Origin of the sequence: Bacillus sp. WP8, from assembly GCF_000800825.1 — a bacterium.
GTDB classification, from domain to species: domain Bacteria; phylum Bacillota; class Bacilli; order Bacillales; family Bacillaceae; genus Bacillus; species Bacillus safensis.
On the sequence record NZ_CP010075.1, the window covers coordinates 1 to 115343 of the forward strand.

The window sequence follows — 115343 nt, forward strand, 5'->3', positions numbered from 1 at the left end:
TGTAATTTGTCGAAAAGACGTTTTTCTACTATATTAATTGTTTTCAACAATGTATGTGCACGAATGGTGATGACCATTTGGTCTTTTTCGTGTTCTATAACAGTTTGATACTGGTCATTTTAATAAAGAAAAGGAGGGGGGAGAGGCCTTATGGAAAATATTTTGGATCTGTGGAATAAAGCACTTCAAAAAATAGAGACAAAATTGAGCAAACCCAGTTTTGAGACATGGATGAAATCGACAAAAGCCCATTCTCTTCAGGGAGATACGCTTACAATTACGGCACCAAATGAATTTGCTAGAGATTGGCTCGAGTCAAGATATCTTCACTTAATTGCTGATACCATCTATGAACTAACAGGTGAAGAGCTCAGCATTAAATTTATTATTCCTCAAAATCAGGACGAAGAGGAAGCCATGCCAAAGTCTCCAATCAAAAAAATGTCTAAAGAAGAGCCTGTTGACATTCCACAAAATATGCTGAATCCAAAATATACATTTGATACTTTTGTTATTGGTTCAGGCAACCGTTTTGCTCATGCCGCTTCACTTGCAGTCGCGGAAGCACCAGCAAAAGCATATAACCCGCTTTTTATTTATGGGGGCGTTGGTTTAGGAAAGACTCACTTGATGCATGCGATTGGTCATTATGTAATCGACCATAATCCATCAGCCAAAGTGGTCTATCTATCATCTGAAAAATTTACTAATGAATTTATCAACTCAATCCGAGATAACAAAGCTGTCGACTTCCGTAACCGTTATCGGAATGTAGACGTGCTTTTGATAGATGATATTCAATTTTTAGCAGGAAAAGAACAAACTCAAGAAGAGTTTTTCCATACATTCAACACACTTCACGAAGAAAGTAAGCAAATCGTCATTTCTAGTGATCGGCCTCCGAAAGAAATTCCGACACTTGAAGACAGATTGCGCTCTCGATTTGAATGGGGCTTAATTACAGACATTACCCCGCCAGATCTAGAAACACGTATCGCAATTCTGCGCAAAAAAGCAAAAGCAGAAGGCTTAGATATTCCAAATGAAGTCATGCTTTATATTGCCAATCAAATCGACAGCAATATTCGTGAGCTGGAGGGTGCTTTAATTCGTGTCGTTGCTTACTCATCTTTAATTAATAAAGACATTAACGCAGATCTAGCGGCTGAGGCACTAAAGGACATCATTCCTTCATCGAAGCCAAAGGTCATTACAATTAAAGATATTCAAAGAATCGTAGGGCAGCAATTTAATATTCGATTAGAGGATTTCAAAGCGAAGAAACGTACGAAGTCAGTTGCTTATCCAAGACAAATTGCCATGTACCTCTCTAGAGAAATGACCGATTCCTCTCTGCCTAAAATCGGAGAAGAATTTGGCGGTCGTGATCATACGACTGTCATTCATGCTCATGAGAAGATTTCGAAATTAATCGTTGAAGATGAACAGCTTCAGCAGCATGTCAAAGAGATCAAAGAACAATTAAAATAACCAAGCTGATATAATGAGTACGGGAAAATGTGAATAACTAGAGCATAGTCATACACAGTCTGTCCACATGTGGATAGGCTGTCTTTCCTTTCTTTTTCTCGACTTATCCACATATTCACAAGCCCTACTATTACTTCTACGATTTTTATTAATAAAATATATATACATGTCATTAAGAAAATTTAGGAGGACCACTATGAAATTCACGATTCAAAAAGATCGTCTTGTCCAAAGTGTCCAAGATGTATTAAAGGCCGTATCCTCTAGAACAACGATTCCTATTTTGACAGGGATTAAAATTGTTGCGTCTGATGAAGGGGTTTCTCTAACAGGAAGCGATTCTGATATCTCAATTGAATCTTTCATTCCTCAAAGAGATGGAGATTTAGAGGTTATCACCATTGATCGTCCGGGAAGTATTGTGCTTCAAGCCCGCTTCTTTAGTGAAATTGTAAAGAAACTGCCTATGGCTACTGTCGAAATTGAAGTAGAACAAAATCACCTGACCATCATCCGCTCTGGCTCAGCAGAATTTAACTTAAACGGCTTAGATGCTGAAGAATATCCGCATCTTCCACAAATTGAAGAGCATCATGCATTTCAAATTCCGACAGATCTGCTTAAAAACTTGATTCGTCAAACTGTTTTTGCAGTGTCCACCTCAGAAACACGACCTATCTTGACAGGTGTAAACTGGAAAGTTGAAAAAGGTGAATTAATATGCACGGCGACGGATAGCCACCGTCTTGCTTTAAGAAAAGCGAAGTTAGATATTAACGAGGAAAGTTCGTATAATGTCGTCATTCCAGGGAAGAGTTTAACAGAGCTAAGTAAAATTCTTGATGATGGACAAGATCTTGTGAGCATCGTCATTACAGAAACACAAGTTCTTTTTAAAGCACAAAACGTCTTGTTCTTCTCAAGATTGCTGGATGGTAATTATCCAGATACAGCTCGTCTGATCCCGCAAGAAAGTAAAACGGATGTCGTGGTCAACACGAAAGAGTTCCTTCAAGCTATTGATCGTGCATCACTTTTGGCAAGAGAAGGACGTAATAATGTCGTGAAACTGTCGGCTGATCCTGAACAAAGCCTTGAAATCTCTTCTAATTCACCTGAGATCGGTAAAGTGGTGGAGACGGTTCAAGCAGATGATATTAAAGGGGAAGATCTTAAAATCTCCTTCAGTCCAAAATATATGCTGGATGCGTTAAAAGTATTAGAGGGAACCGATATTCATGTAAGCTTCACTGGTGCAATGAGACCGTTCCTGCTGCGTACGCCGAATGATGATTCTATCCTGCAATTGATTCTTCCGGTAAGAACGTATTAATTCAATCTAAAATGGCTGCTGTGTGAGTGCACAGCAGCTTTTCTTCTCGTTTTCCATGCTTTCTTTCATCCCAGTTCGCTTTCCCCCTTTCCTTCTTGTCTTGTTTTTTAGTACAATTAGATATTAGTGATATTGAAAGAGGTCGATACAATGCCTAATCTTATAACCATTGAAACAGAAATGATTACATTAGGGCAGTTTTTGAAATTAGCCGAAGTCATCCAATCTGGCGGAATGGCGAAATGGTTTTTAAGTGAACATGAGGTGTTCATTAATCAAGAGCCAGATAATAGACGGGGACGCAAACTATACCCAGGAGATGTTGTCGAGATTGAAGGTTACGGCACATTTCAAGTTGTGAATTAGAAACGGGTGACAATACATGTACATTCAAAGTCTGGCGTTAACTTCATACCGAAATTATGAACACACCGAGCTTCAATTCGACAATAAGGTGAATGTCATGATCGGTGAGAATGCCCAAGGTAAAACGAACTTGATGGAAGCGATCTATGTATTGTCGATGGCAAAGTCTCATCGTACGTCAAATGATAAAGAACTTATCCGATGGGACCAAGACTATGCTAAAATAGAAGGTAGAGTCATTAAAAAAAATGGTCCACTCCCAATGCAGCTCGTGATCTCAAAAAAAGGGAAAAAGGGTAAGGTCAATCACATTGAACAACAGAAGCTCAGTCATTATGTTGGTGCGTTAAACACCATCATGTTTGCGCCAGAGGACTTAAGTCTTGTGAAGGGCAGCCCGCAAATCCGCAGAAGATTCCTCGACATGGAGATTGGACAAGTTTCTGCTGTCTACTTGCATGATTTATCGCTCTATCAAAAAATCCTCTCTCAGCGTAATCATTACTTGAAACAATTGCAGACAAGAAAGCAAACGGATCAAGCGATGCTGGAGATTTTAACAGAGCAGTTGATTGATGCGGCAGCGAAAGTTGTCAAAAGACGACTGACTTTTACGAAACAGCTCGAAAAATGGGCGCAGCCGCTGCATTTTGGGATTTCTAGAGAGCTAGAAACACTCACGCTCCAATACCAGACGGCAATAGAGGTATCAGAAGCGTCAGACTTGTCGAAAATAAAGAATAGCTATGAAGAATCGTTTCAGAAACTAAGAGAGAGAGAAATAGACCGAGGGGTGACACTGTGGGGACCTCACAGAGATGACCTGCTTTTCTTTGTAAATGGTCGGGATGTTCAGACATATGGCTCTCAAGGGCAGCAAAGAACAACAGCTCTTTCACTAAAGCTGGCAGAAATTGATCTGATACATGAAGAAATCGGAGAATATCCTATTCTTCTACTTGATGATGTGTTATCTGAACTTGATGATTACAGACAGTCTCATTTGCTCCATACCATTCAGGGACGTGTCCAGACCTTCGTCACCACAACAAGTGTTGAAGGTATCGATCACGCTACCCTGAAAGAAGCGGAAATTTTCAGAGTAGCCAGTGGAAAAGTAATTGACTGATAAATGAGGTGTGAGTCTTGTATATTCATTTAGGTGATGATTGTGTTGTTTCTACACGAGAGATTGTCGCAATTGTTGATTACAAAATGAGGTCGTCTTCTGTTGTAGAAGAGTTTCTACAAAAACAAGAGAAACAGATCATTTCGTTATCCCAAGGGACACCCAAATCCATTGTCGTCACAACTGAATCTGTTTATTACTCTCCTCTTTCCTCAAGCACGCTCAAAAAACGTGCTTCGTTTGTGATTGAAATTGAAGTCTAAAAGCTCAATTCATATAAATATATCGTTTAAGAAAAGTGTAGGTGAATGTACGTGGCAATGGAACAGCAACATAATAGTTATGATGAAAATCAGATACAGGTGCTTGAAGGACTAGAAGCTGTTAGAAAACGTCCAGGAATGTACATTGGGTCAACCAATGCAAAAGGACTTCACCATCTTGTATGGGAAATTGTCGACAACAGTATTGATGAGGCATTAGCTGGTTATTGTACAGACATTACAGTGCAAATTGAAAAAGATAACAGCATTACAGTAAAAGATAATGGCCGCGGGATTCCTGTTGGGATTCATGAGAAAATGGGGCGTCCTGCCGTAGAGGTCATTATGACTGTTCTTCACGCTGGTGGTAAATTCGACGGCAGCGGTTATAAAGTATCAGGCGGTCTGCATGGTGTAGGGGCATCTGTTGTAAATGCATTATCTACTACCTTAGACGTGACTGTATACCGTGACGGAAAAATTCATTATCAGCAGTTCAAACGCGGCGTTCCAGTGGGAGATTTAGAGGTTATTGGTGAAACAGATGTAACCGGGACAACCACTCACTTTGTGCCAGACCCAGAAATTTTCAATGAAACCATTGAATTTGATTATGATACACTTGCCAACCGTGTACGTGAGTTAGCTTTCTTAACAAAAGGTGTAAACATCATCATTGAAGACTTGCGTGAAGGCAAAGAGCGGAGAAATGAATACTGCTACGAAGGCGGTATTAAGAGTTATGTAGAACATTTAAACCGCTCAAAAGAAGTTGTTCACGAAGAACCTGTTTATATCGAAGGTGAGAAAGACGGAATCACGGTTGAAGTGGCATTACAATACAACGATTCCTATACAAGCAATATCTATTCCTTCGCCAACAATATCAATACGTATGAAGGCGGAACACACGAAGCTGGCTTTAAAACCGGTCTAACGCGTGTCATCAATGATTATGCTCGTAAAAATGGCGTATTCAAAGATGGGGATGCGAATTTGAGCGGTGAAGATGTGCGAGAAGGCTTAACAGCCATTATCTCCATCAAACATCCAGACCCTCAATTCGAAGGACAAACGAAGACAAAGCTTGGGAACTCAGAAGCGAGAACCATCACTGACTCCCTTTTCTCTGAAGCACTTGAGAAATTCTTGCTTGAAAATCCTGATTCTGCGAAGAAAATTGTGGAAAAGGGACTGATGGCGGCTCGTGCAAGAATGGCGGCCAAAAAGGCTCGTGAGCTGACAAGACGTAAAAGTGCGCTGGAAGTCTCCAGCTTACCTGGGAAACTGGCAGACTGTTCTTCTAAAGATCCTTCCATCTCTGAACTCTATATTGTAGAGGGAGATTCTGCGGGCGGGTCTGCTAAACAAGGCCGTGATCGTCACTTCCAAGCGATTTTACCGTTAAGAGGGAAAATCCTAAACGTAGAAAAAGCTCGTTTAGATAAAATTTTATCGAACAACGAGGTTCGTTCAATGATTACAGCGTTAGGAACTGGAATCGGAGAAGACTTTACTTTAGAGAAAGCACGCTATCACAAAATTGTGATCATGACAGATGCCGATGTGGATGGTGCACATATTCGAACGCTGCTCTTAACATTCTTCTATCGCTACATGCGTGAAATTATTGAAAACGGTTATGTGTATATTGCGCAGCCGCCTTTATATAAAGTGCAGCAAGGAAAACGTGTGGAGTACGTGTATAACGATAAACAGCTGGATGAGCTGTTAAAATCACTTCCTCAAACACCAAAGCCTGGACTTCAGCGTTATAAAGGTCTTGGAGAAATGAATGCTGCTCAGCTTTGGGAAACAACAATGGACCCTGATGCGAGAACACTTCTTCAAGTCACACTTGAGGATGCGATCGATGCTGATGAGACATTTGAAATGCTGATGGGAGATAAAGTAGAGCCGAGACGAAACTTTATCGAAGAAAATGCACAATACGTGAAAAACCTTGATATTTAGATAGATCCCTCCTGAGAACAACCTTATTTCTTGTTTGGAATAAGGTTGTTTTTCAAGAAATAGGGGCGTGTAACGAATGTCCTGGTTTTCCGTGTTTTCGTTGATTTTCTAGTAAATAAATGTGTATAAAGCCGAGATTATTGATATAATGGAGAATAGTCTTGTGAAGATAAATACATATTTTACTCCCACATAATTTATTTCATGTGATACGTAAAGGGAGGTTCTTATAGTGAGTGAACAACATACACCAAATGTACGCGAAGTAAATATTAGTCAAGAAATGCGTACGTCCTTTTTAGATTATGCAATGAGTGTTATTGTTTCGCGTGCATTACCAGATGTGCGAGATGGATTGAAGCCCGTGCATCGAAGAATTTTGTATGCGATGAATGACCTAGGTATGACAAGTGATAAACCATTTAAGAAATCTGCACGTATCGTTGGGGAAGTTATCGGTAAGTACCACCCTCACGGTGACAGCGCTGTATACGAAGCGATGGTTCGGATGGCGCAAGATTTCAACTATCGTAATATGCTGGTTGAAGGTCATGGAAACTTTGGTTCTGTCGATGGAGACGGTGCAGCGGCAATGCGTTATACTGAGGCGCGTCTATCTAAAATTTCAATGGAAATCCTGCGTGATATCACCAAGGATACGATTGATTATCAAGATAACTACGATGGCAGTGAAAGAGAACCAATCGTTATGCCTGCTCGATTCCCGAACTTATTAGTCAACGGGGCAACAGGTATCGCTGTAGGAATGGCCACCAACATTCCCCCTCACCAGCTAGGTGAAGTGATTGATGGGGTACTTGCGATTAGTCAAAACCCAGAAATGACAACACAGGAACTAATGGAGATCATTCCAGGGCCAGATTTCCCAACCGCGGGACAAATCATAGGCCGAAGCGGAATTCGCAAAGCATATGAAACAGGCCGGGGCTCTATTACATTACGTGCAAATTCTATTATCGAAGAAACATCCAGCGGTAAGCAGCGGATTGTCATCAATGAAATTCCATATCAGGTCAACAAAGCCCGTTTGATCGAAAAAATCGCTGATCTTGTGCGCGATAAAAAGATTGATGGCATTACAGATCTGCGTGACGAGTCTGATCGTAATGGAATGCGGATTGTAATTGAACTGCGAAGAGACGCGAACGCCCACGTTCTATTAAACAATCTTTATAAACAAACGACACTCCAAACGTCATTTGGGATCAACTTATTGGCACTAGTTGATGGACAGCCGAAAGTCTTGTCCCTCAAACAATGTCTTGAATATTATCTAGAGCATCAAAAAGTGATCATTCGCAGAAGAACAGCATATGAACTTCGTAAAGCTGAAGCAAGAGCTCATATTCTAGAAGGTTTAAGAATCGCTCTTGACCATTTAGATGAAGTCATTGCATTAATTAGAAGCTCTCAAACTGCTGAAATTGCGAGAAATGGCTTAATGGAGAACTATAGCTTGTCCGAAAAACAAGCACAGGCCATTCTTGATATGCGTCTTCAGCGCTTAACTGGTTTGGAAAGAGAAAAGATAGAAGAAGAATACAAAGGACTTGTTGATTTGATTGCTGAGTTGAAAGCCATTTTAGCAGACAATGAGAAAGTTCTTGAAATCATTAGAGAAGAATTAACAGAAATCAAAGAACGTTTCAATGATACGCGCCGTACTGAAATTGTGACGGCAGGTATTGAAACAATTGAAGACGAAGATTTGATCCCTGTTGAGAATATTGTGATTACGCTGACTCATAATGGTTATATCAAGCGTCTGCCTGCATCAACATACCGCAGCCAAAAAAGAGGCGGTAAAGGTGTTCAGGGCATGGGAACCAATGAGGATGATTTCGTAGAACAGCTGATTTCAACATCTACCCATGATACGATCCTCTTCTTCTCTAATAAAGGGAAGGTCTATCGTGCGAAGGGATATGAAATTCCTGAATTCGGACGAACGGCGAAAGGGATTCCGATTATTAACCTGCTTGAAGTAGAAAAGGGAGAGTGGATTAATGCCATTATTCCAGTAAGCGAATTTGATGAAGATTCGTATCTCTTCTTTACAACAAGACACGGCGTATCAAAACGAACATCATTATCTCAGTTTGCCAACATTCGAAACAATGGACTTATCGCATTAAGTCTTCGTGACGAAGATGAACTGATGGCTGTCCGTTTAACCAATGGAGAAAAACAAATCATCATTGGTACGAAAAAAGGTATGCTGATTCGTTTTGACGAGACAGACGTTCGTGAAATGGGACGTACGGCGGCTGGCGTGAAAGGAATTACGCTTTCAGAGGATGACATCGTCGTTGGGATGGAAATCCTTGAGCCAGATGCAAACGTATTGATCGTAACCGAAAAAGGATATGGTAAGTTAACACCTGAAAAAGAATACCGTGTTCAAAGCCGGGGCGGTAAAGGTCTTAAAACATGTAAAATCACTGATAACAATGGTCCGCTTGTCGCAGTGAAGGCAACAAATGCTGAAGCTGAAGAGGACTTGATGATTATTACAGGAAGCGGCGTGATCATTCGTATGGCCGTTTCAGACATTTCAACAACAGGTCGAGTCACTCAAGGTGTCCGCCTGATTCGTCTTGGTGATGATGAACATGTCGCTACAGTGGCATTAGTTGAACAATCACAAGAAGATGATGAAGAGAATAGTGAAGAAAACGTAGAAACTATAGAGTCAGATCAAGAGCAATCTGAGTAAAAATAAAGCCGGTTCTTCACCGGCTTTATTTTTTTCTAAAAAAACATGAGTTTTTTTGAAATTTATAATGCTTTTTTCATAGATATGTGTTAATCTTTCAAAGGAGCAAAAAGAGGCTCTATTTTTTATCTCTTCTACAGTGGAAACTTCTTAAAAAAATAAAATGTTTTTTAAGAAAAATGTTGACTGTTGATAGAGATATATGATATATTTAAGTGGTCGCTTTGAGAGAGTGACACACAAGTTCTTTGAAAACTAAACAAGACAAAACGTACCTGTTAATTCGAGTTTTTATAAAAAAATCCTATGATACTTCATAGGTAGTCAGTCAAACGCTGACGAAAAACAAAACTTCGGTTTTGTACTTTTTCGGAGAGTTTGATCCTGGCTCAGGACGAACGCTGGCGGCGTGCCTAATACATGCAAGTCGAGCGGACAGAAGGGAGCTTGCTCCCGGATGTTAGCGGCGGACGGGTGAGTAACACGTGGGTAACCTGCCTGTAAGACTGGGATAACTCCGGGAAACCGGAGCTAATACCGGATAGTTCCTTGAACCGCATGGTTCAAGGATGAAAGACGGTTTCGGCTGTCACTTACAGATGGACCCGCGGCGCATTAGCTAGTTGGTGGGGTAATGGCTCACCAAGGCGACGATGCGTAGCCGACCTGAGAGGGTGATCGGCCACACTGGGACTGAGACACGGCCCAGACTCCTACGGGAGGCAGCAGTAGGGAATCTTCCGCAATGGACGAAAGTCTGACGGAGCAACGCCGCGTGAGTGATGAAGGTTTTCGGATCGTAAAGCTCTGTTGTTAGGGAAGAACAAGTGCGAGAGTAACTGCTCGCACCTTGACGGTACCTAACCAGAAAGCCACGGCTAACTACGTGCCAGCAGCCGCGGTAATACGTAGGTGGCAAGCGTTGTCCGGAATTATTGGGCGTAAAGGGCTCGCAGGCGGTTTCTTAAGTCTGATGTGAAAGCCCCCGGCTCAACCGGGGAGGGTCATTGGAAACTGGGAAACTTGAGTGCAGAAGAGGAGAGTGGAATTCCACGTGTAGCGGTGAAATGCGTAGAGATGTGGAGGAACACCAGTGGCGAAGGCGACTCTCTGGTCTGTAACTGACGCTGAGGAGCGAAAGCGTGGGGAGCGAACAGGATTAGATACCCTGGTAGTCCACGCCGTAAACGATGAGTGCTAAGTGTTAGGGGGTTTCCGCCCCTTAGTGCTGCAGCTAACGCATTAAGCACTCCGCCTGGGGAGTACGGTCGCAAGACTGAAACTCAAAGGAATTGACGGGGGCCCGCACAAGCGGTGGAGCATGTGGTTTAATTCGAAGCAACGCGAAGAACCTTACCAGGTCTTGACATCCTCTGACAACCCTAGAGATAGGGCTTTCCCTTCGGGGACAGAGTGACAGGTGGTGCATGGTTGTCGTCAGCTCGTGTCGTGAGATGTTGGGTTAAGTCCCGCAACGAGCGCAACCCTTGATCTTAGTTGCCAGCATTTAGTTGGGCACTCTAAGGTGACTGCCGGTGACAAACCGGAGGAAGGTGGGGATGACGTCAAATCATCATGCCCCTTATGACCTGGGCTACACACGTGCTACAATGGACAGAACAAAGGGCTGCAAGACCGCAAGGTTTAGCCAATCCCATAAATCTGTTCTCAGTTCGGATCGCAGTCTGCAACTCGACTGCGTGAAGCTGGAATCGCTAGTAATCGCGGATCAGCATGCCGCGGTGAATACGTTCCCGGGCCTTGTACACACCGCCCGTCACACCACGAGAGTTTGCAACACCCGAAGTCGGTGAGGTAACCTTTATGGAGCCAGCCGCCGAAGGTGGGGCAGATGATTGGGGTGAAGTCGTAACAAGGTAGCCGTATCGGAAGGTGCGGCTGGATCACCTCCTTTCTAAGGATATATGGAGCAGCGTGCGTTTTCGTCTTGTTTAGTTTTGAAGGAACTTGCAAAAGATCCTACAACATCATATCTTCGATATGAAAGATGGGCCTGTAGCTCAGCTGGTTAGAGCGCACGCCTGATAAGCGTGAGGTCGGTGGTTCGAGTCCACTCAGGCCCACCATCTTCTATTAAATCGGGGCCTTAGCTCAGCTGGGAGAGCGCCTGCCTTGCACGCAGGAGGTCAGCGGTTCGATCCCGCTAGGCTCCACCAACGTGTTCTTTGAAAACTAGATAACAATAAGTAATACATTCACATTGAATGCAATGCAAAGTTCATCACACATAGTGATTCTTTCTAAAGTAAGAAATGGTTAAGTTAGAAAGGGCGCACGGTGGATGCCTTGGCACTAGGAGCCGATGAAGGACGGGACGAACACCGATATGCTTCGGGGAGCTGTAAGCAAGCTTTGATCCGGAGATTTCCGAATGGGGAAACCCACTGCTCGTAATGGAGTAGTATCCATACTTGAATACATAGAGTATGAGAAGGCATACCCGGGGAACTGAAACATCTAAGTACCCGGAGGAAGAGAAAGCAAATGCGATTCCCTGAGTAGCGGCGAGCGAAACGGGAACAGCCCAAACCAAGAGGCTTGCCTCTTGGGGTTGTAGGACACTCTATACGGAGTTACAAAGGAACGATATAAGCGAAGAGGTCTGGAAAGGCCCGCCAAAGAAGGTAACAGCCCTGTAACTGAAATGTTGTTCTCTCCAGAGTGGATCCTGAGTACGGCGGAACACGTGAAATTCCGTCGGAATCCGGGAGGACCATCTCCCAAGGCTAAATACTCCCTAGTGACCGATAGTGAACCAGTACCGTGAGGGAAAGGTGAAAAGCACCCCGGAAGGGGAGTGAAATAGATCCTGAAACCGTGTGCCTACAAGTAGTCAGAGCCCGTTAACGGGTGATGGCGTGCCTTTTGTAGAATGAACCGGCGAGTTACGATCCCGTGCAAGGTTAAGCAGAAGATGCGGAGCCGCAGCGAAAGCGAGTCTGAATAGGGCGCATGAGTACGTGGTCGTAGACCCGAAACCAGGTGATCTACCCATGTCCAGGGTGAAGTTCAGGTAACACTGAATGGAGGCCCGAACCCACGCACGTTGAAAAGTGCGGGGATGAGGTGTGGGTAGGGGTGAAATGCCAATCGAACCTGGAGATAGCTGGTTCTCTCCGAAATAGCTTTAGGGCTAGCCTCAAGGTAAGAGTCTCGGAGGTAGAGCACTGATTGGACTAGGGGCCCCTACCGGGTTACCGAATTCAGTCAAACTCCGAATGCCGATGACTTATCCTTGGGAGTCAGACTGCGAGTGATAAGATCCGTAGTCGAAAGGGAAACAGCCCAGACCGCCAGCTAAGGTCCCAAAGTATACGTTAAGTGGAAAAGGATGTGGAGTTGCTTAGACAACCAGGATGTTGGCTTAGAAGCAGCCACCATTTAAAGAGTGCGTAATAGCTCACTGGTCGAGTGACTCTGCGCCGAAAATGTACCGGGGCTAAACGTATCACCGAAGCTGCGGACTGTTCTTACGAACAGTGGTAGGAGAGCGTTCTAAGGGCTGTGAAGCCAGACCGGAAGGACTGGTGGAGCGCTTAGAAGTGAGAATGCCGGTATGAGTAGCGAAAGACGGGTGAGAATCCCGTCCACCGAATGCCTAAGGTTTCCTGAGGAAGGCTCGTCCGCTCAGGGTTAGTCGGGACCTAAGCCGAGGCCGAAAGGCGTAGGCGATGGACAACAGGTTGATATTCCTGTACCACCTCCTCACCATTTGAGCAATGGGGGGACGCAGGAGGATAGGGTAAGCGCGGTATTGGATATCCGCGTCCAAGCAGTTAGGCTGGGAAATAGGCAAATCCGTTTCCCATAAAGGCTGAGCTGTGATGGCGAGCGAAATTTAGTAGCGAAGTTCCTGATTCCACACTGCCAAGAAAAGCCTCTAGCGAGGTGAGAGGTGCCCGTACCGCAAACCGACACAGGTAGGCGAGGAGAGAATCCTAAGGTGATCGAGAGAACTCTCGTTAAGGAACTCGGCAAAATGACCCCGTAACTTCGGGAGAAGGGGTGCTTCTTAGGGTGTTAAAGCCCCGAGAAGCCGCAGTGAATAGGCCCAGGCGACTGTTTAGCAAAAACACAGGTCTCTGCGAAGCCGTAAGGCGAAGTATAGGGGCTGACGCCTGCCCGGTGCTGGAAGGTTAAGAGGAGCGCTTAGCGTAAGCGAAGGTGCGAATTGAAGCCCCAGTAAACGGCGGCCGTAACTATAACGGTCCTAAGGTAGCGAAATTCCTTGTCGGGTAAGTTCCGACCCGCACGAAAGGCGCAACGATCTGGGCACTGTCTCAACGAGAGACTCGGTGAAATTATAGTACCTGTGAAGATGCAGGTTACCCGCGACAGGACGGAAAGACCCCGTGGAGCTTTACTGCAGCCTGATATTGAATGTTGGTACAGCTTGTACAGGATAGGTAGGAGCCTTGGAAACCGGAGCGCTAGCTTCGGTGGAGGCATCGGTGGGATACTACCCTGGCTGTATTGACCTTCTAACCCGCTGCCCTTATCGGGCAGGGAGACAGTGTCAGGTGGGCAGTTTGACTGGGGCGGTCGCCTCCTAAAATGTAACGGAGGCGCCCAAAGGTTCCCTCAGAATGGTTGGAAATCATTCGCAGAGTGTAAAGGCACAAGGGAGCTTGACTGCGAGACCTACAAGTCGAGCAGGGACGAAAGTCGGGCTTAGTGATCCGGTGGTTCCGCATGGAAGGGCCATCGCTCAACGGATAAAAGCTACCCCGGGGATAACAGGCTTATCTCCCCCAAGAGTCCACATCGACGGGGAGGTTTGGCACCTCGATGTCGGCTCATCGCATCCTGGGGCTGTAGTCGGTCCCAAGGGTTGGGCTGTTCGCCCATTAAAGCGGTACGCGAGCTGGGTTCAGAACGTCGTGAGACAGTTCGGTCCCTATCCGTCGCGGGCGCAGGAAATTTGAGAGGAGCTGTCCTTAGTACGAGAGGACCGGGATGGACGCACCGCTGGTGTACCAGTTGTTCTGCCAAGGGCATCGCTGGGTAGCTATGTGCGGACGGGATAAGTGCTGAAAGCATCTAAGCATGAAGCCCCCCTCAAGATGAGATTTCCCATTCCGCAAGGAAGTAAGATCCCTGAAAGATGATCAGGTTGATAGGTCTGAGGTGGAAGCGTGGTGACACGTGGAGCTGACAGATACTAATAGATCGAGGACTTAACCTATATTCTAATGTGAAACATGAACATTGTTATCTAGTTTTGAGAGAACATTCTCTCCATCAGGTTTGGTGGCGATAGCGAAGAGGTCACACCCGTTCCCATACCGAACACGGAAGTTAAGCTCTTCAGCGCCGATGGTAGTTGGGGGTTTCCCCCTGTGAGAGTAGGACGCCGCCAAGCTTCTATCAGGATCAGTTCCATTTGGAACTGGTCTTTTTTGTTTTTTCTTCTAACAGCATCATGATGTAAGCTGGGAACTTCTCTTCTGCAATCTCCATGTAGCGTTCAATCATGACGTAATCGTCGCTAATGTATTGAGACAGCAGCTCGTACCACCATTCTGTTTCGTAGCGGGCAATCATACTAAGGTTATACATCAATAAGTAATGGCTGATGATCTCAGGAATCCCTAGAAAAGCATCTCGTGTTGACGGTATAAACCATTGATCCATTTCTAAATCATAATGAAGATGAGTAGCGAGTGCTGGGTTTTCTTCAAGAAATACATCAAACGTCAATTTCTTAGCCTCTCTCTGTTTGAGTTTCCAGCTTGTATGGAACTCAAAGTATTCAATAAAGCGTTCAGCAGACATGTTATAAAGTAATGGAATATGATCTTGAATCATCATTCCATTCGCCTTTTCCACTTTAACTAATGTCGCGGGCTGCTTTTGAAACTCAAGAATATGACTCATTTCAGGTATTTTGGACAGGAGATGGATCATTGTAAATCGCTCATCTTCAAGACCCTTTAAATGAAATAGATGCTTTAACACATGCATACATAGCCCGTTTCTTTGGATTTTCACTTCATCTTCGCTAAAGCGGTAATGCTGTTTCTTTCTCTTTCTCGATGTTACGCCATGGGCTAAAACAGAGGTTTGAGAAGGATAATGGGGATCAACTGTCAGCAAACATGCTTTTAATAGCTGTGCCATTCCATAAAACAATAAAATGGGTTTAAGTTCTAAAGGTGCATTCGCAGCCTGTTCATAAAACGTATGGCCATGTTTTAGAAAGTAAATAAATCGTTCACAGTTTTTATAGGCTTGCTGATTTGCATCTGGAATGTTCCGTTTCTCATATTGTTGAAATAGAAACTTTTGGGAAGTTTCTAGCGAGTAAAAACGTTTTAAATCCTTCCATCCTGAACTTTTCATCTTCTTCCTCAACTCTCTTTATATTTTCTAAAAATTGCAACTGTTTGTTGCTTCCTTGACATGCTGTTTGCTAGTTGATAATCTACATATAATATTTTGCCGAAAAGAGGGGGATTTACTAATGTGGGAAAGTAAATTTTCAAAAGAAGGTTTGACGTTTGACGATGTTTTGCTTGTTCCAGCAAAGTCTGAAGTACTTCCGCGTGATGTCGATTTATCAGTGGAGCTAACAAGTACATTAAAGCTAAACATTCCAATTATCAGTGCTGGAATGGATACAGTGACGGAATCACAAATGGCGATTGCAATGGCACGTCAAGGTGGTCTTGGTATTATTCATAAGAACATGTCCATTGAACAGCAAGCAGAACAGGTGGATAAAGTAAAACGTTCAGAGCGCGGCGTTATTACAAATCCATTCTTCTTAACACCAGAGCATCAAGTATTTGATGCAGAGCATTTAATGGGTAAATACCGTATTTCAGGTGTGCCGATTGTCAACAACGAACAAGACCAAAAGCTTGTTGGTATTATTACGAACCGTGACCTTCGTTTTATTTCGGATTATTCAATGAAGATTAGCGACGTGATGACAAAAGAGGAACTTGTGACAGCTTCTGTTGGTACAACGTTAGAAGAAGCTGAAAAAATCCTACAGCAATACAAGATTGAAAAATTACCTCTTTTAGATGACGAAGGAACGTTAAAAGGTCTTATCACAATCAAAGATATTGAAAAAGTGATTGAATTCCCTAACTCCTCTAAAGATGCACATGGCCGTTTAATTGTTGGTGCCGCTGTTGGTGTCACTGGCGATACAATGACACGTGTGAAAAAATTAGTCGAAGCCAATGTGGATGTTATTGTCATTGATACAGCACACGGTCATTCTCAAGGTGTTCTAAACACTGTATCGAAAATCCGTGAAACGTATCCTTCTCTTAACATCATTGCTGGTAATGTTGCAACGGCTGAAGCAACAAAAGCATTGTTTGAAGCAGGAGCAGATATTGTGAAAGTCGGTATCGGACCAGGATCTATTTGTACAACACGTGTTGTTGCAGGTGTTGGTGTACCACAAATCACAGCGATCTATGACTGTGCAACAGAAGCAAGAAAACATGGTAAAGCTATTATTGCAGATGGTGGAATTAAATATTCAGGTGATATCGTGAAAGCACTAGCATCTGGCGGACATGCTGTTATGCTGGGAAGCCTTCTAGCTGGTACATCTGAAAGCCCAGGAGAAACAGAAATTTTCCAAGGTAGACGCTTCAAAGTTTATCGTGGTATGGGTTCTGTTGCTGCAATGGAAAAAGGAAGTAAAGATCGTTACTTCCAAGAAGATAATAAAAAATTCGTTCCTGAAGGAATCGAAGGTCGTACACCATACAAAGGGCCAGTCGTTGATACAGTGTATCAACTAGTTGGTGGTATCCGTTCTGGTATGGGCTATTGTGGAACACAGGATTTACGCACTCTTAGAGAAGAAGCACAGTTTATTCGTATGACAGGTGCAGGACTTCGTGAGAGTCATCCACATGATGTACAAATTACGAAAGAATCACCAAACTACACAATTTCTTGATAAATTGTGACAATCAAATTACATTTGACAGGGTCTATGACTCTGTCTATTTTTTTTGTCTTTATTGTGATAAAATTTATACTGTTGTGTTGAAATAAGCCCTTGTGGATTACATATATATGAAAAACGTCGAAAAAAGATGAATACGGAGGTATGACGATTGAACAGCAAGATGTTGAAACAGCTTATGGTCTCTATCCTTGCATTGGCATTGATTGTTACAGCATTTACACCAATGTCCAAAGCAAAGGCTGCTGAAGATCCATTCAGTGTGAATGCGAAAGCAGCGATCCTTATTGAAGCTTCTACAGGTAAAATTCTTTATAGTAAAAACGCAGATCAAAGACTGCCTATTGCAAGTATGGCAAAAATGATGACCGAGTATCTATTACTAGAGGCGATTGCTGAAGGTAAAGTGAAATGGGATCAAAAGTATACGCCAGATGATTATGTATACGAAATTTCTCAGGACCGCAGTTTATCTAACGTTCCTTTGAGAAAAGATGGTTCGTATACAGTAAAAGAACTTTATCAAGCAACGGCTATTTATTCGGCAAATGCAGCAGCGATCGGTTTAGCAGAAGTGATCGCTGGATCAGAATCGAAGTTTGTTGAAAAAATGAACGCAAAAGCAAAAGAACTTGGTTTAACAAACTACAAATTCGTGAATGCAACTGGTCTTGAAAATAAAGACTTACATGGGCAACAGCCAAAAGGTACAGGTCCTGATGAAGAAAGTGAAGTATCGGCAAAAGATATGGCATTGCTTGCACAGCATCTCATCAAAGACCATCCAGAAATTCTTGAAACAGCAAGTATTGCGAAAACGAAGTTCAGAGAAGGCACTGACGATGAAATGGACATGCCTAACTGGAACTTCATGCTTAAAGGACTTGTGAAGGAATATAAAGGTGTAGACGGTCTGAAAACAGGATCAACAGATTCAGCCGGTTCTAGCTTCACAGGTACGGCAAAACAAGGTGACATGCGCGTCATTGCCGTCATCCTAAATGCAAAAGGTAATCTTCATACAGCACGTTTCGACGTGGCGAAAAAACTGTTCGACTATGCGTTTAAAAACTTCACGATGAAAGAAATGTACAAAAAAGGTCAACAAATCAAAGGACATGAAAACATCGCAGTTGATAAAGGCAAAGATAAAGAAGTACCTGTTGTGACGAAAGAAGCATTTTCTGTGCCAGTAAAAAATGGTGACGAAAAGAGCTATAAAGCAAAAGTAAATATCGAGAAAAAGAACCTAGAAGCTCCTATTAAAAAAGGAACGAAGGTTGGCATGCTGACGACTTCTTATTCTGGTGATGAGAAGGACTACGGCTATTTAAATAAAGACCAATCTGGTGTTGAGCTTGTGACGAAAACAGGCGATGAAAAAGCAAACTGGTTCATCCTAGCAATGCGCGGTGTAGGTGGATTCTTCGCTGGCATTTGGGGCGGAATCGTTGACACAGTAAAAGGTTGGTTCTAATAAAAAAAACTGCTCTCTATACATGAGAGCAGTTTTTTTATCGTTAAAAGAAGAGCGATTGCTTCTGATTTTGAGGAGTGGATAAAGCTTGCTGAAAAATATCACATAACTTTTCCACGCCTTCGGTCAGTGCTTTTTCATTCACATAGGAAAAGCTGAGGCGGATATAATTCTGCTTCGGCTCACCAGGGTAGCAGACAGAGCCAGGCAGAAAGGTGATTTGCTGCTTACGTGCCTCATGCAACAGTGCTCGTGTATCGACCCAGGAAGGAAAGCTAAGCCATAAATTGAGCCCGCCCTGTGGAATTTGCCACGTTACATCTTTCGGTGCGTGTTTCGTTAACACATCCATCATCAAATCGCGTCTCACTTTCAAGGCGGTTCTTAGCTTCTTCGTATGATCAATCATTTTCTTCGATGTCAGAAACGGCAATATGGCCTTTTGTGTGAGGAGAGGGCTGCCTAAGTCATTATTGGCCTTTGCAGCTAATAAACGGTTAAATATCGAGCCTGAGGCTGTGATAATCCCGATTCTGCATCCTGGCGCCAGTGTTTTACTTAATCCTCGTAAATAAATGACGTGTCCATCATGATCCAAGCTTTTAATAGGTGCTGGCGGCTTCTTTTCAAAATAAAGCTCACGATAAGGGTCATCTTCTACAATGAGACAATCAATGCTTTGAGCCAGTAAGAGAAGCTGTTTTCTACGCTTCATCGACATACTGGCCCCTGTTGGACTGTGGAAAGTAGGAATCGTATAGATGAGTTTCGGTTTATATTTATCACAAATGCTTTGAAGCTGTTTCATGTTCATCCCTTCATGATCGACAGGGACAGTAATGATTCTTGCTCCTCTGCCCATAAAGACATCAATGGCTCCGGGGTATGTCGGTGCTTCCATGACCACCACATCATCCGGCCCAATAAACGTACGTGCCACCAAATCAAGCCCTTGCTGAGAACCACTTGTTACTAGGATATTTTCAGGTGTAGACGGCACATCCAACTTTTCTAAAAATGATTGAATGACTTGTCGCAGCTGAAGGTCACCTTGTATCTCACCATACTTCGACATGATTTGGGGATGCCTGGCTAGTACATGCTGCATCTCTTTTTCTAAATACCGGTTGGGCAAAAGCCCTGGATCGATCATAGAGGAAGAAAGGTTAATGGCTTCTTCGACATAGTGATACTGAGCGAATTGAGACCGTGGTAAATAATCTGGAATCGACAACTGCCAATCGAAAGAAGTAGATGATGGAACCGGAATCTCTGCCTGCTCTTGCTGCTCATCCACAAAAGTTCCTTTACCTTGCACCGTCTTTAAATATCCGTCATCCTTTAATCGGGTGTATGCCTTTGCTGCCGTGACAAGACTCACATTGAGCTGCTTAGCTAAATCACGTACAGTTGGCAGCTTTTCTCCTTGCTGAAGCAAACCTGATTGAATGTGGTCAATGATTGAAAAGTAAATTTGATTTGAAAGAGATGTATCAGAGTGTCGATGGATATCAATATGCATGAAACCCCTCCATAGAATGCAACATTGTTATACATGAATTTTAATTGTTATAGTTGCATTATAGCATGTAAATCACACTTGAAAGAGAAAATGACATGTTTTTAGCTGGAAACCCTTTATATACAAGGGTTTATTCTTTTTTATCGGCTGTTTGAATTGTTATACTATTCTCTTTATTGTTATACTTTCTCGCTTGTATGATAAAGATGTTGAATGAATCGAATAGACAAATGGGAGGAAACTATTGTGAGCAATAAGGGAACTGAACGAGTGAAACGTGGAATGGCAGAAATGCAAAAGGGTGGCGTCATTATGGATGTCGTCAATGCGGAGCAGGCAAAAATTGCAGAAGAAGCAGGTGCGGTGGCAGTCATGGCACTAGAACGAGTACCAGCTGATATCCGTGCAGCAGGCGGTGTTGCCCGTATGGCAGACCCAAGAATCGTAGAGGAAGTACAAAATGCCGTAACGATTCCAGTCATGGCAAAAGCACGTATCGGCCACATCGTCGAGGCTCGTGTTCTTGAAGCACTTGGTGTTGATTATATCGATGAGAGTGAAGTGCTGACGCCCGCAGATGAAGAATTCCATTTAAATAAAAATGAATACACAGTACCTTTTGTCTGTGGATGCCGCGACTTAGGTGAGGCAACCCGCCGTATCGCAGAAGGCGCTTCTATGCTTCGTACAAAAGGAGAGCCTGGGACAGGCAACATTGTAGAAGCTGTTCGTCATATGAGAAAGGTCAATGCTCAGATTCGTAAAGTATCAGCCATGAGTGAAGATGAACTGATGACAGAAGCCAAGAATCTTGGCGCGCCTTATGAATTATTGCTGCAAATCAAAAGAGATGGCAAGCTGCCAGTTGTGAACTTTGCAGCTGGAGGCGTTGCAACACCAGCAGATGCTGCGTTAATGATGCAGCTTGGAGCAGACGGTGTATTTGTCGGATCTGGTATCTTCAAATCAGACAATCCAGCTAAATTCGCAAAAGCGATTGTTGAAGCAACAACTCATTACACTGATTATCGTCTCATTGCAGAACTTTCAAAAGAGCTTGGAACAGCTATGAAAGGAATTGAAATTTCAAATCTACTGCCAGAAGAACGTATGCAAGAGCGTGGCTGGTAATTAAGGGAGCGCAAACGAACATGCTGACAATTGGTGTACTAGGGCTTCAAGGAGCGGTGAGAGAGCATATTCAATCGATTGAAGCCTGTGGAGCAGAAGGAAAGATCATCAAACGAGTAGAAGAGCTAGAATCCGTTGATGGTTTGATTATCCCTGGTGGAGAAAGTACGACGATGAGAAGACTCATGGATACGTACCAATTCATTGATCCGATCAAAGCGTTCGCTGCTCAAGGGAAACCGATTTTCGGTACATGTGCCGGTTTGATTATGCTGGCAAAGCATATCGAGGATCGAGAAGATGCTCATCTTGGATTGTTAAATGTATCTGTTGCTCGGAACTCTTTTGGCAGACAGGTAGACAGCTTTGAAGCAGATTTAGAAGTAAAAGGGCTGGATGCACCGTTTACAGGGGTGTTCATCCGTGCGCCTCATATCATCAGCGCAGATGATCACGTAGAAATTATGGCTGAATATGATGGCAGGATTGTGATGGCGAAAGAAAACAATATCCTAGGCTGCTCTTTTCATCCAGAGCTGACAGACGATCACCGGTTAACGCAGCTGTTTGTTGATATGGTGAAGTCCTACAAAACGAAGCTTGCTGTATAAAACGGTTGAAAAGAGATAAAACTTATAGTACATTAAAAACACAATCAAAGATCGAAAAAGCGTTGACGGGAAATAGTAAGAAGCCCCTCTTTCTCAGAGAGCCGATGGTTGGTGAGAATCGGTGAAAGATGCATTCTGAATCCATCCTTGAGCGAAATGCTGAAACAAGAGAAGTAAGCATTTACGGTGATACCGTTACAGAGGAAAGAGGAAAGCATGCTTCTGCATGTTTTCAATCAGGGTGGCAACGCGAGAGCTCTCGTCCCTTTCATGGGATGAGGGCTCTTTTTATTTTTCGATAAAAAAAGGAGTGTTATACATGCTGGATATTAAACAACTGCGCACGGACTTTGATCAAATCAAAGAAAAATTAGCACACCGAGGCGAAGATTTAGCGGATTTTGATAAGTTTGGTGAGCTAGATCAAAAAAGAAGAGAATTAATCGGGAAAACAGAAGAATTAAAGAGCCGAAGAAATGAAGTATCACAGCAAGTAGCTGTTCTAAAAAGAGAAAAGAAAGACGCCGATCACATTATTCAAGAAATGCGTGAGGTAGGAGATGAGATCAAGAAGCTGGATGATGAGCTAAGAACAGTAGAAGAAAGCCTGCAGCACATCCTGTTCTCAATTCCAAATATCCCTCATGACTCTGTACCAGTTGGTGAAACAGAAGACGACAACGTGGAAGTGAGAAAATGGGGCGAACAGCCAGCCTTCTCATTTGAACCAAAACCACATTGGGACGTAGCTGATGAGCTCAACATCCTTGATTTTGAACGTGCAGGAAAAGTGACAGGAAGCCGTTTCGTTTTTTATAAAGGGCTTGGCGCGCGCTTAGAGCGCGCATTGTATAATTTTATGCTTGATTTACATGTGGACGAGTTTGGTTTTACTGAAGTGCTTCCACCTTATATGGTCAACAGAGCGAGCATGACAGGAACTGGTCAGCTTCCAAAATTCGAAGAGGATGCCTTTAAAATTCGCGAAGAAGATTACTTCCTCATTCCAACAGCCGAAGTCCCGATTACCAACATGCATCGTGACGAAATCCTCGATGGTGAACAGCTGCCAATTAACTATGCAGCATTCAGTGCTTGCTTCAGATCAGAAGCTGGATCTGCCGGCAGAGATACACGTGGACTTATCCGTCAGCATCAATTTAACAAAGTAGAGCTCGTGAAATTTGTCAGACCAGAAGATTCTTATGAAGAATTAGAGAAATTAACAAATCAAGCAGAAAAAGTGCTTCAGCTATTGAACCTGCCATACCGTGTCATGAGCATGTGTACGGGAGATTTAGGCTTCACAGCTGCAAAGAAATACGATATCGAAGTATGGATTCCGAGCCAGAATACGTACCGTGAAATTTCTTCTTGCAGTAACTTCGAAGCATTCCAAGCAAGACGCGCAAACATTCGTTTCCGTCCGGAGCCTAAAGCGAAGCCAGAACATGTCCACACATTAAATGGATCTGGATTAGCGGTAGGAAGAACCGTAGCGGCTATTTTAGAAAACTATCAACAAGAGGATGGAACAGTAATCATTCCTGAAGTGCTGCGTCCTTACATGGGAAATAAAGAAGTGATGAAATAAGATGCCGCCAAGGCATCTTATTCTTTTTACCAAAAGTCCTACAGTTTTCCTGAATTTAGCCGATAAAAAGAGTAAAAGCTTCTAGGAAAGAAGGAATAATCTTGAATAGGCTTGACTATTATGTTGAAATGGCTCAATTACTTAGAAAGGTACTAGATGAAAGTATTCTTTTCGGTATCACGGATACAGAGAAGGTACTTTGTTATTACCCGTCTAACACAATAGATTTTGGTATGAAAGTTGGGGACCCATTGAACCCAGAAGACCAAAATGTGGCGACGACATTAAGAGGACAAGAATATGACGGTTACTTACCAGAAACACTATATGGTTATGAAGTTGCTGTAAAAGGTTACCCGATTTTTGATGAAGATAGAAAAGTAATTGGCTCTTTTTTAGTGGCATTTACATATCATCGTGAAAAAAAATTAAGCGGTTATATGGAGCAAATCAATAAAGTAGCGAAAGAACTCCAAGGTGGAATTGAGCAAATTGCTGCACATTCACAAGAGCTGGCTGCCACAAGTTTAGAAATAAGCGAACAGGCAGGAAGAGCGGAAGAGAAATCTGCGAATATTGAAGAAGTCGTAAAAACCATTGGCGGGATTGCCAGACAAACAAATCTGCTAGGTTTAAATGCTGCAATTGAAGCCGCAAGAGCAGGTGAGAATGGAAAAGGGTTCGCTGTCGTGGCTGATGAAGTGCGTAAATTATCAGATGGCTCGAAGGAAGCGGCTGAAACCATTAATACATTTTTAAAAGAAATCCAAGACAGCATTGGCACTTTGTCTGAAAACATCTCACAAATCAGCAGCTCAACAAATGAACAAGCCGAACAAGTGACAGACTTTACGAAGATTATCGAATCATTAAATGAGTTTAAAGTAGAGATGAATCAGTTTATTGAAGAAATGAGACAGGATACGAAATAGATCAAGAGCAGCCATCAATGGCTGCTTTTTTATAGGCAAATATCATGCCGAAATCACAAATTGAAATTTTTTTCGAAAAGATGTTGACTTCAAATAAAATGATATGGTATATTAATTCTTGTCGATACGGAGGAATACCCAAGTCCGGCTGAAGGGATCGGTCTTGAAAACCGACAGGGGTGTCAAAGCCCGCGGGGGTTCGAATCCCTCTTCCTCCGCCATATTGATTTTTTACCTTAGTTGAATTAAACGCAAGCATAAAAATTGGAAATTGTCAAACCGCTGCATTTCGCGAATGCAGCGGTTTTTTTTATTTTGTTTTAGAGCGATTTTTTTGAATAACAGAAGCTATTTCATGAAGAATGGGATCAAGTGAACTTTCATCATGAAGTAGGTCGTAATCTTCAATATTAATTTTAATCACTGGGCATAAATCAAATTGTTCGATCCACTCTGTGTATCGAGTGTACATTTCTTCCCAATAAGCACGGTCAGTTTGAGTTTCCATTTCTCTGCCGCGTTCTTCAATACGATGTAAAATATGATCTAAATCCCCGTGCAGATAGATGAGGACATCAGGGTGAGGGAAGTAAGGTGTCATCACCATCGCCTCAAATAGGCTTGTATATGTTTCATAATCGACCTCAGACATCGTACCTTTGTCCGCATGCATTTTTGCAAAAATGCCAGTGTCCTCATAAATGGAACGATCTTGTACATATCCTCCGCCAGATTCAAAAATCCGCTTTTGCTCCTTAAAACGCTCAGCCAGGAAATAGACCTGTAAGTGGAAGCTCCATCTTTGGAAATCTGAATAAAAAGGCTCTAAATATGGGTTATCATCTACTTTTTCAAGAGACGTTTGAAACCCTAGCTTGTCTGCTATTGTTTTGGTCATAGTGGATTTGCCGACACCAACAGTCCCGGCAATTGTGATGACTGCGTCCTTTGGTATTTCGATCTTGTTCATAGCACTTGCTCCTTTATGTTCTGTACAATTTGCTGGTAATCTTGCTGTGAGGAAACGAAGTCTGTATGATCTCCTTCAATTGTAATGATAGGAAGCCCTGGCTCAGTCTGTTTTAAATGTTCAATGGCTAGCTCATAATCTTCAATGAGTGTTTTTAAATAAGCTGGGTCAATGTCTTCTTCAAAAGAGCGTCCTCTCATCTGTATTCTTTCAAGTAAGGTGGGAAGGCTGGCTTTTATATAGATCATGGCATTTGGTTTAGGAAGATCATCTGTTAGCAGGTGATAGATCTTTCTGTATTTATCCATGTGCTTTTTTGATAATGTTCTTTCTGCAAATATCATATTTTTATAGACATGATAATCAGTGACAACCGGCTGCTGTTTATTCACATAGTTTTCTTCAATTAATTCTAACTGTTTGAACCGATTGCATAAAAAGAACATCTCAAGCTGAAAGCTCCATTGTTCCATATCTTCATAAAATTTATCTAAGAATGGATTTTCTTCTACAATCTCTTTTACTAAAGGAAATTGAAATTCCTTTGCAAGCATTGTAGCCAAAGTTGTTTTTCCGGCTCCAATTGGGCCTTCCACTGCAATAAAAGGGGCAGGATACATAGGCGTTCTCCTCTATCTATAAAGTTAAAGTTGTCAAACCAATGTATATTGTACCATACCCCTTCTAATAGATAGAGCGAATGGATTACGATGTCGTTCTTTTTTCAATATTAAATTGATCTGATAATAAGAGCCAATTTTGTGGGAAAGATAGACCTAATTTCCAATAAGCAATTCCGTTTAATTTTAGCTCTTTGATGAGGTTGAATTTTGCTTGAATCGACCTAGCGTCTTCGAACCAGACTTCATGCTCTTTGTTATTGGCATCTGTATAACGAAAATGAGGTGCTTGTGCTGTTTCGTCGTATAGGATAGAGACATTGTGCTGTCTAGCAAGTGCAATTGCTTGTTGAGGACTGACGGCTTTGGCGATCGGGCCGCCCTGGACGAAAGGAAGTGTCCAATCATAGCCATATAAATTCTGTCCCATTACAATTTTATTTGCCGGTATGACAGTTAGTGCATATTCAATTACTTGGCGGACAGGTCCAATTGGAGAGACAGCCTGTGCAGGTCCGCCGCTGTACCCCCATTCATAGGTCATCAACACAACATGATCGACGATCTTACCGATCGCTTCATAGTCATGGGCTTCATACCATTTGCCCTTTTGCTGACTACTTGTTTTTGGTGCAAGTGCAACAGATATTGTCCATCCTTCTTGATGGAAACGAGCTGTTGCCTCTCTTAAAAATTGAATATAAGCATCTTTATCAACAGGGCGTAAATATTCAAAATCAAAATGGATTTCCTTGAATTGATACTTCTTGGCAACACGAACAATTTCATTTAAAAATGCCGTTTTGACAGATTGATTAGTTAAAAGAATACGGCCAAGTTCATCACTGAATTTTTCATTCTCTAGATTCGTCACCACCATGGTTAATACAGTTCTGTTCTGAACGGCAATCTGGGGTAGTTGGTCTAAAGGTGGTTCTCGTAGCGTCCCATCTCTTTGTGCTTGAAAACTAAAGACGTCTAAATGGGTTAAGTATGGGGAGGCCTCTCTGGCTGCCTGCTTTAAGTTTTCACTGACTTGATTTCCACGTGGTTCAATATAAGCATTGGAATTAATGTTCCTTTTCGGTCTTTGTGGAATATAGAGCAAGAAGCGAATAGGTAGTATCGCTTCAGGTCGAATTCTGTTCACACGTGCCAACTCTTCCACTGAGATTTGAAACCGTCTACCAATTTGATATAGTGTGTCATTTTGTTTGACCCCATAAAATTGACCTCTAATTGGAATGACAATTGTTTGTCCAATGACGAGTTGATTTGGTGTTTCGATTTCGTTAGTACGGATGATTTCATTGACTGTCGTTTTAAAACGCATGGCAATATCGTTTAAAGTATCTCCTCTTTTGACAACATAAATTTGAATAGTCAACGCCCCCTTTGTTATTGCTAACAATTTATGAGGGTTATGGCTAAATCATGTTTGATTTTCATTCGTGATTTCCTTAGCGGTGGTGATTTTTGCTAGAAGGACGTTCTCCATCATCGTTAAAGCGTAGTCGTTATCCCTGTCGTCGTTTGAAGCGATACAATCTTTAGGTACAATTAGATTGTATTCTCGCATGTACGCGTCATTTGCAGTGAACAAAACGCATATGTTCCCGGCAATTCCAGTTAGAATAATGTCCTCAACACCTAATTCATTTAAGAGTGTCTCTAGTGCAGTACCGTAGAAGGCAGAATGCTTAGGTTTAATTAAGAAGTAATTATCTTTAGATGGTGTCATTTTCTCTAAAATAGGAGCGCTTCTTTCGTTTTTGCATGTTTCCAGAACAGCTTGGATATCAGCCTTCCAAAGTCCGTAGTGATCGTTGATATAAATGATTGGCCAATTTTCCTTGAAAGCATGTTCTTTAAGAGCTAAAATTTTATTGGTCATTTGCTCTGTTTTTTCTGCAAGCACATGTCCCATTTCAAAATCAAAATTATTAATCATATCGATAATAAGCAGCGCCTTTTGGTGCTTTGACAAATTAAGACCCCCTTTAAAAGATTGTGATAATATGTTAACCTCAATTTCCTTTTAAAAAACATGAAAAGAGAGCCGTGCCATGACGAAAGATGAACAGTTTATGCAAGAAGCCATTTCCGAAGCCTTAAAAGCAGAACAAATAGGAGAAGTGCCGATTGGTGCCATCATAGTTGTTGATGACCAAATCGTGAGCCGGGCTCATAATTTAAGGGAAAGTGAGCAGCGTTCAATTGCACATGCAGAATTACTTGCTATTGATGAAGCATGTAAAGCGACAGGGAGCTGGCGTTTAGAAGATGCTGTTCTTTACGTTACGCTTGAACCATGCCCAATGTGTGCAGGTGCTATTGTTCTTTCTAGAGTGAAAAAGGTTGTTTTTGGTGCATACGATCCAAAAGGTGGATGTGCAGGTACTTTAATGAATTTATTGGATGATGAACGGTTTAATCATCAGTCTGAGGTCATCGGTGGTGTACTTGAAAATGAGTGTGGTGAGCTGTTAAGTCAGTTCTTCCGAAACCTCCGTCAGCGAAAGAAACAAGCCAAAAGTAAATGAATGGATGTCGTTTGCAATTTGAGCTATAAGAAGGTATACTTATGTCTGCGTCACTAACAATTTAATATTCATTTTGCCGTGCTAAGCGGGGAGGTAGCGGTGCCCTGTACTCGCAATCCGCTCTAGCGAGGCCGAATCCCTTCTCGAGGTTCGTTTACTTCAAGGTCTGCCTTAAATAAGTGGTGTTGACGTCTGGGTCCTGCGCAATGGGAATTCATGAACCATGTCAGGTCCGGAAGGAAGCAGCATTAAGTGAAACCTCTCATGTGCCGCAGGGTTGCCTGGGCCGAGCTAACTGTTTAAGTAACGCTTGGGGTAGCGAATCGACAGAAGGTGCACGGTAAATCAATATTAAATGTAACTCATCTAGTTTATCTAGGTGAGTTTTTTGTTGCTGTTCAAAGGATAGCTCAACTGCTTTAGTTATACAAATAGATAAAAAGTCTTTTTGGCGCCATTTGTTTTTTTCACTAATTGTAACAGGAACTGGTGTTCTTTTTGGGGTTTCGGGTCTTTTCACAAAGCTAGAAAATACGTTTTTAATGCATGAAAAGTAGAAACTCTATAATTGAAATCATCTTTTTGGCATATTAGAAAATAAAGGTGTGCTTTTGAATTGATCGGTGCATCATGTATAATGAAAAGGATGATAAATGGAGGAGGGCGTATTTGTGAGTTATCAAGCTTTATATCGAGTGTTCAGACCTCAAGTTTTTGAGGATGTTGTTGGACAAGAACACATCACAAAAACGTTGCAAAATGCCCTTTTGCAGAAAAAGTTTTCTCATGCTTACTTATTTTCAGGTCCTAGAGGAACAGGTAAAACAAGTGCTGCCAAAATCTTTGCAAAGGCAGTGAACTGTGAAAAGTCACCTGTTAGTGAGCCGTGTAATGAATGTGATGCCTGTAAAGGAATTACAAATGGTTCAATTTCAGACGTGATTGAAATAGATGCTGCCTCGAATAACGGGGTAGATGAAATCCGAGATATACGTGATAAAGTGAAATTTGCTCCTTCGGCGGTTACATATAAGGTTTATATTATAGACGAAGTACATATGCTCTCTATCGGTGCATTTAATGCCCTCCTTAAAACGCTGGAAGAACCGCCTGCTCATTGTATCTTTATTTTGGCTACCACAGAGCCTCATAAGATTCCTCTTACCATCATATCTCGTTGTCAGCGATTTGATTTTAAACGAATCACGACCAAAGATATTGTTGGAAGAATGGAGAAAATTGTAGATGCAGAAGGCCTGAACGTACAGGAGGGCTCGCTCGAGATTATTGCTAGTGCAGCTGATGGCGGTATGCGTGATGCACTAAGTCTCTTAGATCAAGCGATCTCATTTAGTGGTGATCAATTGACAATTGATGATGCGCTGCTCATTACAGGTGCTGTATCTCAGCATTTCATTAGTCAGCTTGCTGAAGCAATTTTTGATCAAAATATTGCCACAGCGTTAGATACATTAAATGAATTGCTTCAGCAGGGGAAAGATGCTGCTAAATTAATAGAGGATATGATTTTTTACTTTAGAGATATGCTGCTTTATAAAACGGCACCAGATCTCGAGGGTGTTCTTGAAAAGGTAAAGGTCGACGAAAGTTTCGTGGCGCTGTCAGATCGTGTGACACCTCAGTTTCTGTATGAAACAATTGAAGTCCTTAATAAAAGCCACCAAGAAATGAAATGGACAAATCATCCTAGGATTTTCTTTGAGGTAGCGGTTGTAAAGCTGTGTCAGTCAACAGCAGGGTTGACACAAGGTCATGCTGACGCTGATTTAACGGCGCTAACAGATAAAATAAACAGGCTGGAACAGGAACTCTCAAGGCTAAGAGCCGAAGGGGTACCAATGTCTCCATCTCATAGCCCTCAAGAAAAAAAGGAAGCGCCTCGACCACAAACGAGTAACAAAAATGGCTATCGTGCTCCTGTCGGCCGAATTCATGAGATTCTAAAAGAAGCGAAACGGCCTGAGTTAGAAAAAATTAAAGGCAAATGGGGAGAGCTCCTTGCCCAGTTGAAACAGCAGAATAAAGTGTCTCACGCTGCGTTATTAACGGACAGTGAGCCAGTTGCGGCTGCTTCGCATGCCTTTGTTTTAAAATTCAAGTTTGAAATACATTGTAAAATGGTTGCTGAAGATAAAAGCGGTGTTCGAACCAATCTTGAACAACTGCTAGAGTCTATGTTAGGAAAAAGAGTGGAATTAGTTGGCGTTCCTGACGCTCAATGGGGTAAAATAAGAGAAGAATTTTTAAGAGATCATCAGCCGGATGAACAAGCAGATGGTCAGGGAACTTCTACTGAAGAGGATCCATTGATTGCGGAAGCAAAGAAATTAGTAGGAACCGATTTAATTGAAATTAAAGATTAATAAAAATGAAAGAGAGTGGTGTTCATATGCGCGGTGGAATGGGAAATATGCAAAAAATGATGAAACAAATGCAAAAAATGCAAAAGGATATGGCAAAGGCTCAAGAAGAGCTTGCAGAAAAAGTTCTTGAAGGTACAGCTGGTGGCGGTATGGTCACTGTAAAAGTAAATGGACAAAAAGAAGTCGTTGATGTAGCAATTAATGAAGAAGTTGTTGATCCAGAAGATATCGATATGCTTCAAGATCTTGTTCTTGCTGCGACAAACGATGCATTGAAAAAAGTCGATGAGCTAACGAATGAAACGATGGGTCAATTCACAAAAGGAATGAACATGCCAGGTTTATTCTAGGAGGAATAACTGAAGATGCAATATCCTGAACCAATATCAAAGCTGATTGACAGCTTTATGAAATTGCCAGGAATCGGACCAAAAACTGCGGTCCGTCTGGCTTTTTTTGTTCTTAGTATGCAGGAAGATGTCGTACTAGATTTTGCGAAGGCGCTTGTAAATGCAAAGCGTAATTTAACTTATTGTTCTGTATGCGGTCATATTACAGACCAAGATCCTTGCTATATTTGTGAAGATACAAGAAGAGATCAATCTGTTATCTGTGTAGTGCAGGATCCAAAAGATGTAATCGCAATGGAAAAAATGAAAGAATACAACGGCTTATATCATGTGCTTCATGGTGCCATTTCGCCAATGGACGGAATTGGTCCAGAGGATATTAAAATTCCTGACCTATTAAAAAGACTGCAAGACGATCAAGTGACAGAGGTGATCCTTGCAACCAATCCAAACATTGAAGGAGAAGCAACAGCCATGTATATCTCCAGATTGTTAAAACCATCAGGAATTAAACTCTCTCGCATTGCTCACGGACTTCCAGTAGGCGGAGATTTAGAGTATGCGGATGAAGTCACACTGTCTAAGGCTCTAGAAGGCAGACGTGAGATGTAGGAAGGAGAAGTACGGTACATGGGTTTTCTTCGCAGAAAATCAATTCGAAAAGAATTCGATGAGAAATTAATTCAACAGCTTTTTAAGCAAAAAGAAGAATGGAACAGACAAAAAAAGCTTGTCGCAAATAGCGTTGAGCCTTCACCGGACATTCTATTCGAATTAAAGCTTGCTCAAGCGAAGTACTTTTTCTATCTGAGAGAAGCGAAAAAGAGGAATTTACGTCTAAACAACTGGAAATAGCAGGTCTATTGTACATAATCTTCTCATATGCTTGTACTATTCATATGAAGAGGGGATGAGAGGATTATGGAACCTGTTATTGTGATTGGGTCAATTTTGCTGGCTGTGCTATTGTTGTTTATGTCAGGTGTGCAGGCGAATCCATTCAAATGGTTAGGGCTTATCGGAGTGAAGTTTGTGGCAGGCGCTCTTTTTTTATTTTGCCTCAACCTATTTGGCGAGAGTCTAGGATTACATGTCTCTATTAATCCTGTAACGAGTGGAATTAGTGGTTTATTGGGTATTCCAGGCGTAGCAGCTTTAATTGTAATTGAAAAGTTTATTATTTAATGAAAAATATTGTTGACTTTGATTCGGTAGGATGGTAAATTAGTATACGTCGCTGATGACGAAGAAACGAAAAAACATACTAACAAAAAAAGTTGTTGACACTAACAACTTTGATGTGATAAGATTTTCTAGTCGCTTCTGAAGCGGTAAACAAGTTCTTTGAAAACTAAACAAGACAAAACGTACCTGTTAATTCGAGTTTTTATAAAAAAATCCTATGATACTTCATAGGTAGTCAGTCAAACGCTGACGAAAAACAAAACTTCGGTTTTGTACTTTTTCGGAGAGTTTGATCCTGGCTCAGGACGAACGCTGGCGGCGTGCCTAATACATGCAAGTCGAGCGGACAGAAGGGAGCTTGCTCCCGGATGTTAGCGGCGGACGGGTGAGTAACACGTGGGTAACCTGCCTGTAAGACTGGGATAACTCCGGGAAACCGGAGCTAATACCGGATAGTTCCTTGAACCGCATGGTTCAAGGATGAAAGACGGTTTCGGCTGTCACTTACAGATGGACCCGCGGCGCATTAGCTAGTTGGTGGGGTAATGGCTCACCAAGGCGACGATGCGTAGCCGACCTGAGAGGGTGATCGGCCACACTGGGACTGAGACACGGCCCAGACTCCTACGGGAGGCAGCAGTAGGGAATCTTCCGCAATGGACGAAAGTCTGACGGAGCAACGCCGCGTGAGTGATGAAGGTTTTCGGATCGTAAAGCTCTGTTGTTAGGGAAGAACAAGTGCGAGAGTAACTGCTCGCACCTTGACGGTACCTAACCAGAAAGCCACGGCTAACTACGTGCCAGCAGCCGCGGTAATACGTAGGTGGCAAGCGTTGTCCGGAATTATTGGGCGTAAAGGGCTCGCAGGCGGTTTCTTAAGTCTGATGTGAAAGCCCCCGGCTCAACCGGGGAGGGTCATTGGAAACTGGGAAACTTGAGTGCAGAAGAGGAGAGTGGAATTCCACGTGTAGCGGTGAAATGCGTAGAGATGTGGAGGAACACCAGTGGCGAAGGCGACTCTCTGGTCTGTAACTGACGCTGAGGAGCGAAAGCGTGGGGAGCGAACAGGATTAGATACCCTGGTAGTCCACGCCGTAAACGATGAGTGCTAAGTGTTAGGGGGTTTCCGCCCCTTAGTGCTGCAGCTAACGCATTAAGCACTCCGCCTGGGGAGTACGGTCGCAAGACTGAAACTCAAAGGAATTGACGGGGGCCCGCACAAGCGGTGGAGCATGTGGTTTAATTCGAAGCAACGCGAAGAACCTTACCAGGTCTTGACATCCTCTGACAACCCTAGAGATAGGGCTTTCCCTTCGGGGACAGAGTGACAGGTGGTGCATGGTTGTCGTCAGCTCGTGTCGTGAGATGTTGGGTTAAGTCCCGCAACGAGCGCAACCCTTGATCTTAGTTGCCAGCATTTAGTTGGGCACTCTAAGGTGACTGCCGGTGACAAACCGGAGGAAGGTGGGGATGACGTCAAATCATCATGCCCCTTATGACCTGGGCTACACACGTGCTACAATGGACAGAACAAAGGGCTGCAAGACCGCAAGGTTTAGCCAATCCCATAAATCTGTTCTCAGTTCGGATCGCAGTCTGCAACTCGACTGCGTGAAGCTGGAATCGCTAGTAATCGCGGATCAGCATGCCGCGGTGAATACGTTCCCGGGCCTTGTACACACCGCCCGTCACACCACGAGAGTTTGCAACACCCGAAGTCGGTGAGGTAACCTTTATGGAGCCAGCCGCCGAAGGTGGGGCAGATGATTGGGGTGAAGTCGTAACAAGGTAGCCGTATCGGAAGGTGCGGCTGGATCACCTCCTTTCTAAGGATATATGGAGCAGCGTGCGTTTTCGTCTTGTTTAGTTTTGAAGGAACTTGCAAAAGATCCTACAACATCATATCTTCGATATGAAAGATGGGCCTGTAGCTCAGCTGGTTAGAGCGCACGCCTGATAAGCGTGAGGTCGGTGGTTCGAGTCCACTCAGGCCCACCATCTTCTATTAAATCGGGGCCTTAGCTCAGCTGGGAGAGCGCCTGCCTTGCACGCAGGAGGTCAGCGGTTCGATCCCGCTAGGCTCCACCAACGTGTTCTTTGAAAACTAGATAACAATAAGTAATACATTCACATTGAATGCAATGCAAAGTTCATCACACATAGTGATTCTTTCTAAAGTAAGAAATGGTTAAGTTAGAAAGGGCGCACGGTGGATGCCTTGGCACTAGGAGCCGATGAAGGACGGGACGAACACCGATATGCTTCGGGGAGCTGTAAGCAAGCTTTGATCCGGAGATTTCCGAATGGGGAAACCCACTGCTCGTAATGGAGTAGTATCCATACTTGAATACATAGAGTATGAGAAGGCATACCCGGGGAACTGAAACATCTAAGTACCCGGAGGAAGAGAAAGCAAATGCGATTCCCTGAGTAGCGGCGAGCGAAACGGGAACAGCCCAAACCAAGAGGCTTGCCTCTTGGGGTTGTAGGACACTCTATACGGAGTTACAAAGGAACGATATAAGCGAAGAGGTCTGGAAAGGCCCGCCAAAGAAGGTAACAGCCCTGTAACTGAAATGTTGTTCTCTCCAGAGTGGATCCTGAGTACGGCGGAACACGTGAAATTCCGTCGGAATCCGGGAGGACCATCTCCCAAGGCTAAATACTCCCTAGTGACCGATAGTGAACCAGTACCGTGAGGGAAAGGTGAAAAGCACCCCGGAAGGGGAGTGAAATAGATCCTGAAACCGTGTGCCTACAAGTAGTCAGAGCCCGTTAACGGGTGATGGCGTGCCTTTTGTAGAATGAACCGGCGAGTTACGATCCCGTGCAAGGTTAAGCAGAAGATGCGGAGCCGCAGCGAAAGCGAGTCTGAATAGGGCGCATGAGTACGTGGTCGTAGACCCGAAACCAGGTGATCTACCCATGTCCAGGGTGAAGTTCAGGTAACACTGAATGGAGGCCCGAACCCACGCACGTTGAAAAGTGCGGGGATGAGGTGTGGGTAGGGGTGAAATGCCAATCGAACCTGGAGATAGCTGGTTCTCTCCGAAATAGCTTTAGGGCTAGCCTCAAGGTAAGAGTCTCGGAGGTAGAGCACTGATTGGACTAGGGGCCCCTACCGGGTTACCGAATTCAGTCAAACTCCGAATGCCGATGACTTATCCTTGGGAGTCAGACTGCGAGTGATAAGATCCGTAGTCGAAAGGGAAACAGCCCAGACCGCCAGCTAAGGTCCCAAAGTATACGTTAAGTGGAAAAGGATGTGGAGTTGCTTAGACAACCAGGATGTTGGCTTAGAAGCAGCCACCATTTAAAGAGTGCGTAATAGCTCACTGGTCGAGTGACTCTGCGCCGAAAATGTACCGGGGCTAAACGTATCACCGAAGCTGCGGACTGTTCTTACGAACAGTGGTAGGAGAGCGTTCTAAGGGCTGTGAAGCCAGACCGGAAGGACTGGTGGAGCGCTTAGAAGTGAGAATGCCGGTATGAGTAGCGAAAGACGGGTGAGAATCCCGTCCACCGAATGCCTAAGGTTTCCTGAGGAAGGCTCGTCCGCTCAGGGTTAGTCGGGACCTAAGCCGAGGCCGAAAGGCGTAGGCGATGGACAACAGGTTGATATTCCTGTACCACCTCCTCACCATTTGAGCAATGGGGGGACGCAGGAGGATAGGGTAAGCGCGGTATTGGATATCCGCGTCCAAGCAGTTAGGCTGGGAAATAGGCAAATCCGTTTCCCATAAAGGCTGAGCTGTGATGGCGAGCGAAATTTAGTAGCGAAGTTCCTGATTCCACACTGCCAAGAAAAGCCTCTAGCGAGGTGAGAGGTGCCCGTACCGCAAACCGACACAGGTAGGCGAGGAGAGAATCCTAAGGTGATCGAGAGAACTCTCGTTAAGGAACTCGGCAAAATGACCCCGTAACTTCGGGAGAAGGGGTGCTTCTTAGGGTGTTAAAGCCCCGAGAAGCCGCAGTGAATAGGCCCAGGCGACTGTTTAGCAAAAACACAGGTCTCTGCGAAGCCGTAAGGCGAAGTATAGGGGCTGACGCCTGCCCGGTGCTGGAAGGTTAAGAGGAGCGCTTAGCGTAAGCGAAGGTGCGAATTGAAGCCCCAGTAAACGGCGGCCGTAACTATAACGGTCCTAAGGTAGCGAAATTCCTTGTCGGGTAAGTTCCGACCCGCACGAAAGGCGCAACGATCTGGGCACTGTCTCAACGAGAGACTCGGTGAAATTATAGTACCTGTGAAGATGCAGGTTACCCGCGACAGGACGGAAAGACCCCGTGGAGCTTTACTGCAGCCTGATATTGAATGTTGGTACAGCTTGTACAGGATAGGTAGGAGCCTTGGAAACCGGAGCGCTAGCTTCGGTGGAGGCATCGGTGGGATACTACCCTGGCTGTATTGACCTTCTAACCCGCTGCCCTTATCGGGCAGGGAGACAGTGTCAGGTGGGCAGTTTGACTGGGGCGGTCGCCTCCTAAAATGTAACGGAGGCGCCCAAAGGTTCCCTCAGAATGGTTGGAAATCATTCGCAGAGTGTAAAGGCACAAGGGAGCTTGACTGCGAGACCTACAAGTCGAGCAGGGACGAAAGTCGGGCTTAGTGATCCGGTGGTTCCGCATGGAAGGGCCATCGCTCAACGGATAAAAGCTACCCCGGGGATAACAGGCTTATCTCCCCCAAGAGTCCACATCGACGGGGAGGTTTGGCACCTCGATGTCGGCTCATCGCATCCTGGGGCTGTAGTCGGTCCCAAGGGTTGGGCTGTTCGCCCATTAAAGCGGTACGCGAGCTGGGTTCAGAACGTCGTGAGACAGTTCGGTCCCTATCCGTCGCGGGCGCAGGAAATTTGAGAGGAGCTGTCCTTAGTACGAGAGGACCGGGATGGACGCACCGCTGGTGTACCAGTTGTTCTGCCAAGGGCATCGCTGGGTAGCTATGTGCGGACGGGATAAGTGCTGAAAGCATCTAAGCATGAAGCCCCCCTCAAGATGAGATTTCCCATTCCGCAAGGAAGTAAGATCCCTGAAAGATGATCAGGTTGATAGGTCTGAGGTGGAAGCGTGGTGACACGTGGAGCTGACAGATACTAATAGATCGAGGACTTAACCTATATTCTATTGTGAAGCATGAACATTGTTATCTAGTTTTGAGAGAACATTCTCTCCATCAGGTTTGGTGGCGATAGCGAAGAGGTCACACCCGTTCCCATACCGAACACGGAAGTTAAGCTCTTCAGCGCCGATGGTAGTTGGGGGTTTCCCCCTGTGAGAGTAGGACGCCGCCAAGCTTCTATCAGGATCAGTTCCATTTGGAACTGGTCTTTTTTGTTTTTTAAGAAAAGGAACAAACACTCGATCTGACATGGATACATATACTAAACTACCATCTAAAACATTCTTAATTTTGTATACAATTGAAAGCACTAGGGCATACTGAAGCTATAAGTGGAGGTGTCACAATGAGCAAAAAAGAGCGAGAAGCGATTTGTTTGATTTGTGAAGAGAAAAAAACAAAGGGAATTTATTTATATCATCAGTTTTTGTGCCGAGAATGTGAGCGAAAGTTAATTTCTACATCGACCTCGGATCCCAGCTATGCCGATTATGTTAGAAAGCTTAAAAATCTTCATACGCCGCCTTTGTATTCATAGACCATTAGATGGTCTTTTTTTATGAGCCATGAAGGATTGGGCCTGTTTTTTGGAACTTAGTTTGGACATCATCCGTAATTAATAATAAGATAAACAGAGAGCCTGATTATTCATAGGAGTCGATGAACATGAAATCAATTTTTTATACATTTATATGGGCCATCCTCTCTACTTTTTTTTCGCTTGTGATTTTAACCGTCAGTATTGGGGTTTTCCATCATCATGTTGGATTATCGATACTGTATGCGATGATAGGGTGGGGCGTGATGTTTGCAGGGAGCAGATGGGTTGCTTTCCAGTTGTTTTTAAAGAAACACGGACTGTCTCGTAGTGATTATGTATATATCAAACAGCATTTAAAAGAAGCAGGACAAAAGCTTGTACGTTTAAAGAAAGCTTTATTTGCTGTGAAAAACGTACAAACGATCAAACATAATTATGAAATTCTCAGACTTGCACGACGAATCTATACGATTACAAAAAAAGAGCCGAACCGGTTTTATGATGCACAGCGTTTTTATTTCGAAAGCTTGGATTCTGTTGTTGAACTAACTGAAAAATATGCACTATTGTATAATCAGCCTGATCGCAGTCATGAGCTGGAAATGACACTTAGCCAAACTCGAGTGACGCTGACAGAGCTGCAAAAGCAATTGACGAATGATTTGCAGCAAGTATTAGGAAGAGACATAGAAGCTCTTCATATTGAGCTTGAAGTGGCAGATAAAATGATAAAGAAATAATGAAAGGAGTCAAACGCAATGAAACCAGAAGATCACATCCGATCATCAACTGCTTCCACTACAGATCTTCAGTTTCGGGTGTTTGATACCTTATCTGATGAGGAGAAACAAGAAGCCATACAGCGTGCCGAGCAGATCCCTGACAATCCGCAAAAGCTGCTTTTCTATGGTACACGTGTTCAGGAACGATTATTGGAACAATCACAACAAATGATGAAATATGTTGAGAAAAAAGATATCGATCAAATAGGAGATGTGCTTGAGGCCTTTTTGCACCAGCTGCATATAGTAGAACCTGAGGATTTACTGCCAAAGAAGCAGGGCTTTTTTTTGAAATTGTTTCAGCGGGAGAAGCGTTCTACTCAGGAAATCATATCGCGTTTTCAACATGCAAAATCACAGATCGAGAGATTATCAGCAAGACTTCGTTATGCAAAAGGCGGATTAATCTCGGATCATATGTTATTAGAGCGTTTATTTGAAGAAAATCAAACTTATTTCCAAGAGATGACGATGCAGGTTGCAGCAGTTGAAGCGAAAATGACAACTTTAGAAAAGCAGATCATATCAGAAACGCAGCATATTGGTAATCGGACTATAGAGGAGAAATTGATGAGTCAGGAATTCAATGCAGAAGAGTATATGGAGAGGTTGAAGGAACGGAAATATGATTTGCTGTTAAGCCGGCAAATTGCGTTGCAATGTAATGCCCAAATTCGAATGATCCAGCATACGAATCATACATTGGCCAATCACATTCAATCAACTGTTTCTGCATCCATTCCTCTATGGATCAACCAAATGTCGATTGCGTTAACGCATATTCAGCAGCGTGCCAATTCAGCTCTTCAGAATCGTATCCAAAAAACATACGAAAAGGTATCAAAGCAACAGGGAGAACTTCTTGAAGAAGCAGCTTTTGCACCTATAGATACGTTGAAAAAGGTTCAACGCCAATTAGCAGAAACCTTACAGGAAACGTTACAGGTGAAAGAGCATGGAAGCCAAGAGCGTGCTCAATTGAAAAACAGCATGTATGAGGCAGAACAGAAGCTGACAAATCACCAGCCAATAAAGGAATGAGAATCCATCTTTCGGTTCCCTTGTATGAACGTTATAATAGACATAAGATATCGAAAGTGAAAAGGATCGATTTGTTTGAAAACACCTTTATATACAGCATTAGTACAACATGCGGAAAAGAAACCTTATTCTTTCCACGTTCCAGGACATCACAATGGAGATGTCTTTTTTGATGAGGCACGGACTTATTATGACTCAATTCTTCAGCTGGATGTAACAGAGCTTGAAGGATTAGATGATCTTCATCATCCAACTGGTGTGATTCAAGAGGCTGAACATTTATTGGCAAAGCTATATGGATCAGATCAAAGCTTTTTCCTTGTGAATGGGACAACTGTCGGAAATTTAGCGATGGTGATGACAGCCTGTCGTGCGGGAGATGAGATTTTTGTCCAGCGAAATTGTCATAAGTCTGTTTACCATGCGATTGAGCTTGCAGGAGCAATGCCTATTATGGTAGAAGCTGAGATAGATCAACATCTACATGTTCCAACACATGTGACAGATGAAACAGTCAAAAAAGCCATAGCCAAACATCCTAATTGCCGGGCGATCGTTTTGACTTATCCGAACTACTATGGTCATGCAGCTGATTTATCAAAACTGATTCACATGTGCCACGAAGCAGGCATGATCGTTTTGGTTGATGAGGCACATGGTGCACATTTTGTATTAGGCGGCGCTTTTCCTCCATCTGCTCTTTCCTATGGAGCTGACGTGGTGGTACAATCAGCACATAAAACCCTTCCAGCCATGACGATGGGTTCCTACCTTCATCTTCAGGGGGGACGAATGGATGCAAAACGTTTGAAAACATTCCTCACGATGCTTCAAAGCAGCTCTCCATCCTATCCAATTATGGCCTCATTAGATGTGGCAAGGGCCTATGTCGAGGAGATCAAGAAAAAAGAGATCCTGGATGGAATGATGAAAGGGCTGGCAGAGCTGAAAAATGAGTTCAACCGTATACCTCAGCTTGAAGTAGTCCAGTCTGAATTGCTTTTTAACGATCCATTAAAATGTGTGATTCGATCAACAAAAGGGCTGACGGGTTATGAACTAAAACGAGTGCTTGAATCAGTGGAGGTTCACCCAGAGCTTGCGGACGAACATCAGGTTTTACTTGTCTTTGGTTTAGAACAGAAGAAGGATATTCCTTTTAACCGAATAGAGCAGGCCCTTAATCAAAGCAATTCATTTCTCAAAGGAAAAGGTCATATCCAAAGAGAGGCACTGGCTATTGAGAACAATGAGCATAGACAGGATATAGAAGCCGTCCCATTTGAACATGCAGCAGGCCGGATTAGTGCAGAATCGGTTATACCATATCCACCGGGTATTCCTTTGATCGTTAAGGGAGAACGTATTGAAATCGATCAAATCGCGGCTTTAAGCCGTTTACTTGGACATCAGGTTCATGTTCAAGCGAGTCAGGTGATTCATCAGAGAAAATTATATGTTTATATAGAAGAGGAGACACTATGAGCGGTATGTTTATTACGTTTGAAGGGCCAGAGGGTGCCGGAAAAACGACAGTGATTCGAAAAGTGTATGAAGAAATGGAACGCCAAGGATATGCAGTGATGGCGACACGTGAGCCTGGCGGCATTGACATTGCAGAGCAGATTCGTGAAGTCATTTTAAATGAAAAAAACACAAAAATGGACGCGAAAACAGAAGCTTTGCTATATGCAGCGGCGAGAAGGCAGCATTTGGCTGAGAAGGTAGAACCGGCATTACAGCGCGGGCAGACAGTTTTATGTGATCGTTTTGTTGATAGCTCCCTTGCTTATCAAGGCTATGCGAGAGGGCTTGGGATTGAAGCAGTAAAATCAATTAATGATTTTGCTATCAATGGCACGATGCCGCAAATGACCATTTATTTTTCTATTACACCTGAGGAAGGGCTAAAGCGAATTGATGCCAACCAGGGAAGAGAAAAGAATCGATTAGACATGGAGACGCTGAATTTCCACCAGCTGGTCAGAGAAGGCTATGAACTGCTTATTGCACAATCACCAGAACGATTCCGTGTAGTGGATGCATCTCAGCCGATGCAGGCTGTCTATGAAGAAGTCCTTCAATTGATTCAGGACACATTAAAGCAAAATCAAATATGACCTAATTCCCAATCGTTGTTATAATATAGAGGAAGACATCGGCATGTCATCTGTGCCTAAAATAAAGGAGGCCAATCAAATGAAATTAATTGTTGCCGTTGTACAGGACCAAGATAGCAGCAAGTTGTTGAAAATATTGACTGAACATCATTTCGGCGTGACAAAATTAGCTTCAACTGGTGGGTTTTTAAAGTCTGGGAATACGACTTTTATTATTGGTTGTGATGATGTCCGAGTGGATAAAGCATTACAGCTTATAAAAGAAAATTGCCGTAAACGTGATCAAATGATTGCGCCTGTATCCCCAATGGGTGGAAATGCAGATTCATACGTACCATACCCTGTTGAGGTTGAAGTTGGCGGAGCTACTGTTTTTATTCTGCCAGTTGAACAATTTCATCAATTTTAAGGATGGGTTGCTGTGAAAATTAATCAAGATATGCGGCTGCGTCTAGAAAAGCGTGAACTTCAAGCATTGAAAGGAAACCAAACATCTGCTTCCTTTAAAGCTTCGATGGAGACGCAAAGCGGCAAACTGCGCTTAGAACAGCTGACGGTCATGCTCAGTGATATCGAAGTGTTCGGTAAAAAGCTAGCGAAGTCACGAAACCTAAAGGATTTGGCTAGGTTTAAAGGACTGGTGAAGCGCTTTGTGAAAGAGACAGTCGATAATGGATTAAATATAGAAACATCAAGGAGCTTTGACATTTATGGCAACACACGTACACTTGCTTTAGTCAAAGCCTTAGATGAGAAGCTGATTGAATTAACCGAGGAAATGATGGACCAAGAGAAACCATCTATTGATTTGCTTGAACGTATTGGAGAAATAAAAGGTTTATTGATTAACCTTTACACATAGAGAGTGATAACATGGCAATTAGCTGGGATGACATGAATGATTTGCAGCCGCGCGTCATGCGGCTGATTTTTAATAGTATTGAAAAAGACCGACTTGCGCATGCCTACTTATTTGAAGGGAAAAAAGGAACCGGTAAGCTGGATGCAGCGATGCTGATGGCTAAGAGCTTTTTTTGTTTGGAATCAGGAGTGAAACCATGTGAATCCTGTCAAAACTGCAAAAGGATTGCATCAGGAAACCATCCCGATTTACATCTTGTGCAGCCTGACGGACAATCAATTAAGAAGGCACAAGTGCAGGCACTGCAGGAGGAATTTACAAAAGCGGGTGTAGAATCTCACCGGAAAATGTATATTATTCTTCATGCGGACAAAATGACGGTCAATGCCGCGAACAGTTTATTGAAGTTCCTAGAGGAGCCCAATCGGGAAACGATGGCGGTTTTAATCACTGAGCAATCGCATAAAATGCTGGATACGATTATTTCAAGATGTCAGATGCTCAGCTTTCAGCCGCTGCAGCCACAATCCTTGGAGCAGCAGCTTTTACAAGAAGGCGTATCTCAGCATCTCGCAAGGCTTTTGTCGAATTTAACCAATAATTTAGCAGAAGCACTCGAATTAAGTCGAAATGATCAGTTTGCAGAGTCTAGAGCGAAAGTGATAAAATTGTATGAAGTCTTACACCAGCGAAAAGAACATGCATTTTTTTATATACAGGATCAATGGATGCCTTTTTTCAAAGAGAAAGACCTTCAAGAAACAGGTCTGGATATGCTTTTATTTATATATCGTGATGTATTGTCGATTCAAATAGGAAATGAAGATAAAGTCATTTATCAAGACTTATTCCAGACAATGAAGCAGCATGCGCTGCATTCCACACAGCAGATGGTGACCAGCCAGATCCTTGCTGTATTAGAAGCGAAAAAGAGACTTCAATCCAACGTGAATGCCCAAGGGCTGATGGAGCAATTGGTGTTGATGTTGCAGGAGGGATAAGCTTGTACAACGTAATTGGTGTTCGCTTTAAAAAAGCGGGCAAAATCTATTATTTCGATCCTAATGGATTTCATATAGAAAATGATAGTTGTGTCATTGTAGAAACAGTCAGAGGGGTTGAGTACGGACAAGTGGTCATCGCCAACAAAAAAGTAGATGAACACGATGTGGTTCTCCCTCTGCGTAAAGTCATTCGTGTAGCAGACGAACGAGACCGGCTCATCGTTGAGGAAAACAAAGAAGCAGCGATGACAGCCTTTGATACATGTCTTCAGAAGGTAAGTGAACATGGGCTGGAAATGAAACTGGTCGATGTTGAGTTTACATTTGACCGCAACAAGGTCATCTTCTACTTCACAGCAGATGGCAGAGTTGATTTCCGTGAGCTAGTGAAGGATCTTGCATCAATCTTCAAAACGAGAATTGAACTTCGCCAGATTGGTGTAAGAGACGAGGCAAAAATGCTTGGAGGCATTGGTCCTTGCGGGCGAATGCTCTGCTGTTCGACATTCTTAGGAGATTTTGAACCAGTGTCGATTAAGATGGCAAAGGATCAAAATCTATCGTTAAATCCTACAAAAATTTCAGGACTATGCGGCCGTTTGATGTGCTGCTTGAAATATGAGAATGATGAGTATGAAACAGCGAAGGAACAATTACCGGATATCGGCGAAACGATTCAGACGTCTAATGGCTCTGCAAAGGTAGTAGGGCTCAATATTTTAGAACGAATTTTGCAAGTTGAATTAACCGGGCAAGAAAAAGTGATAGAATATACATGGGAAGAATTATTACAAGAAGGCGTTGTATCTGCACAAACAACTGAGTAACGAGGTGTGCCACCTTGGATAAAAAGGAACTATTTGATACGGTAATTAATTTAGAAGAACAAATCGGTTCTCTTTATCGCCAGTTAGGTGATTTGAAAAATCATATCGGTGAAGTGATTGAAGAAAATCATCAGCTGCAGATGGAGAATCAGCACTTGCGTGAACGTCTGGATCAGTCCGATCGAGACAAATCGTCTGAGGCAGAGAATGATTCTGCCCAGAAGGCAAGTCATTCTGATATAGGAGAAGGTCATGATAACCTGGCCCGATTATATCAGGAGGGCTTCCATATTTGTAATGTACATTATGGGAGCATTCGTAAAGAGGGAGACTGTTTGTTCTGTCTGTCATTTTTAAATAAAAAATGAGAAAAGGCTTCCGCTGAATCGGAAGCCTTTTTCACAGGAAAAGAAAGGATACATCATGGTTTCGTTAAGAGAAGATGAACGTTTAGATTACCTGCTCGCCGAAGATATGAAGATTATTCAAAGTAAAACTGTGTTTGCCTTTTCATTGGACGCAGTGTTATTAGCTAAATTTGCTTATGTGCCAATCCAAAAAGGGGAAATCATTGACCTTTGTACCGGAAATGGCATTGTGCCATTGCTGCTTTCGACTCGATCTAAGGCCTCGATTACGGGTGTTGAAATTCAAGAACGGCTGTTTGATATGGCCAAAAGAAGTGTGGAGTATAATCAACTTGCGCACCAGATCGAATTGATTCATGGTGACTTGAATGATATGCCGGAACGCTACGGCAACCATAAAGTTGATGTGATTACATGTAACCCGCCATATTTTAAAACACCTTCTAAGGATGAAATCAATGAAAATGAATACTTGGCGATTGCCCGGCATGAAATTCATTGTACATTAGAAGATGTTATTCGTGTTTCTTCCACGCTGCTAAAGCAAGGGGGGAAACTGGCGATGGTTCATCGACCAGGACGGCTGCTTGAGATTGTGGAATTAATGAAGAAATACCGAATTGAGCCAAAACGTATTCAATTTGTTTATCCCAAACAAGGGAAAGAAGCCAATACCATCTTGGTAGAGGGCATAAAAGATGGAAAACCAGATCTGAAAATTCTCCCGCCTCTTTTTGTTTATAGAGAAGACCAGGAGTATACAGATGAAATCAGGACGATACTGTATGGAGAAGCATAATCATTACTTCTATGTATTAAAATGTGCAGATGGCAGCCTGTATGCGGGTTATACAAATGATTTACAAAAAAGATTGATGACCCACAATAGTGGAAAAGGAGCAAAGTATACAAGAGCGAGACGGCCGGTTGAGCTTTTTTATCATGAATGTTTTGCAACCAAAAGAGAAGCCATGCAGCAAGAATATCGTTTCAAAACGTGGACACGGAAAAAGAAAGACATGTATATAGAAGAAATGCGAATGGAAAAGGAGGCGGCACATGAAAAAGACACAGAAAAGCTTTGATGGTCAATCTGACATGGGCATTCTTTATCTCGTCCCAACCCCGATTGGAAATCTAGAAGATATGACGTTCCGAGCGATACAAACGTTAAAAGATGTAGACTATATTGCCGCAGAAGATACAAGGCAAACGAAAAAGCTTTGTCATGTATACGAAATTGATACACCCTTAACGAGTTATCATGAGCATAACAAAGACAGCAGCGGCCACAAGTTAATCGAATGGCTAAAAGAAGGGAAAAATATCGCACTCGTGAGTGATGCCGGTTTACCGACGATTTCAGATCCGGGGGCTGAAGTGGTTCGAGATTTTACTAGCATCGGAGGCTATGTTATTCCGTTACCTGGCGCAAATGCTGCACTAACGGCACTCATTGCATCAGGAATCGCGCCTCAGCCATTTTTCTTTTACGGTTTTCTCGACCGTCAAAAAAAAGAAAAGAAAAAGCAGCTTGAAGCCTTGAAGAAACGCCAAGAAACGGTCATTTTCTATGAAGCGCCCCATCGGTTAAAAGAAACGCTGACTTTGATGAAGGAAGTGTGGGGAAATCGGAACATCGCCATTACGAGAGAACTAACGAAAAAATTCGAAGAGTTTATTCGTGGGGATTTAGAATCTGTGCTGACATGGGCTGCGGAGAATCAAATTCGAGGTGAGTTCTGTCTTGTAGTGCAAGGAAATGATCAAGCTGAAGAAGAGCTGAATGAAGAAGCATGGTGGACGTCCTTATCTGAAAAAGAACATGTGATTCATTACATAGAGGAAGGATTAACGTCGAAGGAAGCCATTAAACGTACAGCTGTCGAACGTGGTGTGCCAAAGCGCACGATATACGATGCCTATCATATTGAACAATAAAGAAAGGTTCTTGCAAACGGTGCAAGAACCTTTTTTATATGAAACTTATTTTTGTGATTGAAGTTGGTTTTGGATTTCGTTAATGATTTGCTCTGCACCTTCACGGCTAAGAACTAATTTACCATTAGCAAGTTTAAGGTTATCGTCTGATACTTCACCTGTTACTTGGCAAGTCATGTTTGGTTTATATTTTTTTAGGATAATTTTTTCATCATCAACATAAATTTCCAAAGCGTCTTTTTCAGCGATTCCTAGCGTACGGCGAAGTTCGATTGGAATCACCACGCGTCCTAATTCGTCAACTTTACGTACAATACCTGTAGATTTCATCTTCATTCTCCTCCCAAAAAGTTCTTATTACTAAAATAATATTATCTTCGTCATTATTCGACAAATTCCTTACATTCCTAGCATAACAAGGTTTCCATAAATCGTCAATCATTTTGTTTACTATTGTTTGTAAAATATGACTCTTAAAGTCAAAAGACCTTGAAACTACTGATGTATAAGGATTTTGTAGGCTTTTTCTATGAAAATATAAGAAATGACGAGTTCAGATTAACAAGACTTTTGCCCTAATTTAGCCAATTGTAAATCTGGAAATAGATTTCATACGACAATATTCGACAAAATGTCGACGGGTTTGTCGTTTTTTTCGAAAAACTCATCTTTTTCGATCATTTCATCTCGTTCTATGTATATATGCTTGATCTTAAAGGCTAAGATGGTATCATAGAGAAAGCACAAGTGCAAAATTAAATGAATTGATCTGACACATTTTCATGTAATGATGATAACCGCTCTCGTCCATTGGGCGGGAGTTTTTGACATTTACACACACGCAGGAGGTTCCGACATGCCAGAAAAGAAAAAAACGTTTTATCTGACAACACCTATTTACTATCCGAGCGGAAAATTACATATTGGACATGCTTATACGACAGTAGCGGGAGATGCTATGGCTCGTTATAAACGTCTTCAAGGCTATGATGTGATGTATTTAACGGGTACAGATGAACACGGACAAAAAATTCAGCAAAAAGCTGAAGAACAAAATATCACACCAATCGAGTATTTAGATCCAGTCGTTGAAGACATTAAATCATTATGGAAGAAACTCGACATTTCGAATGACGACTTCATCCGTACAACAGAAAAAAGACATACGAAAATCATCGAGCAGGTATTCCAAAAACTTCTTGATCAAGGCGATATTTATTTAGATCAATATGAGGGCTGGTACAGTATTCCTGATGAGACATTCTATACGGAAACACAGCTTGTTGATGTTGAGCGTAATGAGAAAGGGGAAGTCATTGGCGGGAAAAGCCCTGACAGCGGACACCCTGTTGAATTAATTAAAGAGGAATCATATTTCTTCCGTATGAGTAAGTATGCGGATCGTTTGCTCGATTATTACGAAAAGAATCCATCGTTTATTCAGCCTGAATCAAGAAAGAATGAAATGATTAATAACTTCATTAAACCAGGTTTAGAGGATTTAGCCGTATCAAGAACAACCTTTGATTGGGGAATTAAAGTTCCTAACAATCCAAAACACGTCATTTATGTATGGATTGATGCGTTATTCAACTATTTAACTGCGATTGGCTATGGAACTGATCAAGATGAGAAATATAAAAAATATTGGCCTGCCAACGTACATCTCGTAGGAAAAGAAATTGTACGCTTCCATACGATTTATTGGCCGATTATGTTGATGGCATTAGATCTGCCTCTACCGAAGCAAATTTTCGCACACGGCTGGCTGCTCATGAAAGATGGCAAAATGTCTAAATCAAAAGGGAATGTGGTAGATCCGGTCACATTAATTGATCGCTATGGCCTCGATGCCCTCCGTTATTATCTGCTTCGCGAAGTACCATTTGGTGCGGATGGTGTGTTTACACCAGAAGGATTCGTGGAACGTGTAAACTATGACCTTGCCAATGATTTAGGTAACTTGCTTAATCGTACAGTTGCGATGGTCCAAAAATATTTTGACGGCACTTTAAGCAGCTATAAGGGCCCTGTTAATGAGTTTGATGAAGAGCTGAAAGCAGTCGCTGAGCAAACCGTCAAAGCCTATGAAGAGGCGATGGAAAACCTTGAATTCTCTGTGGCTCTTTCAAATGTTTGGACATTAATCAGCAGAACCAATAAATATATTGATCAAACAGCTCCATGGGTGCTGGCAAAGGATGAAACAAAACGAAAAGAATTGCATTCTGTTATGTATCATTTAGCAGAATCACTTCGAATCACAGCAGTCCTCTTAACGCCATTCCTAACGAAAACACCTGAGAAAATCTTCTTCCAACTTGGAATTGAAGAAGAGAAGCTCAAAAACTGGGATAGTATCCTATCATTTGGTGCAATTCAACATGCGACGGTACAAAAAGGCGAGCCTTTGTTCCCGCGTTTAGAGGTTGAAGAAGAAGTAGCCTACATTAAAGAAAAAATGCAGGGAAGTGCACCTAAGGTAGAAGAAGAGAAAGTGGAAATCGAAGAAACGGAATTACCTGAGCTGGGAGCAGAAATTGCATTTGATGATTTCTCAAAAGTCGATCTTCGAGTTGCACAGGTATTGGAAGTAGCCCCAGTGAAGAAAGCGGATCGTCTCTTAAAGCTTCAGCTTGATTTTGGATTTGAAAAAAGACAAATAGTCTCAGGGATTGCCAAGCACTATCAACCAGAGGAATTAGTAGGGAAAAAGCTCGTTTGCGTAGCGAATCTTACACCAGTTAAACTCAGAGGGGAAATTTCCCAGGGAATGATTTTAACTGGGGAAACAGGCGGGAAATTGCAGGTTCTTGAAGTAGATCAATCTCTAGCAAATGGAACAAAAATTTTATAAATCAACAAAGGTGTTCCACGTGTAACATTTCGTCGAACACCTTTTGTTTTTTAGAAGAATTGTCGAAAGGAGCAATCAACAATGTTATTTGATACACATGCCCACTTAAATGCAGAACAATACAATGAAGACTTAGAGCAGGTGATCGAAAGAGCGAAAAGTGAAAAAGTTGAAAAAATCGTGGTGGTGGGGTTTGACCGTCCGACAATTACGAGAGCGATGGAATTAATTGAAGAGTATGATTTCATATATGCAGCTATCGGCTGGCATCCAGTCGATGCTATTGATATGACAGATGAAGATTTGGCTTGGATTAAAGATTTATCTCAACACGAAAAAGTGGTTGCGATTGGAGAAATGGGTCTGGATTACTATTGGGACAAGTCACCAAAAGATGTACAAAAGGAAGTCTTTAGACGCCAAATTGCTCTTGCGAAGGAAGTGAATCTTCCAATTGTTATTCATAACCGTGACGCAACGGAAGATGTCGTGACGATTTTAAAGGAAGAGGGAGCAGCTGAGGTTGGAGGTATTATGCACTGCTTTACGGGCAGCTTAGAAACTGCAAAAGTGTGTATGGATATGAATTTTTACATCTCATTCGGTGGACCCGTGACATTTAAAAATGCCAAAAAGCCAAAAGAAGTTGTAAAAGAGATACCAAGTGACCGGCTTTTGATTGAAACAGACTGCCCATACTTAACGCCAGTGCCATTTAGGGGGAAACGTAACGAGCCAAGTTATGTCAAATATATCGCAGAACAGATTGCGGAGCTGAGAGAAATCAGCTTTGAAGAGCTTGCCGAATTGACAACAAAAAATGCAAAAAAAGTTTTCCGTATAAACTGACAGTATATGATGTCAATCCTTGTTTAAGCTTGTCCAATTGTGAAACATAACGAAAAAGTTCTACACGTTTGCGCCTCCTCATAGGATAAGTTGTCGATAAGTCTTTCTTCCCTTCTTTCCATAAATCTCCCATAATAGGTTTACAATCGAGCATTTTTGTACAGTGGGTGGAAGGGTTGACAGGTTTTGAGATACTCTATATAATCTCTCCGAGGAGAAGGAGGCGTTTTTCATCGTACAAAAAATGAAAAATCTGTTTTCTGTTAAGCTAGGAAAAGGCAAGGTTTTATTACTAGTTGTTTGCTTGCTTTTAGCTGGAACTGGGACGGCTTACGGTGCGCATGAGCTCACTAAGCAGTCTATTACCATTTCAATCAATGGTAAAGAGAAGACAATTCGTACACATGAAGAGACAGTAGCACAGCTGCTTTCAGACCTTGGCATAAGGACCAAGGCGGAGGATCATATCTCTCCAAGTCTAAATACAAAGATTCAAGACAATATGAACATTGTGTATGATGCGGCTATACCGGTTCATCTGACCCTAGATGGGAAAGAGAAAACGATATGGACAACAGATCAGACGGTTGGAGCATTATTGAAGAATGAGAAGATAGATATCGGGAAGCACGATCAAGTCACTCCAGGAAAGAATGACAAGTTAACAAAGGATATGAAGCTTGTGGTTCAGCAGGCCTTCCAGGTCAGCTTAAATGATGGAGGAAAAGATAAAAAAGTGTGGACCACTTCGACTACGGTCGCTGACTTTTTAAAGCAACAAGAGCTGAAGCTCAAGAAGCACGATAAGATCAAGCCTGCGTTACATAGTAACCTTTCTAAAAAGAGCGCAGATATAAAGATCACTCGGGTGGAAAAAGTCACCGATGTAGTGGAAGAGAAAATTGCTTTTGATACCAAACATAAAAAGGACCATTCTCTTGAAAAAGGGAAAGAGAAGGTACTTAAAAAAGGTGAAGAAGGTAAATTGAAGAAGCACTATGCCATTGTGAAAGAAAACGGCAAAGTGGTGTCTAAAGAATTGATTAAAGAAGTGACCGAAAAAGATAGTAAGGACCGTTTAGTGGCTATTGGTACACAAGTGACCAAAAAGGAGCCTACAGCATCCCCTGTGGTTTCACGAAGCAATGAGTCTTCAGGAAAAGAATTTTATGTGGCGTCAACAGCCTATACAGCGAGCTGTGCTGGATGTACGGGCAGAACGTCTACAGGTTTTGATTTAAAAGCGAATCCGGGTGCAAAGGTCATAGCAGTTGATCCGAGTGTCATTCCGCTGGGCTCAAAAGTATATGTGGAAGGCTATGGTTATGCCGTTGCATCAGACACTGGATCTGCTATAAAAGGGAATAAAATTGATGTGTTCGTCCCAAGTAAGTCGGCAGCTTATCAATGGGGAAATAAACGAGTGAAAATTAGAGTGCTCAAATAAACACATCAAATCATTTATATGAACAGAGGGCTTTGCGCACCCTCTGTTTTTTTGGTTATAATAGAAGCACTGTTTTCTAATTAATTAGACGCAAAAACAGCATGAAAGGTTTCGTTTTTTTAACCAAAAAATGTAGATTGTTTTTGCAAGCGGAGGAATACATGAAAATCAAAGAAATCATTGTGGTGGAGGGTCGTGATGACACTGCCAGAGTGAAGATGGCGGTGGATGCAGACACGATCGAAACAAACGGATCTGCCATTGGCGATACAGTCATACAACAAGTGCGTCTTGCTCAGGAGACGAGAGGGGTCATTATTTTAACAGATCCTGATTTTCCTGGTGAGAAGATCCGTAAAACCATCGCAGAGGCGGTGCCTGGCTGTAAGCACGCTTTTTTGCCAAAGCATCTTGCGAAGGCGAAGCGGGATAAAGGAATTGGTGTCGAGCATGCTTCCTTGGACAGTATTCGGGAATGTCTTGCCCATGTCCATGAAGAAATGGAAGAATCGGAAAGTGACATTACATTAGACGACTTATTTGACGCAGGCCTTATCGGAGGCGAAGCATCGAAACGCCGCCGCGAACGACTAGGAGTGCTTTTAAATATAGGATATACCAATGCGAAGCAGCTGCAAAAGCGCCTTCACATGTTCCAAATAACCAAACATGATTTTATTGCGGCCTTAAAGACCGTCATGCAGGAGGAAGCCGATGAATAAAGATATTGCGACACCCGTCAGAACGAAGGAAATACTGAAGAAGTACGGTTTCTCTTTTAAAAAGAGCTTAGGGCAGAACTTCTTAATTGATACAAATATTTTAGATCGCATTGTCGATCACGCAGAGGTTACAGATGAGACCGGCGTCATTGAAATTGGGCCTGGTATCGGCGCATTGACAGAGCAGCTCGCTAAACGTGCAAAGAAAGTCACCGCTTTTGAAATCGATCAGCGTTTATTGCCTATTTTAAACGATACGCTTTCTCCATATGATAATGTCACGATTATTCATCAAGATGTATTAAAGGCGGATGTGAGAAAGGTCATCGAAGAAAATTTTGCTGACTGTAAAGAAGTGATGGTCGTAGCCAACCTTCCGTATTACGTGACAACACCGATTATTATGAAATTGCTTGAAGAAAACCTTCCATTGAAAGGGATCGTGGTCATGCTGCAAAAAGAAGTAGCAGATCGTATGGCAGCTGTCCCTTCATCAAAGGAATACAATTCATTGTCTATCGCAGTTCAATTTTATACGGAAGCAAAAACGGTGATGGTTGTGCCTAAAACGGTTTTTGTTCCTCAGCCAAATGTTGATTCGGCTGTGATTAAGCTGACTGTTCGTGAAACGCCTGCTGTCTCAGTAGAAAATGATGCGTTTTTCTTTCAATTGATCCGAGCGAGCTTTGGCCAGCGCCGGAAAACATTGATGAATAATTTGATGAACAATTTTCCTGATGGAAAAAAACATAAAGCGATCATCGAGGAAGCTCTTCAAACAGCAGATATTGATGGAAAGCGCCGCGGAGAATCATTATCCATTGAGGAATTTGCCAGATTGTCGAATGTTTTACAAAAAGCCCTATCGTAAGGGCTTTTTTCTTTTGTTCTTCACCACTTCAACTGTTCAGGCATAGGCTAGAAAGAACAGCACATATGAAAGATGAATATGTTTAGTGCAAGACGATACCAACAGGATATGAGCCTGATTGTGGAGTGAAAAGCATGCAATTTCAAATAGGAGATATGGTGACGAGGGCATCCTATCAAATGGATATTATGTTTCGAATCATTCGAATTGATGAGACAGATCAGCACGAAGCCACTGCCATATTGCATGGGAATGAAGTGAGGCTGATTGCTGATGCTAAGATGTCGGATCTCGTCTTGATTCAAAAAGAGGAGCAGCTGACAAGGGAGAAGGACGACGAACGGAAGATTAATGAATCGCTCGACTTACTAAGACAGGATTATCAGCTGCTGCGTGAAAAACAAGAGTATTATACTTCTGGACAATATCAGCATCAGGAGCAGTATTTTCACATGCCTGGAAAGGTCCTTCATTTAGATGGAGATGCTTCATACTTAAAGAAATGCTTAGATGTATATGAACGAATTGGTGTGCCTGTATACGGAGTGCATTGTCATGAGAAGAAAATGCCAAGCGTGATCGACTCGTTACTTGATCAATATCGGCCTGATATTTTGGTCATTACAGGGCATGATGCGTATTCCAAGCAAAAAGGCGGCGTAAATGATATCGGTGCTTATCGCCATTCTCGTCATTTCGTTGAAACGGTTCAAAAAGCAAGAAAGAAAATTCCTCATTTAGATCAGCTTGTGATCTTTGCTGGTGCCTGTCAATCTCATTTCGAATCATTGATCCAAGCAGGTGCCAATTTTGCAAGCTCACCTTCACGTGTGAACATTCATGCGCTCGACCCCGTCTATATCGTTGCGAAGATCAGCTTCACTCCATTTGTAGATCGAATCAATGTGTGGGATGTACTTCGTAATACATTAACAAGAGAAAAAGGTCTCGGAGGCATCGAGACGAAGGGTGTTTTAAGGGTAGGTATGCCATATAAAAAAGACCATGAATCGACATAACCCGACTGATTTCAGTCAGGTTTTTTTTATGTTCAAAAAGAAATTTCAAATGGATACATAATTCACCGGAATTTGAGGAAAATAGGGAGGAGAAAAGGTAGAAGTTTGTCAAAATTATTTTGTTGACAATGGCTCGTGTTGGTTGATATAATTTAATTTTTATTTGACAAAAATGGGCCGTTGTTGTATAATTATCTCAGTGAGGTGGATGCAATGGCGAAGACTTTGTCCGACATCAAAAGATCGCTTGATGGTAACTTAGGTAAACGTTTGACGTTAAAGGCTAACGGAGGCCGCCGTAAAACAATTGAGCGTTCGGGCATTTTAGCTGAAACGTACCCTTCTGTATTTGTGATTCAATTAGATCAAGATGAGAATTCGTTTGAAAGAGTTTCTTACAGTTATGCAGATATACTGACTGAGACGGTCGAATTAACGTTCGATGATGCCGCTAGCTCAGTCGCCTATTAATGGGCAGTGAACTTTTTGTTTACTGCTTTTTGTTTTGCCTTTTTTTCTGAATGGGAGTCTGTCCATTTTTTGAAAGGGGTAAAAGAAAGGATTCGATACAAAATAAGAAAGCCACAGAAGCAGTGGCACTGATTCGAATTCTCGACTAAAGGGGCTGTTTCGTTTGGGTAGACGCCGAGGCATTATGTCAGATGAGTTCAAATACGAGCTGGCGAAGGATCTTGGATTTTATGATACCGTCAAAAATGGAGGCTGGGGAGAAATTCGTGCACGTGACGCAGGTAATATGGTCAAACGTGCCATCGAATTAGCTCAGCAGCACATGGCTCAGGATGAGAATCAACGATAGAAAAATGGTCAGGGATACCTCGGGTGTCTCTGGCTTTTTTTGTTGAAAAAGTCAGTGTGCTGGGCGTAAAAGCCAATATTCATCAGATCCATCAAATGTGATACAATATTGATACTTATGTTTAGATGGAGAAGTAGGTGAAATGTTTGCGTATTTTAGAAAAAGCACCGGCAAAAATTAATCTCTCACTTGATGTTCATGGAAAAAGACCGGATGGATATCACGAAGTGGAGATGGTGATGACAACAATAGACCTTGCAGATCGACTTGAGCTGACGGAGCTGGACAAAGATGAAATCCGTGTATCATCTCATAATCGATTTGTGCCAGATGATCAGCGTAACTTGGCTTATCAGGCGGCTAAATTACTCAAAACAAGGTTCGGTATTCAAAAAGGGGTATCGATTGTCATCACAAAAGCAATTCCTGTGGCAGCAGGTTTAGCTGGAGGCAGCAGTGATGCTGCAGCAGCGCTTCGCGGGTTAAACCGTTTGTGGAAGTTAAATCTCACGTTAGATGAACTAGCTGAGCTTGGAGCGGAGATCGGCTCAGATGTGTCTTTTTGTGTACACGGAGGCACAGCACTAGCGACAGGACGTGGAGAAAAACTGAAGCATATCGCGACACCGCCGCATTGCTGGGTGATTTTAGCGAAGCCGGTGATTGGGGTATCTACAGCTGAAGTTTATAGACAATATGACGCAAGCAAAGTAGAACACCCAAATGTACAGCGTATGATTGAAGCCATTGAAGCGAAAGATTATAAAGAGATGTGCGGCTCACTCGGTAACGTTCTGGAGTCTGTGACATTAAAGATGTATCCGGAAGTAGATATGATCAAAAGACAGATGAAGCGTTTCGGTGCTGATGCTGTATTAATGAGTGGAAGCGGCCCAACTGTATTTGGCCTGATTCAATATGAATCGAAGGTACAAAGAATATATAACGGATTGAGAGGATTTTGTGATCAAGTATACGCTGTCCGCATGATCGGCGAACAAAATGCCCTTGATTAAATCCGTATATTAAGTTATATTATTCATAAATTATTCGGGTTCTGGGGGTAAGTTCATGAAGTTTCGTCGAAGCGGCAGATTGGTGGACTTAACAAATTATTTGTTAGCCCACCCGCACGTACTAGTACCTTTAACTTTTTTTGCAGAGCGATATCAATCTGCAAAGTCCTCCATTAGTGAAGACTTAACGATTATCAAACAGACCTTCGAACAGCAGGGAATCGGCACATTGCTTACTGTACCTGGCGCTGCTGGCGGAGTGAAATATATTCCAAAAATTCACCTAAAAGAAGCAGATGACGTAGTAAACGATATCGGAGAGGCATTATCAACTCCTGAACGTGTACTTCCTGGCGGTTATTTATATTTAACCGATGTTTTAGGCAATCCATCGATTCTTGCGAAAATCGGTAAGCTGTTTGCGACCATCTTTGCGGACCGTGCGATTGATGTCGTCATGACCGTTGCGACAAAGGGGATTCCAATTGCCTATTCTGTTGCGGGTTATTTAAATGTGCCTGTTGTGATCGTTAGAAAAGATAATAAGGTAACCGAAGGATCAACTGTTAGTATTAATTATGCGTCAGGTTCTTCCAACCGAATTCAAACCATGTCCCTTGCAAAGCGCAGTTTAGATAAAGGCTCCAATGTGTTGATCATTGATGACTTTATGAAAGCGGGCGGAACCATTAACGGCATGATGAATTTGCTTGAGGAATTTAATGCAAATGTTGCAGGAATCGGTGTTCTTTTAGAAGATGAAGGCGTAGATGAACGTCTTGTCGATGAATATGTCTCGTTGTTAAAGCTTTCAACTATTGATATGAAACAAAAAATTATTGAGATCAATGAAGGCAATTTCCACGAGTTTTTTCATTCGAAAGCGTAAGCTTTAATTAAACATGTATTTGAATGGGAGAGATTGATATGACAAAAGTTGTTCAAACCAAACATGCACCAGCAGCCATTGGTCCTTACTCTCAAGGAATTATTGTCAATAACATGTTTTACAGCTCAGGGCAGATTCCATTAACCCCAGCTGGAGATTTTGTTAATGGAGATATTAAAGAACAAACACATCAAGTATTCCGTAATCTTGAGGCTGTACTTGAAGCAGCAGGTGCTTCCTTTGAAACAGTCGTGAAAGCAACTGTTTTCATCAAAGATATGGAACAATTCGCTGAAGTGAATGAAGTGTACGGTGAGTATTTCCATACACACAAGCCAGCTCGTTCATGCGTGGAAGTGGCAAGACTTCCAAAAGATGCGCTTGTAGAAATAGAAGTAGTTGCACTAGTAAAATAAACAGGCACTCTCGATGAAAGCCGTTTGGTTTCATCATATGCAGGGAAAGACATCATCATGATGTCTTTTTTTATGCTGATTATGTAAGCGTCGTCACGAATATGACAAATAATGTATAAATATCCCGATATTTCAAAAAAAGTTTAAAAAAAGAGCAGGAGAATCACCACGATCGTTGAATACCTAAGTAATGCTTTTATATTGGGAAAAGGTGGTGAACTACTGTGGAAGTTACTGACGTAAGATTACGCCGCGTGAATACCGATGGTCGCATGAGGGCGATTGCATCCATCACGCTGGACCACGAATTTGTTGTTCATGATATTCGTGTGATTGATGGAAACAATGGGTTGTTTGTTGCAATGCCTAGCAAACGCACGCCTGATGGAGAGTTTCGCGATATTGCACATCCAATTAATTCAAGCACTCGGGGTAAAATCCAAGATGCTGTATTAAATGAATATCATCGCTTAGGCGAAGAGGAAGAGACAATTGAATATGAAGAAGCTGGAGCTTCTTAATCATACTTAAACCTAAAAAGACGGCTTTAAGAGAAAATGAATGTTTTCTTTTAAATGCTGTCTTTTTTGCGTTCTTTCTCTTGTTTCTTAAGTCTTTCATCTGTTAGAAAATTATTGTACTTCCTTTTGTATCCTTGAAATCAGTCTTTATTTAGGATATATTTTTCTATGGATAATAGGGATATTGGAGGCCAATCAATGGATAAGCGGTTCGCAGTGATTTTAGCAGCGGGAAAAGGAACGAGAATGAAGTCGAAGCTATATAAAGTACTTCATCCAGTTTGCGGAAAGCCAATGGTCGAGCATGTGGCAGATGAAGCGTTAAAGCTTTCTTTAGCCAAGCTAGTGACGATTGTCGGTCATGGAGCAGAGGACGTCAAAGAGCAGCTTGGAGACAGAAGTGAGTATGCACTTCAAGAAGAACAGCTGGGAACTGCCCATGCCGTTAAACAAGCAAAGTCGTTCCTCGCGCAGGAAAAGGGAACAACCATTGTCATTTGTGGTGATACGCCATTATTGACAGCGGAAACAATGGAAGCCATGTTAAGCGAGCATCAAAAACATCAAGCGAAAGTCACTATTTTAACAGCACATGCGGATGATCCGACAGGCTATGGCCGAATTATTCGTGACGAAACAGGTGCTGTCGTAAAAATTGTGGAGCATAAAGATGCGAACGATGCAGAGCGTCAAGTGAATGAAATTAATACAGGGACTTATTGCTTTTCAAATGAAGATCTCTTCCGTGTGATTGAGCAAGTGTCGAATGAAAATGCACAGGGTGAATACTACTTGCCAGACGTCATTGAAATTTTAAAAAATGAAGGGCAAACAGTTGCAGCTTATCAAACACCGCATTTTGAAGAAACACTTGGAGTTAATGACCGTATCGCTCTATCACAAGCAGAGCAATTCATGAAGCGACGTATTAATCATCAGCATATGAAGAATGGTGTGACCTTGATTGATCCTGAGAACACGTATATTTCGCCAGATGCTGTCATCGGTGAAGATACAGTTATTTATCCTGGGACGGTCATCAAAGGGAATGTAAAAATCGGTGCAGACGCCACTATTGGGCCAAACACTGAAATTGTTGACAGCATCATCGGAGATCGAACAGTTATTAAGCAATCTGTCGTCTGCGATAGTGAGGTTGGAGTTGATGTGACAATTGGACCGTTTGCTCATATTCGCCCGTTGTCGAAAATTGGCGATGAAGTGAAAATCGGGAATTTCGTCGAAATCAAGAAAACAGTTTTCGGAGACCGCAGCAAAGCATCTCATTTAAGCTACATTGGAGACGCAGAGGTCGGAACTGATGTAAACCTTGGCTGTGGTTCCATTACAGTCAACTATGATGGGAAAAACAAATTCTTAACGAAGATTGAAGACGGCGCCTTTATTGGCTGTAATTCAAATCTCGTTGCACCAGTCACTATCGGAAAAGGGGCATATGTTGCAGCCGGTTCAACGGTTACAGAAGATGTACCGCAGGATGCATTGTCTATTGCTAGAGCAAGACAAGTCAATAAAGAAGATTATGTGAAAAATATTCATAAAAAATAATCCAAATACCCGGAGGTTTACCATGTCTAATCGTTATGCTGATGCGAATTTAAAGATATTCTCTTTGAATTCAAACCCTGAACTTGCCAAAGAAATTGCCGATCGTATCGGAGTTGATGTAGGAAAGAGCTCTGTTAAACGCTTTAGTGACGGTGAAGTCCAAATCAATATTGAAGAAAGTATCCGCGGCTGTGATTGTTATGTTATTCAATCAACAAGTGCGCCAGTCAATGAGCATATTATGGAACTGCTCATTATGGTGGATGCGCTAAAACGCGCTTCTGCGAAAACTGTCAATATTGTAATCCCTTATTACGGATATGCACGTCAAGATCGTAAGGCAAAACCTCGTGAGCCAATCACTGCGAAGCTTTTTGCAAACTTGCTTGAAACAGCAGGTGCTACACGTGTGATTGCACTTGATCTTCATGCACCGCAAATCCAAGGTTTCTTTGATATTCCAATCGATAACTTAATGGCTGTGCCAATCTTAACAAACTATTTCGAACAGAAGAACTTGAATGATATCGTTGTTGTGTCTCCTGACCATGGTGGTGTGACACGTGCGCGTAAAATGGCAGACCGCCTGAAAGCGCCAATCGCAATTATCGACAAACGCCGTCCAAAGCCAAACGTTGCTGAAGTCATGAACATTATTGGTAACATTGAAGGCAAAACGGCTATTCTGATCGATGATATCATTGATACAGCTGGTACCATTACACTTGCAGCAAATGCACTTGTGGAAAATGGAGCGGCTGAAGTCTATGCTTGCTGTACGCACCCAGTATTGTCTGGACCAGCAGTAGAACGCATCACAAACTCTAAAATCAAAGAATTGGTTGTGACAAACAGTATTCAATTAACTGATGACAAGAAAGTTGGAAAATTCATTCCGCTTTCAGTTGGGCCTTTGCTTGCAGAAGCCATCATCCGTGTACATGAAGAAGAATCTGTGAGCTATCTTTTCAGCTAATTTTATTATGGAAAAAGGCCCTAGGCATCAGCTTAGGGTCTTTTTGCTTTCATCAATCACAGGCAAACATGTTTAAAATGATTCGGTTATGGGTAATTATGAGAGTAGTGACAAAAAAGAAATAGGATGGTGCTGAATATGGCAACTTTAAAAGCAAATAAAAGAACTGATTTCAAACGTTCCACACTGCAAAAAATCCGTCATTCAGGACACGTTCCTGGTGTCATATACGGAAAAAATACAGACAGCCTGGCTGTTTCATTAGACAGCATCGATTTATTAAAAACCTTACGTGATGAAGGGAAGAATACAATCATTACCTTAGACGTGGGTGGTGAAACGAAATCTGTGATGGTGACAGAGTTACAAACAGACCCGCTGAAAAACGAACTTGTCCATGCTGATTTCCAAGTCGTTGACTTACAGCGTGAAATTGACGCGGATGTACCAGTGCAGCTGATTGGCGAGTCTAAAGGGGTAAAAGATGGCGGTGTGCTTCAGCAGCCACTATTTGAACTATCTGTTACAGCGAAACCAAAAGATATCCCGCAGAATATTGAAGCAGATATTACAAACTTAGAAGTTAATGATGTATTAACAGTTGCTGATCTTCCTGTTCAGTCATCTTATCAAATCAATAACGATCCAGAAGAAGTCGTTGCATCCATTCTGCCGCCTCAGCAATCAGAGGTTCCTGAGCCAGATAGCGAAGAGGAGCCGCAAGAGCCTGAGGCTATTAAAGAAAAGGATGACGATGGAGAATAACTGGTCATTTAGAGACGTAACCCTCCCGCGGTTGCGTCTTTTGTGCTAGAATGAAAAGAATTCATACGTTTTTACATGAGGCAATCTGATTGGCTCATTTTTTAGGCGTGTGCTGTGTGACAAAGGAGGTTATTGGTTTCATGATTGCATTCGTTGGATTAGGTAATCCAGGAAAAGAATATGAAAAAACAAGACATAATGTCGGGTTTATGACAATAGATGAACTATCGAAAAAATGGGACATTCCTTTAAATCAATCAAAATTCCATGGACAATTTGGAACTGGGTTTGTTTCGGGGCAAAAGGTTCTACTTGTAAAGCCGCTTACATATATGAACTTATCAGGAGAATGTGTGCGTCCGCTGATGGACTATTACGATATTCCCCTTGAACATTTGAAAGTGATCTATGATGATCTTGATTTGCCAACTGGCCGAATTCGCTTACGTACAAAAGGAAGTGCAGGCGGGCATAATGGAATCAAATCATTGATTCAGCATTTAGGTTCACCTGAATTTGACCGATTCCGTATCGGCATTGGACGTCCTCAAAACGGCATGAAGGTCGTTGATTACGTACTAGGACGTTTCTCAGAAGAGGAACAGCCTGACATCGCATCAGCCATTCAATCGTCTGTCGAGGCCTGTGAAGCGGCTTTAAAAAAGCCATTTTTAGAAGTGATGAATGATTTTAACAAGAAGGTATAAGAATGATAAGCAAAGCACATACTGATCATAAAATCTCAGCATGGGAGGATCACGTATGGCTTTGCATTATTACTGCCGCCACTGTGGTGTAAAGGTTGGCAGTCTAGATGAATCCGCTGTCCAAAGTGAAGCACTTGGATTTCATCACTTAACAAATGAGGAAAGAAACGATATGATTTCTTATAGGGAAAATGGTGATTTACATGTACAAACCATTTGTGAGGATTGCCAAGAGGCGCTCGAAAGAAATCCTGATTACCATCAGTATCATACTTTTATTCAATAAAAAAGCTTTGGTGTAGATATTAGACCAAAGCGTTTTTCTGTTTTAAACAAACAGGGAGGAGGAGCCAAATGAAAAACATACAATCATTTATCAAACAAAGTGATGATTTTCAGTCCATTTTTAATGGACTAAAGGAAGGGTTAAAAGAACAGCTGCTTGCCGGACTATCAGGCTCCGTCAGATCTTTATTTACAGCCGCGATATCAGACGAACTGAAGCGGCCAATGTTTATTGTGACTCACAATTTATATCAGGCACAGAAGGTAACAGATGATCTAGCAAGTGTGATGCCGGATCGCTCGGTTCTTCTTTATCCTGTCAATGAACTTATCGCTTCAGAAATTGCAGTGGCAAGCCCTGAGCTGAGAGCACAGCGTTTAGATGTCCTGAACCGGCTTGCGAATGGAGAAAACCCCATTATCGTTACTCCCGCTGCTGCGGTGCGCAGGATGCTTCCGCCAGTTGAGCTCTGGAAGGAGAGTCAGATCCATTTAAAGATCGGTGAAGAAATTGATTTGGAGGCGTTTTCAAAACAGCTCGTACAAATTGGTTATGACCGGACGTCAATGGTTGCAGCGCCCGGAGATTTTAGTGTGCGCGGAGGAATCATTGACATCTATGCGTTAACGGAAGATCATCCAATCCGTATTGAACTGTTTGATACAGAAGTAGACTCGATTCGAACGTTTCATTCAGATACACAGCGTTCATTAGAAACCCTTCAAGAAATCAAAATAGGTCCTGCAAAAGAGCTGATTGTGAGAGGTCCTGAACGAGTGAGAGCCATTGAACAGCTTGATCAAGGGCTGGCAAAGAGCTTAAAGAAATTCAACTCAGATCAGCAAAAAGAGCTGCTTCATCAAAATATTTCTGCTGACCGCGAGAAGCTGCTAGAAGGCATCGTGACACAGGAAATGACGAAGTACCTAGCCTATTTCTATGAAAAGCCTGCTAGTTTGCTAGATTACACATCGCAGGATACGATTATTATTTTAGATGAAATCAGCAGAATTCAGGAGATGGAAGAACAGCTTGAACAGGAAGAAGCCGATTGGACAATTAGTCTGCTTGAAGAAGGGAACATTCTTCATGATTTATCTCTTTCTTTCCCGTTCCAAGAACTGATCAATCAGCAATCAAGGTCCATTCTGTACTACTCCTTGTTCCTGAGACATGTCCAGCAGACAAATCCGCAAAATATCGTCAATGTATCTAGTAAGCAAATGCAGAATTTCCACGGGCAGATGAATGTGCTGGCGAGTGAAATTGAACGCTATAAAAAACAGCAGTACACGGTTGTCTTCTTAGGTGCGGATGAAGAGCGGACAGAGAAGCTATCGTCTGTTCTGCATGATTATGACATTGAAGCTGCTCTTGCTAAACCGGACGCTGAACTTGTGAGCGGACAGGTGTATATTTTACAAGGTGAGCTGCAAACAGGCTTTGAACTGCCGTTATCAAAAATTGCTGTGATCACAGAAGGTGAACTCTTCAAGAAACGTGTGAAAAAGCAGGCACGTAAGCAAAAGCTGACCAATGCAGAGCGAATCAAGAGCTATTCAGAGCTTCAAGTCGGCGATTATGTGGTGCACATTAACCACGGGATCGGTAAATATTTAGGAATTGAAACGCTTGAAATTGGCGGCATTCATAAAGATTATTTAAATATTCATTATCAAGGAAGCGACAAGCTTTATGTACCGGTTGAACAAATTGATCAGGTGCAGAAATATGTAGGATCAGAAGGTAAAGAACCAAAGCTGTACAAACTTGGCGGCAGCGATTGGAAACGCGTGAAGAAAAAAGTTGAAACATCTGTACAGGACATCGCAGATGATCTGATTAAGCTGTACGCAGAACGCGAGGCTAGCAAAGGATATGCCTTTTCGCCTGACCATGAGATGCAGCGCCAGTTTGAATCTGCGTTCCCTTACCAGGAAACAGATGATCAAATCCGTTCGATTCACGAAATTAAGCAGGATATGGAGCGGGAACGTCCAATGGACCGTCTGCTTTGTGGAGATGTGGGCTACGGAAAAACAGAGGTGGCTATTCGTGCGGCATTCAAAGCGATTGCTGACGGGAAGCAGGTAGCCCTGCTAGTTCCGACAACTATCTTAGCGCAGCAGCATTTTGACACAATCATGGACCGATTCCAAGACTACCCTGTCAAAATCGCGCAGCTGAGCCGTTTCCGTACAAGAAAAGAAACAACTGAAACGTTAAAAGGGCTGAAAAACGGGACGATCGATATGGTCATCGGCACACACCGTCTTCTTTCAAAAGACATCGTCTACAAGGATTTAGGGCTGTTGATCATTGATGAGGAACAGCGTTTTGGTGTGACGCATAAAGAGAAAATTAAGCAGATGAAAGCCAATATCGATGTACTGACATTAACGGCTACGCCAATTCCGCGTACGCTTCATATGTCCATGCTTGGTGTGCGGGATTTATCGGTTATTGAAACACCGCCTGAAAACCGATTCCCTGTTCAAACCTATGTGGTTGAGTACAACGGCGCTTTAGTCAGAGAAGCAATTGAGCGAGAATTAGCACGCGGCGGTCAAGTGTACTTCCTTTACAACCGTGTTGAAGATATCGAACGAAAAGCAGACGAAATCTCCATGCTAGTCCCAGACGCAAAAGTTAGTTATGCGCACGGGAAAATGAGTGAGAACGAGCTGGAATCAGTGATGATCAATTTCCTTGAAGGTGAATCAGATGTATTGGTCAGTACCACCATCATTGAAACGGGAGTCGATATTCCAAATGTGAACACACTCATCGTCCACGATGCTGATAAAATGGGGCTTTCTCAGCTGTACCAGCTAAGAGGACGAGTCGGGCGTTCGAACCGTGTCGCTTATGCTTACTTCACGTATCGAAAAGATAAAGTTCTTTCTGAAGTTGCAGAGAAAAGACTTCAAGCCATTAAAGAATTCACAGAGCTTGGATCTGGGTTTAAAATTGCGATGCGTGATTTAACGATTCGAGGAGCAGGGAACTTACTTGGGGCTCAGCAGCATGGCTTCATTGATTCGGTTGGATTCGACCTCTATTCTCAAATGCTGAAAGAAGCCATTGAGGAAAGAAGAGGCGATACAACGGCTCAAGATAAATTCGAGCCAGAAATTGATCTGCAAATTGATGCGTACATCCCAGACACTTATATTTCGGATGGCAAGCAGAAGATTGAGATGTATAAACAGTTCAGAGCAATTGGATCGATTGAAGAGCGAAAAGAGCTTCAGGATGAAATGATCGACCGATTTGGTGAATATCCGCAAGAAGTGGCAGACTTGTTTACGATTGCGACAATGAAGGTGTACGCTGTCCAGGAACGTGTCGAGCTGATCAAGATGGAGAAAGGCATTGTCAGAATGACCCTTGATGAGCAAGCAAGCAGTGAAATCGACGGTCAAAAATTATTTGAGCTCGGCAGTAAATATGGACGTGAAATTGGGTTGGGAATGGAAGGCAGCAAGCTGATTATTTCTGTCCAAACGAAAGGCAAGAAAACGGAGGAATGGCTTGAGGTTGTTCTTAATATGCTTCGAGGCCTTCAAGATGTGAAAAAAGAAACCATTCCATCTTCATAAAATTTTGTTTGTCTCTCGTGTATATTACGTTTGATGTGACGGATACTAAACTCAGGGTCAAGTGGTGAATGTTGCATAAAGTGGACGCTTTTGTTCCATTCACCCAACACATCATCAAACGAAAGAGAGGCAGCAGTGAATGAAAGCAACTGGAATTGTACGCCGTATCGATGATCTAGGTAGAGTGGTTATTCCGAAGGAGATTCGCAGAACATTGCGCATCCGGGAAGGAGATCCGCTTGAGATTTTCGTCGACCGCGATGGAGAAGTGATTTTGAAGAAGTATTCGCCGATTAGTGAGCTAGGAGACTTTGCGAAGGAATATGCTGATGCATTATTCGACAGTTTGGGTCATTCCATCCTGATCTGTGATCGAGATACGTATATTGCTGTATCCGGCAGTTCGAAAAAAGAGTACTTAAACAAATCCATCAGTGATTTACTTGAACGAACAATGGATCAGCGTAATTCTGTGTTAGAAGAAAGCAAAAAAGAAATTCAACTTGTCGATGGTATTGATGATGACGTATCTGCTTATACCATTGCACCTATTGTTGCAAACGGAGATCCGATTGGCGCCGTCGTCTTATTTTCTAAAGAGCGTTCAATGGGAGAAGTGGAGCATAAAGCGGCAGAAACGGCAGCTGGCTTCTTAGCCCGTCAAATGGAACATTAGGTCTAATAACTCTATATCATTTTGATAAAACGAAAAAATGCCGATGAAATCATTTGATTTTGTCGGTTTTTTATATGGGATGAAACAAATTGGGACATGTGCCGTCTACTCCTTAGAAAGAAACGGCTTTTCATTCACGTATGATATAATGAGTTCGTTTAACTGTAGATCTATTTTAAAGGAGTCATCCATGAAAAATGCTGTGAATCAGCCGCATTGGCTTTTCCAGGGTGCGGTGATTTTGACCATCGCAGGCCTGTTATCAAAGGTACTAAGTGCCGTTTACCGTGTCCCGTTTCAAAACATCGTAGGGGACACAGGGTTTTATATTTATCAGCAGGTATATCCTTTCCTTGGTATTGCCATCATGCTTGGTACAACAGGTTTTCCTGTCATGGTGTCCAAGCTTCTGAGTGAGCATGGGGAAGAGAATCGACAGATCATTACAAGGGTATCCTTGGTATATATCACTTTACTAAGCTTGGTCTTATTTCTTTGTCTTTACATAGGAGCAGGCACAATGGCGAGCCTTATGGCAGATAGTCAATTAATTCTGCTCATCCAGATGAGTGCTTTTGTGTTTCTATTTCTGCCGCTCACTGTGATGTTGAGAGGAGTTTTTCAGAGTGACGGGCTGATGCTTCCAACGGCTGTTTCTCAGTTGATTGAGCAGCTCATCAGGGTAGGCGTCCTGCTTGTTTTATCCTTTTATTTCGTGAGACACGGCTATTCGCTTTATGAAACAGGGGCGGGCGCGGTGTTCTCTTCTATCGCAGGAAGTGCGGCGTCGCTCATTTTGCTTCTTTTCCTTTGGTTGACCTATCGAAAACAGTCTGCTGCAAGTATGTCAGGCAAACAGGCGACACTTCGAAAAAAAGATATTTTGAAGAGTTTGGTGCTGTATACATTGACGATTTGTGTCAGCGGTTTGCTTATTTTATGGATGCAAATGATTGATGCTTTTCATCTGTATGCGTTGCTGCGCAGTGAGGGTCTCAGTGAAGCGGCGGCAAAGGCGGCAAAAGGTGTGTATGACCGAGGTCAGCCGTTCTTGCAGCTAGGGACGGTGTTTGCCATCAGCATCGGAACCTCTCTTGTGCCATTTTTATCGGCAGCTATGAGAAATGGGGAGCATGAAACGATACGGCAAAAAGTGCGGTCATCGGTTAAGACCACGTCGGTATTAGGGATTGGGTCAGCTGTTGGGTTGATTTGTATTTTATCACCAGTAAATACAATGCTTTTTCGTAATGATTTAGGCACAGATGCCCTGCAAATATTCTGTATATCGATTGCGTTTACGTCGATTGCCATTACGCAGGCGGCTTTACTGCAAGGGCTCGGACATACTGTGTATCCCGCTGTTGTGGTGATCATCAGCGTGCTGGTGAAATGGATTCTAACGATTGCGCTTGTTCCGTTATTTGGCATCCACGGTGCCGCATGGTCAACTGTATGTGGTTTTCTCACAGCAGCCGTGCTCAATGCCGTTTATTTGAAGCATAAAGGATGGATTTCATTGAGAGAGCTATTCCCAGTGAAAATTCTTTTATCAGCCGCCTTCATGGCTGTGGTCTTAATGGGATATCAGGCTTTGTTTTCCTGGGTGATCCCTTTTGAAAAACGTCCGTTTTCCGTTTTAGAGAGCCTGACATCAGTTTTTATTGGTGGTTTCGCCTTTTTATATAGTATTCTTAAGCTAGAAGTATTTACGGACGAGGAATGGAGACTCATTCCATTAGGAAAAAAGATTTTATATTTTAAACAGATGAGAGGGAATCAAAATGGCAGGTAAGATTACCGTCGTCGGTCTCGGGGCAGGCGACATGGATCAGCTGACGCTCGGTGTATATAAGCAGCTGAAGCAGGCGAAAGAAGTATATATGAGAACGCAGGATCATCCGCTTACCGCAGAGTTAATGCAGGAGGTCCCATCTCTCACCTTTTTTGATGAAATTTATGAAAAGCACGATCAGTTTGATCAGGTGTATCAGGAAATTACCGAAATATTATTTGCAGAGGCAGCGGAAAAAGACATTGTGTATGCAGTACCTGGTCATCCATTTGTGGCAGAAAAGACCGTACAGCTGCTCGTCGCCGGGCAGAAAGAGCGCGGGATCGAGGTGTCTGTCGCTGGTGGACAAAGCTTTTTAGATGCGACATTCAACTCCTTGCAGATTGACCCCATCGAAGGATTACAATTCGTTGATGCAGGGGATATGAGAGCGGATGATCTGAAATTAACCCAGCACGTCCTGATTTGTCAGGTATATGATCAGATGACAGCATCGAATGTGAAGCTCACGCTGATGGAAAAGCTTCCTGACGATTATGAAGTTTATATTGTGACTGCAGCTGGAAGCAGTCAGGAACAGATTACTGCCGTTCCTTTATTTGAACTTGATCGAGATGTGTCGATAAATAACTTAACAAGTGTTTATGTTCCTCCGATTCAAGATGAAAAGCTGCTTTATCAACAATTTGACACCTTCCGTGACGTCATACGTACATTAAGAGGTCCGGGCGGCTGTCCATGGGATCAAAAACAAACCAATGAGTCACTCAAACCATATTTAATTGAAGAATGCTATGAGCTGCTTGAAGCGATAGATGAAGATGACCCAGATCATATGGTGGAAGAGCTCGGCGATGTGCTGCTACAGGTGCTACTTCACGCTCAAATTGGCGAAGATGACGGTTATTTCTCAATCGATGACGTCATTCAGCATGTCACAGAAAAAATGATTCGGCGACATCCCCATGTGTTTGGTGACACGAATGTTTCTGAGGCAGCAGATGTGGTGGCCAACTGGGAAAAAATCAAGCAGCAGGAGAAGCCAGAGCGGACCGGTTCTATTTTGCAATCGATTCCGGCGACACTTCCAGCATTAACAAAGGCATATAAACTCCAAAAGAAAGCCGCCAAGGTAGGCTTTGATTGGACAGATGTTCAAGATATTTGGAACAAATACGAAGAAGAAAAGCAGGAATTTCTTGTTGAAGTGGCAGAGAAGACGGACGAAGGTGCAACGAAGCAGATGAAAGATGAATTTGGAGATCTTTTGTTTGTTCTCGTCAATATTGGACGGTTCTATCACCTAGAGCCTGAAACGGCGCTCGCTTCTGCCAACACAAAATTCATGCGGCGCTTTAAGCATATCGAACAAAAAGCAAAGGACATGGGACGTTCACTAGATGACTTAACGCTAGAGGAAATGGACGATCTATGGAACGATGCGAAACGTATAGAAAGAGGTGAACATACATGAGACTAGATAAGTTTTTAAAAGTGTCCCGTTTAATTAAAAGAAGAACATTGGCAAAGGAAGTAGCTGATCAAGGCAGGATTTCTATTAACGGAACACAGGCGAAAGCAAGCTCTGACGTGAAAGAAGGAGATGAGCTGCAAATCCGCTTTGGTCAAAAGCTAGTGACTGTTCAAGTCAACGAGTTAAAGGACACGACGAAAAAAGAAGAAGCGGCTGGCATGTATACTGTGCTAAAAGAAGAAAAAACAGCAGAATAGGGCTTGTTCTAAATGACCCTCTTATCACATACAATGCAGTAACATGCAAGTATGAGATATGGGGGATGTATAAATGAATCAATATTATAATCAACCTCAAGGCACGAAGCTGTCATCAGACGCGGAGCACAATGTCACAATGCGAAACAGAAAGCATTTAGATATCACTGGTGTCAAACAAGTGGAAAGCTTTGATAGTGAGGAATTTCTGCTGGAGACGGTCATGGGGATTCTCGCCATCCGCGGAGAAAATCTGCAAATGAAGAACCTAGACGTCGAAAAGGGCGTTGTGTCGATCAAAGGGCGTGTCTTTGATTTAATCTATGTTGATGAGCAGCACGGGGAGAAAGCTAAAGGATTTTTTAGCAAGCTGTTTAAATGACGCTGACAGTCCAGTTTTATACGATGCTTTCCATGGCGGCGATGGGCATCTGGCTGGGCGCATCGCTTGATACGTACAAGCTGTTTGTGAACCGGGAAAAAACAGCAAAATGGCTTTTGGCTATACACGATCTCCTTTTTTGGATGGTGCAGGGTCTCTTATTCTTTTACGTCCTGCTGCTGACAAATGAGGGAGAATTCAGGCTTTATATTTTTCTAGCCGTTGCTCTAGGTTTCTCGATGTATCAGGCATTGATGAAACAGCTGTATCTCAAGATTCTCAAGTTTATCATGATGTGTGTATATCAGACCGTTCTCTTCCTGAAAAGGCTGGTCATGTCGATTGTCTTCCAACCGATCCGCTGGATGATCACATTGGTCATAAGTGCTATTCTGTTCTTGCTCCACTCGCTCTTACGTCTAGTTCGTTTTACGTTTCGGCTCGTGTGGAAGGTGCTGTCGATTGTTTGTTATCCGCTCATCTGGTTACTCAATGTGACCATTATTCATCGGATTCCCGAAAAATGGCGAACATCAATGAGATTGTTTTTCTCAAAAGGAGCAGGAATTTTACAAGGGGCCAAGAAATTATCTGGTACCATCAAAACGAAATGGAAACAATTCTGGACAAAGTAAGAGAGGAGGCCTTCAACCTTGAACAAGAGAAAAAGAAATATCGCACAAATTCAAAATGATTACCAAAAACAAATGGAACAGCAAGCACAGCGCTTAAAACGCAAACGTCGCGGACTCCTTAGAAGGCTTACCGTGTTTGGTGTGATCGTGCTCATGTTTGCTGTCTTGGTGACAAGTGCCCTCTGGTCGCAATCGTCTTCACTAAAGGAAAAAGAAGAGAAGAAGGTTGCGCTCGAAAAAGAGTTGAAGCAATTACAAACAAAGCAGGAAGATATTTCTGATGAAATTAAGAAGCTGAAAAGCAAGGAATACGTACTCGAACTGGCACGACGGGACTATTATATGTCCAAAAAAGGCGAAAAAATCTTTGATGTGGGCAATAAGAGCGATTAGCCTTGTTGACACTTAAAATTCAGTTTATGTATAATTGAACAAATGAGATTTTTTTATAAGTCTAAGGAGGAGCACTTTTTTTATGTCGATTGAAGTTGGCAGCAAGTTACAAGGGAAAGTTACGGGCATTACAAATTTTGGAGCTTTTGTGGAGTTGCCAGGCGGTTCAACTGGTCTCGTTCATATCAGTGAGGTAGCCGATAACTATGTAAAAGATATTAATGAGCATTTAAAAGTCGGTGAACAAGTTGAAGTGAAAGTGATTAACGTTGAAAAAGACGGTAAAATCGGCTTGTCCATTAAAAAAGCAAAAGATCGTCCTCAACAACAATCAAGACCAAGCAGAAATGATTTCCGTCCGAAGGAATCGTTTGAACAAAAAATGAACAAATTCTTAAAAGATAGCGAAGATCGCTTAACATCTTTAAAACGTAACACGGAATCAAAACGTGGGGGGCGCGGAGCAAGAAGAGGTTAACTTGTTGCTGCTTTCTATATATTTTCACAACAAAGCATCTGCTGTTCAGCAGGTGCTTTTTTTCATGATCTATCCTACATTTTTTGAGATTTCGTCATTTAATTTAAAACTTTCTATTGACGGACAAGCGAATCCTTTGTATTATAGTTCTTGTGCTTCTTAGCGCATTATTATTATGGCGGTGTAGCTCAGCTGGCTAGAGCGTACGGTTCATACCCGTGAGGTCGGGGGTTCGATCCCCTCCGCCGCTATCCTTTTAACTAGAACATAAAGCAAGGCCCGTTGGTCAAGCGGTTAAGACACCGCCCTTTCACGGCGGTAACACGGGTTCGAATCCCGTACGGGTCATCTTCGAAACAGCTTTCTATAGGAAAGCTGTTTTTTTGTGCTTTCGTAAAATTCTGATGAAAGACATCGACTTTCATGAAAGTATGCCTCTTTGACGAATAAAGCGTCGAACGTTTTATGGAAACGACAACTTCTTTTGACAAAATTTCTTTTTCACCTTCGCTATAATGACAAGCAACGAATATCAGGTGGGGGATGAGAAGATGGAAAAACTAGAAAGAAGAACTGATTTAACAGGAGCGGGGTTTGAAAGAATCAGTGCAGGGTTAAAAAAGATGAAAAACCTGTTTCTTCATCACACGCATTCTCTTTTTTTCTATAAAGGGTTTATTTATGTTGTTCTAGGCTTTTTATTAGGACGAGCCTTTATATTATCTGAAATTATGCCGTTTGCTCTGCCTTTCTTTGGTTCCATGCTGCTTATTAAAAGAGATAAGGCAATGCTTGCTTGTCTCGCTTTACTCGCTGGGGCGATGACGATATCACCTCAAAATGCATTGTTTGTGTTTGCATCGCTACTTATGTTTCTCCTTATGTCAAAGGTGGTTTCTTTCATCATCAAAGACCCAGTGAAAACATTACCGGTTGTCATTGTTCTCTCAATGCTGATTACCCGAGGAGCGTTTGTTTACCTAGAGCAAGGTGCTGTGCAAAGCTATGATTACGTCATGGCGGGTGTCGAAGCAGGACTTGCCTTCATTTTGACACTGATTTTTCTTCAAAGCCTGCCGATTTTTACAGTCAGGAAAATTAAACACTCTTTAAAGGTCGAAGAAATTATTTGTTTTATGATTTTAATTGCCTCAGTTTTAACCGGACTTGCTGGGATCTCATTTCAAGGGATGCAGGCAGAGCATATTTTGTCACGTTATGTAGTGCTGACCTTTGCTTTTATTGGCGGAGCCAGTATTGGTTGTACGGTCGGTGTCGTGACAGGATTAATTCTCGGTCTCGCCAACATCGGAAACCTTTATCAGATGAGTCTTCTTGCCTTTTCAGGTTTATTAGGCGGATTGCTGAAAGAAGGGAAGAAAGCAGGGGCAGCCATCGGCTTAATTGTGGGTTCCTTACTCATTTCACTGTATGGGGAAGGGTCAGCAGGTCTCATGACCACACTGTATGAATCACTTATAGCGGTTGCGCTCTTTTTGCTCACGCCGCAATCAGTCACCTCCAAGGTAGCGAAATACATTCCTGGTACGGTAGAACATGTACAAGAACAGCAGCAATATGCTCGGAAAGTACGAGACGTGACAGCAAAAAAGGTAGACCAATTCTCTAATGTATTTCATGCGCTGTCTGAGAGTTTTGCGACATTTTACGAATCCATTCCTGAAGAGAAGAAGCAGGAAGAGGATGTAGATCTTTTTTTAAGTACGATCACAGAACGATCCTGTCAAACGTGCTATAAGAAAAATAAATGCTGGGTGCAGAACTTTGATACAACCTATGAACTAATGAAACAAGTTATGCATGAATCTGATGAAAAAACGTATGAGCATAACCGAAAATTGAAAAAGAAATTTAGTCAGCACTGCTCAAAATCAAAACATGTCGAGGAATTGATTGAAGAGGAGATCGCTTACTATAAAGCCAACCAGACACTGAAGAAAAAAGTCCAAGACAGCAGGCGTCTTGTGGCTGAACAGCTGATGGGTGTCTCACAAGTGATGGAGGATTTTTCCCGGGAAATAAAACGAGAAAGAGAACAGCATTTTATTCAAGAAGAGCAGATGATAGAAGCGCTTCAGCACTTTGGTATTGAAATTCAGCAAGTAGAAATCTATAGCTTGGAGCAGGGAAATGTCGATATTGAAATGAGAATCCCATATTGCCAAGGGCATGGGGAATGTGAAAAAATCATTGCTCCAATGCTTTCAGATATTTTAGAAGAACAGATTTTAGTCAAAGCAGAGCAGTGTGCAGAGCATCCAACAGGCTATTGTCACGTTGTATTTGGCTCTGCCAAATCATATCGAGTGGCTACAGGCGTGGCACATGCAGCAAAAGGCGGAGGACTGGTATCTGGAGACAGCTACAGCATGATGGAGCTTGGAGCAGGCAAGTATGCCGCAGCTATTAGTGATGGAATGGGCAACGGAGCACGTGCTCATTTTGAAAGCAATGAAACGATTAAGCTGTTAGAAAAAATATTGGCATCAGGTATCAATGAAAAAGTGGCGATTAAAACCATTAATAGTATTTTATCTTTACGAACAACGGACGAGATCTATTCAACATTGGATTTATCGATCATTGATTTACAGGATGCGAGCTGTAAGTTCCTCAAGATTGGTTCAACACCCAGCTTTATTAAACGGGGTGATCAGGTGATAAAGGTACAAGCAAGCAACTTGCCGATTGGCATTATTGATGAGTTCGAAGTCGAGGTTGTGAGCGAACAGATGAAGGCAGGAGATCTATTGATTATGATGAGTGACGGCATTTTTGAGGGACCAAAGCATATTGAAAATCATGATCTGTGGGTGAAACGGAAAATGAAAAGCTTTAAAACAGAAGATCCACAAGAAATTGCTGATTTATTAATGGAAGAGGTCATTCGAACAAGAGCAGGCCAAATTGACGACGATATGACGGTTGTTGTCATCAGGCTCGACCACAACACACCAAAATGGGCTTCCATTCCGACAGGTACATTCTATCTTGAGAAACAAGAGATTTCTTAAAATATCGTATAATATGAATTTCTTCTGGCGATGATGGGGATATAGGCATTCAGTTACAATCCCAGGAGGAATGAAGATGCGAAAAGGTCACGTCAACCAAATCTTATTGATTACAGATGGCTGCTCAAATCACGGGGAAGATCCGCTTGCGATTGCCTCATTGGCAAAGGAACAAGGGATTACAGTCAATGTCATTGGAATTATGGAAGAAAACAGACACGATCATGAAGCGATGAAAGAAGTAGAGGGGATTGCTCTCGCAGGCGGAGGCATCCATCAAGTTGTCTACGTCCAGCAATTATCTCAAACAGTACAAATGGTCACGAAAAAAGCGATGACACAAACCTTACAAGGTGTTGTGAATAAAGAATTGCAGCAAATACTCGGCAAAGACACTGAAATTGAAGAGCTTCCACCTGATAAGCGCGGGGAAGTAATGGAGGTTGTTGATGAGTTAGGAGAGACGGTTCACCTTCAAGTACTCGTGCTTGTTGATACAAGTGCAAGTATGAAACCGAAGCTGCCGACTGTCAAAGAAGCACTTATCGACCTTTCCATCAGTTTAAATTCAAGAATTGGAGAAAATCAGTTTGGGATGTGTGTATTTCCCGGGAAAAACTCAGATGCAGAAATTGTGTTGAATTGGACGCCTCGATTCGATTCATTATCATCTATTTTCCCAAAACTGACCACTGGAGGAATCACCCCAACGGGACCAGCACTTCGGGAAGCACTTCAGCATTTCAAGTCAGTTCGCTCACGTAAAGGGCTGCTTGAAGCAAAGGAAGAGCATGATGATGAATTCGGTTTCTAACATCCCGTTAGGCACGGTGATTCAAGGGAAATGGCACCACCATCATTACCGTATTGTAAAAGAGCTTGGAAAAGGGGCGAACGGTGTTGTCTATCTGGCCGAATCGCCACATGGGCAAGCGGCCCTTAAAGTGAGTGATGACAGTATGCTCATTGCATCTGAAGTCAATGTATTAAAATCCTTTTCAAAGGCTCCTGTGAAAACCATGGGGCCTTCTTTTTATGATATGGATGATGCGATTTATCCCGGTATGCCTCAAAAACGCTCCTTTTACGTGATGGAATATGTCAGAGGCCCATTACTGCTTGAATTTGTGAAACAAAAGGGTGATGAGTGGATCGTTGTTTTGATGATTCAGCTTTTATCTAGCCTGGCTCATTTACATCAGGAAGGATGGATTTTTGGTGACTTAAAGCCTGATAATCTCATTGTTTCTGGTCCCCCGGCCACGATCCGGTGCATTGATGTGGGAGGAACGACAAAAGCGGGCAGGGCAATTAAGGAGTATACCGAGTTTTTTGATCGAGGATATTGGGGATTTGGCTCACGAAAAGCTGAACCAACTTATGATTTATTTGCCCTAGCCATGGTGATGGTTAACTGTGCGTATAAGAAAGAATTCAAAAAAGGAGCAGAACCAGAAAAGCAGCTTTATCGAGCCATTGAAGGACATCCTTTATTAAAGCGATATGAAAGGGTGTTAAAGGCTGCTTTACAAGGTAAATATCAATCAGCAGCAAACATGAAAAGTGCGATGCTGAAAGAAGGACAGCTGATTGAATCAAGAAAATCACGCCAAAAGAAGCAACAGCAAAAAAACGCGCCAAAACCCGCTGTTAATCGAAATCAACAAGTGACTTCACGATCGCGGGCTGCAGCAGCAAAAAGAACGTCAGTACGTAAAAAATCAGGCGGACTTTTTGAAACCATTCTTATCGTGTGCAGTGTACTCGCCCTTTACTGTGCATATGTGGTTTTGTTCCTGTTGTAGAGCTGTAAAAAAGCAGGCTTCTTCTTTGCTTGGAGCTACTGAAAGTGATAGGATATGTATATCTTTAAATTACCTGCTCTTTGTGAGGAGGAAGTTGTGAATAGAATTGAATCTTTTTTGAAAAAACATGATGTTTACCTTGAAAATACGACAGTCATTGTCGGGGTTTCCGGCGGACCAGATTCTATGCTCTTACTGCATGAACTTAACAAGCGCCGCAAAGGTTCCTATCAGCTGATTGCAGCCCATGTAGATCACATGTTCAGAGGAGAAGAGTCCTTTGCTGATTTGGCATTTGTTGAGGCTTACTGTAAGGAGCATGAGATCCCTTTTGAATCGTCCCGCATACAGGTCACCCAATATGCAAAAGAAAACCGCTTAAACAAACAGGCAGCTGCAAGGGAGTGCAGATATGCTTTCTTTCGTCAATTGATGGAACAATACAACGCTCAATTTATAGCGCTTGCACATCATGGAGACGACCAAGTAGAAACAATGATGATGAGACTTGCGAGAGGAACTGTTGGTATAGGACTCGCGGGTATCCAAGCAAAACGTCCTTTTCAAAATGGATGGCTGATTCGTCCGCTCATTGGATACTCTAAAGACGACGTGCTAAAAGCTTGTGAAAAAGAACATGTTCCCTATGTCATTGATCAAAGCAATCATACAGATGACTACTTGAGAAACCGGGTAAGAAGACACATTCTTCCCGTGTTAAAAGAAGAGGCACCTCATGTACATGAAAGCTTTCAGTTTGTAAGTGACATGCTGACTGAGGATGAGCAATACTTGCAGGCTTTAACAAAGGTACAAATGAACCAAGTGATAACGAGTCAATCGCCTAAGCAAATTGAGATCAAAACGAAGCCTTTGCTTGACCTGCCTTTGCCTTTACAAAGAAGAGGCATTCAACTAATATTAAACTATCTTTATGAAAACACTCAATCAGCGTTTTCAAACCAGCATATTCTAGGGACTTTAGACTGGTTATCTCATACTGATCAACCGTCTGGATCATTAGATTTGCCAAAAGGTTTACAAGCTGTCAAGTCTTATGATCACTGTATGTTTACCTTTGAACGATCGCATGTAGTAGACCAGTCTTATGCTCTTCACTTAAAGGTTGAGCTTGGAGAAGAGCTTTTTCTCCCAAATGGACAGTCTATCGTCGTATCAAATCATGTTCCGAAGGATGCACGGAACGGAAACCATTTTTTCTTGCTTCAAAAAGATCATGTTCGTCTCCCTTTGATCATTCGCTCACGAAAAAATGGTGATCGAATCAAACTTAAAGGGATGAATGGATCAAAAAAGGTGAAGGATATATTTATTGATAAAAAAGTGCCTCTTGCAGAAAGAGACAGCTGGCCGATCGTCACTGACTCGGATCATCAAATCATCTGGATCCCAGGTCTGAAAAAATCCGTTTTTGAAGAAATTGATATGACAAACAGCGATCTCATTGTATTACAATATAGACAGCACGAAAATTTGTAGGGGGCAAGCAAAAGCATGAAACAAGATATTGAAAAGATTTTGATCTCAGAAGAAGAGATCCAGCAAAAAGTGAAGGAACTGGGTGCAACATTAACCAGCGATTATGATGGTAAATTTCCCCTGGCTATTGGTGTTTTGAAAGGGGCTCTTCCATTCATGGCAGACCTGATCAAACACATTGATACATATTTAGAACTTGATTTTATGGATGTATCTAGCTACGGAAAGTCTACCGTATCTTCTGGAGAAGTAAAGATCATTAAGGATCTAGATACTTCTGTTGAAGGAAGAGATATTTTGATTATGGAAGATATCATCGACAGTGGGTTAACTTTGAGCTATCTGGTAGAGCTTTTCCGATACCGTAAAGCAAATTCCATTAAAATTGTGACATTGCTTGATAAACCAAGCGGCCGCAAAGCAGACATCAAAGCAGATTATGTTGGATTTGAAGTACCAGATGCATTTGTTGTCGGCTATGGATTGGATTTCGCTGAACGTTACCGAAACCTCCCGTATATTGGAGTGTTAAAACCATCTGTTTACGAAGGCTGATCAGCATACGTATACATGAGGTTATTGGTTGTGTTGGAATGATTTTCTATGATACTATTGAACATAGTTGTGCTTACTGTGGGAGGAGGTAAGGAATGAATCGGGTTTTTCGTAATACGATTTTTTATATACTTATTTTATTACTTGTGATAGGGGTCGTTAGTTGGTTAGGATCCCCAAATCAAAAGCCTGAGAACATGTCTTACAGCAAATTTTCGCAAAATCTAAGTGCGGGAAAAGTGGAGAGTATCTCCATTCAGCCTGTAAGAGGGGTTTATGAAATTCGTGGTCAATTAGATGGCGCGAAGAAAGATCAATACTTCATTACCCATGTTCCAGATGGTCAAGGTGTTGACCAAATTTACAGTGCACTGAAGAATACAGATGTAAAAGTAGAACCAGCACCTGAAACGAATGGATGGCTGCAAGTTCTGACAACCATCATTCCGTTTATCATCATCTTTATCCTGTTCTTCTTCTTATTGAACCAAGCTCAGGGCGGCGGAAGCCGAGTCATGAACTTTGGTAAGAGTAAGGCGAAGCTTTACACAGAAGAGAAGAAACGTGTGAAATTTAAAGATGTTGCTGGTGCAGATGAAGAAAAGCAAGAGCTTGTAGAAGTGGTGGAATTCCTGAAGGATCCACGTAAATTTGCGGAGCTTGGCGCAAGAATCCCTAAAGGGGTTTTACTAGTAGGACCTCCAGGTACAGGTAAAACATTGCTTGCGAGAGCATCTGCAGGAGAAGCTGGCGTTCCTTTCTTCAGCATCAGTGGTTCTGACTTCGTCGAGATGTTCGTCGGTGTCGGTGCATCACGTGTACGTGATTTATTCGAAAATGCGAAAAAGAATGCACCTTGCTTAATCTTTATTGATGAGATTGATGCAGTGGGTCGTCAGCGTGGAGCCGGTCTTGGCGGTGGTCATGACGAGCGTGAACAAACGCTTAACCAGCTTCTTGTCGAAATGGATGGTTTTAGTGCCAACGAAGGTATTATTATCATTGCTGCGACGAACCGTGCAGATATTCTAGACCCTGCATTGCTGCGTCCGGGACGCTTTGACCGTCAAATTACGGTTGACCGCCCAGATGTTATTGGCCGTGAAGAAGTACTGAAAGTTCATGCGAAAAACAAACCGCTTGACGAGTCAGTCAACTTAAAAGCCATTGCAAGCAGAACACCAGGGTTCTCTGGGGCAGATCTTGAGAACTTATTAAACGAAGCAGCACTTGTTGCTGCCCGTCAAAACAAAAAGAAAATCGATATGCGTGATATCGACGAAGCGACTGACCGTGTCATCGCTGGGCCGGCGAAGAAAAGCCGCGTCATTTCGAAGAAAGAACGTAATATCGTGGCTTACCATGAAGCAGGTCATACCGTCATTGGTCTTATCTTAGACGAAGCGGACATGGTGCATAAAGTAACGATCGTTCCTCGTGGTCAGGCAGGCGGATATGCGGTCATGCTTCCAAGAGAAGACCGTTATTTCCAAACGAAGCCAGAGCTTCTTGATAAGATTGTCGGCTTGCTCGGCGGTCGTGTTGCAGAGGAAATTACGTTTGGTGAAGTAAGTACAGGCGCTCACAACGACTTCCAGCGTGCAACAGGCATTGCAAGAAGAATGGTCACAGAGTTCGGTATGTCTGATAAACTTGGTCCGCTTCAATTCGGTCAATCACAAGGAGGTCAAGTATTCCTTGGCCGTGATTTCAACAATGAGCCGAATTATAGTGAAGCGATCGCTTACGAAATTGACCAAGAAGTTCAGCGCTTCATTAAGGAGAGCTACGAACGTGCGAAACAAATTCTCACTGAGAATAAAGATAAGTTAGAAATCATCGCACAAGCCCTTCTAGAAGTTGAAACATTAGATGCTGAACAAATTAAATCTCTTTACGAAACTGGAAAGCTTCCAGAGCGTGTATACGCAGATGACGAAGAGAAAAACGATGATGTGAAAGTAAACATCAAGAAAAAAGAAGATGAGGAGATCTAATCTCCTTCTGTGAAAGCTGCCGGGATCACCGGCAGCTTTTTTATTTCGATTCATGAATGGATCGGTTTCGAATTGTTTACAAATGGAACTCAATTCGTGTATGGTATGATAGAAAGTCGAAAAATGCTCTTTTTGAGAAACTATTCAAAGTGGTGATGAAGTTGTTACTCGTGATAGATGTAGGAAACACAAATACCGTTTTAGGTGTTTATCATAATGGCGATCTAAACTACCATTGGCGAATTGAAACAAGCCGTCATAAAACAGAAGACGAATTTGGTATGTCCATTAGGGCTTTATTCGATTATGTGGGGCTGATGTTTGATCAAATAGAAGGGATTATCATCTCGTCTGTGGTCCCGCCAATGATGTTTGCTCTTGAAAGAATGTGCGAAAAGTATTTTCACCTAACACCCCAAATTGTAGGGCCTGGAATGAAGACTGGATTAAACATTATGTGTGACAATCCAAAGGAAGTCGGGGCAGATCGAATTGTCAATGCAGTAGCAGCAATTCACCTATATGGGGCGCCTCTTATTGTGGTAGACTTTGGAACAGCAACAACCTACTGTTATATCAATGAACAAAAACAATACATGGGTGGAGCGATTGCACCTGGTATTACCATCTCAACTGAGGCTTTATATACAAGAGCGGCGAAGCTGCCGAGAATTGAAATTGTCCGTCCTGATCACATTGTTGGAAAAAACACCATCAGTGCGATGCAATCCGGCATCCTTTATGGATATGTTGGTCAAGTCGAGGGAATAGTGAAACGGATGAAGCAGCAAGCCAAACAAACACCGAAAGTCATTGCAACAGGCGGTTTGTCTACATTGATTGGAAATGAATCAGACTGCATTGATATTGTCGATCCGTTCCTCACATTAAAAGGACTGCAGCTCATTTATGAACGTAATCGTGTCGGTGTATTATAGGAGGTTTAAATCAAATGGATTACTTAGTTAAAGCATTAGCATATGACGGAAAAGTCCGCGCATATGCTGCAAACACAACAGATACAATCAACGAAGCACAAAGAAGACATCATACGTGGCCGACTGCATCAGCTGCCATCGGCAGAACGATGACAGCAACCGTCATGATGGGTGCTATGCTGAAAGGTGAGAATAAGCTAACTGTCAAAATAGAAGGCGGTGGACCAATCGGCGCCATTATTGCTGATGGAAATGCAAAAGGTCAGGTGCGAGGATATGTCTCAAACCCACAAGTTCACTTTGATTTAAATGAACATGGCAAGCTGGATGTTAGACGTGCAGTCGGAACATCTGGAACCTTAAGTGTTGTCAAAGATATCGGGCTGAAGGACCACTTTACAGGACAAACGGAAATTGTTTCAGGTGAAATTGGAGATGACTTCACATATTATCTTGTTTCTTCTGAGCAAGTGCCTTCCTCTGTAGGCGTAGGCGTCCTTGTCAATCCAGATAATTCGATCCTCGCAGCAGGCGGTTTCATCATTCAATTGCTGCCTGGTACAGAAGATGCTGTCATTGAAAGACTAGAAAAGCGTCTGTCAACGATTGAACCAATCTCTAAACTCATTGAAAAAGGGATGACACCAGAAGAAATATTAGAAGAAGTACTCGGTGAAAAGCCTCAAATTTTAGAAACTGTACCTGTCGAATTCTCTTGTAACTGCTCAAAAGAACGGTTTGCAAATGGCATTATCAGCCTAGGGAAAGCCGAAATTGATGATATGATTGAACAAGACGGACAAGCAGAAGCTCAATGCCATTTTTGTAACGAAACGTATGTATTTACAAAAGAAGAGCTAGAAGAGCTACGTGAAGAATTAACCCGCTAAGCTCTAAGCAGCGGGTTTTCTTTTTAGAATGGAAAGGAGACGAAAGATGAGATTAAAAGCAAGAGTGGTATGGACATTTATCCTCGTGTTGCTCATGATTAATGCCGTTGTCATTGCATATGTATTAACAAAGTCACAAATGTCACAGGCTTCTTCTAATGGGAAGAGCGGTGAAGAAATTGCATCGATTGGAAAAGAGAAGGTAACGCGTCAAGAATGGTTAAAGAAGATGGAAGACCGCTACGGAAAGGCAACACTTGAACAAATGATCAATCTGAAGGTGGTCAATCAGCTTGCCAAGCAAAACAAGCTGGACGTGTCTTCGAAAGAGATCAATCGTGAATTGCTTATGCTCAAAGCAGTATCTAATAATTTCTACGAAGATGGACATACAAGTGAGAAGGAATGGAAAGAACAGATTCGTTATCAAATTTTATTAGAGCAGCTTTTAACAAGAGATGCCGTCGTTTCTGAAAAAGAAGCGAAATCGTTTTATGAAAAAAACAAGGACTTATATCAATATGATGATTCATACCGCATTCGCCATATTGTCGTGAAGACAAAGGACGAGGCTGAAAATGTATTGAAAGATTTAAAAGGTGGATCCAGCTTTGAAGCCGTAGCAGCTGAACGTTCAATCGACCGTTACACCTCACCATACGGCGGAGATCTTGGATTTGTGACAGAAGAGCAGGAAAGCATCCCAGCCCTATACATACAAGAAGCTCAAAAGCTTCAGCCAGATGAATGGACGAAAGAGCCAATTCAGACCAAAAACGGGTATGCCATTATTCAGTTAAAAGAAAAATTAAATGGCCGCTCTTTCTCCTATGACGAAGTCAAAGATCAGATTAAAAGGCAGATCGCGATGGAAGATCTAGGTGAAAAGGCGAATGTCAAAACCCTGTGGAAGGAAGCAAAAGTCACATGGTTTTACGATGGCGAGCAGGACTAAAAGCATTGACAAAATTTTTTGAAATTGATAATTTAATATTAATACAATAAAATTACTCGGAGATAGAGGTGTTAGTGATGGCTCGTATTGCAAATTCAGTTTTTGAACTAATAGGAAATACACCAGTCGTTAAATTAAACCGTTTAGTAGATGAAGACAGTGCGGATGTCTACTTGAAACTTGAATATATGAACCCAGGCAGCAGTGTCAAAGATCGTATTGCTTTAGCGATGATCGAAGATGCTGAAGCGAAAGGTACACTAAAAGCCGGCGATACCCTTATTGAACCAACAAGTGGAAACACAGGAATCGGCCTTGCGATGGTAGCGGCTGCTAAAGGAATCAACGCGATTTTGGTTATGCCAGACACAATGAGTCAGGAGCGCCGCAACCTTTTACGCGCTTATGGTGCGGAGCTTGTCTTAACACCAGGTGCAGAAGGAATGAAAGGTGCCATCAAAAAAGCAGAAGAATTGGCAGAGGAGCATGGTTACTTCATGCCTCAGCAATTTAGCAACGAAGCCAATGCGGAGATTCACCGTCGTACAACTGGGAAAGAAATTCTTGAACAGTTTGACGGCGAGCTTGATGCATTTATTGCAGGTGTTGGTACGGGCGGTACGATTACAGGTGCTGGTGAAGTCCTAAAAGAAGCCATCCCATCCATCCAGCTTTATGCGGTAGAACCGACAGATTCCCCTGTATTGTCAGGCGGAAAGCCGGGTCCACATAAAATTCAAGGAATTGGAGCAGGTTTTGTTCCTTCAATCCTGAACACAGAAATATATGACGGCATCATCCAAGTGAAAAACGAAGATGCATTTGAGCTTGCAAGAAAAGCAGCGAAAGAAGAAGGAATCCTTGGTGGTATTTCTTCCGGAGCAGCTATTTACGCAGCACTTCAAACAGCGAAGAAGCTTGGTAAAGGGAAAAAGGTTCTCGCAATCATCCCAAGTAACGGTGAGCGTTACCTCAGTACACCTCTTTATCAATTCGATTAAACCAATCACCCCAGCGTTTGCTGGGGTTTTTTCATGAATTCTGAAGATGGAAAGCAAATACTATTTTCTAAATAAATTGGATTGCATTACAATAAGATTAATGAAAATAAAAAAGGATGATAACATGACACAACGCAGGCCGATGGGCATCAAAATTCCTTTTACGAAAGATGCATTCTTGAAAAGATACGAACAATTAACTGCTCGTGAAACACATCATGTGCTTCTAGAAAGTGCACGCGGCGGTTCATATAGCATTGCTGGTATTCACCCGATCGCTAAAGCGAAGGGGAAAGATGGGATGACGACCATCCATTATCAAGATGAGGTATTGTTCAAAGAAGGTGATCCATTCAGAGCGTTTACGGATTGGTTTCAAACCCTTCAAACCGAAACAATCGACGAATACCCCGACTTTCAAGGCGGAGCGATTGGGTTTTTAAGCTACGATTATGCTAGATACATCGAGCATTTTAAGATGCTGGCAATTGATGATCTTAAAACACCAGACCTTTATTTCCTCGTGTTTAACGATGTTGCAGTTTTTGATCATGAAGAGAACGCACTGTGGCTGATTACTCACACAGAGGAAGCAGAACCAATGAGTGAAGCGAATCAAAGGCTGGAAGAATGGAAGCGAAAGTGGACAAGCTCTTTTGAAGAATCAGCACAATCACCTGTCAATGAATCTTCCACAGAATTTGTACCAGCAGCACCTTTTACTGAAGAAACCTTTGGGGAAGCAGTAGAGAAAATTAAGCAATATATCGCAAACGGTGACGTGTTCCAAGTGAACTTATCTATCAGACAAGATGAACAGCTTCACACTCATCCGTATGATTTATACAAAACATTACGTCAAGTGAATCCATCTCCTTATATGTCTTACCTGCATACGCCTGACTTCCAGATTGTTTGTGGATCTCCAGAGCTGCTTATTAAGAAAAAAGGGACTCAGCTAGAAACAAGACCAATTGCTGGAACAAGATCACGAGGCAAAGACGACGCTGAGGATCAAGCGCTGGCAAAAGAACTGATTGAAAATGAAAAAGAACGCGCAGAGCATGTGATGCTCGTTGACCTTGAGCGGAATGACCTTGGACGAGTATCTACTTATGGATCCGTAAAAGTGAACGAATTTATGGCGATTGAGAAATATTCACACGTGATGCATATTGTATCCAATGTACAAGGAGAGCTGCGTGATGAATGTGACGCGGTAGATGTCATGAGAGCTGTATTCCCAGGAGGAACGATTACAGGTGCACCAAAAGTGAGAACAATGGAAATCATAGAAGAACTTGAGCCAACAAGACGTGGGCTTTATACTGGATCTATAGGCTGGTTTGGATTCAATCAAGATATGCACTTTAATATCGTTATTCGGACTGCGTATTGTACAGAAGGAAAAGCCTTTATGCAGTCAGGTGCGGGGATCGTCATAGATTCTGTCCCAAAACACGAATACAAAGAATCCATTAAAAAAGCCTATGCAGTGAAAAAAGCAATACAGTTGAGCAAAGAAGAGACTATTTTGAGTTAGAGGTGAGCAGAGTATGATTTTAATGATTGATAATTATGATTCATTTACGTACAACCTGGTCCAGTATTTAGGGGAGCTTGGAGAAGAATTGATCGTGAAACGGAATGATCAAGTGACCATTCAGGAAATTGAAGAGCTCAAGCCGGATTTTATCATGATTTCTCCAGGGCCATGCAGTCCTGATGAAGCGGGAATTAGTATGGAGGCGATCAAGCACTTTGCAGGAAGTATTCCGATCTTCGGTGTGTGTTTAGGCCACCAATCCATCGCACAAGTCTTTGGCGGGGATGTTGTTCGAGCAGAGCGCTTAATGCACGGTAAAACGTCAGAGATTAAACATGACGGAAAAGGTGTCTTCACAGGACTTCAAAATCCGCTCGTTGCAACGAGATATCATTCATTAATTGTCAAAAACGAGACGCTGCCAGAGTGCTTTGACGCAACAGCCAGCACAAAGGAAGGCGAGCTCATGGCGATTCGCCATAAAGAATTGCCGATTGAAAGTGTGCAATTCCATCCTGAATCAATTATGACGTCCTTCGGAAAAGAAATGCTGAAAAATTTCATTGAAACCTATCGTAAAAAGGGGCATGAAGTAAACGCATGATCATTTATCTGAACGGTCAGTATATAGAGGAGAAAGACGCGACTCTTTCTCCTTTTGATCATGGTTTTCTATATGGCATCGGTGTATTCGAAACATTTACCAGCCTGGCAGGACAAGTCTTCCTGTTGGATTGGCATCTTGAAAGGCTCAATCAATCATTACGTGACCTTTGCATCGAATCCACAATAGAGAAACCATTTGTACTCGACATCATTCATACCTTACTGAATAAAAACCAAATAGCCGGCGGCCATGCGAGAATTCGCTTGAATGTTTCTGCGGGCAGAGGAAACGGATTCTCTGCAGATCCTTATGAAGAGCCTGTCGTTTTTGTCATGATTTCTCCTTTCCGTCCAGAATCTATTTTGGATGAGAAAAAGGGAGTCATTCTTCAAACGAGAAGAAATACACCGGAAGGCCCAAGACGCCTCAAGTCTCATCATTATATGAACAACTTGCTCGCTAAAAGGGAAGTGGGGAATGACCCGTCGTTAGAAGGCATCTTTTTAACAAAAGAAGATGATGTGGCAGAAGGCATTACCTCGAATATATTTTGGCGAAAAGATGATGTGATCTATACACCGTCACTTGATACAGGCATTTTAAATGGGGTCACTCGTCGATACTGTATGGAAACGCTCCGCGCTATGGGGGCTTCGCTAAAGGAAGGACGATACCCAGTCTCACATTTGCTCTCAGCTGATGAGGCATGGATGACCAATTCTGTTCAGGGAGTTGTACCGTTCAGAGGAATAGGAGAAATCCACTTGCCCGAAAACAGCCGGACAATTTCAACAAAGTTAAGAATGCAATACACTAAAAAACGTCAAGACCATAAAGAGTAGGTGGACACAATGACACAACAATTGATAAAACAGCCTAAAATCATACAGGCCAAGCACCATACCCTTAGTTATGAAGAAAAGACATTAGTCATGGGCATTTTAAATGTCACACCTGACTCTTTTTCAGATGGAGGAAAGTTTAATCAAGTAGATAAAGCGCTGGCTCATGCAGCGCAGCTGATAGAAGACGGGGCACATATTATTGATATTGGCGGAGAATCGACTCGCCCGGGAGCGGCACTTGTCTCGGAAGAAGAGGAGCTTTCAAGGGTCATTCCGGTCATTGAGAAGATCACAAAAGAATTAGATGTACCTATCTCTATTGATACGTATAAAGCCCGTGTTGCAGATGAAGCGGTGAAAGCTGGAGCCTCCATCATTAACGATGTATGGGGAGCAAAGGCAGATCCCCAAATGGCACATGTGGCAGCGAAGCACAATGTCCCAATCATTTTAATGCACAATCGGCCAGAACGAAACTACACACATCTGATTTCAGATATGATCGCCGATTTGAAAGAAAGTGTCCAAATTGCCCAGCAAGCAGGTGTCCGTGATGACATGATCATATTAGATCCAGGTGTAGGATTTGCGAAAAATAAAGAGGACAACCTGAAGGTCATGAATGAACTCGAACATTTTTGTCACCTTGGGTATCCACTGCTGTTAGCTACATCTCGAAAACGATTCATTGGTGCTGTCTTAGACCTGCCGCCTGAAGAACGTACTGAAGGAACAGGTGCGACGGTCTGCCTTGGAATTCAAAAGGGCAGTGCGATGGTCCGTGTACATGATGTGAAAGAAATTGCAAGAATGGCAAAAATGATGGATGCCATGCTGAATAAGGGAGGCGCTTATCATCGATAAAGTATATGTAAACGGAATGGAATTTTACGGGTACCACGGCGTATTTGCAGAAGAAAACAAACTAGGGCAGCGATTCCGCGTGGACTTAACAGCTTCACTTGATTTGAGTAAAGCCGGACAAACCGATGACCTCAATGAGACGATCAACTATGCAGAGCTCTACCAAATCTGCAAAAGCATCGTAGAAGGTGAGCCAGTCAATCTCGTTGAAACACTGACAGAAAGAATTGCAAACCAAGTGTTAAAGGACTTTCCGACAGTCCAGGAATGTACAGTAAAGGTGATCAAGCCAGATCCGCCAATTCCAGGTCACTATCAGTCCGTTGCAATTGAAATGACGAGATCACGCACATGAATAACACGGCATACATCGCTTTAGGCTCAAACATAGGTAAAAAAGAAACCTATTTAAAAGAAGCCGTTAAAAAACTGCATGAACATCCAGAGGTTCAAGTGGAATTAATCTCATCAATATATGAAACAACACCTGTAGGCTACGAAAACCAAGATGATTTTTTAAATATGGCCGTGAAAATTACCACTTCACTTCGTCCAGAGGAACTACTGTCTCTTACTCAGACAATCGAGCAAGAGTTAGGCAGAACAAGAGAAGTGAGGTGGGGTCCGCGAACGGCTGACCTTGACATTTTACTTTATAATCGTGAAAATATTGAAACAGAACAACTTGTAGTGCCGCATCCTAGAATGTACGAACGTTTATTCGTTCTTGTTCCGATGAGTGAGATTTGCCCAGAAATCGGCGAAGTGCAAATAAATGCCGTAACAGACCAAGAAGGTGTAAGCATATGGAAAAAGACATGTGGGGTAGAAGAATTCGTGCATACCGAAAGCTAAAAGGGTATACTCAGGAAGGGTTCGCGAAAAGACTGGGCATCTCTGTCTCTGTCTTAGGAGAAATTGAGCGAGGCAATCGATTACCAACAAACCAATTGGTTGGTCAAATAGCAGATGCTTTAAATATAACGGTGGAAGAACTTTCGCCAATCCTTGAAGAAGAAAGGAGGGGGAAAAATGTTTAAAATCGGAGATATCGAGATTAAAAACAAAGTAGTGCTCGCGCCGATGGCTGGTGTGTGCAACTCTGCCTTCAGACTGACGGTGAAAGAGTTTGGAGCGGGCTTAGTCTGCGCTGAAATGGTCAGTGACAAAGCGATCCTGATCAACAATGCGAGAACAATGGGTATGCTATACATTGATGAACGGGAAAAGCCTTTGAGCCTTCAGATATTTGGAGGGGAAAAAGACACACTCGTCGAAGCGGCAAAGTTTGTAGACAAGAATACCACAGCGGATATTATTGATATCAACATGGGCTGTCCTGTGCCGAAGATTACGAAATGTGATGCAGGAGCGAAATGGCTGCTTGATCCAAACAAAATTTATGAAATGGTCTCTGCTGTTGTAGATGCTGTAGACAAACCTGTTACAGTGAAAATGAGAATGGGCTGGGACGAAGACCATATCTTTGCTATTGATAATGCCCGTGCTGTTGAACGAGCAGGTGGACAAGCGGTTGCGCTTCACGGACGGACACGCGTGCAAATGTACGAAGGAACAGCGAATTGGGATATCATGAAAGAGGTTAAACAATCTGTATCCATTCCTGTCATCGGCAATGGCGATGTCAAAACCCCTCAAGATGCAAAACGTATGCTTGATGAAACGGGTGTGGACGCTGTCATGATCGGAAGAGCCGCACTAGGAAACCCGTGGATGATCTATCGAACGGTTCATTATTTAGAAACGGGTGAACTGAAAGAAGAGCCAAATGTGCGTGAGAAAATGTCAGTGTGCAAACTTCACTTAGACAGACTCATTGACCTGAAAGGCGAACATGTGGCTGTCAGAGAAATGAGAAAGCATGCAGCATGGTACTTAAAAGGTGTCCGAGGCAATGCGGACGTGAGAAATCAAATCAATCAAAGTGAAACGAGAGCGGAGCTTGTACAAGTTCTTGATGACTTTACGATCGAAGCCGAGGCAAAAGAGCTTCAAAGTATAAAAGTAGGATAAGACTATCTTTCTTTTTGTAGCTCACTGCTAGTGCATGTACTGGCAGTTTTTCTGCTTTTCTCTGCAAAATACATTATTGGAGTGATATTAATGAGTAATGAAGGGCTTAATAACGAAGAATTAAATGACCAATTCCAGGTCAGACGTGACAAAATGAATAAAATGAGAGAAGAAGGTATCGATCCATTCGGTGAACGATATGACCGTTCTCATCAATCTGCGCAAATTATCGCTGAATATGACGAGTTTTCTAAAGAAGACTTAGAAGGAAAAGCGGCTCAAGTAACAATCGCTGGACGTATGATGACAAAGCGCGGAAAAGGAAAAGCTGGCTTTGCACATATTCAAGACCTAGAAGGACAAATTCAAATCTATGTTCGTAAAGATAGTGTAGGGGAAGAAGCTTACGAATTATTCAAAAGCTCAGACCTAGGCGATATCATCGGTGTAACAGGGACTGTTTTTAAAACAAACGTAGGAGAACTTTCTATTAAAGCGACCAGCTTTGAGGTTCTTACGAAAGCACTTCGCCCGCTTCCTGATAAGTATCATGGATTAAAAGATGTTGAACAACGCTATCGTCAGCGCTACCTTGACCTCATTGTAAATCCAGAAAGTAAGCAGACGTTCATCATGCGAAGCAAAATCATTCAATCCATGAGAAGATACTTAGATTCTAAAGGATACTTAGAAGTTGAAACACCAACAATGCACAGCATCCCTGGTGGTGCATCAGCGCGTCCTTTCATTACTCATCACAATGCACTTGATATGCCGCTTTATATGCGTATTGCGATCGAGCTGCACTTAAAACGCCTAATTGTCGGTGGTCTAGAGAAAGTATACGAGATTGGCCGCGTATTCCGTAATGAAGGTGTATCAACTCGTCACAATCCAGAATTCACTATGATCGAGCTGTATGAAGCATACGCAGACTACAAAGACATCATGAATCTGACTGAAAACCTGATTGCTCATATTGCCCAAGAGGTGTTAGGAACAACAACCATTCAATATGGAGAAGATGAAATTGATCTCAAACCTGAATGGAAGAGACTTCATATGGTTGAAGCGGTCAAAGAAGCAACAGGTGTAGACTTCTGGCAGGAGATGTCTGTAGAAGAAGCAAAACAGCATGCTGCTGATCATGGTGTTGAAATCACGAAAAATATGACAGTAGGTCATATTATCAATGAGTTCTTCGAGCAAAAAGTAGAAGAAACATTGGTTCAGCCTACATTCATTTACGGACATCCAGTGGAGATTTCTCCATTAGCTAAGAAAAATCCTGAAGACCCTCGCTTTACTGATCGCTTTGAGCTGTTTATCGTACGCCGCGAGCATGCAAATGCATTCACAGAGCTAAACGATCCAATCGATCAAAGAGAACGCTTTGAAGCTCAATTAAAAGAACGTGAAGAAGGAAACGACGAAGCACATCTAATGGATGACGATTTTGTTGAAGCGTTAGAATACGGTATGCCTCCAACAGGTGGTCTTGGAATCGGGATCGACCGATTAATCATGCTTTTAACAAATTCTCCATCAATCAGAGATGTACTGCTTTTCCCACAAATGAGAAACCGCTAATACATCAACCAAAGCGCCATTTTATCTATGGCGCTTTTTATTTTTCATAAAATGAAACTTTTTTCAAAAAAACTATTGCAAGGAAAGAATCCAGATGGTATATTATTATTCGTTGCCGCAAAACAGCAACGAGGTTAAAAAAAGAAATTGAAAAAAGTTCTTGACTTTAACAGATGCAAAATGGTAAGATATTAAAGTCGCTTACGAGCGATAACGAAAATGATCTTTGAAAACTAAACAAGACAAAACGTACCTGTTAATTCGAGTTTTTATAAAAAATCCTATGATACTTCATAGGTAGTCAGTCAAACGCTGACGAAAAACAAAACTTCGGTTTTGTACTTTTTCGGAGAGTTTGATCCTGGCTCAGGACGAACGCTGGCGGCGTGCCTAATACATGCAAGTCGAGCGGACAGAAGGGAGCTTGCTCCCGGATGTTAGCGGCGGACGGGTGAGTAACACGTGGGTAACCTGCCTGTAAGACTGGGATAACTCCGGGAAACCGGAGCTAATACCGGATAGTTCCTTGAACCGCATGGTTCAAGGATGAAAGACGGTTTCGGCTGTCACTTACAGATGGACCCGCGGCGCATTAGCTAGTTGGTGGGGTAATGGCTCACCAAGGCGACGATGCGTAGCCGACCTGAGAGGGTGATCGGCCACACTGGGACTGAGACACGGCCCAGACTCCTACGGGAGGCAGCAGTAGGGAATCTTCCGCAATGGACGAAAGTCTGACGGAGCAACGCCGCGTGAGTGATGAAGGTTTTCGGATCGTAAAGCTCTGTTGTTAGGGAAGAACAAGTGCGAGAGTAACTGCTCGCACCTTGACGGTACCTAACCAGAAAGCCACGGCTAACTACGTGCCAGCAGCCGCGGTAATACGTAGGTGGCAAGCGTTGTCCGGAATTATTGGGCGTAAAGGGCTCGCAGGCGGTTTCTTAAGTCTGATGTGAAAGCCCCCGGCTCAACCGGGGAGGGTCATTGGAAACTGGGAAACTTGAGTGCAGAAGAGGAGAGTGGAATTCCACGTGTAGCGGTGAAATGCGTAGAGATGTGGAGGAACACCAGTGGCGAAGGCGACTCTCTGGTCTGTAACTGACGCTGAGGAGCGAAAGCGTGGGGAGCGAACAGGATTAGATACCCTGGTAGTCCACGCCGTAAACGATGAGTGCTAAGTGTTAGGGGGTTTCCGCCCCTTAGTGCTGCAGCTAACGCATTAAGCACTCCGCCTGGGGAGTACGGTCGCAAGACTGAAACTCAAAGGAATTGACGGGGGCCCGCACAAGCGGTGGAGCATGTGGTTTAATTCGAAGCAACGCGAAGAACCTTACCAGGTCTTGACATCCTCTGACAACCCTAGAGATAGGGCTTTCCCTTCGGGGACAGAGTGACAGGTGGTGCATGGTTGTCGTCAGCTCGTGTCGTGAGATGTTGGGTTAAGTCCCGCAACGAGCGCAACCCTTGATCTTAGTTGCCAGCATTTAGTTGGGCACTCTAAGGTGACTGCCGGTGACAAACCGGAGGAAGGTGGGGATGACGTCAAATCATCATGCCCCTTATGACCTGGGCTACACACGTGCTACAATGGACAGAACAAAGGGCTGCAAGACCGCAAGGTTTAGCCAATCCCATAAATCTGTTCTCAGTTCGGATCGCAGTCTGCAACTCGACTGCGTGAAGCTGGAATCGCTAGTAATCGCGGATCAGCATGCCGCGGTGAATACGTTCCCGGGCCTTGTACACACCGCCCGTCACACCACGAGAGTTTGCAACACCCGAAGTCGGTGAGGTAACCTTTATGGAGCCAGCCGCCGAAGGTGGGGCAGATGATTGGGGTGAAGTCGTAACAAGGTAGCCGTATCGGAAGGTGCGGCTGGATCACCTCCTTTCTAAGGATATATGGAGCAGCGTGCGTTTTCGTCTTGTTTAGTTTTGAAGGATCATTCCTTCAAAACATGTCTCTAGCGAGACAGGATTGTTCTTTGAAAACTAGATAACAATAAGTAATACATTCACATTGAATGCAATGCAAAGTTCATCACACATAGTGATTCTTTCTAAAGTAAGAAATGGTTAAGTTAGAAAGGGCGCACGGTGGATGCCTTGGCACTAGGAGCCGATGAAGGACGGGACGAACACCGATATGCTTCGGGGAGCTGTAAGCAAGCTTTGATCCGGAGATTTCCGAATGGGGAAACCCACTGCTCGTAATGGAGTAGTATCCATACTTGAATACATAGAGTATGAGAAGGCATACCCGGGGAACTGAAACATCTAAGTACCCGGAGGAAGAGAAAGCAAATGCGATTCCCTGAGTAGCGGCGAGCGAAACGGGAACAGCCCAAACCAAGAGGCTTGCCTCTTGGGGTTGTAGGACACTCTATACGGAGTTACAAAGGAACGATATAAGCGAAGAGGTCTGGAAAGGCCCGCCAAAGAAGGTAACAGCCCTGTAACTGAAATGTTGTTCTCTCCAGAGTGGATCCTGAGTACGGCGGAACACGTGAAATTCCGTCGGAATCCGGGAGGACCATCTCCCAAGGCTAAATACTCCCTAGTGACCGATAGTGAACCAGTACCGTGAGGGAAAGGTGAAAAGCACCCCGGAAGGGGAGTGAAATAGATCCTGAAACCGTGTGCCTACAAGTAGTCAGAGCCCGTTAACGGGTGATGGCGTGCCTTTTGTAGAATGAACCGGCGAGTTACGATCCCGTGCAAGGTTAAGCAGAAGATGCGGAGCCGCAGCGAAAGCGAGTCTGAATAGGGCGCATGAGTACGTGGTCGTAGACCCGAAACCAGGTGATCTACCCATGTCCAGGGTGAAGTTCAGGTAACACTGAATGGAGGCCCGAACCCACGCACGTTGAAAAGTGCGGGGATGAGGTGTGGGTAGGGGTGAAATGCCAATCGAACCTGGAGATAGCTGGTTCTCTCCGAAATAGCTTTAGGGCTAGCCTCAAGGTAAGAGTCTCGGAGGTAGAGCACTGATTGGACTAGGGGCCCCTACCGGGTTACCGAATTCAGTCAAACTCCGAATGCCGATGACTTATCCTTGGGAGTCAGACTGCGAGTGATAAGATCCGTAGTCGAAAGGGAAACAGCCCAGACCGCCAGCTAAGGTCCCAAAGTATACGTTAAGTGGAAAAGGATGTGGAGTTGCTTAGACAACCAGGATGTTGGCTTAGAAGCAGCCACCATTTAAAGAGTGCGTAATAGCTCACTGGTCGAGTGACTCTGCGCCGAAAATGTACCGGGGCTAAACGTATCACCGAAGCTGCGGACTGTTCTTACGAACAGTGGTAGGAGAGCGTTCTAAGGGCTGTGAAGCCAGACCGGAAGGACTGGTGGAGCGCTTAGAAGTGAGAATGCCGGTATGAGTAGCGAAAGACGGGTGAGAATCCCGTCCACCGAATGCCTAAGGTTTCCTGAGGAAGGCTCGTCCGCTCAGGGTTAGTCGGGACCTAAGCCGAGGCCGAAAGGCGTAGGCGATGGACAACAGGTTGATATTCCTGTACCACCTCCTCACCATTTGAGCAATGGGGGGACGCAGGAGGATAGGGTAAGCGCGGTATTGGATATCCGCGTCCAAGCAGTTAGGCTGGGAAATAGGCAAATCCGTTTCCCATAAAGGCTGAGCTGTGATGGCGAGCGAAATTTAGTAGCGAAGTTCCTGATTCCACACTGCCAAGAAAAGCCTCTAGCGAGGTGAGAGGTGCCCGTACCGCAAACCGACACAGGTAGGCGAGGAGAGAATCCTAAGGTGATCGAGAGAACTCTCGTTAAGGAACTCGGCAAAATGACCCCGTAACTTCGGGAGAAGGGGTGCTTCTTAGGGTGTTAAAGCCCCGAGAAGCCGCAGTGAATAGGCCCAGGCGACTGTTTAGCAAAAACACAGGTCTCTGCGAAGCCGTAAGGCGAAGTATAGGGGCTGACGCCTGCCCGGTGCTGGAAGGTTAAGAGGAGCGCTTAGCGTAAGCGAAGGTGCGAATTGAAGCCCCAGTAAACGGCGGCCGTAACTATAACGGTCCTAAGGTAGCGAAATTCCTTGTCGGGTAAGTTCCGACCCGCACGAAAGGCGCAACGATCTGGGCACTGTCTCAACGAGAGACTCGGTGAAATTATAGTACCTGTGAAGATGCAGGTTACCCGCGACAGGACGGAAAGACCCCGTGGAGCTTTACTGCAGCCTGATATTGAATGTTGGTACAGCTTGTACAGGATAGGTAGGAGCCTTGGAAACCGGAGCGCTAGCTTCGGTGGAGGCATCGGTGGGATACTACCCTGGCTGTATTGACCTTCTAACCCGCTGCCCTTATCGGGCAGGGAGACAGTGTCAGGTGGGCAGTTTGACTGGGGCGGTCGCCTCCTAAAATGTAACGGAGGCGCCCAAAGGTTCCCTCAGAATGGTTGGAAATCATTCGCAGAGTGTAAAGGCACAAGGGAGCTTGACTGCGAGACCTACAAGTCGAGCAGGGACGAAAGTCGGGCTTAGTGATCCGGTGGTTCCGCATGGAAGGGCCATCGCTCAACGGATAAAAGCTACCCCGGGGATAACAGGCTTATCTCCCCCAAGAGTCCACATCGACGGGGAGGTTTGGCACCTCGATGTCGGCTCATCGCATCCTGGGGCTGTAGTCGGTCCCAAGGGTTGGGCTGTTCGCCCATTAAAGCGGTACGCGAGCTGGGTTCAGAACGTCGTGAGACAGTTCGGTCCCTATCCGTCGCGGGCGCAGGAAATTTGAGAGGAGCTGTCCTTAGTACGAGAGGACCGGGATGGACGCACCGCTGGTGTACCAGTTGTTCTGCCAAGGGCATCGCTGGGTAGCTATGTGCGGACGGGATAAGTGCTGAAAGCATCTAAGCATGAAGCCCCCCTCAAGATGAGATTTCCCATTCCGCAAGGAAGTAAGATCCCTGAAAGATGATCAGGTTGATAGGTCTGAGGTGGAAGCGTGGTGACACGTGGAGCTGACAGATACTAATAGATCGAGGACTTAACCTATATTCTATTGTGAAGCATGAACATTGTTATCTAGTTTTGAGAGAACATTCTCTCCATCAGGTTTGGTGGCGATAGCGAAGAGGTCACACCCGTTCCCATACCGAACACGGAAGTTAAGCTCTTCAGCGCCGATGGTAGTTGGGGGTTTCCCCCTGTGAGAGTAGGACGCCGCCAAGCTTCTATCAGGATCAGTTCCATTTGGAACTGGTCTTTTTTGTGTTTTTGAATGATTTGCTTCTATATAATAGGTTATTGATTGCTACATAAATCAAACTTCATGCTCCTTCAATTTAACATGTCCGTCATCATATGAATCGGCAGCTCAAATCATCAAGGGCTTCACTAAAAGCCTAGAAAACCTCACCTTGGGCTAAATAGATATAGAAAGGGGATGTATAGGGCCACTAAATAGAAAGACCTCATCCCGAAGGGGTTGGTCAGCCATTGTTGGATTTCCAATTTAAAAGATAGAAGACATGAAAGAAACAATACTCATTTTATTTCTCCTGTTAAAATTTTATATAGACGATAAAGCTGTTGAATATTTGAAGCAGCAGAAAAAATGATGTGAAACGATTTGCTGAAAAATAGTAAAGACCAGCAACATATTCACACTTTTTTATGCAAAAAAGATTTCTCAGAAAAATAAAATAATAGCAGAACTTCTTATTTGAAAGTTTTTATGCAGAGATATATGAAATAAAATAAGGGTATAGAAGCTTCAAAAATGCTGTTTCCACAGTTATTAGTACTCTTTTTAACAAAAAAGCATAAAAAAATGAAAAAAAGGCTTTTAAAATGATGAGACAAGTGGTAAACTTCTTTAGGTGCCTTAACGAAAAGATGAAAAAAACAGCTTTAAAATAAATTCAAAAATTATTTTAAAAAAGTCTTTACAAACAATATCTTATCGTTATATAATACTATTTGTCAGATCGAGAGACACTTCGAAACGACACGATATGGAGGATTAGCTCAGCTGGGAGAGCATCTGCCTTACAAGCAGAGGGTCGGCGGTTCGAGCCCGTCATCCTCCACCATATTTATTCTTACATAATGTTAGGATAGATAAAGCCGGTGTAGCTCAACTGGTAGAGCAACTGACTTGTAATCAGTAGGTTGGGGGTTCAAGTCCTCTTGCCGGCACCACTTTCATATGGTAAGATAGACAAGTCGCTTTTAAAGCGAGCCATTAGCTCAGTTGGTAGAGCATCTGACTTTTAATCAGAGGGTCGAAGGTTCGAGTCCTTCATGGCTCACCATGTTTCATGCGGGTGTGGCGGAATTGGCAGACGCGCTAGACTTAGGATCTAGTGTCTTTATGACGTGGGGGTTCAAGTCCCTTCACCCGCATTGCCAAATAAAATAAAGAAATCCTGTAATGCGGAAGTAGTTCAGTGGTAGAACACCACCTTGCCAAGGTGGGGGTCGCGGGTTCGAATCCCGTCTTCCGCTTATACCATCCACGCCGGGGTGGTGGAATTGGCAGACACACAGGACTTAAAATCCTGCGGTAGGTGACTACCGTGCCGGTTCAAGTCCGGCCCTCGGCATTATAAATAAGCGCCCGTAGCTCAATTGGATAGAGCGTTTGACTACGGATCAAAAGGTTAGGGGTTCGACTCCTCTCGGGCGCGCCATTAAGATCGGGAAGTAGCTCAGCTTGGTAGAGCACTTGGTTTGGGACCAAGGGGTCGCAGGTTCGAATCCTGTCTTCCCGACCATCTTTTATGGGGCCTTAGCTCAGCTGGGAGAGCGCCTGCCTTGCACGCAGGAGGTCAGCGGTTCGATCCCGCTAGGCTCCACCAATATGATCTTTGAAAACTAAACAAGACAAAACGTACCTGTTAATTCGAGTCTTTATAAAAAATCCTATGATACTTCATAGGTAGTCAGTCAAACGCTGACGAAAAACAAAACTTCGGTTTTGTACTTTTTCGGAGAGTTTGATCCTGGCTCAGGACGAACGCTGGCGGCGTGCCTAATACATGCAAGTCGAGCGGACAGAAGGGAGCTTGCTCCCGGATGTTAGCGGCGGACGGGTGAGTAACACGTGGGTAACCTGCCTGTAAGACTGGGATAACTCCGGGAAACCGGAGCTAATACCGGATAGTTCCTTGAACCGCATGGTTCAAGGATGAAAGACGGTTTCGGCTGTCACTTACAGATGGACCCGCGGCGCATTAGCTAGTTGGTGGGGTAATGGCTCACCAAGGCGACGATGCGTAGCCGACCTGAGAGGGTGATCGGCCACACTGGGACTGAGACACGGCCCAGACTCCTACGGGAGGCAGCAGTAGGGAATCTTCCGCAATGGACGAAAGTCTGACGGAGCAACGCCGCGTGAGTGATGAAGGTTTTCGGATCGTAAAGCTCTGTTGTTAGGGAAGAACAAGTGCGAGAGTAACTGCTCGCACCTTGACGGTACCTAACCAGAAAGCCACGGCTAACTACGTGCCAGCAGCCGCGGTAATACGTAGGTGGCAAGCGTTGTCCGGAATTATTGGGCGTAAAGGGCTCGCAGGCGGTTTCTTAAGTCTGATGTGAAAGCCCCCGGCTCAACCGGGGAGGGTCATTGGAAACTGGGAAACTTGAGTGCAGAAGAGGAGAGTGGAATTCCACGTGTAGCGGTGAAATGCGTAGAGATGTGGAGGAACACCAGTGGCGAAGGCGACTCTCTGGTCTGTAACTGACGCTGAGGAGCGAAAGCGTGGGGAGCGAACAGGATTAGATACCCTGGTAGTCCACGCCGTAAACGATGAGTGCTAAGTGTTAGGGGGTTTCCGCCCCTTAGTGCTGCAGCTAACGCATTAAGCACTCCGCCTGGGGAGTACGGTCGCAAGACTGAAACTCAAAGGAATTGACGGGGGCCCGCACAAGCGGTGGAGCATGTGGTTTAATTCGAAGCAACGCGAAGAACCTTACCAGGTCTTGACATCCTCTGACAACCCTAGAGATAGGGCTTTCCCTTCGGGGACAGAGTGACAGGTGGTGCATGGTTGTCGTCAGCTCGTGTCGTGAGATGTTGGGTTAAGTCCCGCAACGAGCGCAACCCTTGATCTTAGTTGCCAGCATTTAGTTGGGCACTCTAAGGTGACTGCCGGTGACAAACCGGAGGAAGGTGGGGATGACGTCAAATCATCATGCCCCTTATGACCTGGGCTACACACGTGCTACAATGGACAGAACAAAGGGCTGCAAGACCGCAAGGTTTAGCCAATCCCATAAATCTGTTCTCAGTTCGGATCGCAGTCTGCAACTCGACTGCGTGAAGCTGGAATCGCTAGTAATCGCGGATCAGCATGCCGCGGTGAATACGTTCCCGGGCCTTGTACACACCGCCCGTCACACCACGAGAGTTTGCAACACCCGAAGTCGGTGAGGTAACCTTTATGGAGCCAGCCGCCGAAGGTGGGGCAGATGATTGGGGTGAAGTCGTAACAAGGTAGCCGTATCGGAAGGTGCGGCTGGATCACCTCCTTTCTAAGGATATATGGAGCAGCGTGCGTTTTCGTCTTGTTTAGTTTTGAAGGATCATTCCTTCAAAACATGTCTCTAGCGAGACAGGATTGTTCTTTGAAAACTAGATAACAATAAGTAATACATTCACATTGAATGCAATGCAAAGTTCATCACACATAGTGATTCTTTCTAAAGTAAGAAATGGTTAAGTTAGAAAGGGCGCACGGTGGATGCCTTGGCACTAGGAGCCGATGAAGGACGGGACGAACACCGATATGCTTCGGGGAGCTGTAAGCAAGCTTTGATCCGGAGATTTCCGAATGGGGAAACCCACTGCTCGTAATGGAGTAGTATCCATACTTGAATACATAGAGTATGAGAAGGCATACCCGGGGAACTGAAACATCTAAGTACCCGGAGGAAGAGAAAGCAAATGCGATTCCCTGAGTAGCGGCGAGCGAAACGGGAACAGCCCAAACCAAGAGGCTTGCCTCTTGGGGTTGTAGGACACTCTATACGGAGTTACAAAGGAACGATATAAGCGAAGAGGTCTGGAAAGGCCCGCCAAAGAAGGTAACAGCCCTGTAACTGAAATGTTGTTCTCTCCAGAGTGGATCCTGAGTACGGCGGAACACGTGAAATTCCGTCGGAATCCGGGAGGACCATCTCCCAAGGCTAAATACTCCCTAGTGACCGATAGTGAACCAGTACCGTGAGGGAAAGGTGAAAAGCACCCCGGAAGGGGAGTGAAATAGATCCTGAAACCGTGTGCCTACAAGTAGTCAGAGCCCGTTAACGGGTGATGGCGTGCCTTTTGTAGAATGAACCGGCGAGTTACGATCCCGTGCAAGGTTAAGCAGAAGATGCGGAGCCGCAGCGAAAGCGAGTCTGAATAGGGCGCATGAGTACGTGGTCGTAGACCCGAAACCAGGTGATCTACCCATGTCCAGGGTGAAGTTCAGGTAACACTGAATGGAGGCCCGAACCCACGCACGTTGAAAAGTGCGGGGATGAGGTGTGGGTAGGGGTGAAATGCCAATCGAACCTGGAGATAGCTGGTTCTCTCCGAAATAGCTTTAGGGCTAGCCTCAAGGTAAGAGTCTCGGAGGTAGAGCACTGATTGGACTAGGGGCCCCTACCGGGTTACCGAATTCAGTCAAACTCCGAATGCCGATGACTTATCCTTGGGAGTCAGACTGCGAGTGATAAGATCCGTAGTCGAAAGGGAAACAGCCCAGACCGCCAGCTAAGGTCCCAAAGTATACGTTAAGTGGAAAAGGATGTGGAGTTGCTTAGACAACCAGGATGTTGGCTTAGAAGCAGCCACCATTTAAAGAGTGCGTAATAGCTCACTGGTCGAGTGACTCTGCGCCGAAAATGTACCGGGGCTAAACGTATCACCGAAGCTGCGGACTGTTCTTACGAACAGTGGTAGGAGAGCGTTCTAAGGGCTGTGAAGCCAGACCGGAAGGACTGGTGGAGCGCTTAGAAGTGAGAATGCCGGTATGAGTAGCGAAAGACGGGTGAGAATCCCGTCCACCGAATGCCTAAGGTTTCCTGAGGAAGGCTCGTCCGCTCAGGGTTAGTCGGGACCTAAGCCGAGGCCGAAAGGCGTAGGCGATGGACAACAGGTTGATATTCCTGTACCACCTCCTCACCATTTGAGCAATGGGGGGACGCAGGAGGATAGGGTAAGCGCGGTATTGGATATCCGCGTCCAAGCAGTTAGGCTGGGAAATAGGCAAATCCGTTTCCCATAAAGGCTGAGCTGTGATGGCGAGCGAAATTTAGTAGCGAAGTTCCTGATTCCACACTGCCAAGAAAAGCCTCTAGCGAGGTGAGAGGTGCCCGTACCGCAAACCGACACAGGTAGGCGAGGAGAGAATCCTAAGGTGATCGAGAGAACTCTCGTTAAGGAACTCGGCAAAATGACCCCGTAACTTCGGGAGAAGGGGTGCTTCTTAGGGTGTTAAAGCCCCGAGAAGCCGCAGTGAATAGGCCCAGGCGACTGTTTAGCAAAAACACAGGTCTCTGCGAAGCCGTAAGGCGAAGTATAGGGGCTGACGCCTGCCCGGTGCTGGAAGGTTAAGAGGAGCGCTTAGCGTAAGCGAAGGTGCGAATTGAAGCCCCAGTAAACGGCGGCCGTAACTATAACGGTCCTAAGGTAGCGAAATTCCTTGTCGGGTAAGTTCCGACCCGCACGAAAGGCGCAACGATCTGGGCACTGTCTCAACGAGAGACTCGGTGAAATTATAGTACCTGTGAAGATGCAGGTTACCCGCGACAGGACGGAAAGACCCCGTGGAGCTTTACTGCAGCCTGATATTGAATGTTGGTACAGCTTGTACAGGATAGGTAGGAGCCTTGGAAACCGGAGCGCTAGCTTCGGTGGAGGCATCGGTGGGATACTACCCTGGCTGTATTGACCTTCTAACCCGCTGCCCTTATCGGGCAGGGAGACAGTGTCAGGTGGGCAGTTTGACTGGGGCGGTCGCCTCCTAAAATGTAACGGAGGCGCCCAAAGGTTCCCTCAGAATGGTTGGAAATCATTCGCAGAGTGTAAAGGCACAAGGGAGCTTGACTGCGAGACCTACAAGTCGAGCAGGGACGAAAGTCGGGCTTAGTGATCCGGTGGTTCCGCATGGAAGGGCCATCGCTCAACGGATAAAAGCTACCCCGGGGATAACAGGCTTATCTCCCCCAAGAGTCCACATCGACGGGGAGGTTTGGCACCTCGATGTCGGCTCATCGCATCCTGGGGCTGTAGTCGGTCCCAAGGGTTGGGCTGTTCGCCCATTAAAGCGGTACGCGAGCTGGGTTCAGAACGTCGTGAGACAGTTCGGTCCCTATCCGTCGCGGGCGCAGGAAATTTGAGAGGAGCTGTCCTTAGTACGAGAGGACCGGGATGGACGCACCGCTGGTGTACCAGTTGTTCTGCCAAGGGCATCGCTGGGTAGCTATGTGCGGACGGGATAAGTGCTGAAAGCATCTAAGCATGAAGCCCCCCTCAAGATGAGATTTCCCATTCCGCAAGGAAGTAAGATCCCTGAAAGATGATCAGGTTGATAGGTCTGAGGTGGAAGCGTGGTGACACGTGGAGCTGACAGATACTAATAGATCGAGGACTTAACCTATATTCTATTGTGAAGCATGAACATTGTTATCTAGTTTTGAGAGAACATTCTCTCCATCAGGTTTGGTGGCGATAGCGAAGAGGTCACACCCGTTCCCATACCGAACACGGAAGTTAAGCTCTTCAGCGCCGATGGTAGTTGGGGGTTTCCCCCTGTGAGAGTAGGACGCCGCCAAGCTTCTATCAGGATCAGTTCCATTTGGAACTGGTCTTTTTTGTGTTTTTGGGAGGTTTGGCACCATATAAATGTGGAAATAATATTGTTAGTTGAGCGATTATCTTGAAAAATCGACCGAAAAAATTTATAGTAAGATTAAAGTCAAATATAGTCAAAGTCAATGGAGGAGGAGGCGGAGTGGCACAAAATATTTCTGATATCATCGAGCAGTATTTGAAGGAAGTCTTGGATCAGAACGGTCGAGAAATATTAGAAATTAAGCGCAATGAAATTGCAGATAAATTTCAATGCGTACCTTCACAAATTAACTATGTTATCAATACGCGCTTTACGAGCGAGAGAGGCTATATCGTTGAAAGTAAGCGTGGCGGCGGTGGCTATATCCGCATCATTAAAGTCAAAATGAATGATGAAGTGGACTTATTGAACAACATTATTTCCCAAATATATCATCGTTTATCACAGGCTGCATCTGATCACATCATCATGCGTCTTGTTGAAAATAACATTTTATCTGAAAGAGAAGCTAAGATGATGATTAGTGTCATGGACCGTTCTGTATTGCATATTGATTTACCTGAACGTGATGAACTGCGGGCTCGGATGATGAAAGCGATGTTAAATGCTCTGAAATTAAAGTAAAGCGGGTGAAAAGATTGATTTGTCAAGAATGTAATGAGAGACCAGCCACTTTTCACTTTACGAAAGTTATAAATGGAGAAAAACAAGAAATGCACATATGTGAACAATGTGCAAAAGAAAACAGTGATTCATATGCTATGAGTGGAAACCAAGGTTTCTCGATTCACAACTTATTATCAGGCTTATTAAATATTGACCCTAGCTTCACCACAAGTGCTAACAAGGGCTCGTCTATTTTTCAAGAAGCGAAAGAAGTGGATCAGTGTCCTAAGTGTGGCTTAACCTTTCAGCAGTTCAGAAAAACAGGCCGATTTGGCTGTGCAGAATGCTATCGTACATTTGATCAGTATCTGAACCCTGTTTTACGGAAAGTCCATAGTGGAAATACAGTCCATAATGGGAAAGTCCCAAAACGAATTGCCGGCAGCCTGCATGTCCGCCGGAAACTTGAGTTAATGCAGCAAGAGCTGAAGCAGCTGATTGAACAGGAAGAGTTCGAAAAAGCAGCGGAAGTTCGAGATCAAATTCGTGCATTAGAGCATGAGCAATCTCAGCAGAGGGAGGGAGATTAACGACATGTCGCTCCAGCATTTTATTCAAGACGCTCTAAGTCAGTGGATGAAACAAAAAGGACCAGAAAGTGACATTGTTCTAAGCAGTCGTATCCGGCTAGCGCGCAATCTAGAGCATGTTCGTTTCCCAACTCAGTTTTCTCAAGAAGAAGCTGAAGCTGTTCTCCAGCAATTCGAGCAAAAGTTTGCTAGCCAGGAAGTGAAGGACATTGGAAACTTTGTTCTGATTCGAATGAATGAAACGCAGCCTTTAGCAAAGAGGGTACTTGTTGAAAAACATTTGATCAGCCCCAATTTAGCTGAATCAAGATTTGGCGGCTGTTTGCTTTCTGAAAATGAAGAAATCAGTGTGATGTTGAATGAAGAAGACCATATTCGAATCCAATGCTTATTCCCAGGTTTTCAGCTAGCCAATGCACTAAAAGCGGCTAATCAGGTAGATGACTGGATTGAAGAGCAAGTGGATTATGCATTTTCTGAAAAGCGAGGATACTTAACAAGCTGTCCGACTAATGTAGGTACAGGTATTAGGGCTTCGGTCATGATGCATTTACCAGCATTAGCGCTCACAAGACAAATGAATCGCATTATTCCCGCCATTAATCAATTAGGTCTTGTGGTCAGAGGAATTTATGGTGAGGGCAGCGAAGCAATAGGGAACATCTTTCAAATTTCAAATCAAATGACACTTGGTCAATCAGAAGAAAACATTGTAGATGACTTGAATAGTGTGACCGCTCAGCTCATTGAACAAGAGCGATCTGCACGAAAAGCTTTATATCAAACATCTAAAATTGAACTTGAGGACAGAGTGTACCGGTCCTTAGGGATTTTGGCCAATTGTCGTATGATTGAATCAAAAGAAACAGCAAAGTGTTTGTCAGATGTGCGGCTTGGAATTGATTTAGGTATCATTAAGGGGCTTTCAAGTAATATACTGAATGAACTCATGATTTTGACCCAGCCTGGCTTCCTTCAACAATATTCAGGAGGAGCCTTGGAGCCAAATGAACGAGATATAAAACGAGCAGCGATTATTAGAGAAAGGCTGCGCTTAGAAATGCATAGGAATGGACAGGAGGATGAAACGATATGATGTTTGGAAGATTCACTGAAAGAGCTCAAAAGGTATTAGCACTTGCACAAGAAGAAGCCATTCGCCTAGGCCATAAGAATATTGGTACTGAGCACATTTTACTTGGCCTTGTACGTGAAGGGGAGGGCATCGCTGCCAAAGCGTTAGAAGCACTGGGCCTTGTTTCAGATAAAATCCAAAAAGAAGTCGAAAGCTTGATTGGAAGAGGGCAAGAGGTGTCTCAAGCTATTCCTCATTATACGCCTAGAGCGAAGAAGGTCACTGAGCTTTCAATGGATGAAGCAAGAAAGCTAGGTCATTCCTATGTAGGGACAGAACATATTCTATTAGGTCTTATTCGTGAGGGAGAGGGTGTCGCTGCCCGTGTCTTAAATAACCTCGGAGTGAGCTTAAATAAAGCACGTCAGCAAGTCCTGCAGCTGCTTGGAAGCAATGAAACAGGTGCATCTGCGGCAGGCTCTAATAGCAATGCAAATACACCAACACTTGATAGCTTGGCAAGAGATTTGACTGCTATCGCAAAAGAGGACAGCTTGGACCCAGTCATTGGCCGAAGCAAAGAAATTCAACGTGTCATTGAGGTCCTAAGTAGAAGAACAAAAAATAACCCTGTGCTGATTGGTGAGCCTGGTGTTGGTAAAACAGCCATCGCAGAAGGTCTTGCACAGCAAATTATTCATAACGAAGTGCCTGAAATCCTACGTGATAAACGAGTAATGACACTGGATATGGGAACTGTTGTAGCTGGAACGAAATATCGTGGTGAATTCGAGGATCGTTTGAAAAAAGTCATGGACGAAATTCGTCAGGCAGGAAATATCATTCTCTTTATCGATGAGCTTCATACACTCATTGGTGCTGGTGGAGCAGAGGGTGCAATTGATGCGTCTAATATTCTAAAACCATCTTTAGCACGTGGTGAGCTTCAATGTATTGGAGCGACAACATTAGATGAGTACCGTAAATACATTGAAAAGGATGCTGCGCTTGAACGACGTTTCCAGCCAATTCAAGTAGATCAGCCTTCTGTTGATGAGAGTATTCAAATCTTAAGAGGACTTAGAGACCGGTATGAAGCACATCACCGTGTGTCTATTACAGATGAAGCGATTGAGGCGGCAGTGAAGCTGTCCGACCGTTATATTTCTGACCGATTCCTTCCAGATAAGGCGATTGATTTAATTGATGAGGCAGGTTCGAAAGTCCGTTTACGTTCGTTCACAACACCGCCTAACCTAAAAGAACTAGAGCAAAAGCTGGATGAAGTACGCAAGGAAAAGGATGCGGCAGTTCAAAGTCAAGAATTTGAAAAAGCAGCTTCTCTTCGCGATACAGAGCAGCGTTTGCGTGAAAAAGTAGAAGTCACAAAGAAATCATGGAAAGAAAAGCAGGGACAAGAGAATTCAGAGGTATCTGTAGATGATATCGCAATGGTCGTTTCCAGCTGGACGGGAGTGCCTGTTTCGAAAATTGCTCAAACGGAGACAGATAAGCTTCTGAATATGGAACAATTGCTCCACTCTCGTGTGATCGGGCAGGATGAAGCCGTTGTTGCTGTAGCGAAAGCTGTGAGACGTGCGCGTGCAGGCCTGAAAGATCCAAAACGTCCAATCGGTTCCTTTATCTTCTTAGGACCAACAGGGGTTGGTAAAACAGAGCTTGCAAGAGCACTCGCCGAGTCTATTTTCGGTGATGAAGAAGCAATGATCCGTATTGATATGTCTGAATACATGGAGAAACACTCTACATCCAGACTTGTTGGGTCACCTCCAGGATATGTCGGTTATGATGAAGGTGGACAGCTGACTGAAAAAGTGAGAAGAAAACCTTATTCTGTCGTTCTATTAGACGAGATTGAAAAGGCGCATCCAGATGTATTTAATATCTTACTGCAAGTATTAGAAGATGGTCGTCTGACGGATTCTAAAGGGCGTACCGTTGACTTTAGAAATACGATTTTGATCATGACATCAAACGTTGGAGCTAGTGAGTTGAAGCGCAATAAATACGTTGGCTTTAACGTGCAGGATGAAAGTCAAAATTACAAGGATATGAAAGGCAAAGTGATGGGCGAGTTGAAACGTGCGTTTAGACCTGAGTTTATCAACCGTATTGATGAAATCATTGTCTTCCACTCGCTAGAGAAGAAACATCTCAAAGAGATCGTGTCTCTCATGTCTGATCAACTGACAAAACGATTAAAAGAACAAGACCTATCAATTGAATTGACGGAAGCAGCAAAAGCGAAGATTGCCGACGAAGGAGTAGATCTTGAGTACGGTGCGCGTCCGTTAAGAAGAGCGATTCAAAAGCATGTAGAAGATCGACTTTCTGAGGAGCTTCTGAAGGGCAATATTGAAAAAGGTCAACATATCGTATTAGATGTGGAAGATGGAGAAATTGTCGTAAAAGCGACCGCTGCTACGAACTAATATAGTAAGAAAAAAGTGTGAGGCATACCAGCAAGGTGTATGCCTCCCTTTACTTATTTTCTGACCAGTATAAGGAGTTGTATTCTTCAATCTATGGCTAAGACAAAATCAAAATTTATATGCCAATCGTGCGGTTATGAGTCAGCCAAATGGATGGGGAAATGTCCAGGCTGCGGCACGTGGAACAGTATGACAGAAGAGGTCGTTCGCAAAGAGCCGGCAAACCGTCGTAGTGCTTTTAATCATTCTGTTCAAACCATTCAAAAACCTTCACCTATATCTGCAATTGAAACATCCGAAGAACCCCGAATTAAAACGAATTTAGAAGAATTTAACCGAGTATTAGGAAGTGGAATTGTCAAAGGCTCTCTTGTTCTCATTGGCGGAGACCCTGGGATTGGGAAGTCCACATTATTATTACAAGTATCAGCACAGCTTTCAGATAAAAATCAGAATGTGTTGTACATATCTGGTGAGGAGTCCATTAAACAAACAAAGCTAAGAGCGGACCGCCTTGGCATTGAAAGCGCCTCTTTACATGTTTTGGCTGAAACCGATATGGAGTATATAACGTCTGCTATACAGGAGATGAAACCGGCTTTTGTTGTGGTGGATTCAATTCAAACCGTTTATCAAAGCGATATCACGTCAGCTCCCGGCTCTGTATCTCAAGTAAGAGAATGTACAGCACAGCTGATGAAAATTGCCAAGACAAATGGGATTCCTATTTTTATCGTTGGTCACGTGACCAAAGAAGGCTCGATCGCAGGTCCGCGACTTTTAGAGCATATGGTGGACACGGTTCTTTATTTTGAAGGCGAGCGTCATCATACATTTCGTATCTTACGGGCGGTCAAAAACCGATTTGGTTCAACGAATGAATTGGGGATTTTTGAAATGAGAGAGGAAGGACTCACGGAAGTATTGAACCCATCAGAAATCTTTTTAGAAGAGCGGTCGGCAGGTGTATCTGGTTCGTGTGTTGTTGCCTCAATGGAAGGAACAAGACCCGTACTTGTCGAGATACAGGCATTAATTTCCCCGACAAGCTTTGGGAATCCGCGAAGAATGGCCACTGGCCTTGATCATAATCGAGTATCGCTGCTCATGGCAGTTTTAGAAAAACGCGTGGGGCTGCTCTTGCAAAACCAAGATGCGTATTTAAAGGTCGCAGGCGGTGTGAAGCTTGACGAACCGGCGATTGACTTAGCTATTGCCGTCAGTATTGCATCAAGCTTTAAAGACGCAGCGCCGCATCAAGCGGATTGCTTTATAGGAGAGGTCGGTCTGACGGGAGAAGTCAGAAGAGTATCAAGAATTGAACAGCGAGTGCAGGAAGCTGCGAAACTAGGATTTAAGCGAATGTTTATTCCTCAGGCGAATATAGACGGATGGAAAAAGCCGAGAGGGATTGAGTTAGTTGGTGTAGAAAATGTAGCGGAGGCACTTCGAATTTCACTAGGGGGATCATAGAAATGGAAAAAGAGAAAAAAGGAGCGAGAGAACTCGATCTCTTAGATATTGTACAGTTTGTGGCACCAGGAACACCTCTGCGGGCAGGGATTGAAAACGTCTTGAGAGCCAATACTGGCGGGCTCATTGTTGTTGGTTATAATGACAAAGTAAAGAGTGTGGTAGATGGAGGATTTCACATTAATTCTGCCTTCTCTCCAGCACATTTATATGAATTGGCGAAGATGGACGGGGCTATTATTCTTAGCGATTCTGGTCAAAAAATCTTGTATGCGAATACACAGCTGATGCCAGATGCCACCATCCATTCATCGGAAACAGGCATGAGGCACCGGACGGCTGAACGTGTAGCGAAGCAGACAGGCTGCTTAATCATTGCCATTTCTGAACGGAGGAATGTCATTACCTTATACCAAGGGAATCGTCGTTATACGCTGAAAGATATTGGTTTTATTTTAACAAAGGCGAATCAAGCCATTCAAACACTTGAGAAATATAAAACCATTTTAGATCACGCCATTTCTGCGTTAAGCGCCCTAGAATTTGAAGAGCTTGTGACCTTTGGTGATGTATTATCCGTGCTGCACCGCTACGAAATGGTTCTTAGAATCAAAAATGAAATCAATATGTATATCAAAGAGCTTGGAACAGAGGGACACTTGATCCGTCTGCAAGTCAATGAGCTGATTACAGATATGGAGCAGGAAGCAGCTTTATTTATTAAAGATTACGTGAAAGAAAAGATCAAAGATCCGTATGTGCTGCTTAAACAACTGCAAGATATGTCGAGCTTTGAGCTTTTAGATGATTCCATTCTGTACAAGTTACTTGGATATCCAGCTTCTACAAATATTGACGAATATGTGTACACAAGAGGATACAGGTTGCTCCATAAAATCCCTAGACTGCCAATGCCGATCGTTGAAAATGTGGTTGAAGCATTCGGTGTGCTAGATCGAATTATGGAAGCGGATGTACAAGAATTGGATGAAGTAGAAGGAATTGGAGAAGTAAGAGCGAAAAAGATAAAAAAAGGATTAAAAAGGTTACAAGAAAAACATTATATCGACCGTCAGCTTTAAGAAGAGAAATTTTTCTCTATTACGGTTAAAAATGGATGAATATGGGTATATTAATGATGGTTTTGTTTTCTGTTGCTCATGATAGGAAACTTAAACATATATCAATGTCAGATGAAGGTGGATTGACAGATGAAAAATAAAGGAGGTGAAGGTATGTTAAAAAGAATCGTTCAGGCGTTTTTTATCATTTTTGGTGCAGTTGTGGGGATTTTTATCATTCCAGAGTTATTTCTGCTGTTAAATGTAAAGGACATACCTTTCATAACAAATGCTTACTCTTCAGCACTAATAGGAGCCATTGTGTTCTTCATCATTGGTAAATGGTGCACAGGTTATGTGGTAAATTGGGTGAAATGGATCGAGGATTCTCTATTGAAGGCGCCTCTTCCTGATCTTATATCTGGAAGTTTCGGATTAGTATTTGGACTTATTCTAGCATATCTTATTGTAAACGTGATCCCGCTAAACAATATCCCATATCATATTTTTGGTACCATTATTCCGATTTTCCTGGCTTTCTTTTTAGGATACCTTGGGTTTCAGGTAGGCTTTAAGAAGAAGGATGAAATGATGGGGCTGTTCTCCCGTTCTGCAAAGGTCAGCAAGAAAAAAGGAGCAGCTGATGATGAACCTGAAATAGAAGATAAAAAGCTGAAAATTTTAGACACAAGTGTTATCATTGATGGAAGAATCGCAGATATTTGCCAAACTGGATTCTTAGAAGGTGTCATGGTCATTCCTCAATTTGTACTCGAGGAATTACAGCATATTGCAGACTCCTCAGATGTATTAAAGAGAAATAGAGGCCGAAGAGGTCTTGATATTTTAAATCGTATTCAAAAAGAATTGGATATCAAAGTTGAAATTTACGAAGGTGACTTCGAAGACATTCAAGAGGTTGATAGCAAGCTTGTGAAGCTCGCGAAATTAACTTCAGGTGTTGTTGTGACCAATGATTTTAATTTAAATAAAGTATGCGAACTTCAAAAAGTAGCAGTGTTAAACATCAATGATCTAGCCAATGCGGTTAAACCGGTTGTACTGCCTGGGGAAGAAATGAAGGTACAGGTCATCAAAGATGGGAAAGAGCATAACCAAGGTGTTGCTTACTTAGATGACGGTACGATGATTGTGGTCGAAGAAGGACGCAATTACATTGGAAAAGACATCGATGTACTCGTCACTAGTGTGCTGCAGACTGCTGCTGGAAGAATGATTTTTGCGAAGCCAAAACTTCTGGAGAAGGCGCTCTAAAGGGAGAACGAACATGTATTATGAAGTAGTTATTCCGGCTGCGGGGCAGGGGAAACGAATGAAGGCCGGCCGCAATAAGCTTTTTATCGAGCTGAAAAGAATGCCGGTCATCATTCATACATTAAAGGTGTTTGACGCTCATTCACAATGCAAACGCATGATCCTAGCGATCAATGAGGAGGAGCGTCAAGACTTTGAAAGGCTACTCAAGGTACACGCTTTTCAAACGCCTGTTTCACTTGTCACTGGCGGTGAAGAACGTCAGCAAAGTGTATACGAAGGATTAAAGGCTGTGAAAGATGCGGACATCGTGCTTGTTCATGATGGGGCAAGGCCTTTTATTAAGCATACACAGATTGACTTGCTCGTTAAAGCAGCGATTGAAAAAGGCTCCGCAGTTGTAGCGGTACCAGTGAAAGACACAATCAAACGCGTTCAAGAAGGCAAAGTGGAACAAACCATTGAACGTCAGAGCTTGTGGGCGGTCCAGACCCCACAAGCTTTTCGTCATTCTATTTTAAAAGAGGCGCATGAACATGCGGAGCGGACAGGCTTCCTTGGAACAGATGACGCCAGTCTTGTTGAACAATTACATGGCGAGAATGTGTATATTGTCCAAGGAGACTATACCAATATTAAGCTGACAACACCGGATGATTTATTGGTTGCCAAGGCAATTATGGATGCGGAAAGAGGGTACTAGATCATGTTGAGAATAGGACAAGGCTTTGATGTACATCAATTAACAGAGGGGAGACCTCTGATTATCGGGGGGGTCACCATCCCTTATGAAAAGGGACTGCTAGGGCATTCAGACGCTGACGTACTGCTTCACACAGTGGCAGATGCCTGCCTGGGTGCGATTGCTGAAGGAGATATCGGCAGACATTTCCCAGACACAGATCCTGAGTTTAAGGATGCAGATTCTTTTAAATTATTGCAGCATGTGTGGGCACTTGTGAAAGAAAAAGGTTACACACTTGTGAATATTGACTGCACCATCATGGCGCAAAAGCCCAAAATGGCACCTTACATTCAACCTATGTGTGAGAAAATTGCAGAAGCGCTTGAGGCAGATGTCACACAGGTGAACGTCAAAGCAACAACGACAGAGAAACTCGGATTTACAGGAAGAGGCGAAGGAATTGCTTCTCAGGCAACAGTGCTTCTTCAGAAAAAGTAAAATCCATTTTGATGAGAATGGGTTTTGATGATAAAATACGTTTATAAAAAATTGGTGTCAGACAACATGATGCAGATGAAAGGAAGTTAAACTCATGGGAAATGAAGTGCGTGTTCGTTATGCACCGAGTCCAACTGGTCATTTACATATTGGGAATGCTAGAACGGCTCTTTTCAACTATTTGTTCGCACGCAGCCAAGGCGGCAAATTTATTATTCGAATCGAGGATACGGATCAAAAGCGTAATGTAGAAGGCGGGGAGGAAAGCCAGCTTCGCCACCTGCAATGGCTCGGTATTGATTGGGATGAGAGCATTGATAAAGATGGCGGTTACGGTCCTTACAGACAATCAGAGCGAAATGATATTTACAAAAAATATTATGACGAGCTCTTAGAGAAGGACTTGGCGTATAAGTGCTATTGTACGGCAGAAGAGCTAGAGGCAGAGCGTGAAGCACAAATCGCCCGCAGTGAAATGCCTCGATATTCTGGTAAATGCAGTCATTTATCAAAAGAAGAAGAGGACAAGCTAATTGCTGAAGGAAGAGAGCCAAGCATCCGCTTCCGAGTGCCAAAAGGAGAAATCATCAAATTTGACGACATGGTTAAAGGCGATATTTCGTTTGAAACAGATGGCATCGGTGATTTTGTTATTGTGAAGAAAGATGGCACGCCAACTTATAACTTTGCCGTAGCCGTGGATGATCATTTGATGAAAATGACTCACGTTCTTCGCGGAGAGGATCATATTTCAAATACGCCTAAACAAATTATGGTTTTTAATGCATTTGGCTGGGATGTTCCGCTATTCGGACATATGACGTTGATTGTGAACGAAAACCGCAAGAAATTAAGTAAACGTGATGAATCAATTATTCAATTCATCGAGCAATATAAGAATTTAGGCTATTTACCTGAAGCCCTGTTTAACTTCATTGCATTACTTGGATGGTCTCCAGTAGGCGAAGAAGAACTGTTTACAAAAGAGCAATTCATCGACATTTTCGATGTGAATCGACTTTCTAAGTCACCAGCTCTATTTGATATGCATAAACTAAAATGGGTGAACA

Annotated in this window: 92 protein-coding genes, 16 tRNA genes, 12 rRNA genes, 1 other RNA gene, 2 pseudogenes and 1 other annotated feature (1 of these 124 running past the window's edge); of the genes and pseudogenes, 116 read left to right on the forward strand and 7 right to left on the reverse strand. The window is 43.3% G+C overall.

Annotated elements, in window-relative coordinates; genetic code table 11:
- Positions 1-150: 150 nt before the first annotated feature.
- The 12 genes from dnaA to rrf (QR42_RS00060) all read left to right on the forward strand — a co-directional run bounded on the left by dnaA (position 151) and on the right by rrf (QR42_RS00060) (position 14676).
- Entirely contained in the window at positions 151-1491 is a 1341-nt protein-coding gene (dnaA, locus tag QR42_RS00005) for a chromosomal replication initiator protein DnaA (RefSeq protein ID WP_024424073.1), read from the forward strand.
- A gap of 196 nt (positions 1492-1687) precedes the next feature.
- Positions 1688-2824, forward strand: a complete 1137-nt coding sequence (gene dnaN / locus QR42_RS00010; RefSeq protein ID WP_039175825.1) for a DNA polymerase III subunit beta — start codon at positions 1688-1690, stop codon at positions 2822-2824.
- 150 nt (positions 2825-2974) lie between these two features.
- Positions 2975-3190 (forward strand): S4 domain-containing protein YaaA, encoded by a 216-nt coding sequence (gene yaaA / locus QR42_RS00015; RefSeq protein WP_008360916.1) that lies wholly within the window; start codon positions 2975-2977, stop codon positions 3188-3190.
- A 16-nt stretch (positions 3191-3206) separates the two neighbouring features.
- On the forward strand, positions 3207-4319 hold the full coding sequence (gene recF, locus QR42_RS00020) for a DNA replication/repair protein RecF (protein ID WP_024424075.1): 1113 nt from the start codon (positions 3207-3209) through the stop codon (positions 4317-4319).
- A 17-nt stretch (positions 4320-4336) separates the two neighbouring features.
- Positions 4337-4582: an extracellular matrix regulator RemB gene (gene remB, locus QR42_RS00025; RefSeq protein ID WP_039175827.1), complete on the forward strand. Its 246-nt coding sequence runs from the start codon at positions 4337-4339 to the stop codon at positions 4580-4582.
- Positions 4583-4639: 57 nt separating this feature from the next.
- Positions 4640-6556 carry a DNA topoisomerase (ATP-hydrolyzing) subunit B gene (gyrB, locus tag QR42_RS00030; RefSeq protein WP_039182941.1) on the forward strand — a complete coding sequence of 639 codons (1917 nt, stop codon included), beginning with the start codon at positions 4640-4642 and terminating at the stop codon, positions 6554-6556.
- A gap of 232 nt (positions 6557-6788) precedes the next feature.
- On the forward strand, positions 6789-9293 hold the full coding sequence (gene gyrA, locus QR42_RS00035; protein ID WP_039175829.1) for a DNA gyrase subunit A: 2505 nt from the start codon (positions 6789-6791) through the stop codon (positions 9291-9293).
- A 366-nt stretch (positions 9294-9659) separates the two neighbouring features.
- Positions 9660-11208 (forward strand): 16S ribosomal RNA (locus tag QR42_RS00040).
- A gap of 95 nt (positions 11209-11303) precedes the next feature.
- A tRNA-Ile gene (locus QR42_RS00045) sits at positions 11304-11380 on the forward strand.
- A gap of 14 nt (positions 11381-11394) precedes the next feature.
- A tRNA-Ala gene (locus QR42_RS00050) sits at positions 11395-11470 on the forward strand.
- Between the two features lie 98 nt (positions 11471-11568).
- A 23S ribosomal RNA gene (locus QR42_RS00055) occupies positions 11569-14499 on the forward strand.
- 61 nt (positions 14500-14560) lie between these two features.
- Positions 14561-14676: ribosomal RNA gene (gene rrf / locus QR42_RS00060) — 5S ribosomal RNA — on the forward strand.
- The 16S, 23S and 5S rRNA genes sit together here with 2 tRNA genes alongside, the layout of an rRNA operon.
- Before the next feature lie 11 nt (positions 14677-14687).
- On the opposite strand, the gene QR42_RS00065 is transcribed toward rrf (QR42_RS00060), so the two are convergent.
- Positions 14688-15656, reverse strand: a complete 969-nt coding sequence (locus tag QR42_RS00065; RefSeq protein ID WP_039175832.1) for a YaaC family protein — start codon at positions 15654-15656, stop codon at positions 14688-14690.
- Between the two features lie 121 nt (positions 15657-15777).
- Between QR42_RS00065 and guaB the strand changes: the two genes are divergently transcribed.
- The gene (guaB, locus tag QR42_RS00070) at positions 15778-17244 is read left to right on the forward strand and encodes an IMP dehydrogenase (protein ID WP_024426749.1); all 1467 of its coding nucleotides are present in this window, start codon (positions 15778-15780) and stop codon (positions 17242-17244) included.
- Between the two features lie 160 nt (positions 17245-17404).
- Positions 17405-18730 carry a D-alanyl-D-alanine carboxypeptidase family protein gene (locus QR42_RS00075; protein ID WP_039175836.1) on the forward strand — a complete coding sequence of 442 codons (1326 nt, stop codon included), beginning with the start codon at positions 17405-17407 and terminating at the stop codon, positions 18728-18730.
- Between the two features lie 43 nt (positions 18731-18773).
- Here the strand turns inward: QR42_RS00075 and pdxR are convergent, their stop codons facing one another.
- Positions 18774-20252 (reverse strand): MocR-like pyridoxine biosynthesis transcription factor PdxR, encoded by a 1479-nt coding sequence (gene pdxR / locus QR42_RS00080; RefSeq protein WP_039175838.1) that lies wholly within the window; start codon positions 20250-20252, stop codon positions 18774-18776.
- Positions 20253-20498: 246 nt separating this feature from the next.
- Here pdxR and pdxS point away from each other — a divergent pair, with 246 nt between their 5' ends.
- The 5 genes and pseudogenes from pdxS (at position 20499) to QR42_RS00105 (ending at position 24741) form a co-directional block, all read left to right on the forward strand.
- Positions 20499-21383 (forward strand): pyridoxal 5'-phosphate synthase lyase subunit PdxS, encoded by an 885-nt coding sequence (pdxS, locus tag QR42_RS00085; RefSeq protein WP_039175840.1) that lies wholly within the window; start codon positions 20499-20501, stop codon positions 21381-21383.
- 20 nt (positions 21384-21403) lie between these two features.
- Positions 21404-21994 carry a pyridoxal 5'-phosphate synthase glutaminase subunit PdxT gene (pdxT, locus tag QR42_RS00090; protein WP_039175842.1) on the forward strand — a complete coding sequence of 197 codons (591 nt, stop codon included), beginning with the start codon at positions 21404-21406 and terminating at the stop codon, positions 21992-21994.
- A 53-nt stretch (positions 21995-22047) separates the two neighbouring features.
- Positions 22048-22264: a binding site (T-box leader), on the forward strand.
- Positions 22265-22313: 49 nt separating this feature from the next.
- On the forward strand, positions 22314-23588 hold the full coding sequence (serS, locus tag QR42_RS00095; protein WP_039175845.1) for a serine--tRNA ligase: 1275 nt from the start codon (positions 22314-22316) through the stop codon (positions 23586-23588).
- Between the two features lie 596 nt (positions 23589-24184).
- Positions 24185-24520 (forward strand): annotated as a pseudogene (locus QR42_RS19765) (methyl-accepting chemotaxis protein); the annotation flags it as partial.
- Positions 24521-24648: 128 nt separating this feature from the next.
- Positions 24649-24741 (forward strand) — tRNA-Ser (locus tag QR42_RS00105).
- An 89-nt stretch (positions 24742-24830) separates the two neighbouring features.
- Here the strand turns inward: QR42_RS00105 and QR42_RS00110 are convergent.
- The 4 genes from QR42_RS00110 to QR42_RS00125 all read right to left on the reverse strand — a co-directional run bounded on the left by QR42_RS00110 (position 24831) and on the right by QR42_RS00125 (position 28097).
- Entirely contained in the window at positions 24831-25490 is a 660-nt protein-coding gene (locus QR42_RS00110) for a deoxynucleoside kinase (protein ID WP_039175851.1), read from the reverse strand.
- The gene (locus tag QR42_RS00115; RefSeq protein WP_039175853.1) at positions 25487-26110 is read right to left on the reverse strand and encodes a deoxynucleoside kinase; all 624 of its coding nucleotides are present in this window, start codon (positions 26108-26110) and stop codon (positions 25487-25489) included. The genes QR42_RS00110 and QR42_RS00115 overlap by 4 nt, the downstream gene beginning before the upstream one ends.
- An 85-nt stretch (positions 26111-26195) precedes the next feature.
- Entirely contained in the window at positions 26196-27443 is a 1248-nt protein-coding gene (locus tag QR42_RS00120) for a glycoside hydrolase family 18 protein (protein ID WP_235354806.1), read from the reverse strand.
- 99 nt (positions 27444-27542) lie between these two features.
- Positions 27543-28097, reverse strand: coding sequence for a cysteine hydrolase family protein (locus QR42_RS00125; protein ID WP_039175857.1), 555 nt, complete (start codon positions 28095-28097; stop codon positions 27543-27545).
- 79 nt (positions 28098-28176) lie between these two features.
- Between QR42_RS00125 and tadA the strand changes: the two genes are divergently transcribed.
- The 25 genes from tadA to rsmI all read left to right on the forward strand — a co-directional run bounded on the left by tadA (position 28177) and on the right by rsmI (position 47177).
- Positions 28177-28653, forward strand: coding sequence for a tRNA adenosine(34) deaminase TadA (tadA, locus tag QR42_RS00130; protein WP_034284264.1), 477 nt, complete (start codon positions 28177-28179; stop codon positions 28651-28653).
- 76 nt (positions 28654-28729) lie between these two features.
- An RNA gene (gene ffs, locus QR42_RS18740) (signal recognition particle sRNA large type) lies at positions 28730-28994 on the forward strand.
- A 330-nt stretch (positions 28995-29324) separates the two neighbouring features.
- Entirely contained in the window at positions 29325-31037 is a 1713-nt protein-coding gene (dnaX, locus tag QR42_RS00135; RefSeq protein WP_039175861.1) for a DNA polymerase III subunit gamma/tau, read from the forward strand.
- Between the two features lie 26 nt (positions 31038-31063).
- Complete coding sequence (locus QR42_RS00140) at positions 31064-31387, forward strand: YbaB/EbfC family nucleoid-associated protein (protein WP_008342011.1); 324 nt, start codon at positions 31064-31066, stop codon at positions 31385-31387.
- 15 nt (positions 31388-31402) lie between these two features.
- A complete protein-coding gene (recR, locus tag QR42_RS00145) occupies positions 31403-31999 on the forward strand; it encodes a recombination protein RecR (RefSeq protein WP_003218094.1) in 597 nt (198 codons plus the stop codon).
- Positions 32000-32017: 18 nt separating this feature from the next.
- On the forward strand, positions 32018-32242 hold the full coding sequence (locus QR42_RS00150) for a YaaL family protein (RefSeq protein WP_024425764.1): 225 nt from the start codon (positions 32018-32020) through the stop codon (positions 32240-32242).
- A gap of 66 nt (positions 32243-32308) precedes the next feature.
- Complete coding sequence (locus QR42_RS00155) at positions 32309-32572, forward strand: pro-sigmaK processing inhibitor BofA family protein (protein ID WP_034284261.1); 264 nt, start codon at positions 32309-32311, stop codon at positions 32570-32572.
- Positions 32573-32849: 277 nt separating this feature from the next.
- A 16S ribosomal RNA gene (locus tag QR42_RS00160) occupies positions 32850-34398 on the forward strand.
- A gap of 95 nt (positions 34399-34493) precedes the next feature.
- A tRNA-Ile gene (locus QR42_RS00165) sits at positions 34494-34570 on the forward strand.
- Positions 34571-34584: 14 nt separating this feature from the next.
- Positions 34585-34660, forward strand: a tRNA-Ala gene (locus QR42_RS00170).
- Between the two features lie 98 nt (positions 34661-34758).
- Positions 34759-37689: ribosomal RNA gene (locus QR42_RS00175) — 23S ribosomal RNA — on the forward strand.
- A gap of 61 nt (positions 37690-37750) precedes the next feature.
- A 5S ribosomal RNA gene (gene rrf, locus QR42_RS00180) occupies positions 37751-37866 on the forward strand.
- A gap of 171 nt (positions 37867-38037) precedes the next feature.
- Positions 38038-38229: a sigma factor G inhibitor Gin gene (locus QR42_RS00185; protein WP_024425620.1), complete on the forward strand. Its 192-nt coding sequence runs from the start codon at positions 38038-38040 to the stop codon at positions 38227-38229.
- 128 nt (positions 38230-38357) lie between these two features.
- The gene (locus QR42_RS00190) at positions 38358-38972 is read left to right on the forward strand and encodes a 5-bromo-4-chloroindolyl phosphate hydrolysis family protein (RefSeq protein ID WP_039175866.1); all 615 of its coding nucleotides are present in this window, start codon (positions 38358-38360) and stop codon (positions 38970-38972) included.
- Positions 38973-38990: 18 nt separating this feature from the next.
- Positions 38991-40055, forward strand: a complete 1065-nt coding sequence (locus QR42_RS00195) for a toxic anion resistance protein (protein ID WP_039175869.1) — start codon at positions 38991-38993, stop codon at positions 40053-40055.
- 75 nt (positions 40056-40130) lie between these two features.
- A complete protein-coding gene (locus QR42_RS00200; protein WP_039175872.1) occupies positions 40131-41540 on the forward strand; it encodes an aminotransferase class I/II-fold pyridoxal phosphate-dependent enzyme in 1410 nt (469 codons plus the stop codon).
- The gene (tmk, locus tag QR42_RS00205; protein ID WP_039175875.1) at positions 41537-42175 is read left to right on the forward strand and encodes a dTMP kinase; all 639 of its coding nucleotides are present in this window, start codon (positions 41537-41539) and stop codon (positions 42173-42175) included. The genes QR42_RS00200 and tmk overlap by 4 nt, the downstream gene beginning before the upstream one ends.
- Before the next feature lie 79 nt (positions 42176-42254).
- Entirely contained in the window at positions 42255-42584 is a 330-nt protein-coding gene (locus QR42_RS00210; protein ID WP_024425625.1) for a cyclic-di-AMP receptor, read from the forward strand.
- A gap of 12 nt (positions 42585-42596) precedes the next feature.
- A complete protein-coding gene (locus tag QR42_RS00215; protein WP_039175878.1) occupies positions 42597-43037 on the forward strand; it encodes a YaaR family protein in 441 nt (146 codons plus the stop codon).
- 11 nt (positions 43038-43048) lie between these two features.
- Positions 43049-44038 (forward strand): DNA polymerase III subunit delta', encoded by a 990-nt coding sequence (holB, locus tag QR42_RS00220; protein WP_039175879.1) that lies wholly within the window; start codon positions 43049-43051, stop codon positions 44036-44038.
- A 2-nt stretch (positions 44039-44040) separates the two neighbouring features.
- Positions 44041-44868 (forward strand): competence/sporulation regulator complex protein RicT, encoded by an 828-nt coding sequence (locus QR42_RS00225; RefSeq protein WP_024425628.1) that lies wholly within the window; start codon positions 44041-44043, stop codon positions 44866-44868.
- Positions 44869-44882: 14 nt separating this feature from the next.
- Entirely contained in the window at positions 44883-45236 is a 354-nt protein-coding gene (yabA, locus tag QR42_RS00230) for a DNA replication initiation control protein YabA (RefSeq protein WP_039175883.1), read from the forward strand.
- Between the two features lie 55 nt (positions 45237-45291).
- Complete coding sequence (locus tag QR42_RS00235; RefSeq protein WP_039175886.1) at positions 45292-46035, forward strand: tRNA1(Val) (adenine(37)-N6)-methyltransferase; 744 nt, start codon at positions 45292-45294, stop codon at positions 46033-46035.
- Entirely contained in the window at positions 46022-46321 is a 300-nt protein-coding gene (locus QR42_RS00240) for a GIY-YIG nuclease family protein (RefSeq protein WP_039175889.1), read from the forward strand. The genes QR42_RS00235 and QR42_RS00240 overlap by 14 nt, the downstream gene beginning before the upstream one ends.
- Positions 46296-47177 (forward strand): 16S rRNA (cytidine(1402)-2'-O)-methyltransferase, encoded by an 882-nt coding sequence (gene rsmI / locus QR42_RS00245; RefSeq protein WP_039175891.1) that lies wholly within the window; start codon positions 46296-46298, stop codon positions 47175-47177. Before QR42_RS00240 ends, rsmI begins: the two co-directional genes overlap by 26 nt.
- Positions 47178-47222: 45 nt before the next feature.
- On the opposite strand, the gene QR42_RS00250 is transcribed toward rsmI, so the two are convergent.
- Positions 47223-47513, reverse strand: coding sequence for a transition state genes transcriptional regulator AbrB (locus QR42_RS00250; protein ID WP_087975202.1), 291 nt, complete (start codon positions 47511-47513; stop codon positions 47223-47225).
- A gap of 520 nt (positions 47514-48033) precedes the next feature.
- Between QR42_RS00250 and metG the strand changes: the two genes are divergently transcribed.
- The 72 genes and pseudogenes from metG to gltX all read left to right on the forward strand — a co-directional run.
- Positions 48034-50034 (forward strand): methionine--tRNA ligase, encoded by a 2001-nt coding sequence (gene metG / locus QR42_RS00255; protein WP_039175894.1) that lies wholly within the window; start codon positions 48034-48036, stop codon positions 50032-50034.
- Positions 50035-50115: 81 nt separating this feature from the next.
- Positions 50116-50883, forward strand: a complete 768-nt coding sequence (locus QR42_RS00260) for a TatD family hydrolase (protein WP_039175897.1) — start codon at positions 50116-50118, stop codon at positions 50881-50883.
- A gap of 244 nt (positions 50884-51127) precedes the next feature.
- Positions 51128-52330, forward strand: coding sequence for a G5 and 3D domain-containing protein (locus QR42_RS00265; RefSeq protein ID WP_039175900.1), 1203 nt, complete (start codon positions 51128-51130; stop codon positions 52328-52330).
- A 161-nt stretch (positions 52331-52491) separates the two neighbouring features.
- Positions 52492-53052, forward strand: coding sequence for a ribonuclease M5 (gene rnmV, locus QR42_RS00270; RefSeq protein WP_017359323.1), 561 nt, complete (start codon positions 52492-52494; stop codon positions 53050-53052).
- Positions 53045-53923 carry a 16S rRNA (adenine(1518)-N(6)/adenine(1519)-N(6))-dimethyltransferase RsmA gene (gene rsmA / locus QR42_RS00275; RefSeq protein ID WP_039175905.1) on the forward strand — a complete coding sequence of 293 codons (879 nt, stop codon included), beginning with the start codon at positions 53045-53047 and terminating at the stop codon, positions 53921-53923. Before rnmV ends, rsmA begins: the two co-directional genes overlap by 8 nt.
- A gap of 134 nt (positions 53924-54057) precedes the next feature.
- Positions 54058-54942 carry a sporulation peptidase YabG gene (gene yabG, locus QR42_RS00280; RefSeq protein ID WP_024427198.1) on the forward strand — a complete coding sequence of 295 codons (885 nt, stop codon included), beginning with the start codon at positions 54058-54060 and terminating at the stop codon, positions 54940-54942.
- A 213-nt stretch (positions 54943-55155) separates the two neighbouring features.
- Positions 55156-55413, forward strand: coding sequence for a biofilm formation stimulator Veg (veg, locus tag QR42_RS00285; protein ID WP_024425637.1), 258 nt, complete (start codon positions 55156-55158; stop codon positions 55411-55413).
- A 163-nt stretch (positions 55414-55576) separates the two neighbouring features.
- Entirely contained in the window at positions 55577-55762 is a 186-nt protein-coding gene (locus tag QR42_RS00290) for a small, acid-soluble spore protein, alpha/beta type (RefSeq protein WP_012008653.1), read from the forward strand.
- A 146-nt stretch (positions 55763-55908) separates the two neighbouring features.
- Positions 55909-56778: a 4-(cytidine 5'-diphospho)-2-C-methyl-D-erythritol kinase gene (gene ispE / locus QR42_RS00295; RefSeq protein ID WP_019743558.1), complete on the forward strand. Its 870-nt coding sequence runs from the start codon at positions 55909-55911 to the stop codon at positions 56776-56778.
- A gap of 55 nt (positions 56779-56833) precedes the next feature.
- Complete coding sequence (gene purR / locus QR42_RS00300; RefSeq protein ID WP_024425638.1) at positions 56834-57667, forward strand: pur operon repressor; 834 nt, start codon at positions 56834-56836, stop codon at positions 57665-57667.
- A 38-nt stretch (positions 57668-57705) separates the two neighbouring features.
- Positions 57706-58083: a 2-iminobutanoate/2-iminopropanoate deaminase gene (gene ridA, locus QR42_RS00305; protein ID WP_024425639.1), complete on the forward strand. Its 378-nt coding sequence runs from the start codon at positions 57706-57708 to the stop codon at positions 58081-58083.
- A 224-nt stretch (positions 58084-58307) separates the two neighbouring features.
- The gene (gene spoVG / locus QR42_RS00310; RefSeq protein ID WP_008357439.1) at positions 58308-58604 is read left to right on the forward strand and encodes a septation regulator SpoVG; all 297 of its coding nucleotides are present in this window, start codon (positions 58308-58310) and stop codon (positions 58602-58604) included.
- A gap of 198 nt (positions 58605-58802) precedes the next feature.
- Positions 58803-60173, forward strand: coding sequence for a bifunctional UDP-N-acetylglucosamine diphosphorylase/glucosamine-1-phosphate N-acetyltransferase GlmU (gene glmU, locus QR42_RS00315; protein WP_039175911.1), 1371 nt, complete (start codon positions 58803-58805; stop codon positions 60171-60173).
- A gap of 22 nt (positions 60174-60195) precedes the next feature.
- Positions 60196-61149 carry a ribose-phosphate diphosphokinase gene (locus tag QR42_RS00320; protein WP_024425641.1) on the forward strand — a complete coding sequence of 318 codons (954 nt, stop codon included), beginning with the start codon at positions 60196-60198 and terminating at the stop codon, positions 61147-61149.
- A gap of 138 nt (positions 61150-61287) precedes the next feature.
- The gene (locus QR42_RS00325) at positions 61288-61914 is read left to right on the forward strand and encodes a 50S ribosomal protein L25/general stress protein Ctc (protein ID WP_039175914.1); all 627 of its coding nucleotides are present in this window, start codon (positions 61288-61290) and stop codon (positions 61912-61914) included.
- A gap of 140 nt (positions 61915-62054) precedes the next feature.
- Positions 62055-62621 (forward strand): aminoacyl-tRNA hydrolase, encoded by a 567-nt coding sequence (gene pth / locus QR42_RS00330; RefSeq protein WP_024425643.1) that lies wholly within the window; start codon positions 62055-62057, stop codon positions 62619-62621.
- 55 nt (positions 62622-62676) lie between these two features.
- Positions 62677-62907, forward strand: coding sequence for an anti-sigma-F factor Fin (locus QR42_RS00335; RefSeq protein WP_003217967.1), 231 nt, complete (start codon positions 62677-62679; stop codon positions 62905-62907).
- Between the two features lie 68 nt (positions 62908-62975).
- Positions 62976-66509, forward strand: a complete 3534-nt coding sequence (gene mfd, locus QR42_RS00340) for a transcription-repair coupling factor (protein WP_039175917.1) — start codon at positions 62976-62978, stop codon at positions 66507-66509.
- A 139-nt stretch (positions 66510-66648) separates the two neighbouring features.
- Positions 66649-67185: a stage V sporulation protein T gene (gene spoVT, locus QR42_RS00345; RefSeq protein WP_003217990.1), complete on the forward strand. Its 537-nt coding sequence runs from the start codon at positions 66649-66651 to the stop codon at positions 67183-67185.
- A 190-nt stretch (positions 67186-67375) separates the two neighbouring features.
- Complete coding sequence (locus tag QR42_RS00350; RefSeq protein WP_039175918.1) at positions 67376-68980, forward strand: putative polysaccharide biosynthesis protein; 1605 nt, start codon at positions 67376-67378, stop codon at positions 68978-68980.
- Complete coding sequence (gene mazG, locus QR42_RS00355) at positions 68970-70454, forward strand: bifunctional methyltransferase/pyrophosphohydrolase YabN (protein WP_039175921.1); 1485 nt, start codon at positions 68970-68972, stop codon at positions 70452-70454. The genes QR42_RS00350 and mazG overlap by 11 nt, the downstream gene beginning before the upstream one ends.
- The gene (locus tag QR42_RS00360; protein ID WP_008341839.1) at positions 70451-70711 is read left to right on the forward strand and encodes an RNA-binding S4 domain-containing protein; all 261 of its coding nucleotides are present in this window, start codon (positions 70451-70453) and stop codon (positions 70709-70711) included. The genes mazG and QR42_RS00360 overlap by 4 nt, the downstream gene beginning before the upstream one ends.
- 73 nt (positions 70712-70784) lie before the next feature.
- A complete protein-coding gene (gene yabP, locus QR42_RS00365) occupies positions 70785-71093 on the forward strand; it encodes a sporulation protein YabP (RefSeq protein WP_024425646.1) in 309 nt (102 codons plus the stop codon).
- On the forward strand, positions 71090-71728 hold the full coding sequence (gene yabQ / locus QR42_RS00370; RefSeq protein ID WP_039175923.1) for a spore cortex biosynthesis protein YabQ: 639 nt from the start codon (positions 71090-71092) through the stop codon (positions 71726-71728). The genes yabP and yabQ overlap by 4 nt, the downstream gene beginning before the upstream one ends.
- Before the next feature lie 18 nt (positions 71729-71746).
- Positions 71747-72121: an FtsB family cell division protein gene (locus QR42_RS00375; RefSeq protein ID WP_003217952.1), complete on the forward strand. Its 375-nt coding sequence runs from the start codon at positions 71747-71749 to the stop codon at positions 72119-72121.
- Positions 72122-72203: 82 nt separating this feature from the next.
- Positions 72204-72599 carry a S1 domain-containing RNA-binding protein gene (locus QR42_RS00380; RefSeq protein ID WP_008357409.1) on the forward strand — a complete coding sequence of 132 codons (396 nt, stop codon included), beginning with the start codon at positions 72204-72206 and terminating at the stop codon, positions 72597-72599.
- 177 nt (positions 72600-72776) lie between these two features.
- Positions 72777-72850, forward strand: a tRNA-Met gene (locus QR42_RS00385).
- 25 nt (positions 72851-72875) lie between these two features.
- A tRNA-Glu gene (locus QR42_RS00390) sits at positions 72876-72947 on the forward strand.
- Positions 72948-73150: 203 nt separating this feature from the next.
- Positions 73151-75634, forward strand: coding sequence for a stage II sporulation protein E (gene spoIIE, locus QR42_RS00395; RefSeq protein ID WP_039175926.1), 2484 nt, complete (start codon positions 73151-73153; stop codon positions 75632-75634).
- Positions 75635-75710: 76 nt separating this feature from the next.
- Positions 75711-76448 (forward strand): vWA domain-containing protein, encoded by a 738-nt coding sequence (locus QR42_RS00400; RefSeq protein ID WP_034325063.1) that lies wholly within the window; start codon positions 75711-75713, stop codon positions 76446-76448.
- Positions 76432-77439 (forward strand): protein kinase domain-containing protein, encoded by a 1008-nt coding sequence (locus tag QR42_RS00405; RefSeq protein WP_084096458.1) that lies wholly within the window; start codon positions 76432-76434, stop codon positions 77437-77439. Before QR42_RS00400 ends, QR42_RS00405 begins: the two co-directional genes overlap by 17 nt.
- 96 nt (positions 77440-77535) lie before the next feature.
- Positions 77536-78958, forward strand: a pseudogene (gene tilS, locus QR42_RS00410) (tRNA lysidine(34) synthetase TilS).
- Entirely contained in the window at positions 78955-79494 is a 540-nt protein-coding gene (gene hpt, locus QR42_RS00415) for a hypoxanthine phosphoribosyltransferase (protein ID WP_008357399.1), read from the forward strand. The pseudogene tilS and the gene hpt overlap by 4 nt, the downstream one beginning before the upstream one ends.
- Positions 79495-79589: 95 nt before the next feature.
- Entirely contained in the window at positions 79590-81491 is a 1902-nt protein-coding gene (gene ftsH / locus QR42_RS00420) for an ATP-dependent zinc metalloprotease FtsH (RefSeq protein ID WP_034284252.1), read from the forward strand.
- A 161-nt stretch (positions 81492-81652) separates the two neighbouring features.
- Positions 81653-82429 (forward strand): type III pantothenate kinase, encoded by a 777-nt coding sequence (locus QR42_RS00425; RefSeq protein WP_039175940.1) that lies wholly within the window; start codon positions 81653-81655, stop codon positions 82427-82429.
- Positions 82430-82443: 14 nt separating this feature from the next.
- A complete protein-coding gene (hslO, locus tag QR42_RS00430) occupies positions 82444-83319 on the forward strand; it encodes an Hsp33 family molecular chaperone HslO (RefSeq protein ID WP_024425653.1) in 876 nt (291 codons plus the stop codon).
- Between the two features lie 46 nt (positions 83320-83365).
- Positions 83366-84274 carry a peptidyl-prolyl cis-trans isomerase gene (locus QR42_RS00435; RefSeq protein WP_039175942.1) on the forward strand — a complete coding sequence of 303 codons (909 nt, stop codon included), beginning with the start codon at positions 83366-83368 and terminating at the stop codon, positions 84272-84274.
- Between the two features lie 77 nt (positions 84275-84351).
- On the forward strand, positions 84352-85275 hold the full coding sequence (gene cysK / locus QR42_RS00440; protein WP_024425655.1) for a cysteine synthase A: 924 nt from the start codon (positions 84352-84354) through the stop codon (positions 85273-85275).
- A gap of 124 nt (positions 85276-85399) precedes the next feature.
- Positions 85400-86818 (forward strand): anthranilate synthase component I family protein, encoded by a 1419-nt coding sequence (locus tag QR42_RS00445; protein WP_039175946.1) that lies wholly within the window; start codon positions 85400-85402, stop codon positions 86816-86818.
- Between the two features lie 13 nt (positions 86819-86831).
- Positions 86832-87425 carry an aminodeoxychorismate/anthranilate synthase component II gene (gene pabA, locus QR42_RS00450; protein WP_039175948.1) on the forward strand — a complete coding sequence of 198 codons (594 nt, stop codon included), beginning with the start codon at positions 86832-86834 and terminating at the stop codon, positions 87423-87425.
- Positions 87422-88270: an aminodeoxychorismate lyase gene (gene pabC / locus QR42_RS00455; protein WP_039175950.1), complete on the forward strand. Its 849-nt coding sequence runs from the start codon at positions 87422-87424 to the stop codon at positions 88268-88270. The genes pabA and pabC overlap by 4 nt, the downstream gene beginning before the upstream one ends.
- 9 nt (positions 88271-88279) lie before the next feature.
- Positions 88280-89137 (forward strand): dihydropteroate synthase, encoded by an 858-nt coding sequence (folP, locus tag QR42_RS00460; RefSeq protein WP_024425658.1) that lies wholly within the window; start codon positions 88280-88282, stop codon positions 89135-89137.
- Positions 89130-89492, forward strand: coding sequence for a dihydroneopterin aldolase (folB, locus tag QR42_RS00465; RefSeq protein WP_024425659.1), 363 nt, complete (start codon positions 89130-89132; stop codon positions 89490-89492). Before folP ends, folB begins: the two co-directional genes overlap by 8 nt.
- Complete coding sequence (gene folK / locus QR42_RS00470; protein ID WP_039175953.1) at positions 89489-89992, forward strand: 2-amino-4-hydroxy-6-hydroxymethyldihydropteridine diphosphokinase; 504 nt, start codon at positions 89489-89491, stop codon at positions 89990-89992. Before folB ends, folK begins: the two co-directional genes overlap by 4 nt.
- Positions 89944-90177, forward strand: coding sequence for a helix-turn-helix domain-containing protein (locus tag QR42_RS00475; protein ID WP_024425661.1), 234 nt, complete (start codon positions 89944-89946; stop codon positions 90175-90177). Before folK ends, QR42_RS00475 begins: the two co-directional genes overlap by 49 nt.
- Positions 90170-91171: a tRNA dihydrouridine synthase DusB gene (dusB, locus tag QR42_RS00480; RefSeq protein WP_039175955.1), complete on the forward strand. Its 1002-nt coding sequence runs from the start codon at positions 90170-90172 to the stop codon at positions 91169-91171. The genes QR42_RS00475 and dusB overlap by 8 nt, the downstream gene beginning before the upstream one ends.
- A gap of 90 nt (positions 91172-91261) precedes the next feature.
- Entirely contained in the window at positions 91262-92761 is a 1500-nt protein-coding gene (gene lysS / locus QR42_RS00485) for a lysine--tRNA ligase (protein ID WP_034284259.1), read from the forward strand.
- Positions 92762-93104: 343 nt separating this feature from the next.
- A 16S ribosomal RNA gene (locus QR42_RS00490) occupies positions 93105-94653 on the forward strand.
- 182 nt (positions 94654-94835) lie between these two features.
- Positions 94836-97766 (forward strand): 23S ribosomal RNA (locus QR42_RS00495).
- 61 nt (positions 97767-97827) lie between these two features.
- Positions 97828-97943 (forward strand): 5S ribosomal RNA (gene rrf, locus QR42_RS00500).
- Between the two features lie 787 nt (positions 97944-98730).
- Positions 98731-98806: transfer RNA gene (locus QR42_RS00505), tRNA-Val, on the forward strand.
- A gap of 33 nt (positions 98807-98839) precedes the next feature.
- Positions 98840-98915 (forward strand) — tRNA-Thr (locus QR42_RS00510).
- Between the two features lie 37 nt (positions 98916-98952).
- Positions 98953-99028 (forward strand) — tRNA-Lys (locus QR42_RS00515).
- Positions 99029-99036: 8 nt separating this feature from the next.
- Positions 99037-99119, forward strand: a tRNA-Leu gene (locus tag QR42_RS00520).
- 30 nt (positions 99120-99149) lie between these two features.
- Positions 99150-99221, forward strand: a tRNA-Gly gene (locus QR42_RS00525).
- A 12-nt stretch (positions 99222-99233) separates the two neighbouring features.
- Positions 99234-99319, forward strand: a tRNA-Leu gene (locus QR42_RS00530).
- Between the two features lie 10 nt (positions 99320-99329).
- A tRNA-Arg gene (locus QR42_RS00535) sits at positions 99330-99406 on the forward strand.
- 7 nt (positions 99407-99413) lie between these two features.
- Positions 99414-99490: transfer RNA gene (locus tag QR42_RS00540), tRNA-Pro, on the forward strand.
- An 8-nt stretch (positions 99491-99498) separates the two neighbouring features.
- Positions 99499-99574: transfer RNA gene (locus QR42_RS00545), tRNA-Ala, on the forward strand.
- 126 nt (positions 99575-99700) lie between these two features.
- Positions 99701-101249, forward strand: a 16S ribosomal RNA gene (locus tag QR42_RS00550).
- Positions 101250-101431: 182 nt separating this feature from the next.
- Positions 101432-104362: ribosomal RNA gene (locus tag QR42_RS00555) — 23S ribosomal RNA — on the forward strand.
- A 61-nt stretch (positions 104363-104423) separates the two neighbouring features.
- Positions 104424-104539: ribosomal RNA gene (gene rrf / locus QR42_RS00560) — 5S ribosomal RNA — on the forward strand.
- 177 nt (positions 104540-104716) lie between these two features.
- A complete protein-coding gene (locus QR42_RS00565; protein WP_003217184.1) occupies positions 104717-105181 on the forward strand; it encodes a CtsR family transcriptional regulator in 465 nt (154 codons plus the stop codon).
- Between the two features lie 14 nt (positions 105182-105195).
- A complete protein-coding gene (locus tag QR42_RS00570) occupies positions 105196-105753 on the forward strand; it encodes a protein-arginine kinase activator protein McsA (protein ID WP_024425862.1) in 558 nt (185 codons plus the stop codon).
- Between the two features lie 4 nt (positions 105754-105757).
- Positions 105758-106849 carry a protein-arginine kinase McsB gene (locus tag QR42_RS00575; RefSeq protein WP_039175958.1) on the forward strand — a complete coding sequence of 364 codons (1092 nt, stop codon included), beginning with the start codon at positions 105758-105760 and terminating at the stop codon, positions 106847-106849.
- The gene (gene clpC / locus QR42_RS00580) at positions 106846-109281 is read left to right on the forward strand and encodes an ATP-dependent protease ATP-binding subunit ClpC (RefSeq protein ID WP_007496263.1); all 2436 of its coding nucleotides are present in this window, start codon (positions 106846-106848) and stop codon (positions 109279-109281) included. The genes QR42_RS00575 and clpC overlap by 4 nt, the downstream gene beginning before the upstream one ends.
- Before the next feature lie 93 nt (positions 109282-109374).
- On the forward strand, positions 109375-110754 hold the full coding sequence (gene radA / locus QR42_RS00585) for a DNA repair protein RadA (RefSeq protein ID WP_025092231.1): 1380 nt from the start codon (positions 109375-109377) through the stop codon (positions 110752-110754).
- Between the two features lie 2 nt (positions 110755-110756).
- Positions 110757-111836 carry a DNA integrity scanning diadenylate cyclase DisA gene (gene disA / locus QR42_RS00590; protein ID WP_024425581.1) on the forward strand — a complete coding sequence of 360 codons (1080 nt, stop codon included), beginning with the start codon at positions 110757-110759 and terminating at the stop codon, positions 111834-111836.
- Positions 111837-111989: 153 nt separating this feature from the next.
- Complete coding sequence (locus QR42_RS00595; protein WP_039182943.1) at positions 111990-113090, forward strand: PIN/TRAM domain-containing protein; 1101 nt, start codon at positions 111990-111992, stop codon at positions 113088-113090.
- Positions 113091-113103: 13 nt separating this feature from the next.
- The gene (gene ispD / locus QR42_RS00600) at positions 113104-113793 is read left to right on the forward strand and encodes a 2-C-methyl-D-erythritol 4-phosphate cytidylyltransferase (protein WP_039175965.1); all 690 of its coding nucleotides are present in this window, start codon (positions 113104-113106) and stop codon (positions 113791-113793) included.
- 3 nt (positions 113794-113796) lie between these two features.
- Positions 113797-114273 carry a 2-C-methyl-D-erythritol 2,4-cyclodiphosphate synthase gene (ispF, locus tag QR42_RS00605; RefSeq protein WP_003216928.1) on the forward strand — a complete coding sequence of 159 codons (477 nt, stop codon included), beginning with the start codon at positions 113797-113799 and terminating at the stop codon, positions 114271-114273.
- A 94-nt stretch (positions 114274-114367) separates the two neighbouring features.
- Positions 114368-115343 carry the 5' portion of a glutamate--tRNA ligase gene (gltX, locus tag QR42_RS00610; RefSeq protein WP_039175968.1) on the forward strand. Its footprint extends 476 nt past the window's final position, so 976 of the gene's 1452 nt are visible here — the first part of the coding sequence; it begins with the start codon at positions 114368-114370; the stop codon falls past the right edge of the window.

Bases quoted from the DNA above. Each gene is read 5' to 3' on its own strand.
- dnaN (WP_039175825.1), top strand. From the start codon at position 1,688: ATGAAATTCACGATTCAAAAAGATCGTCTTGTCCAAAGTGTCCAAGAT.
- metG (WP_039175894.1), top strand. From the start codon at position 48,034: ATGCCAGAAAAGAAAAAAACGTTTTATCTGACAACACCTATTTACTAT.
- QR42_RS00195 (WP_039175869.1), top strand. From the start codon at position 38,991: ATGAAACCAGAAGATCACATCCGATCATCAACTGCTTCCACTACAGAT.
- QR42_RS00445 (WP_039175946.1), top strand. From the start codon at position 85,400: ATGACACAACGCAGGCCGATGGGCATCAAAATTCCTTTTACGAAAGAT.
- gyrB (WP_039182941.1), top strand. From the start codon at position 4,640: ATGGAACAGCAACATAATAGTTATGATGAAAATCAGATACAGGTGCTT.
- disA (WP_024425581.1), top strand. From the start codon at position 110,757: ATGGAAAAAGAGAAAAAAGGAGCGAGAGAACTCGATCTCTTAGATATT.
- QR42_RS00360 (WP_008341839.1), top strand. From the start codon at position 70,451: ATGAGACTAGATAAGTTTTTAAAAGTGTCCCGTTTAATTAAAAGAAGA.
- QR42_RS00150 (WP_024425764.1), top strand. From the start codon at position 32,018: ATGGGTTTTCTTCGCAGAAAATCAATTCGAAAAGAATTCGATGAGAAA.
- QR42_RS00250 (WP_087975202.1), bottom strand. From the start codon at position 47,513: ATGAAGATGAAATCTACAGGTATTGTACGTAAAGTTGACGAATTAGGA.
- QR42_RS00400 (WP_034325063.1), top strand. From the start codon at position 75,711: ATGCGAAAAGGTCACGTCAACCAAATCTTATTGATTACAGATGGCTGC.
- spoVT (WP_003217990.1), top strand. From the start codon at position 66,649: ATGAAAGCAACTGGAATTGTACGCCGTATCGATGATCTAGGTAGAGTG.
- rsmA (WP_039175905.1), top strand. From the start codon at position 53,045: ATGAATAAAGATATTGCGACACCCGTCAGAACGAAGGAAATACTGAAG.
- dnaA (WP_024424073.1), top strand. From the start codon at position 151: ATGGAAAATATTTTGGATCTGTGGAATAAAGCACTTCAAAAAATAGAG.
- cysK (WP_024425655.1), top strand. From the start codon at position 84,352: ATGGCTCGTATTGCAAATTCAGTTTTTGAACTAATAGGAAATACACCA.
- QR42_RS00115 (WP_039175853.1), bottom strand. From the start codon at position 26,110: ATGTATCCTGCCCCTTTTATTGCAGTGGAAGGCCCAATTGGAGCCGGA.
- pdxT (WP_039175842.1), top strand. From the start codon at position 21,404: ATGCTGACAATTGGTGTACTAGGGCTTCAAGGAGCGGTGAGAGAGCAT.
- veg (WP_024425637.1), top strand. From the start codon at position 55,156: ATGGCGAAGACTTTGTCCGACATCAAAAGATCGCTTGATGGTAACTTA.
- ftsH (WP_034284252.1), top strand. From the start codon at position 79,590: ATGAATCGGGTTTTTCGTAATACGATTTTTTATATACTTATTTTATTA.
- tadA (WP_034284264.1), top strand. From the start codon at position 28,177: ATGACGAAAGATGAACAGTTTATGCAAGAAGCCATTTCCGAAGCCTTA.
- QR42_RS00350 (WP_039175918.1), top strand. From the start codon at position 67,376: ATGAAAAATGCTGTGAATCAGCCGCATTGGCTTTTCCAGGGTGCGGTG.
- recF (WP_024424075.1), top strand. From the start codon at position 3,207: ATGTACATTCAAAGTCTGGCGTTAACTTCATACCGAAATTATGAACAC.
- QR42_RS00320 (WP_024425641.1), top strand. From the start codon at position 60,196: ATGTCTAATCGTTATGCTGATGCGAATTTAAAGATATTCTCTTTGAAT.
- radA (WP_025092231.1), top strand. From the start codon at position 109,375: ATGGCTAAGACAAAATCAAAATTTATATGCCAATCGTGCGGTTATGAG.
- serS (WP_039175845.1), top strand. From the start codon at position 22,314: ATGCTGGATATTAAACAACTGCGCACGGACTTTGATCAAATCAAAGAA.
- QR42_RS00190 (WP_039175866.1), top strand. From the start codon at position 38,358: ATGAAATCAATTTTTTATACATTTATATGGGCCATCCTCTCTACTTTT.
- QR42_RS00110 (WP_039175851.1), bottom strand. From the start codon at position 25,490: ATGAACAAGATCGAAATACCAAAGGACGCAGTCATCACAATTGCCGGG.
- QR42_RS00065 (WP_039175832.1), bottom strand. From the start codon at position 15,656: ATGAAAAGTTCAGGATGGAAGGATTTAAAACGTTTTTACTCGCTAGAA.
- QR42_RS00475 (WP_024425661.1), top strand. From the start codon at position 89,944: ATGGAAAAAGACATGTGGGGTAGAAGAATTCGTGCATACCGAAAGCTA.
- QR42_RS00335 (WP_003217967.1), top strand. From the start codon at position 62,677: ATGGCTTTGCATTATTACTGCCGCCACTGTGGTGTAAAGGTTGGCAGT.
- QR42_RS00185 (WP_024425620.1), top strand. From the start codon at position 38,038: ATGAGCAAAAAAGAGCGAGAAGCGATTTGTTTGATTTGTGAAGAGAAA.
- tmk (WP_039175875.1), top strand. From the start codon at position 41,537: ATGAGCGGTATGTTTATTACGTTTGAAGGGCCAGAGGGTGCCGGAAAA.
- pabC (WP_039175950.1), top strand. From the start codon at position 87,422: ATGATCATTTATCTGAACGGTCAGTATATAGAGGAGAAAGACGCGACT.
- rsmI (WP_039175891.1), top strand. From the start codon at position 46,296: ATGAAAAAGACACAGAAAAGCTTTGATGGTCAATCTGACATGGGCATT.
- yabG (WP_024427198.1), top strand. From the start codon at position 54,058: ATGCAATTTCAAATAGGAGATATGGTGACGAGGGCATCCTATCAAATG.
- QR42_RS00575 (WP_039175958.1), top strand. From the start codon at position 105,758: ATGTCGCTCCAGCATTTTATTCAAGACGCTCTAAGTCAGTGGATGAAA.
- spoIIE (WP_039175926.1), top strand. From the start codon at position 73,151: ATGGAAAAACTAGAAAGAAGAACTGATTTAACAGGAGCGGGGTTTGAA.
- QR42_RS00260 (WP_039175897.1), top strand. From the start codon at position 50,116: ATGTTATTTGATACACATGCCCACTTAAATGCAGAACAATACAATGAA.
- pdxR (WP_039175838.1), bottom strand. From the start codon at position 20,252: ATGCATATTGATATCCATCGACACTCTGATACATCTCTTTCAAATCAA.
- ispD (WP_039175965.1), top strand. From the start codon at position 113,104: ATGTATTATGAAGTAGTTATTCCGGCTGCGGGGCAGGGGAAACGAATG.
- mfd (WP_039175917.1), top strand. From the start codon at position 62,976: ATGAAAAACATACAATCATTTATCAAACAAAGTGATGATTTTCAGTCC.
- QR42_RS00405 (WP_084096458.1), top strand. From the start codon at position 76,432: ATGAATTCGGTTTCTAACATCCCGTTAGGCACGGTGATTCAAGGGAAA.
- QR42_RS00210 (WP_024425625.1), top strand. From the start codon at position 42,255: ATGAAATTAATTGTTGCCGTTGTACAGGACCAAGATAGCAGCAAGTTG.
- hpt (WP_008357399.1), top strand. From the start codon at position 78,955: ATGAAACAAGATATTGAAAAGATTTTGATCTCAGAAGAAGAGATCCAG.
- guaB (WP_024426749.1), top strand. From the start codon at position 15,778: ATGTGGGAAAGTAAATTTTCAAAAGAAGGTTTGACGTTTGACGATGTT.
- QR42_RS00235 (WP_039175886.1), top strand. From the start codon at position 45,292: ATGGTTTCGTTAAGAGAAGATGAACGTTTAGATTACCTGCTCGCCGAA.
- QR42_RS00140 (WP_008342011.1), top strand. From the start codon at position 31,064: ATGCGCGGTGGAATGGGAAATATGCAAAAAATGATGAAACAAATGCAA.
- purR (WP_024425638.1), top strand. From the start codon at position 56,834: ATGAAGTTTCGTCGAAGCGGCAGATTGGTGGACTTAACAAATTATTTG.
- QR42_RS00155 (WP_034284261.1), top strand. From the start codon at position 32,309: ATGGAACCTGTTATTGTGATTGGGTCAATTTTGCTGGCTGTGCTATTG.
- yaaA (WP_008360916.1), top strand. From the start codon at position 2,975: ATGCCTAATCTTATAACCATTGAAACAGAAATGATTACATTAGGGCAG.
- pabA (WP_039175948.1), top strand. From the start codon at position 86,832: ATGATTTTAATGATTGATAATTATGATTCATTTACGTACAACCTGGTC.
- QR42_RS00120 (WP_235354806.1), bottom strand. From the start codon at position 27,443: ATGCGTTTTAAAACGACAGTCAATGAAATCATCCGTACTAACGAAATC.
- pth (WP_024425643.1), top strand. From the start codon at position 62,055: ATGATTGCATTCGTTGGATTAGGTAATCCAGGAAAAGAATATGAAAAA.
- QR42_RS00595 (WP_039182943.1), top strand. From the start codon at position 111,990: ATGTTAAAAAGAATCGTTCAGGCGTTTTTTATCATTTTTGGTGCAGTT.
- mazG (WP_039175921.1), top strand. From the start codon at position 68,970: ATGGCAGGTAAGATTACCGTCGTCGGTCTCGGGGCAGGCGACATGGAT.
- QR42_RS00435 (WP_039175942.1), top strand. From the start codon at position 83,366: ATGAGATTAAAAGCAAGAGTGGTATGGACATTTATCCTCGTGTTGCTC.
- folK (WP_039175953.1), top strand. From the start codon at position 89,489: ATGAATAACACGGCATACATCGCTTTAGGCTCAAACATAGGTAAAAAA.
- lysS (WP_034284259.1), top strand. From the start codon at position 91,262: ATGAGTAATGAAGGGCTTAATAACGAAGAATTAAATGACCAATTCCAG.
- QR42_RS00325 (WP_039175914.1), top strand. From the start codon at position 61,288: ATGGCAACTTTAAAAGCAAATAAAAGAACTGATTTCAAACGTTCCACA.
- yabQ (WP_039175923.1), top strand. From the start codon at position 71,090: ATGACGCTGACAGTCCAGTTTTATACGATGCTTTCCATGGCGGCGATG.
- hslO (WP_024425653.1), top strand. From the start codon at position 82,444: ATGGATTACTTAGTTAAAGCATTAGCATATGACGGAAAAGTCCGCGCA.
- clpC (WP_007496263.1), top strand. From the start codon at position 106,846: ATGATGTTTGGAAGATTCACTGAAAGAGCTCAAAAGGTATTAGCACTT.
- QR42_RS00240 (WP_039175889.1), top strand. From the start codon at position 46,022: ATGGAGAAGCATAATCATTACTTCTATGTATTAAAATGTGCAGATGGC.
- holB (WP_039175879.1), top strand. From the start codon at position 43,049: ATGGCAATTAGCTGGGATGACATGAATGATTTGCAGCCGCGCGTCATG.
- glmU (WP_039175911.1), top strand. From the start codon at position 58,803: ATGGATAAGCGGTTCGCAGTGATTTTAGCAGCGGGAAAAGGAACGAGA.
- ispF (WP_003216928.1), top strand. From the start codon at position 113,797: ATGTTGAGAATAGGACAAGGCTTTGATGTACATCAATTAACAGAGGGG.
- ridA (WP_024425639.1), top strand. From the start codon at position 57,706: ATGACAAAAGTTGTTCAAACCAAACATGCACCAGCAGCCATTGGTCCT.
- QR42_RS00265 (WP_039175900.1), top strand. From the start codon at position 51,128: ATGAAAAATCTGTTTTCTGTTAAGCTAGGAAAAGGCAAGGTTTTATTA.
- yabP (WP_024425646.1), top strand. From the start codon at position 70,785: ATGAATCAATATTATAATCAACCTCAAGGCACGAAGCTGTCATCAGAC.
- folP (WP_024425658.1), top strand. From the start codon at position 88,280: ATGACACAACAATTGATAAAACAGCCTAAAATCATACAGGCCAAGCAC.
- dusB (WP_039175955.1), top strand. From the start codon at position 90,170: ATGTTTAAAATCGGAGATATCGAGATTAAAAACAAAGTAGTGCTCGCG.
- QR42_RS00380 (WP_008357409.1), top strand. From the start codon at position 72,204: ATGTCGATTGAAGTTGGCAGCAAGTTACAAGGGAAAGTTACGGGCATT.
- recR (WP_003218094.1), top strand. From the start codon at position 31,403: ATGCAATATCCTGAACCAATATCAAAGCTGATTGACAGCTTTATGAAA.
- rnmV (WP_017359323.1), top strand. From the start codon at position 52,492: ATGAAAATCAAAGAAATCATTGTGGTGGAGGGTCGTGATGACACTGCC.